This is a genomic window from Microbacterium sp. NPDC089190 (assembly GCF_040701795.1).
GTDB lineage: Bacteria > Actinomycetota > Actinomycetes > Actinomycetales > Microbacteriaceae > Microbacterium > Microbacterium galbum.
Genome location: NZ_JBFBHF010000001.1, coordinates 1 through 111834 on the forward strand (window position 1 = coordinate 1; position 111834 = coordinate 111834).

Here is a 111834-nt window from a genome sequence, read left to right on the forward strand (position 1 = left end):
CCACAGAAACAGTCACCTAGACCTACCCGTGAGGCAGTTCACTACCTTCACACCATCCACACACAACAAGACCACCTCAAACGAAGCAGATCTCAAGAAATGTGCCGAACGGCAGAACCCCAACTGTAAACCAGAGAACCGAAACTCTCAAGAACAGATGTTGGGGGTGGTTCGCTACTTGAGGGGCTGCGGGGCCTTTCGGCCGCTCCGCTCTCCCCTGTGGGGCGAACAAGTAATAAGTTACGCCGGATCGACCACGCCGTCGAATCGACACCCCGCCCCGGGCGTGTCGTTGCCGCTTTTTCCCTCGATCATCAGGAAAAACCCGGAGATACGCCCGGACTTCGGGCCGGACGGGATCGAGGGTGTCCCGCGATCACGCAGCGAGATGCAGGACGGCCGGCGCGCCCGCGGCGGCATCCATCGAACCGCCGGTGAACTCGATGCCGCCGAAGAACATCGCGCCGATGACGAGAGCGAAGACGAAAAAGATCGCGAGGAAGAGCACGGCGACGCCGGCGAGGGTGATCAAGAGCGGAAGTCGAGAAGCCATGACCCCATCCTGCCGTCGGCGGGACCATCGGGCCCGGGGCTTGCGGACGGCCCGGGAAGGTCCCCGCAACGACCGAAGGCCGGCACCCCAGAGGGGTACCGGCCTTCGATGCGGGACGGATCAGCGACCGGAGAGCTTCTCGCGAAGCGCAGCCAGCGACTCGTCGTCGGCGAGGGTGCCCTGGGCGGGCGACTCCGACGAGAAGGACCCACCGAACGAACCGGAGTCCGTCGGGTTGGCCGCCTCGGCCTCGATGGCCTTCGCGACAGCGGCCTTGTGGGCCTCCCAGCGACCCTGGGCAGCGGCGTACTCCTGCTCCCACTGCTCGCGCTGAGCGTCGAAGCCCTCGAGCCAGGCACCCGACTCGGGGTCGAAGCCCTCGGGGTACTTGTACTCGCCGCGCTCGTCGTACTCGGTGGCCATGCCGTACAGCGCGGGGTCGAACTCGGTGCCGTTGGGGTCGACCGACTCGTTGGCCTGCTTGAGCGACAGCGAGATGCGGCGACGCTCGAGGTCGATGTCGATGATCTTGACGAAGACCTCTTCGCCGACCGACACAACCTGCTCGGCGAGCTCGACGTGCTTGCCCGACAGCTCGGAGATGTGCACGAGGCCCTCGATGCCGTCGGCCACGCGGACGAACGCACCGAACGGAACGAGCTTGGTGACCTTGCCCGGCGCGATCTGACCGATCGCGTGGGTACGGGCGAACACCTGCCACGGGTCTTCCTGCGTCGCCTTGAGCGAGAGCGACACGCGCTCACGGTCGAGGTCGACCTCGAGGATCTCGACGGTGACCTCCTGGCCCACCTCGACGACCTCGGAGGCGTGCTCGATGTGCTTCCAGGAGAGCTCGGAGACGTGGACGAGACCGTCGACGCCGCCGAGGTCGACGAACGCACCGAAGTTGACGATCGACGAGACCGTGCCCTTGCGGACCTGGCCCTTGTGGAGGTTGTTGAGGAACGTGGTGCGCGACTCGGACTGCGTCTGCTCGAGCAGGGCGCGGCGCGAGAGCACGACGTTGTTGCGGTTCTTGTCGAGCTCGAGGATCTTGGCCTCGATCTCCTGGCCGAGGTACGGCGTCAGGTCGCGGACGCGACGCAACTCGATGAGCGACGCCGGGAGGAAGCCGCGGAGGCCGATGTCGACGATGAGACCACCCTTGACGACCTCGATCACGGAACCGGTGACGACACCGTCGTTCTCCTTGATCTTCTCGACGTCGCCCCACGCGCGCTCGTACTGCGCGCGCTTCTTGGACAGGATGAGGCGGCCTTCCTTGTCCTCCTTCTGGAGGACGAGGGCCTCGACGTGGTCGCCGACGTTGACGACCTCGTTGGGGTCGACGTCGTGCTTGATCGAGAGCTCGCGGGAGGGGATGACGCCTTCGGTCTTGTATCCGACGTCGAGGAGGACCTCGTCGCGGTCGATCTTGACCACGGTGCCCTCGATGAGGTCGCCGTCGTTGAAGAACTTGAGCGTCTTCTCGACAGCGGCCAGGAAGTCTTCGGCCGAGCCGATGTCGTTGATCGCGACCTGCTTGGTAGCGGGAGCGGTCGTTGCGGTAGTCATGTAGTGGGTTGTCCTAGTTGGGTGGGTGTCGGGCTCCGACTCCTGCGCCCGTCGGTCCGGCGGACCGGGGCCGTCGGCATCCGCACGCCCGAGGGCGAACGCATGCCACGAGTCGAAGCGAAGCGGATTTGTTCGTGCGATGTCACGGGCCCGCCCGACGAATCGGGTGAAGCCCCACGAGTGACACTCCAGTCTAGCGCACGCTCCCGCCACCGCGGAGACGGCCTCGGCGCCGCACGTATTCGACGTCGCCCATCGAGGCTTCCGGAGCGCCGCGTGACGACCCGGCGGAGGGGAAGCACATCGACGATTCGCCTCGGATCGGCGCTTTTCGCGGGGGCATCGGAGGGTTTGCGCCCAGGTGCCGTCCAGATTGGCGTGCCAGGCTCCCGGTTTCGTGCCCGCCGAACGCGGGTCGGACGGTGACACCCGCACCGCCCTCCCTCACGTGAAACCGGTTCTATGCGCTCTGATTCGACGTCCCTCACCAATCGTCGCTCCCGTCGCCAAGCCGCCCGCCGCTCCCGCCGTCGTCCTGTGACGACCGCGGGCGCTCTGGTGCTCGGCGTCGTCGCGGCCGCGGCCCTCACCGGCACGGTGCCCGCCGCCACGGCCTCTCCGGCCGATCTGTCGACCGCGACTTTCTCGCTCGCATCGACCACCACCCCCACCGCTCTCTCCGCCGCCCGAGGACCGGAAGCCCAGGAGGCACGCGCCGCGACCACCGCCGCGACCGCCTCGATGCAGGCCGTCACGTCGGTGCAGAACGACATCGCCGCGTCGGGCCTGGACATCGGCCAGCCCGCCGACGTCGACACCGCTGCGCTCGAGAAGGCGACCGAGCGTCTCGAGGCGGCATCCGCTCTTCCCGACACCTTCCTTCCGAACCTCTCCGACGACGTGACAGCGGCGACCACCGCCGTCGACCAGCGCGTCGCCGAGTTGCGCGGCGGCCTCGACGCCGCCGTGGCGAAGAAGGCCGAAGAGGAGGCCGCCGAGAAGGCCCGCCAGGAGGCCGAGGCGGCTGCTGCGGCGAAGGCCGCCGCAGAGAAGGCCGCGGCCGAGGAGGCCGCCTCGAACAGCGGCAGCGGCTCCGGCGGCTCCGGCAGTGGGAGCAGCGGCGGCGGCTCGTCGTGGACTCCCCCGGCGTCCGGCGGCGGCTCGGGCGACAACAGCCCGGGCGGTGCTCAGGCGACCGCGCGCGGCATGCTCGCCGGCTACGGCTGGGGCGACGACCAGTTCTCGTGCCTCGTCTCGCTGTGGAACAAGGAGTCGGGCTGGAACTACCAGGCCTACAACTCCGGCAGCGGCGCCTTCGGCATCCCCCAGGCTCTGCCCGGAAGCAAGATGTCGTCGGCCGGTGCCGACTGGGCCTCCAACGCGGGTACGCAGATCGCGTGGGGTCTCGGCTACATCTCGGGTCGCTACGGCAGCCCGTGCGGCGCCTGGGGCCACTCGCAGTCGGTCGGCTGGTACTGAGCTGAGCGGTGACCGGCTCGCGAACCGGTCACCGCCATTGCCACATCGAGCGCGTCGCGCCGGAGAACCCTCCGGCGCGGCGCGCTTCGCTCATCAGCGCGAGGTTCTCGGGGCCGGAGAACTCGTGCAGCACCGCCGGTCCGACGTGCACCTGCCAGGCACCGTGGAACCGCACGGCGTCGTCGCGACGGCGGCCGATGGCATCCGGGACCGAGAGGAACTGGCGCGCTCGGCCCCGGCCCGCGTGCTCCAGGACCCGGCGCACCCACCACGGCCCTCCCCCGCGGTCGATCTCCAGAACGAATCGGGGCGAGCGGACGGGTCCGCACAACTGCTCGACGGCGTGGGCGAAGGTGCGCTGATCATCGAGTCCGGCCTGCGGCATCCGGACCTCGACGCGGATCCCGTCGCCGCCTGCACCCGTGACCTCGACCGTCGGTGAGGTGGGGCGGGCGGCGACCCTGCCGCTCTCGGACAGCGCGGTCCACACCACCCTCGCGATGCGCATGAGGGTGGCCGGGGCGTCGCGGCTCTGCCGTCGCGTGCGACGCCAGGCACGGCCGAACGAGACGGACAGGAGCACCCCCGTCACGGCCGCGACCGCGGCGAGCGGAGCACCCACCGCCGTCGGCAGGAAGAACGCCAGCACGACGACGGCGGCCGGCAGCGCCACGGAGCCTCCGAGCCAGCGGCCCAGCACGCGAGTGGCGTCGACGGAGGTCGAGAAGGCCGGAGCGCGATGCGGGCGTTCGACGACCACAGCGGCCTCCTCCGTGTCCGCGTAGGGGGTGCCGACGCGCCACGCGGCGCGGGTGTCGGCGCGTGGAGGGACGCCGACGAGGGCATCGACGGCACGCACGGACGAGCCGGGGTCCTTCGCGAGGACGGCGTCGAGAGCCACGCGACGATCGCGATCGAGCGCCGCACCGAGACCGCGCACGACGGAGCCGGGACGATCGGCGTCGAGACCCCAGAGACGGGCGTGCTTGCGACGGAGGCGGGCGGCATCCGGTTGCGCGGAAAGAGAGGACGTGGGCGGCAGGATCGCGGTGATGGTCCAGTTGTGGGCCACTTTTTCCGGCCACTGCGGGTCGAGGCGCAAGGTGCGTCCGCGCAGCTGCTGCGTCGCGGACGCCGTCGCCACCGCGGTGAGGTCGACGAGCGTGTTGACCGCGGGGCAGTCCCAGCCTTCGCCGAAGAGTCCGCGCGTTCCCACCACCACCTCGATCTCTCCCGCGGCGAGCAGGCGCGACGCCGCGCCGGTGACCCCGGTTCCCGTCGTCCCGCGCACCTCGACAGCGGACGGGTCGTCGGCGCAGGCGATGGTCTCGAGCTCGGCGCCGAGCTCGCGGGTGAGGGCGGGAAGGATGACGGGCGCGTGGCGGGTGGAGACGCGCACGGTCGAGGACGTGATGAGGACCGCCCGCAACGCGGCGGTGGCGGCATCCGTCGAGAGGACGGAGAAGGTGCGCACCGCTCCGGCGGACCCGAGCAGGCCGCCGTGCACGTTCCCGTGCGTGACGAAGTCGGTCACGACGAGGGCGCGCAGACGGTCGCCGAGCTGCGCACGCTCGACGGCGAGGATGTCGCAGGCGCCGCGATCCTTGGCGAGAGACGAGGCCAGCACGGTGTCGATGGGGTCGCGGGTGCGCCGCACGCCGCGGTCGGTGAGGGCGTAACCGAAATCGGCGAGAAGGCGGCGCAGACGTCTCCAGTCGGCCTGACGATCGGGGTCGGGAAGCACCCGATCGAGGGCGTAGCGGCCGAGCAGACGCACGGTCTCGTCGGTGGTGGGTGCCCGACGGGCCACCGCGGGGAGCCTCGCCACCAGGGGATCGTCGGGGGCGATCTCCGAGAACATCGCCGCGGCGGCTTCGGCTCGCGCGAAGTCCGCCGAGAACGCCTCGGCCAGGCCCCGGTCGATCCGAGCGAGGTCGGCGCCCACGGACGTCGAGGTGCGGACATCACGCGGTGCCGACGGCGGAGCGAGCGGATCGGCGATGGGGGCGGTGGCAGCGGCGGGCGGCTGCAGCGCGTCGCGGAGGTATTCGCGTCCCGCTCCGACCGCGAACGTCGTGCGCAGCGCCTCGTCGAGGGCCGCGGCGTGCGCGGAGAGGAAGGCGAGTTCCTCGTCGGTCGGCTCGACCGCGTGCACCAGCTCGCGATAGGGAGCGAGATCGCCCTCGCGCACGACCGCGGGCACGGGCACCTCGAGGTCGACCTCTCCGAGGAGGGACACGTAGTTGTCGTACTCGTTCGCGTCGTCGGGGGACGGCAGCGTCGCCGTCAGGCCCACCACGAGCGGCTCCCGGCCCTCCGCGCGGATCCGGGCGACGAGAGCCGCCACGACGAGAGCCCAGTGGTCGAGGAGGTGGTGGCACTCGTCGAGCACGATCGTCTCGACACCGGCCTCGACGAGGCGGTCCATGAGGTCACGGGCGCGCGGGTGCAGCGCCGACGTGAGGGCGGCGGCATCCTGCCGGGCGAGCGTGCGCCGCACGGACCGTGACCGGGAGCGGATGCCACGCCGGTACGCCGCGGGATTCTTCTCGTTCAGGGCGTCGAGCCAGTCGTGCGCCTGATCGGGCGTGCGCTCGTCGCCGACGAGTTCGTCGGCCCACCGCGCGCGGGCGAGGGCGGTGAACGGCTGGGCGGTGTCGAGCACGCTCACCGCCTGATACGTCAGGGCAGTGAGGTCGGCGGGCCGGAACGGGTCGTCGGAGACGGTCGCCTCGTCGTGGGCGAGTCCCCGGGCGGCCGCGACCCACTGGGCGCGGATGGCCGTGGTGGGCGCGAACACCACCGCGGGGCGACCGCGACGTGCGGCGAGAAGGAGCCCCAGAAGCGTCTTCCCGGCTCCGGGAGGGGCGACCAGATGGACGGGCCCGCCGGAATCCACGTCCACACGGTCGAGGGCGTCCGCCTGGTAGGCGCGCAGCGTACCGTCGAAGCGCCACGCCGACAGAGGACGGCGCGGTTCGGTCGACACCGCGCCAGTCTAGGGAGGCGTCCGGCGCTCACCGGCGGACCGACACCCCCGGAAAGGACGACGCGTGGATCTTCGCTGGCTGGACGCGCCCGCCGAGGAGGTCGCCGCCGCGCTCGCGGTCGCGGGCGACCGCCCTCGTCCGTCGTGGGTGCCGACGCGCCGTCAGGTGCTGCTGCATGTCAACAACGCCCTCGTGCTGTGGTTCGCCTCGATCGCGCTCGTCAGCATCGGCGTGCAGGTGGACGGCGTGCAGGACGGCCGGGTCACCGGGAACGACGTCGTCGCCTTCGTCGTGGTGCTCGGCGTGCTCGCGGTATGGCTCGTCGGGACGTTCTTGCTCTGGCGCTGGGCGCAGCGGCCGGTCGCGACGCGCACGCGACTGCGCCATGCGCGGCGGGACCTCACCGCCCTCGCGAACGGCTTCTTCCCCCGCCCGAGCGCGGCCGCCACGTTCTCGTCGCTCGTCACGGACCACAGCGTGGGTGTGCGCGAACATCCGCGTTTCGCCAGCGGCGACACCGAGTTCGGGACCGTGCGCGCCCGCGCGTCCCGTGCCCGGGCCTGGCAGTACGTGAGTGTGCGCCTCGCCTCGGCCGTGCCCCACCTCGTCCTCGATTCCCGGACGAACGGGCGCGGCGGTGAGCTGCCGGCATCCATCGACCGCGGCCAGCGTCTGCGACTCGAGGGGGACTTCGACCGCTCGTTCCACACCTACGCGCCGTCGGGGTACGGACCCGATGCGCTCTATGTGCTGACGCCGGACGTGATGGCGGCACTGGTGGACCACTCCCCCGGGTTCGATGTCGAGATGCGCGACGACCGCCTCGTCTTCTTCCGCGGGGCCGACGCCGACTACACGACCGCCGCGGACTGGGAACGGGTGGATGCCGTGCTCCGCCACGTCGTCCCGCGGATCGCCGCGCACGCCGAGCGCTACGTCGACGAGCGCGTGCGTGGCCAGGGGGCCGTGGAGCGCGTCGCCCGCACGCGAGATGCCGACGCATGGCGCCCGCCGCATCCGCTCATCGCCGCGGACGGTCGGAGACTGCAGGCCCGGACCCCGCAGACGGGATTCGGCCCCGTCGTGGCGCGGATCGCCTGGTTCGTCTTCCGCGGCGCGCTCTACCTGGTTCCGCTGGTCTTCGCCTTCGCCGGATTCATGTCGATCGTCGACGGTCGATGACCGCCCGGCTCACAGGCCGTTGCGACGGGCGATGACGCCGGCGAGCAGCGCGTGCGAGAGCGGGGCGATCGAGGCGATCATCAGGAGCGTGCCGAACACGGCCTGCTCGGCCTGCAACAGGATGCCGCCGATCAGCAGGCCGGTGAACAGCACGGCCGACACCACCCGGCGCACCATGCGTTCGAGCTCGCGCACACGACGTTCGATGCGGGGCGTCTGCACCGACACCGACCCGTCCTCGAAACGCTCGATGAGGTTGTCGACACGGCGCGGGAGCCGCGCGGTGACTCCGGCGACCGCTCCCACCTCGCGCACGAACGCCTGCACGGTGTTCCCGCTCTCCTCGCGGATCAGGCGCTGGGCGTAGGGCTCGACGGCGTCCCAGATGTTGAAGGCGGGGTCGAGGGCGCTGCACATGCCGCTGGTGAGCGACATGGCGCGCACGATCAGCAGGAAATTCTCGGGGAGCTGGAAGGGCAGCGCGCGCACGACATCGCCGAACTCAAGCGCGAAAGCGCGGAACTCCCGGGGGTCGACCTCCTGCAGTTCGGCGAAGCCCATGCCGCCGAACCGCGAGAACAGCTGCGTCATCGCGCGCTCGAGCTGCACGGTGTCGGCGGACGGCAGCAGCACGCCGACGTCGCGGATGCCGTCGACCAGCCCCTTGCCGTCGCGCGAGGCCGCGGCGATGAGCACGCGACGAAGGCCGCGGCGCAGACCCGGGGGCACCTCCCCCATCATCCCGAAATCGATGAAGGTGAAGCGCCAGGCCGGTGTGCCGGCGGCGGTCGTACCCCCGGTCGGGGTGACGAACACGTTGCCCGGGTGGGGGTCGGCGTGGAAGAAACCGTCGTCGAAGAGCTGGTCGAACATGACGGCGGCGAAGCGGGCGGCGACCTCGACGGGGTCGATCCCCGCGGCGCGGAGCGCATCGACGTCGTTGATCTTGATGGCGGTGACGTCCTGCAGGGTGAGGACGCGCCGCGTCGTGCGCTCCCACACGACCTCCGGCACCGCCACCCCCTCTTCGCCACCGAAATCCGCGGCGAAGCGCTCGGAGTTGGCCGCCTCGTGCAGGTAGTCGATCTCCTCGAGGCTCGTCACCGCGAACTCCTCGACGAGCGAGGGCATGTCGACGCGGTCCCGCACGAGGGAGACTTTGCTGAGCCACACGCCGACCTTGCGCAGGGCACGCAGGTCGACGTCGACGATGCGGTCGATCCCGGGCCGCTGGATCTTCAGGACCACGGCTCGCAGGCCGGTCTCGTCCGCGAGGGAGTCGGTCAGGACAGCACGATGGGCCTGACCGAGCGACGCCGCCGCGAGGGGACGCTCGTCGACCGAGGTGAAGGCGCGCTCCAGCGGCATCCCGAGTTCTGCTTCGGCGCGAGCGCGCATCTGCGCGAACGGGACCGCGGGCACCTCGTCTTGCAGCCCCTCGAGCTCCTTCGTGATCTCGGGGGGCAGGACGTCGAGGCGCGACGACATGAACTGGCCGACCTTGATCATGAGGCCGCCGAGGTCGACCGCGAGCACGTGGAAGCGCTGCGCGATGCGCTGGAGCCGACGGGTGCGGCCCCGGGCGGAGATCCACCCGAGGCCGAACCGCGGCAGGAACAGCTCGTACCACCACGCCTGGACGAGATAGCGCGCAGCGAACCGCGTGATGCGGCGGTAGCGGGCCTTCATGAGGGCGTCGTCGGTCATCGATCCTCCTGGATGCCGACGTGCGCCCCGCACGCGTCGAGCTCGGGCAAGCCTCAGCCCTGGGCGAGGATGGAGTAGAGCTTACGACGGGCCTCGTCGAGGATCTCGACCGCTTGCGCGACCTGCTCCTTGTCGCCCGTGCGCGCGACCTGCGCCGCTGCCTGGGCGAGCTCGACGCCCGCCTTGGGCAGCGCCGTCATGCGACCGCTGTCGCGCGAGGTCGCGGACTCCCAGGGCGCGGTGCGCTCGGTCGTCTCATCTCCCGCGGCCGCGCGGCCCTCGGGCGTGAGCGAGTAGGTCTTGCGCCCGTTCGACTCCTCGGACTGCACGAGGCCCTCGTCGGTGAGCAGCTGCAGGGTGGGGTACACCGAGCCGGGGCTCGGCTTCCACGATCCGCCGCTGCGGTCCTCGATCTCGCGGATGATCTGGTAGCCGTGCATCGGCTGCTCGAGCAGCAACGACAGCACCGCGGAGCGCACGTCGCCCTTGTTCATGCGCGGCGACGAGCTGGTCTTCTGCTCGAACTGCGTCCGCAGCTGCTCGAGACCCTCGAGGATGTTGGACATCGGCCACCCGGGGGTGTTGTTGCCGCCGCGTCCGCCGAACGCGTCTCCCAGGAATGAACCACTCATGACGACCTCCTTCGCGCGGACCCGATCTGAGTCAGCGATACATAACGATATATCGCTGAGTGGCCTCGCGGACGGTCGTGCGGGGAATTCTCAGTACCAGTTCACGGCCTGCGAGTGGCTCCACGCGCTGCAGGGAGTGCCGTAGCCGCGCGAGATGTAATCGAGCCCCCACGCGATCTGCGTCGCCGCATTGGTCTGCCAATCGGCGCCGAAGCTCGCCATCTTGCTCCCCGGCAGGGCCTGCGGGATACCGGTGGCCCCACCGTCGTTGTTGTAGGCCTGGTAGTTCCAGCCCGACTCCTTGGTCCACAGCGACGCCAGGCACGAGAACTGGTCACTCCCCCACCCGTACTTCTCCGCGGCGAGCTGCGCGGCGTACGCCTTGGCGCCGTCCGGCGTGTTCACGCGGGCGAGGGCCTCGGCGGCCTCCTGCTGCCGCTGCGCCTCCGCGGCGGCAGCGGCTTCGGCCTGGCGCTGCGCCTCGGCAGCCGCGTCGGCGGCGGCCTTCTCGGCCTTGGCCTGGTCGAGGCTCGTGCGCACCTCGGCGACTCGCGCGGTGACACGGTCGGCCTCGGTCTGGGCGTTCTGACTGAGCGCGGGCACGAGGAGCACGGGGAGGAGGTCGCGGGAACCGAGGCGGTCGACGGCGTCGCTGAGCGCTGCGGTGTCGACGGTGGCGTCACCGATCGACAGGGGCAGACCGGTTGCGGCGACGTCGGCCTGCACGGCGTCGGCGTCGGTCAGGGCCGCCTGCGCGTCGCCGAGAGCCGTGTCGGCGCCGACGGTCACGGCATCCAGCGTCGGGGCCGACGAGACCGGCAGAGCGGAACCGGGCGACGCGAAGGATGCGGCCGAGGCATCCGGCAGCGACACGGGAGCGGCGACCGCGAGTCCGGTCGTGGCGACGAGGCCGAGAGCCAGACCGGCGCAGGTGGCGGCGGTGACGAGGGTGCGACGGGCGCGGTTGACGTGGACGAGCTTCAAATCGGAACGCAGCAAAGAAGGAACTTTCGTCGGGGGCACGCTCGTCGGGATCGAGCGCGGGCTCGTGTCGTCGGGTCGACACAAGTCCCCGAGTGTGGGGGCCGGTTCTGAGCGTTATCTCTTCGTTACCTGAATGGACCGTGGGAGCGCGGGTTCTCCCGATGCGCCGACGGTGCCCGCGGACGCAGCGCGGTGAACCCCGGTGGAGCGGAGGCGCGCCGGTGCCCGCTTCCTGCCTCTGATCGGGTGTATCTCTGAAAGCCTCCAGCCGCCGAGCGCGAAGAGGCGCGACGCCGCCGATGGGCCTGCATCAATCCGCCAGCGGGCCGCCGGAAAAGTCGCGAAAAACTTCCCGAACGGCCCGCTGTAGCGGAGCGAACCGCTGCCGTCGGCCGGGCGCGGGCCCGCACGGCCGCGCCGGGCGCGCGTCAGCTGCGGTGGACGCGGTAGTAGTCGAGCAGCGAGCGCGTCGATGCGTCCTGTGCGGCGAGGGCGTCGTCGTCGCCCTCGATCGCCGGTGCGATCTGCAGGGCGAGCTGCTTGCCGAGCTCGACGCCCCACTGGTCGAACGAATTGATGCCCCAGATCGTGCCCTGCGTGAAGACGATGTGCTCGTACAGCGCGATCAGCTGCCCCAGCACGGAGGGCGTCAGGGCGGGGGCGAAGATCGAGGTCGTGGGCCGGTTGCCCGGGAAGGTGCGTGCGGCCACGAGCGCACCGGTGGTGCCCTCGGCCTCGACCTCCTCGGCCGTCTTGCCGAAGGCCAAGGCCTTGGTCTGGGCCAGGAAGTTCGCGAGGAACAGCCCGTGCACGTCGCGTCCGTCGTCGGCGAGGGGGTACGCCGGGTTGACGAAGGCGATGAAGTCGGCGGGGATCAGACGCGTTCCCTGGTGGATCAACTGATAGAACGCGTGCTGACCGTTGGTACCCGGCTCACCCCAGAACACCTCGCCGGTGTCGGTGGTGACCGGCGAGCCGTCCCAGCGCACGGACTTGCCGTTCGACTCCATCGTGAGCTGCTGCAGGTACGCCGCGAAGCGGTGGAGCTGCTGCGCGTAGGGAAGCACGGCGTGCGACTGCGCGCCGAGGAAGTTGGTGTACCAGACGTTGAGCAGGCCCATGAGGACCGGCACGTTCTCGGCGAGGGGCGTGGATGCCACGTGCTCGTCGACGAGGTGGAACCCCGCGAGGAGCTCGCGGAAGGTGTCGGGGCCGAGGGCGATCGCGAGCGACAGACCGATGGCCGAATCGACGGAGTAGCGTCCGCCCACCCAGTCCCAGAATCCGAAGGCGTTGGCGGGGTCGATGCCGAAGGCGGCGACCTTGTCGAGAGCGGTGGACACCGCGACGAAGTGGTGCGCCACGGCGTCGGTGCGGGCGGTATCCGTGTCGTCGATCGCGCCGGCCGCCGCGAGCGTCTCCCAGAGCCAGTCGCGCGCCAGGCGCGCGTTGGTGAGCGTCTCGAGGGTGGTGAACGTCTTGCTCGCCACGATGAACAGCGTCGTCTCGGGGTCGAGGTCGGCGGTCTTCTGGGCGATGTCGGTGGGGTCGATGTTGGACACGAATCGGGCGTGGATGCCGGCGTCGGCGTACGGAAGCAGGGCCTCGTAGACCATGACCGGGCCGAGGTCGCTGCCACCGATGCCGATGTTGACCACGTGCGTGACCTTCTTGCCGGTGACGCCGCGCCACTGGCCCGAGCGGACGCGGTCGGCGAAGGCGCCGAGGCGGTCGAGCACCTCGTGCACGTCGTGGTCGACCTGCTGGCCGTCGACGACCAGGGCGGGCTCGGCCCCTGCGGGGCGGCGGAGGGCCGTGTGCAGCACGGCGCGGTCTTCGCTGGTGTTGAGGTGCGCCCCGCGCAGCATGTCGGCGAAGCGCTCGCGCACGCCGGTCTCGTCGGCCAGCGACAGCAGGGCGTCGAGCACCTCGGCGGTGACGAGGTTCTTCGACAGGTCGACGTGCAGATCACCCATCGTGCGCGACAGGGTACGGGCCCGGTCGTCGTCAGCGGCGAACCAGCCGCGCAGGTCGGGCTGGAACTCGTCGCGCAGGGCGGAGAGGCGGGACCAGGCGGCGGTGGTGGTGGGGTCGATAGGCGCAGTCACGGATCCCACGCTAGCGACCCGCGCGGCCCCGCACAGCGAGGATGACGAATGCAGGGGAAAGCGCTACGACGCGGCGGGGTGGGGAGGAGGGGTGAGGCTCACGGTCGGCAGCGCGATCTCGCGCCCGGCATCCCAGGTCTCGGTCCATCCGAGACGGTCGAACAGCCCGTCCAGCAGCATCGCGGTGAACCCCCACACGATCTGCGGGCCCCCCGCGGTGTCGACGGCGAATGCGGGGCCGCGCCATTCCCGCCCGTCACGACGGATCACCGTCGAGCCCCGCCGCGCCGGGTCGAGGAGATCGGCGACGGGAGCACGGAAGACAGCCGCGGATTCCGCCCGATCGACCGCGTGCACGGGAGTCGGCCGCGCCCACCAGGCGAGCACCGGGGTCACCTCGTGCTGGGAGAACGCCAGAGGGACGGGCGCAAGCGTGCCCAGCACCTGCACGCCCGCCGGGTCGAGTCCGGTCTCCTCGCGCGCTTCGCGCAGCGCCGCGCTCACGGCATCCTCGTCGTCCGGGTCGACGCGGCCTCCGGGGAAGGCGACCTGGCCCGGGTGGGCGCGAAGGGTGCTCGCACGAGCGAGGAGGAGCACGTCCAGGTCGCTCGGCACGTGAGCGGCCCGACGTCTGCTCGGGATGCCGTCGAGCACCCCGAACAGGATGAGCACGGCGGCGGCCCGGGCCTCCCCCTCGACCGGCGACGCGCGCAGAGCCGGGGAGATGTCGCCGAGGCCACGCGCGAGGAGGTCTTCGAGCTGGGCGCGGGGCGAGGGCATGCGTCGAGGCTACCGAGCGCGACTCCCCCTCAGCCGTTACAGGCCCAGCCGTCTCCGTCGCGGTCGAGGTCGTACACGTCCGGCCCGACCACGCGAGCGACTCCGTCGAAGTACGACGGGCCGTTGCCCTTCCCGCCCGCGCAGTCGACGTCGGAGTCGATCGGCACACAGGCGTCCGCATAGCTCGGGTGGCATCCGTCGGACCCGGGCAGCTCGGCGGCGGGCGGGGGCGGGTCGTAGGTGCCGACGACGGAGACCTCGGTGACCGCCTCCCGGGTCACGGACTCCCGCAGGAGGGAGCGGGAGGTCTCGACTCCGTCCACCGTCGTCACCCGGAAGACCGACACCTTCTCGCCATCCGCACCGGCGACGTCAATGCGCGATTGCCCACGCGGCAGACCGTTGTCCTCGACCGACGTCCGGCCGAAAGGGATCGCGGATGCCACCGCCACCTCGGAGACGCGCGTCACCGGAGTCGGTGTCGGCTTCGGAGTCGGAGTCGGCTTCGCAGTCGCTCGGGGGGTTGCGGAGGCCTGCGCCGGAGGGACGGAGGACGTCGGCTCGGCGATCGGTGCCGAGGACGAGCGCGGTTCATCGACCGGCTGAAGAAGCGGGGCGGGTTCCGCGACAGTGACCGTCATCGGGGCGGACGTCAGGGCGACGACTGCCAGACCTCCCGTCCCCGCGACGACGAAGGCCGCCACGACGATGGCGGCGACCGCCGCTCCTGTCGAGCCGAAGCGCAGCCACGTCCGAGACCGGGTAGCGATCGCGACCACCCCGGTCACGACGACCGCCAGGGCCGCGACTCCCAGGAGCGGCCACAGCGCGAGGAGGACGGGGAAGGCCAGAACGACGACCAGGACCCAGACCCAGGTCGGGACGCGGCGCTTCCTCGGCGCGGCGGCGAGGGGCGACGTCTGCTGCCGCCCTCCCTCGCCGACCTGGTCCGTCCAGACGACGCCATCCCACCAGCGCCATCGCCGCTGGTCGGTAGGGTCCGGATACCAGCCGGGCTGCGGTTCGCTCATCGTCTCTCCCCCGCCGGCCCGCGCATCGTCGCGCGACCGGTCCGGGCTCAGTAGAGCAGAGCGGGGGGCCGCGGTCCAGTGTCCATCGCGTCCGCGCCCGTCGAGCCTGTCGGCGGCGTCAACGGGACGGTCGGCACGCCGCCGTTCGCACTCGTGTCCGGGTCCTCGAGGGGCGCGTCCACGGGAACGACGATCCACCGAGGGTGCGCCGAGGTCCCCCCGCGGATACGGCGCATCCCGTGGGCGGGCGCTTCGGGCGCGGGAGTCGGCGCGGCGCCGTCGGAGGCGGCACCGACCTCCCCCGGCGAGGTGTTCGTCGGAGGGAGTACCGTCGCCTGCTCCTCGATCTTCCTCCTCGTCGACGCCGTGGCATTCATCCCTTCGACCGACGGCGCCGCGAGCGCCTCGGCGACGATGCGGCGGGGGTCGTACCGACGCGGATCCAGGGCGCGCCACTGCGGGGCGTCGACGGGGACGCCGATCTCCTCGGCCGCGCGCACCCGGGCGGCATCCACCGTTCGACGCAGGTCCCCCACCAGGGCCGCCGCGCGGCCGACGACGACGGGGAGGCGCTGCGGGCCCAGGACGACCGCGGCGATGAGGCCCACGAGCAGGAGCTTCTCGAACGTCAGACCGAACACGTCGGTTCCTCTTGCATCGTGGAGGCCGTCCCGCGGGCGAGCCTCCGGTCGTGCAGGGCGGCGATGAGCAGCGCGGTCGCGTACAGCGCGGACATCGGGACGGCGACGAGGAACATCGACAGCACGTCGGCGGATGGCGTGGCCATCGCGCTGAACAGCACGATCGCGACCAGGGCGTACCGCCAGCTGCGGGCCAGGGTGACGGCGGACAGGAGGCCGGCGAGGTTCAGCACCACCAGCACGACGGGCAGCACGAAGGCGACGCCGGTGGCGACCATGATCTTCAGGACGAAGTCGACGTAGGCGCCGGCGTCGAGGATCGTGGAGTCCTCGCTCGCGGCGAATCCCGTGAGCACCGACACCATGTGCGGGAACAGCAGCACCCCCGTGGCGCACCCGGCGGCGAACAGCGGCACCGCGGCTCCGACCGATCCGAGCACGTAGCGCCGCTCGCGACGGGTGAGCCCCGGCAGCACGAACGCGAACACCTGGTACAGCCAGACGGGGCTGGCGAGCACGACGCCCGTCACCAGCGCGGACCGCAGGCGCAGGTCGAACGCCCCCGTGACGCTGTCGAAGTTGAGGCTCGCGTCACGCTCGGCGGCGATCTGCGCGATCGGGGCACGGAGCAGCTCCATCAGGGGCTCGTAGAGGAACCAGCCGACGAGGGCCCCGATCGCGACGGCGAGCGCCGCCCGCATCGCGCGGCGGGTGGCCTCGTCGAGGTGGGCGGCGACGGGCATGGGGGCCGACCGCGGCGCCTCGGGTCGAGGCGCCGCAGCGGTGGGGGCGGCGACGGTGGTCATGTCGTGCTCGGCGGGGAGCTGACGGGCACGGCCGTGGTCAGCGGGATACGGTCGTCGGTCCGGTCGGCCGGGACGGCACCGGTGTCGGCCCCGGAGTCGCCGACCTCGGTCTTGAGGATGCGCACGGACTGCCCGAGGCTGCGGGCGAGGGCCGGCAGCCTCGCAGCGCCGAAGATGAGCACGATGACGGCGAGCACGATGAGGGCGTGCCAGCCGGTGAGGTTCTGCAGCATGGGAGGGTCCTTCCTGGTCAGCGGCCGCCGGGCATGGCGCCCGCGGTCGGGGTGGTGGTGGTGTCGACGCGGACGCCGAGCGAGACGGTCCAGCCGGTCGCGTTGTCGCCCGAGGTCGTGGCGAGCTCGAGCACTCCCCCGTCGTCGCCGAAGACGTTGTCGCTGTCGAGCGAGACGCGGGAGAGGTTGGACGCCGAGGACGGGTACGTGGCGGTGTCGGCGTAGACCGTCTCGCAGGTGGCCTGCGGCAGGGCGACCTGCGAGGTGGCGATGGCGTTGGATGAATCGGTGATGGCATCCACGTTCGGATACACCTCGAAGTGGATGTGGGGCCAGCGACCGTCGTAGCAGCCGGGGAAGATCGAGGTGAAGGAGACGACGCCGTCGTCACCGACCACCTGCACCCCGCGGAGATAGGTCTCGTTCTCGATGCCGGAGGAGTACATCGAGTAGTTCCCCTCGGTGTCGCAGTGCCAGACGTACACGGCGGCTCCGGCGAAGGGCACATCGCCGCCCGCGGTGTCGAAGATCGTGAGGTTCAGCGTCATGGGGACGCCCGTGGCCGTGGCTCCGCCGTCGAGGCTGGAGCGCAGATCGCTGCGCACGATCCCGGACTGCTCGAGCACATCGACGCCGTTCGAGCCGTCGCCGGGGTAGGGCCCGGCGGTCTCGTCGGGGATCTCTCCCGCGGGCAGAGCCGCAGCGGTCGTCGTCGCGGATGCGGAGGGCGTGGGGGTCGCCGAGGGGGTCGTGGTCGCCGTCGGCGTCGCCGTGGGCGTCGCGGTCGTCGCCGTGGACCCGGTCGCCGCCGGCGTGCACGCGGCGAGGGTCGCCGCCCCCGCGCCCAGCACGACCAGCCCCAGGATGCCGCGCCGGGAGACGAGCGTGCGGATGTCGAACGGCGCTCCCTGGTCGACGACGGGCTCATCGGCCCGGTCGAGCAACCGCCCCTCGTAGGTCGGGCCCTCGGGGGTCATCTGGGTCTCGGGGATCCTGCTCACGGTCGCCTCCCGGCTCTCGGTGGGTGTGTCGTCGGATCGAGGATGCGCGGGGCACCCTGCGCGGGCCCTGCGCATTCCTATGAGCCTGCTTTGCGTCGATCGACGCCTTCGATCCACCGGCCCGCCGCCCGCGACGGCGTGTCAGGATGAAGGTCGGGAGGACCGTGATGACGCCGCAGCTGCACGCCGTGACCCTCGTCGTGAACATGCCGATCACCAAGATCGACGCCCTCGACGCCATCGCCTTCGCGGCGGACGGGAACGTCGAGGATGCCGGTACCGCACGGCCGCGCGTGTGGCTCGCCCCGCACGCGTGGGCCGAGGTCGAGATCCCCAAGTTCGCCGACCCGCCGCCGTTCGCGATCGACGTCTACTCCGACACCTCGGGCGCGATCGCGTGGGCGCAGGCACGCCGACTGCACGCGGCGCTCGAGCGCTTCGGATGGACCGTGCACCCGCCCGTGGCCGGGGCGCGGTGACCACGGCTGCTCCCGCGCCGCGCGCGCGGCTGCTCTTCGTCGAGGACGACGCCGAGATCGCGGCCATGACGCTCGAGGTGCTGCGCGAGGTCTACGACGTCACCCATGAGAGCGACGGGCTCGCCGGCCGCGAGCGCGCGCTGCGCGACCGTTTCGACGTCGTCGTGCTCGACCGGCGCCTTCCCGGCTGCGACGGGGCCGAGATCGTGCGCTCCCTGCGCGCCGCGCACATCACGACGCCGGTGCTCATGCTGACGGCCCTGGGCGCGGTGTCCGACCGGGTGGACGGCCTGGATGCCGGCGCGAACGACTACCTGCTCAAGCCCTTCGACTTCGACGAACTGCTCGCACGGCTCCGCGCACTCCTTCGCGCCTTCCGGGCGGAGGGACGTCGGCGCGAGGTGTCCGACTGGACCTACCTCCCCGACACCCGCGTCGCCTACGGCCCGAGCGGGGCGCGCGTGGCCCTGACGGCGACCGAGAACGCCGTCCTCGACCTGCTCAGCCGCAGCCCCGATCACGTCTTCTCGCGCGAGGAGATCGCGGGCGCCGTGTTCCGTTCGCCCGATGCGGTGACCTCCGTTGACACCTACGTCCATTACGTGCGCCGCAAGACCGCCACGGAGGTCATCGAGACGGTGCGCGGACGCGGCTACCGCGCGGGGGCCGCTCGGTGAGCGCCGAGGACGACCGTCGGGTCGTCCGACGTGCCGCCCTGCGCGTCGGGGCGCTCGTGGCGGGGGCCTCCGCCGTCGCGATCGCGGGGGGCGTCGGCATCCTGGTCTGGGTGCTCGTGTCGGGCGCGCGCGAGGAGGGGGGTGGGCACCGCCCGGGGTTCGGGCCCCCCGGCGGCGACCGCTTCGTCGTCGATCTCGACGACGTGCTGCCGTGGGTCATCGGGCTCGGACTGGTGGGGGTCGTGGTGCTCGGGCTCGTGGGCTGGGCCGCCGCGCGCTGGTCGGTGGGTCCGCTCGACGACGCGCTCCGCCGCCAGCGCGCCTTCGTGTCGGACGCGAGTCACGAGTTGCGCACCCCGCTCACGGCGTTGACCAGTCGTATCCAGATCGTCCAGCGGCGCCTGCAGCGCGCCGAACCCGCCGACGAGCCGGTCGCGCAGCTGCGTCGTGACGCGCAGGTGCTCGACGACGTGCTCACCGACATGCTGCTCACCGCCGAAGGGGCGGCCCAGACCGGCACCTCCTCGACCGCGGACAGCGTGCGCGCGGCCGTCGCCGGCCTCGACGCGCTCGCCGACGACGCGGGGGTAAATGTGCGCACCGGCGCCCTCGCCGATGTCGTCGTCGCCGTCCCCGCGGTCACGGTGGTGCGCATGTGCACCGCGCTGCTCGACAACGCCGTCGGTCACACGCCCGCCGCCGGGACGGTGACGGTCACGGCCCGCGACGAGGGGGACGACGTCGTGATCCGGGTGGCCGACGAGGGGCACGGGATCGCGGATGCCGACCTCCCCCGCATCTTCGAACGCTTCGCGCGCGGCGCCGAGTCGGGCCGGCGTCGCGGCTTCGGTCTCGGGCTCTCGCTGGCGCGCGAGGCCGCGACGCGCGCCGGCGGACGGATCGAGGTGGAAAGCACGTCACCGGCGGGCACGGTGTTCGCGCTGCGTCTGCCGCGCGCCCGCTGAGAAGCGCGGTCAGCCCGCCACGGCGGAGCGGAACGCCGTCACCTCGACGCCGCCCGCGAAGCGTCTGACGTCACCGTGCTCCCACACCACCCCGGATGCCACGGGTGCCGCCGGCATCCATGCGAAGTCGTCGACGCCGGCGATCGCCGCGACCGTCGCCCACGCGTCGGCGGTGGCGAGGTCGTCCGCCAGCACCGTCGCGCTGACCGGGCCCGCGCGGCGCTCGCCGGTGCGCGGATCGACGAGGTGGGCTCCGCGCTCGGCGGTGCCTGAGGTCGCGACGGCCCCGTCGACGATCTCGACCGTCGCGAGCAGGACGCCCGCGTGCACGGGGTGGGCGATTCCGACCGTCCACGCGTGCTCGCTCCCCGGGGCCGTGCGCAGACGCATGTCTCCCCCGACGTTGAGGCCGACCGCTTCGACGACCCCGTCCGCGAGCAGTTCGTCGAACGCCGCGGCCGCGGCATCCACCGACCACCCCTTCACATACCCGGTCGGATCGAACCAGCCCTGCCAGTGCGCGTCGAAACGACCGCCCGACGCGAGGCGCAGATCGCGGCATCGCTCCGCGACCTCGGCGACCCGCGCATCGAGCTCGCCGAGTTCGAGGCCCTCGTCGCGCAGGCGCGAGACGTCGGAGTCCACGCGGTAGGTCGAGAACACGCGCTCGTCGTCGCGCAGGCGGGCGAGGGCCGCGGCGAACGCCGTCTCGACGGCGACGGTGCGGGTGCCCTTGACCGTCAGCGAGGCGACGGTCCCCATCACCGGCTCGGTCACCGTGAACGCCGGCGCCGTCACGATCGGGCCTGGTCGAGGGCGGACTGCAGCGAGGTGCGGTACCCGGTGCTCGTATACGTGGCACCGGAGACCATGTCGACCTGCGCGCTCTGCGCCTGGATCGTCTCCTGCATCAAGGTGGGCAGCGCGCGCGAGTTGATCTGCTGGTCGCGTCCGTTCGACGAGGGGTACTCGGGCACCTGCACGTCGGTGATCGAGCCGCCCGACACCGTGATCTGCACCTGCACCGGTCCGTACCGGGTGGTCGCGGACGAGCCGGCGTACGTGCCGTCGCGGAGTCCGCGGGAGGTGGTCTGGCCGGCCGCGCCGGACGACGAGGACCCGGATGCCGAGGAGCTCGACGACGACGACGACGACGCGGACGGGGTCGGCGCGGGGGCGGCCGCCGTCGTTCCCGTGGACACGGGAGCGACGTCCGACAGCGCGCCGGCGGAATCCGGGGCGACCGAGGTGCGGTAGCTGAAGAGCAGCACGAGGCCCGTCACCGTGGCCATGACGGCGTAGACGATTCGTTTCATCGGGTCCTCCTCAGACGGTGAAGGCTTCGAGATGGATCTGAGCCGACGGGACGCCGGCACGGCGGAGGTCGGTGCGCACGGCGTCCATCCAGGGACGGGGGCCGCAGAGATAGACGTCGGTGTCGGCGGGACGAGGAGCCACGTACCGCACGAGATCGGCACCCGCCCACGAAGCGTGCGACTGCGGGAGCCACGGCGAGGCGGTGGCCGCGCGCGGGCCGGGCAGCGCCGCGTGCCGCAGGCCCCGCTCCCGCTCGAGGCGCTGGATCGCGTCGACGCGGAGCGCGTCGCCCGCGGTGTGGTCGCGCACGAGCAGCGTCGCCTCGCCGGGGGCCCAGCGGGCCTCCTGGAGCAGGGCGACGAGCGGGGCGACGCCCGCCCCGGCGCCGATCATCAGCAGCTCGCGCCCGCGCCGCTCGTCGGTCGTGAGCGTGCCGTAGGGCCCCTCGATCAGCACGCGCGTGCCGGGACGCAGGGCGGCGAGCCGGTGCGTGCCGTCGCCCACCAGGCGGGCGGAGATCACGAGCTCGCGGCCGTCGGGGGCCGCGGCGAGTGAGAAGGGGTGCCCGCGCGTCCAGCCGGATCCGTCGAGGAAGCGCCAGACGAAGAACTGCCCGCCCCGGGCGTTCAACGCCCCGAGCCGGCGGCCCGTCAGGCGCACCGACACCCCGCGGTCGCCGTCACGTTCGACGGCGCTCACCCGGATGCCGTGACCGAGCGACCGGGTCAACGGCATCCCGAGCCGGAACACGATCACCGCGGCGGCCGTGAGAGCCCACATCGTCCACCAGTACACGGTCGCGGCGGGGTCGGCGGTGAAGTCGGCGCCCGTCCACAGCATGTGCGGGATCGCGAGGCCGACCCCGAGATAGCCGTAGAGGTGCAGCAGATGCCACGACTCGTACCGCAGACGACGGCGGGCCCTGCGCACCGAGGTGACCACAACGAGCAGCAGCAGGCCGGTGCCCGCGGTCGCCAGCAGCATGCCCGGGTAGTCCCACACGAACTCCCACGCCTGCACCAGCGGGTTGAGCCCCGCCGAGACCGCGTACCCGAGGATCTGCAGGGCGATGTGCGCGATGAAAAGAGCGAACGACCAGAAGCCGACGATCCGGTGCATGCGGGTGATCCCGTCACGACCGAAGCCGCGCTCGAACAGCGGCACGCGCGCCATGAGCAGCACCTGGTAGAAGAGGAGGTTGGCGGATGCCAGGCCCGCTGCCCGGCCGAGGGCGTTGAGGGTGTCGCCTCCCCCCGCGAGCAGCGCCTGGACCTCGCCGCCGGAGACCCACACCGCCACCACGATCAGGCTCGTCGCCCACACGACCGTGACGGCTGCGAGGTTCCAGGCGGCCCGGTTGCTCGTGCGCGGCCGCACCGCGCGGCGCGCGGGCACGGCTGCGGGCGGGGCGGTGAGGACGGGTGCTGCGGTCATGCGCTCAGCGTGCCCGCGCGCTCCCCAGACGGCTCCAAGAAAGCGGGCGGGTGGGCGGATGCATAGGGATTACGTAGGTTCAGCGTCGGTACCCGGCGCCAGGCGCGGCGGGCTCTGTCGTGAGAGGAGCGCGCGGGAGGCTCCCACCCGAGGCGCGACGGGGACGGCCGGGCGGAGAAGCAGCGCCGAGGAGAGCAGGATCAGCGGTCGTTCCAGATCAGCGGCGCCTGTCGGAGCCAGGTGTCGTCTTCGAGGGAGTCGAGGAGGAAGCGGGCGACGTCGGCGCGGCTGATGCTGAACCCCGGCTTCTCCGTGCCCACGAGCGCGGCGCGCGCGGCTCCGCGGGAGGGCGCGTCGGAGAGGGCGACTGAGCGGGCCATCACCCATTCCGCGTCGGACGCGCGGACCACCGCATCGACGCCATGGTGATCGGTGTACCCGTGGCGGATTCCGGAGGTCTTGATGAGCCCCTTCATCAGGGGGTTCAACGCGGGCCAGGAGTCGCCGGCGCCTTGCGTGGAGGCGACGGCGATCCGGCGGATGCCGTTCTCCGTCATGACCGTGAGGGTGTCGCGGGTCGCGTCGGTCATGAACGCGGGCGGGCTGACGGGTGTGGCCCAGGGGTTGTCGCTGGCCCGCGAGTTGTTCAACGCGCTGACCACCGCGTCGGCGCCTTCCGCGGCGCGGCGGATGTCGTCGATGCGAGCGGGCGTTCCGGCGACGAGCTCGACGCCATCGGGTGCCACCAGGGCGTCGGGGTTGCGAACGAGCGCGTTAACGCGATGACCGCGTTCGACTGCCTGGGACAGGACATGGACGCCGGTGCGTCCGCTGCCGCCGAGAACGAGGAGGGTGGTCATGGGCGTTCCGTTTCCGTCGGCGGCGTCGGTTCTGAAGGGGCGGAGGCGATGGTCTGGGCGAGCGCCTGCGCGTAGCCATTCACGGACTGGGCCCCGGACGCGGCCAGTCGACGGTCGAAGACCGCGAACGGCACACCCTGCACGCCCAGACGCCGGCCCTCCTCGATGTCTTCCCGGACCGCATCGGCGTACTCGTCTCCGGCGAGCACCTCGCGGACCCGGTCTGCGGAGAGGCCCACCTCGGCGCCGGCCGCCGAGAGAGAATCCGCGGCGAACGGGTTGAGGTCGCCCGCGAAGAACCGGTCCTGCACGAGTGAGAAGAACTCGAGACCGACGCCCTGGTCCTTCGCGAACTGGAAGACGCGGTGGAAGTCGGAGGTGTTCGCGTTCAATCGGTCGACCGAGAACGGCAGTCCCTCGCTCTGTGCGAGAGCCTGGATGCGCCGCTCCGCCTGGACGACGATCTGGGCGTCGCCGCCGTGCGAGCGAATGAAGGCGCTCTCGATCGTCTCGGGGGTCGTCGGGGCACCCGGGTTCAGCTCGAAGGAGCGCAGACGCAACTCGAATCGGTCTCCGTCGGTGCGCCCGGCGATCGCCTCCTGGAGCCGGTGCTTGCCGACGTAGCACCAGGGGCACCCCAGGTCGCTCCAGACCTCGATCACGACGGGTCGGGACGTCTCAGACGGGTTGTCATCAGTCATGTCGCTTACCTCACTTGTAGTGCGTAGCAACATCATCCGACTGTGGAAGATCGTTCACAAAAGGCACTTCCGCGTGCCCGACGAAGGCGCAGGTGCGCGTGCGAAACCGGCGTGGCCCCGCCGCCGCCTCAGCCGACGGAGGCTGACGTCTCGGCGCGAGAACCGGCTCGGCCCACACCGATCCGCTCGTGCAGGGCTCTGTTCGCCGCCACCGTCGCGTGGTTCTCCACCGCCCACTGCGAGAGTTGCAGGACGGCTTGCTGCAAAGACCTGCCCAGAGGGGTCACCCGATACTCGACCCTCGGCGGGACTTCCGCGTACGCCCGTCGCTCCACGAGCCCGTCGCGCTCGAGCGCCTTCAGGGTGACCGTCAGCATGCGCTGCGAGACGCCCGGGATGCTCGCCATCAGGTCGGAGTAGCGCAGCGTCCGTTCACCGAGGGTGCTGAGCACCAGGACGGTCCACTTGTCGCCGATGCGATCCAGTACTTCCCTGATGAAGGCGCTGTCCTCGGGCCACATGGCGCAGGGACCCACCACTTTCCTCTCCGTGGCCATCTCCCGCCTCCTCGACCGACTCACCGTAGCAAGCGGGTGCCCACGCAGGCTTCCGCTTCCCGATCACCCCGGCACTCTGGCCCGGGTTCTCGCGTCAGCCGGCGAGGTCCGCGAGCGCCGCGCTGCGCTCCCACAGCTGCTTCGCGACGGCGGGGTCGTCGGCGAGCTTGTTGGTCTTCGCGGGCTTGTTGTTCGCGTAGAAGCCGCCCGGCTCCCAATCGACGCCGGGCTTGCCGAGTGCGAGCCAGGTCAATCGCGCCCCGCCCACCGACGTCGAGGTCATCAGGCGCTGCGCCAACGGGCCACCGTACAGGAACTTCCACGGGCCATTGCTGGAGGCCCCGAAGTTCGACGCGATCACCCCGGGGTGGAAGGCCACCGCCGACAGGCCCTGGTCGCCGAACCGGCGGTTCAGCTCCTTGGTGAACAGGACGTTCGCGAGCTTGGCGTTGCCGTAGGCGTTCGTGGAGGAGTAGCGGCGAGCGCCCTGCAGGTCGTCGATGTCGAAGCGCGGGAAGAGCTTCGCCGCGGCGCTGGAGGTCTGGATCACCGAGGCGTCGGAGTCGATGAGGCGCTCGAGCAGCAGGTTCGTCAGCAGGAACGGCGCGAGGTGGTTCACCTGGAACGTCGTCTCGTATCCGTCCGTGGTGAGCGTGCGCTCGCCGAACACGCCCCCGGCGTTGTTGGCGAGCACGTCGATGCGCGGGTACCGCTGGAGGAGGGATGCCGCGAGCTCGCGCACCTGGGCCAGATCGCTGAAGTCGGCCACGAACGAGTCCACGCCGAGCGTCCGCGCGACGCGCGCGGTCTTGTCGGGATTGCGCCCCACCACCACGACCTCCTCGCCGAGCTGCGCGAGCTGCTTCGCGGAGGCGGCGCCGATGCCGTCGCTCGCGCCGGTGATGACGATGGTGCGGGTCATGGGTGCCTCCTGGGTCGTGATGCAGCCACGCTAACGGCGGCCTCGACGTCGACGGCGGGGCTTGCCCCGGGCATCCGGAGTCGTCACAGAACTCACAGGCCGCTCCCAGCCCGGCGGGACCAAATCCGGCACGGTCGACGTTCTCTTCTGTGACGGCCGACACCGGTCGCCATGACGAAGGGACACGAACCGTGAGCACGGAGTACCGGAAGACGTCGGAGGCGCTGAGCCGCCTCACCGACCGCCAGTTCGCCGTCACGCAGGACGACGCGACCGAACCGCCGTTCCGCAACGAGTACTGGGACAACCACGAGGACGGCATCTACGTCGACGTCGTGTCGGGGCAGCCCCTGTTCTCCTCGACCGACAAGTTCGAGAGCGGCTCGGGCTGGCCGAGCTTCACCAAGCCCATCGACGACGTCGCCGTCGTGGAGAAGACCGATCGGACGCTGTGGATGACGCGCACCGAGGTGCGCTCGGCCGGGGCGGACAGCCACCTCGGACACGTCTTCGACGACGGCCCGCGCCAGGCCGGCGGCCTGAGATACTGCATGAACTCGGCCGCTCTGCGCTTCGTCCCCGTCGCGGAGCTCGAGGCGCAGGGCTACGGCGCCTACCTCCCCCTGTTCCGCGAGAGCCGGGCCTCATGAACCTCTTCGCCCTCTTCACCCGTGACCGCAAAAGGAGCACCAGCATGACCAGCGGACCTTCCGACACCGGCGAGATCACCCGCCGCCCCGGCACCGAGACCGCCGTCCTCGCGGGCGGCTGCTTCTGGGGCGTCGAAGACCTCATCCGTCGCCAGCCGGGCGTTCTCGACACGCGCGTCGGCTACACCGGCGGGCAGAACGACCACGCGACCTATCGCAACCACCCCGGCCACGCCGAGGCGGTCGAGATCGTCTTCGACCCCGCGAAGACCACGTACCGCGACATCCTGGCGTTCTTCTTCCAGATCCACGACCCGTCGACCCTGAACCGCCAGGGCAACGACGTCGGCACGAGCTACCGCTCGGCGATCTTCCCGCTCTCGTCCGAGCAGGAGAAGGTCGCGCGCGACACGATCGCCGATGTCGACGCATCGGGGATCTGGCCGGCGAAGGTCGTCACCACGATCGAGCCGGAGGCGCCCTTCTGGGAGGCCGAGCCCGAGCACCAGGACTACCTGATCCGCATCCCGAACGGCTACACGTGCCACTTCGTGCGCCCCGGCTGGGTGCTGCCCAAGCGTGAGGAAGCCTCCGCGTAACGAATCGAGAGGGCCCGGATGCCACGGCATCCGGGCCCTTTCGCGTCCCCCGCGATGGCCTGCAGGCCGTCGAGCGTCCCGGACGCGCCGGACGCCCTCGCGCGATGCGGCGTGTTCCGGACACTCGAGGATCCGACGCCGCGCGCGCAAGCCCGACGGCCGGGACGACGGCGCTTCGTAGGCTCTCGGCATGAGCGAGTACGACGTCATCGTGGTCGGTGCGGGCCTCGCGGGGCTGCGCGCGGCGACCCGCCTCGCGGAGGCCGGACGCGACGTCGTCGTCCTCGAGGCCGGGGACGCCGTGGGAGGGCGGGAGCGCACCGACGTCGTCGACGGATTCCGCCTCGATCTCGGCTTCCATGTGCTGAACCCGGCCTATCCCGCGATCCGGCGTTGGGTCGACGTCGACGCGCTGGCGCTGCGGCGTTTCCCCGTGGCGGTCGGCGTGCGACTCGACGACCGGGTGGCGCGGATCGCGCACCCGCTGCGGCATCCGTCGTCGCTGCCCGAGACGCTGGCGAGCGGACTCGTGCGGCCGACGGATGTCCTCCCCCTGGCTCGGTGGGCGGGTCCGACCGTCCTGACCGCCCGGGCGGCGAAGACCGGCGACGACCGCGCTCTCGCCGAGGCGTGGGACCGGGCGGGCCTGCGCGGACCCCTGCGGGAGGCCGTGCTCGAACCCTTCCTGGCCGGCGTGCTCGCCGACGACCGACAGGAGACCTCCGACGCGTTCGTCCGCCTGCTCATCCGCAGCTTCGCGCTCGGGCGCCCGGGCGTTCCCGCCGCGGGCATCGGCGCTCTCCCCGCGCAGCTCGCCGACGCCGCCCGGCGAGCGGGAGCCGGCATCCGCCTGTCGCACCGCGTGGTCTCGACCCGGCGGCGAGCGCACGGCTGGCATGTGGGCATCGAGGGTCAGGATGCCGTGACCGCCCGCGCCGTGATCCTCGCCACCGGTCTCGACCCGGCCTTGGACGTGTCGCTCGCCGCGCCGCGGGGCCTGCAGACGTGGTGGTTCGCCGCCGACGAGGCACCGACGGACGACGGCGCGCTCCGGGTCGACGGCCGTCGTCGCGGCCCGGTGGTGAACACCGCGGTGATGACGAACACCGCCCCGACCTACGCGCCGCGGGGGCAGCACCTCATCCAGGCGACGTGCGTGTTGCCCTCAGACGCGTCGGAGAGCGGCATCCGTCGCCAGCTCGCCGAGATCTGGGATGCCGACACCCGCCCCTGGCGCCTGCTGCGTCGCGACGACATCGCCCGAGCCCTCCCCGTGCAGGATCCACCTCTGCGACGGCGTCGTCCCGTGCGGCTCGGCGACGGCCGTTACGTCGCCGGGGATCACCGCGACACGGCGTCGATCCAGGGCGCGCTCGTGTCGGGTCAGCGGGCCGCGGAGGCGGTACGGGCCGACCTCGGGCGGTGAACCGGCGTGGCCCCGGTCAGCCGGGGCGCGGTTCGACGTGGACGCTGCGTCATCCCCGCTGAGCCAGCGTCTGCAGCGCTTCGCCGGTCACCCGGCGCGTCGTCCACTCCTCCAGCGCCTCGGCTCCGAGGGCACGGTAGAAGCCGATGGCCGGCTCGTTCCAGTCCAGCACCGTCCATTCCAGGCGCGAATACCCGCGCCGCACGCACTCCTCGGCGAGCGCCGAGAGCAGAGCGACCCCGTAGCCGTGCGAGCGGTACTGCTCGTGCACGTAGAGGTCCTCGAGCCAGATGCCGTGCGTGCCCGTCCACGTGGAGTAGGTGAGGAACCAGATCGCGATCGCGCGAATATCGTCGTCGGGGCCGGCCACCACGAACGCGAACGCGCGCGGCTCGTCGCCGAACAGCGTCGCGGTGATCATCGCCGCGGTGTTCTCGACGGCATCCGGCTCCTTCTCGTAGTCGGCGAGGGCCTGGATGCAGGCGAGGATGCCGTCCTCGTCACCGGGTCGGGCACGGCGCAGCACGGCGTCGTCGGGGAATGCGGTCATGCGTGAGCCTCCCAGCTCTCGAGGGCGACGCGGCGGAAGTTCCCGCCGAGCACCGCGGCGATGTCGGCGTCGGCCCAGCCCCGCGCCGCGAGGGCGCCGCCGAGCTGAACGAAGGTCTCCGGCGGCATCCATTCAACCGGTCCCCACGCGGTGTAGCTGGCGTCGTAGAGCTCGGGGCTCGTCGCCAGCACGTCGCGGAAGGTCTCCCAGTCGAAGGAGAAGTCCGTGCTCACGCCCACGTGCGCGATGCCGACGACTCCGACGGCGTGCTCGATGTGGCGCACCATCGCCTCGAGCGTCGGGGTGTTGGGCCCGAGGAAGATGCCGACACCGGTCACGCCCACCACTCCCCCGGTGTCGGCGACGGCGCGGGCCTGATCGTCGGTGATGTTGCGCGGGTGATCCCACACGGCGCGCAGGTTGGAGTGGCTGAAGACGACCGGTCGGGTCGACACCGCGCACATCTGGAAGGTGGTGCGCGCCCCCACGTGCGAGCCGTCGGGCACCATGCCGCGAGCGTTCATCTCGGCGACGAGATCGCGACCCCACGCGGTGAGGCCGTCGTCGACCGCGTCGAGGCACCCGCCGCCGGCGGCGTTGGCGTGGTTGTAGACCGGCCCGAGGGTGCGCACACCCAGGGCCGTGAGAGCGGCCACCGCGCCGAGGTCTCCGCCGAGGGGGGCGACGTCTTCGAGGTCGAACACCACCGCGGTGTCCCCGGCGGCGGCGATGCGGTCGACGTCCTCGACGGATGCCGCCAGCGCGAGCCCCTCGATCGCCTCGACCTGCGCACGGAAGGAGTGAAGGACGGATGCCGCGACCTCGGGGCCGTGCGGGGCGAAGCCGACGTTCAGCGACACCAGGCCGCCCCCGCCGCCGCGATAGCGGTGCAGCTCGGTCAGGTCGGCGGTCTCGACGAGCTCGGCGCACGCGTGCTGGTCCCAGATCACGTCAGGCCCCCACCCGCGCGGCGAGCGCGGGGTCGAGCGCCTCGCGCTCGTCGAACACGAAGCAGTCGCCGCTCCAGTGCGCCGCGCCCTGCGCGTCGAACCACCCGAGGATGCCGCCGTCGAGCTGGTACGCCTCGACGCCCTCGTCCCGCAGGTACAGCGCCGCCTTCTCGCAGCGGATGCCGCCGGTGCAGAAGCTCACGACCGTCTTGCCGACGAGCTCATCGCGGTGCGCGCTCGCGGCAGCCGGGAACTGGGTGAACCGGTCGATGCGCCAGTCCAGCGCCCCGGCGAAGGTGCCGTAGTCGACCTCGAAAGCGTTGCGCGTGTCGACGAGCACCACCTCGCGACCGTCGTCGTCGCTGCCACGGTCGAGCCACCGGCGCAGGGTCTCCGGGCTCACGGCGGGTGCCCGGCCGTCCTGCGGACGCACCTCGGGGCGATCCATGCGGATGATCTCGCGCTTCACCTTCACCCGCAGTGCGCCGAAGGGCACGGCGTCCGACCAGCTCTCCTTCGTCTGCAGGGCCGCGAAACGCGCATCGGTCCGGAGATCGTCGACGAAACCGCGCACCTCGTCGGCGGACCCCGCCAGGAAGAGGTTGATCCCCTCCTCGGCCAGCAGGATCGTCCCGCGCAGCCCCCGCGCCCCGGCCTGCTCGCGCAGTGCGTCCCGGAGGGCTGCCGGGTCGTCGAGCGGCGTGAACAGGTACGCCGACACGTTCAGGGTGGATGCGGATGCCATGACCTCCACCCTACGAAAGCCCGCACGTGCGCGTGTCATCGTGCGACGCCGGCGTCAAGCCGGGAAACGCCCCGCGTCGATCGCCTAGCGTGGGAGGACTCGTCCCCGGGAGGAAGCGTGCCCCTTGGCCCCGTGCCGTCGACCGTGACCGTCTCCGTGGTCATCCCCGTCCGCGACGATTCCGCGCACCTCCGGCGGTGCCTGGGAGCGCTCGCCGCGCAGACCCTCGCCCCCGACGAGATCGTCGTCGTCGACAACGACTCCCGCGACGACAGCGCCGCCGTCGCGCGCGGCGCGGGGGCGCGCGTGGTCTTCTGCGGCGAGCGCGGCATCCCTGCCGCTGCGGCCGCGGGCTACGACGCCGCGCGGGGCGACCTCATCCTCCGGCTCGACGCCGACAGCATCCCCGCGGCGACCTGGGTGGCGAGCATGGTCGAGGCGCTGAAGGACACGGACGTGGATGCCGTCACCGGCGGTGCCGTGTTCCATGACGGCCCGGCGGCCGGGCGCGTGGCGATGGCCCGGGCCTTCCTCGGCACCTACACCGCCTTCGCCGTCCCCGCCCTCGGTCACACGCCCCTCTGGGGGTCGAACATGGCGTTCCGGCGGCGGGCGTGGGAGGACGTGCGTGCCGAGGTGCACCTCGACCCCGAGCTGCACGACGACCTCGACCTGGCCTACCACCTCGGCGAGCGGCACCGCATCCGCCACGTCCCGGGGCACCACATGCGCGTGTCGTCGCGGACCGTCGAGCCGGGGCGGTTCGCGCGGTGCTTCCGCCGCGGCGCGGGCACGGTGTTCGCGCACTGGCCGCGGGACTTCCCGGTCGCCCGGTGGGTGCGTGTGGCCCGCCGGCGTGCCGTGCGTCCCCTCCCCGAGGGGGCGCGCTGATGGCCGGCATCCTGTTCCCCGACGTCGAGGCTCCCGACCTGCACGTGATGAGCTTCAACATCCGCCGACGCTTCGACCGCATCACCTGGCCGCCCGCCGACCGCTGGCCGATGCGCAAGCAACGGTTGCGCACATTCCTCGGCGCGAACCGTCCGCACCTCCTCGGCTCGCAGGAGGCGATGCCCGACCAGGCGCAGTGGGTGCAGGACTCCCTGGGCTCGAGCTACGGGCGCCTCGGTCTCGGGCGCGGCAAGGACCGCGGCGGCGAGGGCACTCCCCTGTTCTACGACCGCGACCGCATCGGGGTGGAGGACTGGCGCCAGGTCGCCCTCTCCGACACCCCCGAGGTGCCCGGATCGACCGGGTGGGGCAACACGATCCCGCGTATCGCCGTGATCGCGCACCTGCGCGACCTCGCCACCGGCGCGGGCTTCACCTTCGTCAACACGCACTTCGACGCCTTCTCGCGGCGCGCGCGGCGGCGGTCGGCCACCTGGCTGCACGATCTGGTCGCCGCCGAGGCGGGACCGCTGCTGTTCACCGCCGACGTGAACGCGCACGTGCGCTCGGGCGAGCTCGCCGGTATGTTCGCCGACGCACTGCTCGTCGACACCTGGTCGTACGCCCCCGCGCGGCGATCAGCCGAGTGGGGCACGTTCAACAACTACGCGACCCCGCGGGTCGGCGCTCGGCGCATCGACGCGCTGCTGGCCACCCCCGAGATCGGGGTGCGCGCCGTGGGCATCGACCCCCGCCCCGCCGGGACGCAGTGGCCGAGCGACCACCTCCCCGTGCAGGCCGTGGTGCGCATCCCCGTCGGGAGCCCACGGTGACCGCTCACCGCACGCCGTCCGAAAAGCAGCGGATGCCGTTGCTCTCGGCGATGTACGCCAACCTCAAGCGCCCGCCGCGCAGCGTCACCGACTGGCTCGCCGACGCGGTGCGCGCGGCGGCGATCGTGATCGTGATCGTCTCGCTGTTCGCCCTGCCGTTCACGGACTTCGCCGTGCTGTCGATGTCACTGCCGGCGGTGATGCTCTCGCGCATGATCGGCCTGCGCTCCGGACTCGACCTCGTCACGTGCGTCACCGTGTTCATCGCGGCCGGCAGCAACGTCATCGACCTGTACCGCGCGTGGACGGGGTGGGATCTGATCGTCCACGCCGTATGCACGGGAGTGTTGGCCGCCGTCGCGCTCGTGCTCCTCGACGACGCTCGGGTGATCGAGCCGACCGGCCGACGCCGAACGCCGATCCTCGTCGCCACGACGGCGGGGCTCGCGCTCAGCGCCGTGTGGGAGATGGTCGAGTGGTTCGGCTACCGCTTCATCACCGACGCCATCTTCGTCACCTACGACGACACCATCGGCGACATGATCGCGGGGGGCGCGGGAGCGCTGATCGCCGGGGTGCTGGCCTCCCGCTGGCGCCTCACGCGCACGGATCGCGCCGCTCTCTGACGCCCCGCCCCGGCGGGACCGCACGGACGCCAACGCGCCGGCCCCCGAGGGGACCGGCGCGTTCGCCGTCGACGGTGCCGACTCAGATGGTGCCGACTCAGATGGTGCCGGCGACGTCCGTTCCCACGAGGTCGCCGTCGGGGTTCGGTTCGCTCAGCTGCTCGCCGGGAGCGGTCGAGTCCTCGAGCGGCGGGAGGCCCGCCTCGACGCGCGATCCGGTCTCGGCATCCACGTTCTTCCAGTACTGCACGGCACGATCGCGGACGTCCTTCCGGGTCACTCCCCCGACGTGCCCGACGATCGTCTCGACGAGACGGTCGCGCTCCTCGGCCGACATGACCTCGCGCACGAGGGCACCCGCCTGACCCCAGTCGTCGTCCTCGGGGTGCAGCGTCGCCGCCGACCGCACGAGTTCGCCGTCGCTGTGCCAGCCGCCGTCACCGGCGCGTCGCGGGTCGGCCGCGGGTCCGCCCACCGAGTTCGGTGCGTAGACGGGCACCTCGGGCGGGTTGTACTCGTAGCGCATCGCGCCCTCCTTCGAGTACGAGTGCACCTCGGTGTGCGGACGGTTCACCGGCAACTGCTGGTAGTTGGTGCCGACGCGGTAGCGGTGCGCGTCGGCGTAGCTGAAGATGCGCGCCTGCAGCATCTTGTCGGGGCTGCCGTCGATGCCGGGCACGAAGTTCGACGGCTCGAAGGCCGCCTGCTCGATCTCGGCGAAGTAGTTGCCCGGGTTGCGGTTCAGCTCCATCGTGCCGACCTCGATCTCGGGGTAGTCGCTGTGCGGCCACACCTTGGTCAGGTCGAACGGGTTGAAGCGGTAGGTCTTGGCATCCTCGTAAGGCATGATCTGCACCTTCAGCGTCCACGTGGGGAACTCGCCCCGCTCGATCGCCGCGTACAGGTCGCGGATGTGGAAGTCGGCGTCCTGGCCCGCGATCTGATCCGCCTCGTCTTGCGTGAGCGTCTTGTGGCCGAGGTCGGTGTGGAAGTGGTACTTGACCCAGAACCGTTCGCCGTCGGCATTGATCCACTGGTAGGTGTGCGAGCCGTAGCCGTTCATGTGCCGCCAGGACGCCGGGATGCCGCGGTCGCCCATGAGCCACGTGACCTGGTGGGCGCTCTCGGGTGAGAGCGTCCAGAAATCCCATTGCATGGTGTTATCGCGCAGGTGGCTGCCGGGGAGGCGCTTCTGCGACCGGATGAAGTCGGGGAACTTGATGCCGTCCTTGACGAAGAAGACGGGGGTGTTGTTGCCGACGAGGTCGTAATTGCCCTCGGTCGTGTAGAACTTCAGCGAGAACCCGCGGGGGTCGCGCCACGTGTCGGGGCTGCCCTGCTCGCCGGCGACCGACGAGAAGCGCGCCAGCATCTCGGTCTCGTTGCCGGGCTGGAACAACGCGGCCCGGGTGTAGGCCGAGACGTCGCCGGTCGTGCGGAAGGTGCCGAACGCTCCGCCGCCCTTCGCGTGCACGACGCGCTCGGGGACGCGCTCGCGATTGAACTGCGCGAGCTTCTCGATCAGGTAGTGGTCGGTCAGCGCGATCGAGCCGTCGGCTCCGACGCTCTGCGAATGCTCGTCACTGGCGACGGGTGCGCCGCCGTTCGTGGTGGTCGGCTCGGTCATGGCTCTCCTCACGTCGTGGGCCGCGAAACGAAAGGCCCACGCCGACGCTACGCACCCCCTCCGACATCGAGGGGGTGTTGCGCTTCGCGCGCGAAGCACCTACTGTCCGGGGGCTGTCAATCCCCCGCGGACGTCCCCGCGGCCTCGAAACCATGGCCCCACACGAACCGAAGGGACATGACATGTCGAAGGATCTGTCGAAGGGCGATCGCGTCAGCTGGGACACCCCGCAGGGCAAGACGCAGGGCGAGGTCGTGGAGAAGAGGACGAAGGACTTCCAGCACGACGGCCAGAAGTTCACGGCGTCCGAGGACGACCCGGCCTACGTCGTGAAGTCGGAGAAGTCGGGCTCGACCGCGGCGCACAAGGGCTCGTCGCTGAACAAGCTCAAGAGCTGACCGCGCGGTCGCGACGGCGGGCTCAGCGACCACCCCGGTCCTGAGCCCGCCGAAGGACCCGGGCCGCCGCAGAGGCCCCTGAGCCTGTCGAGGGGACCGGGCCCACACGGCACCCGGTGACGTCGACAGGCTCAGCCAGCCCCGCTCCGCGAGACCGTCGAGGACCGGCACCCGTCGCTACTCCTTCGCGTCGCGCCGCTTCCTCATCTGCGCCAGCGCGAGCCCCAGCCGGTGGTTGCCGGCCAGCACGTCCTCGTGCCGCTCGAGGAACTCCCAGTACGCCTCGGTGAACGCCGAGTCCTTGGCATCCTGCGCCGACGCCCACCACGAGCCCATCTTCTGCAGATACGCCCCGCCCGAGACGTAGGGCTTGGTGGCGACGAACCCGCCGTCGGCGAACTGGCTCATGCCCATGACGTTGGGCACCATCACCCAGTCGTACGCGTCGACGAACAGCGCGAGGAACCACGCGTTCACCTGCCGCGGCGCGTAGCCCTGCAGGAGGAACCAGTTGCCGAGCACCATCAGCCGCTCGATGTGGTGCGCGTACCCCCACCGGTGCACGCGCTCCAGCACCGTGCGCACCGGGATCGGCAGGTCCTTCGGCATCCGCTCCCCCGAATACCAGTACTTCTGGATCCGCTGCTCGAGGTGCAGCGCGTTCACGTGCTCAAGCTTCGGGTGTGCCCGGTACATGCCGCGCATGTACTCGCGCCATCCGATCACCTGGCGGACGAACCCCTCGACGGATGCCAGCGGGGCGTCCGTGCGGGTGGCTGCGGCGACCACCTCCTCGACGGTCAGAAGCCCGATGTTCAGCATCGGCGAGATGATCGCGTGGAAGAGGAACGGCTCGTCGGCCTTCATCGCGTCCTCGTAGCGGCCGAAGTCGTGCAAGCGCTCCGCGACGAAGACGTCGAGCCAGTCGCGGGAGTCCTCGGGGGTCACCGGGAGCCAGAACTCCTCCGCCGCGCCCGGGTGCTCGGGGAACAGCTCATCGACCTCCGCGATCACCCCGCGCGTGATCTCGTCGTGCGCGAGCTGCGGCAGGGGCGGGATCTCGACGCCCTTCTTCGGCAGGGCCTTACGGTTCTCGGCATCGAAGTTCCAGCGACGCCCCGCGGGCTTGCCGCCGTCCATCAGGATGCCGGTGCGCCGGCGCTGCCAGTGGTAGAAGTCCTCCATGAGCGGCGTGGGGTGTTCCGCGAACCAGCCGTCCACGTCCTCCTCGGGCGTGAGGAAGAGCCCGTCCGAGAGCACGTCCGTGTCGACGTCGTGGTCGGCGCAGATCCGCGCGATGCGCTCGTCGACGGGACGGTTCGGGTCGCTCATCCAGGTCAACCGCGACACGTGGTGCTTCTTCAGCAGGCGTTCGAGGCCCGCCTTGAACGTCAGGTCGTCGTCGAGGGTGATGCGCCGCACGGTCCGGCCCTCGGCCTCCAGCCGCGCCGCCGTGTGCCGCATGGCCGACACCAGCAGCACGATCTTGTGCCGGTGGTACGGCAGCTTCGCGAACCGCGGTGCCGACTCGATGAAGAAGAATTCCTCGACCTCGTCGTCGACGTACGCGGGGTGCTCGGCGAACTGCTGGGTGGCCAGGATCAGCGCGGCCTTCATGCGCTGCGCCTCTGAGCTGCGGCCTTCGACCGGCATCCGCGCGAGCAGTACAGCACCTGGTCCCACTGATCGCGTCCGCTCCAGCGCTTGCGGTCGCTGAACGGGCGGCCGCAATACGCGCAGGGCTTGGAGCGCACTTCGGGTCGTGACATGCCGTCATCGTCGCAAAGCGCCGGGGCCCGACTCGGGGGCTTGCGCTCTCACGACGAACCGTTGCGCGCAAGGCCCGTGCGCCTGGATCGGACGAGTGGTCGGGTGCCGTCATGGACACCTTCGCCGAACGCACCCCCGACACCGCCGACGAGCCCGACGAGCTCGAGACCGCCGACGCACCGTCGGTTCCCACGACCGACGACGACGACACCCCCGTCGACAACCCCTCCGGCGGCTGAGGCCGCCTCTCCCCGCACCCGCGGGTCGGGGCGGTGCCGGTGGATCGGCACCGCCCCGGTCGGGTCGTCAGTCGGTCAGGTCGAACGTCTCGTTCTCGCCGCCGCGCGGGCGATCACCCGTCACCTTCGACGTCACGAGCGCGATCGCCGTCGCGATGCGTCCACCCGCGCTGCCCCAGTACTCCCCCGTCAAGGTCGAGACCTTCAGCAGCGTCACGCCCGGCGCCTCGGGGCCGTCCGGGAACCACGCCTCGACGCTCGTCGACCACAGCTCCTTGAGCTTGGCGAGGTCGTCGACGACCTCGGCCTCCCCCGCGAGCGACAGCCACGTGCCGTCGGTGCTGAACGACAACCCCACCTTCGGGTCCCGACGCACGTGCTCGACGGCGGAGGCGTGCGTCCCGACGATGAACCAGAGATCTCCGTCGGACTCGGTCTCCTGCACGGTGAGGGGGTGAGCGTGCAGGTCGCCGTTCTCGGCCCGCGTGGTGACCATGGCGAAGCGGAACTTCTTCAGCAGTTCGTTGAGCTTCTCCAGCTCGGAAACAGTGGATGACATGACTCTCCCTCGATCGTGGAGGTCCCAGCCCAGCGGTTAGATCCTCGACGCGCTACGTGTTGACGGCGGGCGCACCGTCTGCTCTCGGAGGGGCGAGGCGGTCGAGCTCGGCCAGCGCCTCGCGCGCCCGCGACAGCCGCGCCGCGACCTCGTCGTCCCACCACTTCGGCCCTCGTTCGCCCAACCCGGCCTTGGCCAGCCCCACGCGAGACCGGGCGTCGGCCGTGGCGTCGTCATCCCCGTCGCGTTTCGCCACGCGCACCGCCGCACGCGCCCTCCCCAGGTGGGAGCGCAGGGCCGTGGCGAGATCCTCCGGAAGCGACGGGTCCGTCCGACGCCACCGCCTGCCGTCGATGACCAGCCAGCGCTCGTCGTCGGACGCGGCCGGATCGGTGGATGCCATGCGCCCAGTCCAGCGCACCGCGCCGGCCGTCGAAAGTTCCCGGGCGGCGTTCGGGCATCCGTGCTAGCCTGGAGGTATTCGTTCTGGGACTTGCTTCATCGACGCCCGCCTCATCGCTGAGATGCCGGGCGCACGGCGCCGAGCCGTTTCCGACAGCATTCCCTCCCTCACCCATCGCGTGCCTCGCTCGACGGCCTCGGTCCTCGCGTCGCACTCGCGGAAAGTTCTTGTGTCTTTGCTTCACCCTTCGCCACTGTCGTGGCGCCAGGCCGATCTCGACGTCTACGTCGCGACGGCCGGATCCGACTACGCCGGTTTCGTCGGCGCGGCCACCTCGGGCTACGAAGCCCAAGGTCCGCTCGGCGAGAACCTCGGCGTCCACGCGTCCGTCGTCGCGGCTCAGGCCGCGGTCGACGGGCACCGCGTCCGTGTCACCGATTCGGTGCCGCGGCGTCCCCGTCCGCTCCGCACGCGTCGGAGCGGCACCCACGGTCGCATCTGCGGCCCAACATGAATAAAGGAAGAACACGATGGCCACTGGCACCGTGAAATGGTTCAACTCCGAAAAGGGCTACGGCTTCATCGCTCCCGATGACGGCTCGGCCGACCTGTTCGCGCACTTCAGCGCGATCCAGGGCAACGGCTTCAAGGAGCTCACCGAGGCCCAGAAGGTCGAGTTCGACGCTGAGCAGGGCCCCAAGGGCATGCAGGCGGCGAACATCCGCCCCCTCTGAGCTCCGCTCCTCTGCACGAGAGCCGGGCGCGTCGCCGACGCGACGCCCCGGCTTTCGTCGTTTCCGGGCGGCGGCGGCCCGGCCGTCGCGGGGGCGCTCGCACGCGCGGATGTTTCCGTTTCCCGTGAGGCTCCTGCACATGTGGATGTATTCCGGGGCCTTTATACGGCGACCCGTAATGTGAACCTCGGGTCGGGAAGCCGTCGGCCCGACCTCCGTAGAACGCACACCCGAGGAGCAGCAGATCGCTACCCCCGTCGCCGAGTCCCGCCTCGGCCCCGTACGTCAGACCTATTCCGGAACCAAGGAATTCCCCCCGATCACCAAGGCCTACACGGAGCTGTCGCAGGTGGTCCGCGAGAGCGGGCTGCTCGTACGCACCCCGCGGTTCTACGCGGGTGTCGCCGTGGCGATCGTGCTCGGGTTCGCCGGGTGCATCACCGGCTTCATCCTTCTCGGCGACAGCTGGTTCCAACTGATCATCGCCGCGGTCCTCGGCATCCTGTTCACGCAGGTCGCCTTCCTCGCGCACGAGGCGGCCCACCGGCAGATCTTCGCCTCCGGCCCCGCCAACGACCGCCTCGGCCTCTTCATCGGCAACGGCATCGTCGGCATGAGCCGCTCGTGGTGGGCATCGAAGCACACCCGGCATCACGCCAACCCGAACCGCGTCGGCAAAGACCCCGACATCGAGATCGACACGATCTCGTTCCTCGACGTCGACGCCGCCAAGGCGCGCGGCGTGCAGCGCTGGATCACGCAGCGCCAGGGCTATCTCTTCTTCCCGCTGCTGGCCTTCGAGGGCATCAACCTCTACGTCCTGGCGCTCCGTCACCTGCTCTCGCGCGGCGAGAACAAGGACCGTTGGAAGGAGCTCGGCCTGCTCGCCCTGCGCCACACGATCTTCATCGCCCCGATCTTCGTCTTCCTGCCGGTGGGCCTCGCATTCGCGTTCTTCGGCGTCTCGGTCGCCGTGTTCGGCATCTACATGGGCGCGTCCTTCGCGCCCAACCACAAGGGGATGCCGGTCATCGAGCCCGGCGCGAAGCTCGACTTCTTCAGCAAGCAGGTGCGCACCTCGCGCAATGTCTCGGGCGGCTGGTGGGCCACGTGGCTCATGGGCGGGCTCAATTACCAGATCGAGCACCACCTGTTCCCGAACATGCCGCGCCCGCACCTCAGCCGCGCCCGCGTCATCGTGCGCGAGCACTGCGCGACGCTGGACGTGCCCTACGTCGAGACGACGCTGTTCCAGTCCTACGGGATCGTCATCCGGTACCTCAACCGGGTGGGCCTCGCTGCCCGCGACCCGTTCGAGTGCCCGATGACCTCGGCGGCGCGCCACCTCAACGCGGAGTGATCCCCGTCGAACGACGGCGCCGTGCCCTCCGGGGCGCGGCGCCGTCGTTCTCCGCGGCCGGGCTTGTTCGAGCGCGCGGTGATCGAGGGCGGTGAGAACGCCACCCCTTCACGCACGCGGGTGCACCTTCGGGCGGGCGCCGTCACCCGCGCGCATCCGCGAGCGGCGGAGGACACTCGCCGCCGTCCGTCGTCGCCCGTTCGAAATGCCACCTCTCGTTCGCATAGGTCTGGCAGAGGCCCCATTCGCGGCCGTGCTCGATGATCCACAGCTGGGCGTCCAGCGATCCGATGTCGACGGCGTGCCCGGTCACGTGGCTGGACTGCTCGGGAGTCGCGACGAATTCGCGAGCCACCTCCTCGCTGCCGTAGGTGCGGATCGCCTCTTGCAGGAGCCAGCGCTGATAGGCCTCACTTCGCCATCCGCTGGTGATGTCGAACGAGATGCCGTCGTCGTCGGCCACCTCCGCCGCGGCCCGCAACGCCTCGAGCAGCTCGGCGTCGAGGCGTCCCAGTGCCGGATGCCCGTCATCGGCCGGCGTCAACGGCTCGGCATCCGGGATCATGCCGTCGGCCTCGGTCGGCGGGAACGGAACCGCAGCGCTGATCCCCGCGACGAACGACGACGCGGTCACCGTCGACAGGACGACGAGGGCGACGATGAGCACGACGATCGCCCCGCCGGCGCCGACGAGCAGCACGAGGAGGCGACGACGGACGGGGCGTGGAGACCGGGACGAACGCATGCCACCAGTCGATCGCGACGACCGTTGCCGGAGCGTATGCCGCCGGGCATACGACGGCGATAGTCCCGTCCGGACCGGTCACGATCAGTCGCGCGAGACCTCGTGCAGGAGCACGTCGCGGACGGCGCCGTCCGACAGCGTCGCCGTCATGACCGTGCACGCCGGTTGGCGGCGCCGATCGGTGGGCGAGCCGGGGTTGAGCAGCCGCAGTCCCGCGGGGGTCAGCGAGTCCCACGGGATATGGCTGTGCCCGAACACGAGCACGTCCGTGTCGGGGTAGGCGGCATCCATGCGCTTCTCCCGCCCCGCGGCGGCGCCCGTCTCGTGCACCACGGCGAGGCGCACCCCGTCGATCTCGGCACGGGCCACCTCGGGCAGACGCGTCCGCAGGCCGTCCCCGTCGTTGTTGCCCCAGACCCCCAGCACGGGTCCGATCGCCGACAGATCGTCGAGCACGCTCTCCTCGACCCAGTCGCCGGCGTGCACGATGAGATCGGCCCGGGATGCCATCCGCCGCACCGCCGTGGGGAGAGCTCGGGCCCTCTTCGGCACGTGCGTGTCGGCGAGGAGCAGAAGTCGCGTCGGCATGCGTCCACGCTACCGACGCATACGTCGGCGATATCCCCGCCCGCCTACGATGACGGGATGCGCGTGCTGATCGTCGAGGACGAACCCTTCCTCGCCGAGGCGATCCGTGACGGCCTCCGGCTCGAGGCGATCGCCGCCGATATCGCCGGCGACGGCGACACCGCTCTCGAACTGCTCGGCTACACCGCGTACGACGTCGTGGTGCTCGACCGCGACATCCCGGGCCCGAACGGCGACGAGATCGCGCGGGACCTGGCTGCCCGTGCAACCGCGCCCCGCGTCCTGATGCTGACCGCGGCCGACCGCCTCGACGACAAGGCGTCGGGGTTCGAGAGCGGCGCCGACGACTACCTGACCAAACCCTTCGTGCTGCGCGAGCTCGTCCTGCGCCTCCGGGCTCTCGCCCGGCGCCCTGCGGCCTCCGCCCCACCGGTGCTCGACCAGGACGGCATCCGCCTCGACCCGTTCCGCCGCGAGGTCTACCGCGACGGTCGATACGTCTCGCTGACGCGGAAGCAGTTCGCGGTGCTGGAGGTGCTGATGACCGCGAGGGGCGGGGTCGTCAGCGCCGAGGCGCTGCTGGAGCGCGCGTGGGACGAGAACGCCGACCCGTTCACGAACGCCGTGCGCATCACCATCTCCACGCTCCGCAAGCGCCTCGGCGAGCCCTGGCTCATCCAGACGGTTCCGGGCGTCGGCTACCGCATGGGTCCGCTCGATGGATGAGCGCGCACCCGGCCTGTCGGTGCGCGTCAAGCTCACGTTGAGCTACGCCGCGTTCGTCGTGATCGTCGGTGTCGCCGTCTTCGCGCTCGGGTTCCTCGTGCTGCGCTTCCTGCCGGAGGGGAACCTCTTCTCCGACAGCGGCGCGTTCACCCCCGCGCGCGGAGACTTGACGGAGGCGTTCGTGCGATACGCCTGGTACACGGTGGCGGGCCTCGCGGTCGTCGGCCTCGGCGGCGGGTGGGTCGTGTCGGGCATCATGCTGCGGCCTCTCACCCGCATCACCGACACCGCCCGCGCCGTGCAGGGCGGCGATCTGGAACGGCGCGTCGCCCAGCCCGGCCGACGCGACGAGCTCACCGATCTGGCCGACACCTTCGACGCGATGCTCGAACGTGTCGGCGAGACCCTCCGCGAGCAGAAGCGGTTCGCCGCGAACGCGTCGCACGAGCTGCGCACGCCGCACGCGACGATGCGCACCATGCTGGAGGTGGCGCGTGCCGATCCGGCCGGGGTCGACATCGACACGCTCCTCGACCGGCTCGACACCACCAACGAACGTGCGATCCGACTCACCGAAGCGCTGCTCCTGCTGTCGCGCGCCGGCAGCACGACGCCTCTGCCGCGCGGCTCCGTCGATGTCGGCTCCGTCGTCCGGGCGGCCGTCGTCGAGGCGCAGTCAAGCGCTCACGACGCCGGTGTCGCGCTGACGGCGCAGACCGCCTCGGAGGTGACGGCCCATGGCGACGAGACGCTCCTCGCCCAAGCGGTGACCAACCTCGTGCGCAACGCCGTCGTGCACAACGTCCCGGGCGGCTGGGTGCGCGTGGGCGTGCACAGCGATGCCGCCGAGGTGTTCGTGGACGTCGCCAACACCGGGGCTCCGCTCACGGACGCCCTCGTCGCCACGCTCCCGGAGCCGTTCGTGCGCGGCGCCGGCCGGACGCGCGGGCGTGGGGACGGGACGGGGCTGGGCCTCACGATCGTCGCCTCGGTCGCGCGCGCGCATGACGGAGTGCTCGAACTCTGGCCGCGCGAGGGCAAGGGCCTTTACGCGCGGCTTCGTCTGCCGCGCTGATCGCGGCGCGAGCGGCGCGCGCGTCATCGACGTGCGAGCAGCCTGCCCCCGACGACCACGACCGTTCCGATCAGTGCTCCGGCGGTGTTGGCCACGACATCGCTCGGGTCCGGCACACGCCCGGGGATGACGGTCTGCGCGATCTCGATCGTGGCCGACACCGCCGCCCCCAGGACCACGGATGCCGGCGCCCACCGCAGCGGGAGCAGCAGCGCGACCGCCGCACCGAGGGGGATGAAGAATCCGATGTTCACGGCCACATCGACACCCCAGCCGAACAGCACCTCGGTCCACACCGGCGGGAGCCGATCGAGCACATCGAGGGCGAGGGAGCGCGCCGGCCACGCGATCGAGCGCGGCGCGAGCGTGAGCGCGGCCGTCACGGCCAAGACCCCCGTGGCGCCCAGCACGCGGGCGGGGGTGAGCAGCGGTGCGCGGCGATCTGTCATGAGAACCTCCGGGTCGACGAATCACCAGCCCATCGCGCGGCGTGTTGCCCCGGCGTCTGCGGGAGTCGATACGTCGGCGATAGGCGGGCCCGCGAGAGGGCGAGAATGGAGGCGTGCCATCGACCCGCCGCTCCCCCGCCGCCCTCGCTCTCCTCGTGGACGCCGTCCTCGTGACCGTCTTCGCCGCCATCGGGCGGGCGACCCATGACGGCGACGTGCTCGGGCCGTTCGGTTCGGGGCTCGCGACGACGGCCTGGCCCTTCCTCGTCGCCCTCCTCGTCGGCTGGCTGGTGTCACGGGCGTGGCGCGGCCCGGTCGCGCTCGTCCGCACGGGGCTGCCCGTCTGGGCCGTCACGGTGATCCTCGGCATGGTGCTGCGTGCCGTCAGCGGTCAGGGCGTCGCGGTGGCGTTCGTCATCGTCGCGGCCGTCACGCTCGCGCTGTTCCTGCTCGGGTGGCGCGGGATCGCGCGCCTCATCGGACGGGGACGACGGACCGCGACGCGACCGCTCTGAGCCCCACCCGGTCGCTTCGCGTCGGCGCCCCGGTCCTGGCACCCGACGTCCGGAACGCACGCGCCACCGGGATGCCGGACCGAGAGGTCAGGCTTCGTCGGACAGGGTGACGTCGACCTGGATCTCCGTCGCCAACCTCTCCAACTCCGCCACCAGGTCGTCGACGACGACGGTCGCAGCGAGCGTCGCCGTGATCGAGGCCTCGAACAGTCGTCCGCCGGCCATCGCGGCATCCGTCGTCTGCGTCGACATGCGTTCGATACTCGCGCCCTGCGCGCTGAGTGCGGTCGACAGCTCGCGCACGATACCGGGGCGGTCGTTTCCGACCACGTCGAACGTCACCGTGCGCGCGGCAGCGGCAGCGGCGGCGGCAGCAGCTCCGGCGTGCACCGTGACGGCGAGCGTTCCGGCCAGCCCCTCGAGTGCGGCGCGCAGGGCGGCGGCGCCGTCGGCGGCGATCGAGACCTCGACGATGCCGGCGAAAGCTCCCGCCAGCTCGGCGAGCTCGCTGTTCTCCCAGTTGCCGCCGTGGGCGTCGACGATGTCGGCGACGGAGGACACGAGCCCGGCGCGATCGTCGCCGACGATGGTGAGGACGAGGGTGGTCATGGCGACAGCGTAGCGAGCTGCCCACTGCTACCGTGGGACCACGAGACTCCCGGGGGTGAGCGTGTGATCGCATCGATGATCGCCGTGCTCAACCTCGTGCTCGCCTCCGCCGAGCTGGCCGTGACACCCGGAGGGGGGACACCGCTGCTGGCGGTCGTCCTGGCCGCGGCGGTCGTCGTCACCGCCGTGATCGTGCTCGTCGTCCTCCCGGCGCTCCTGGCCGCCACGGCGCCGCCGAGTCCCCGGCCCGCCGATCCCTCGGCACCGATCGCCCAGAGCGATCCCGATGCCGCCGGCCACCCGCGCCCGCGCGCGCCGGGCCGCACGATCCGCGTCGCCTGATCCCGACCGCCTTGCCGCGTCCCGCGGCATTCTCCGGCGTTCTCTGCGAACTGCGACGCCGGTCGCCCGCGCCCGCCCGGCTCCTGCCGTCGACCGCGCCCCGCGACCGATCCCCGCCGTGATCGACGCACCGATTGGACGCCCCGTGGACCTCTTCGCCCTTCCTCCCCTCGCTTTCCTCCTCGACATGACCACCCGCGCTCTGCTCGCGCTCGCCGCCGTCTTCGACCCGCTCGTGCCGGGCGCCGCCGCCGCCCTCGCGGTCGTCGCCGTGACCGTGATCGTGCGGATGCTCCTCATCCCCGTGGGCGTGTCGCAGGCGCGTGCCGAGCAGACACGCGCGCGCCTCGCCCCGCAGCTGCGCGCCCTGCAGGAGCGGTGGCGGAAGAACCCGGAACGTCTGCAGAGCGAGACGATGCAGCTCTACCGCGACGAAGGCGCCTCCCCCTTCGGCGGCTGCCTGCCCCTGCTCGCGCAGGCTCCGGTGGTGGGGCTGCTGTACGCGGTGTTCCTGCATCCCGTCGTCGGCGGACACGCGAACCTCCTCCTCGCGCACGACCTCTGGGGTGTCCCCCTCGGACGCAGCCTGGTCTCCGCCCTCTCGACGGGAACGGTGGATGCCGCCACCGCCGCCGTGATCGGCGGGATCGTCGTCGTGATCGCCGGGGTCGCCGAGCTCACCCGACGCCTGCTCCGGCCTGCGGTCGACCCCTCCGCGCCAGCCTGGACGGGCGCGATGGTCGGCGCGCTGCAGTTCACCACGGCCGTCGTGGCGGTGTTCGTGCCTCTGGCCGCCGGCCTCTATCTCGCGGTGACCACCGTGTGGACGCTCGCGCAGAGGCTGATCCTGCGCCGTCGCTACCCGCTCCCGGCGTGAGGTCCGGGCGGACGCGGGCTCACACGGTGAGCGGGGCGGCGTCCCACCGCGGCGCAGACGACGCATTGACCGCCGCCATGGCGAGCACGAGCAGCGCCGCGCCCGCGGGAAGAAGCATCGCCGTGGCCACCGAGACATCCTCGGCGATCGCGCCGGTCACCGCCGACGACACCGCTTGGGCGAGGGTCAGCGCGGAGGCGAGCAGGGTCATGGTCGAGGCGGTTCGTCCGCGCGGGGCGCGGTGACCGGCGAGGCTGAACAGCGTCACGAGCGAGGGCCCGACGCCGATGCCCATGAGGCACAGCACGATCGTGACGGTGACCACGGATCCGCCGACCGTGTACGCCCCCGCGGACGCGGTGAGGATAGCCGCGAACAGCACCAGGCGCCAGCGCAGCGCGAAGCGCGCGGGCAGGGCCGCGACGGCCAGGGCCAGGACGGCCGAGCCGACGCCCATCACGCCGTAGAGCAGCGCCCCCGCCTCGGGTGCGCCCTGGGCCTCCATGAACGCGGTCAGCGAGGTCAGCGTCGAACCGAAGAACAGTCCGACGCCGAAGACGGCCGCGATCAGCACGAGCATGCGGGGGTGCAGCACGTCACGGAAGGGCGCCATCTCCTCGCGCTCCGACCGTTCGGGTACGGCCCGTCCGGTCGGGTGCAGCGCGAACGCGGTGACGAAGACGAAGCTCAGCACCGCGGCGCCGATGATGGGCGCCCAGGGGGCGACGAGCGCGGCGAGGACGCCGACGACGAAGGGGCCGATGACGAAGGCGGTCTCGTCTGCGGCCGACTCGTACGCCATCGCACGCGAGAAGGTGCGCTCACGGCGCTCGGGGCGCACCCGGTCGCCGATGAGGGCCATCACGCGGCTCCGCGACATCGCGGCGGTCTGCGGGCCGGTGAGACCGATCGCCGTCGCGACGATGAGCAGCAGCGCCTCACCGGGGGCCGATGCCACCACGAGCGGGAAGAGCGCGAGCAGGATGCCGTTGGCCACCCCCACCGGGACGAGCACGCGCCGCTGGCCGTGACGGTCGGCGAGGTCGCCGAGCACGGGGCCCGCGACGACGACGCCGAGGCCGACGGCGGCGGAGGTGAGCCCGCCGAGCGCCACGGAGCCGCGCAGGGCGACGACGATGGCGAGGACGCCGACGGTCATCATCGCGAACGGCAGACGAGCGACGAACGCGACCGGGAAGTACCAGAATCCGGTGTGGTGGATCAACGGTCGGTCGACGACGGGGGCGGGGTGGTGCATGAGGATCTCCGGGGCGTGGGGCAGTGCCGCCTTGCCGGTCCGGTAGGTAGATGCACGAGGTGCGGCGGGCGAACCCGCGCGACCAGTCTACCGAAAGGCCTCGACCGGGGCCCGGTCAGCTCACGATCGCGGCGATGGCGGCGAGCACGGACGCGAGGGCGAGCACGAGGGCGACCGCGATGAGCACGGTGTGCACGATGAGGAACGCCGTCGGCTTGCCCGCGGCATCCCGCGCCCGGGGGTCCTTCGCGATGCGCGGGTAGAAGCGCGGCCAGACGACGGCGTTGAAGACGGCGTTGGCGAACAGCAGCACGATCAGCAGGGGTTCCACACGTCGAGCCTAGGCGCCCCCGTCCGCCCGTCGCGCCGCGCGACTACCGCGCGCAGTCGATGCACCGCCGCGCGAACGGCCGCGCCTCCAGGCGGGCGTCCGCGATGGGCCGGCCGCACCGCTCGCACACCCCGAAGGTCCCGGATGCCACGCGCTCGCGCGCAGCGCGGATCTCGGCGCGTTCGGCCTCGGCTCCGCGACGCAGCGCGTCGACCTGGGCCCACTCCCCCGACAGCGTCGATCCCTCGGGGTCGTGCTCGTCGTCGGCTGTTGCGTCGGCGCGGTCGTGACGAAGACTCTCCTCGTCGTCGTGCAGGCGGGAGAGGCGGTGAGCGATCTCCCGCTCCCGTTCCTCCAGCACGCGCCGTGCGGTGTCGGCATCCATGCCTCGACGCTAGCCCCCTCCGCCGACACCGGCGCTGGGGCAGGATCGCGGCATGAGCGAAATCCGACGCCACTGGTCGCCGACCGCGGTCGCGTTCCTCGTCCTGTCCGTCGCCGGCCTGGTCGGCACCTGGACCTTCAACGCCTTCGCCATCGTGCAGATGCGCGACTTCATCGGGGATCTCGTCACGAGCGGACCCGCGGTGTCGTCGATCACGATCGACCTGCTCGTCGTGGCGATCACCGGGAGCGTTTTCGTGATCGTCGAGGCGCGGCGGCTCGGCATGCGCTTCGCGTGGCTGTACATCGTGCTCTCCGGCGTGACCGCGTTCGCCTTCACGTTCCCGCTCTTCCTGGCCATGCGCCAGCGCCGCCTGACCGCCCTCGAGAACGCGTGAGTCGCCGAGGATCGTCGCCTCCACAGGCGCAGAAGCGACGAATCCCGGCGACTCATGCGAGGGACGAGGGGTCAGCGGGCGGCGAGGCCCTCGCGGAGTCCGTCGACCAGCGGGGTTGTCGGGCGACCGATCAGCTCCGACAGCGTGCCGTCGGTCTGCGAGAGCGCACCGCGCGCGATGGCGTCGTCGATCCCCGCGACGAACGCCGCCGTCCCGGCATCCAGGCCCGCCGCCTGCAGGCCGGCCTCCAGCTGCTCGAGCGTCACCGCCGTGTACGTCACCGGACGGCCGAGCACCTCGCCCGCGGCCGCGGCGAGGTCGTCGTAGGTCCACGCCACATCTCCGCCGACCTCGAGGGTGCGTCCGGCGAGCTCGTCGGTGGTCAGGGCGATCGCCGCCGCCGCCGCATAGTCGCGACGGCTCGCGCTGGCGACACGCGCATCCCCGACGGCCGCGACGATCTCGCCGGTGTCGGCCGCGCGGGCCACGGCATCCAGGTAGTTCTCGGTGTACCAGTTGTGACGCAGGACCGTCGCCGACAGGCCCGACGCGGCGATCGCCTCCTCGGTGGCCTTGTGATCGGCGCCGAGCGCGTAGTCGACCTGGTCGACGCGCGGGGCGCTGGTGTAGACGAGGCGCTCCACGCCGGCCGCGCGCGCCGCGTCGATGACATTGCGGTGCCCGGTCACGCGGTCGGCGTCGGTCCCCGAGATCAGCAGCACGCGGTCGACGCCCGCGAAGGCTGCGGCGAGGGTCTCGGGGCGGGAGTAGTCGAGCTCGACGACGCCGACGCCGCGCGCGGCGAGGTCGTCGACCTTCGCGGGCGTGCGGACGCCGGCGACGATGTCGGATGCCGCGACGCCGCGCTCGAGGAGAGCGTCGACGACGAGACGGCCGAGGTGTCCGGAGGCTGCGGTGACGAGGAGAGTCATGGGAGTGTCCTTTCGATCGGTACGCCTCGTGCAACGGCGGCCGCCCGCCTGCATTCCGGAATGCAGGTACCCACTTTCTGGTTAGGTACTCACATGAGCGTCAGTCTTGCCGATCTGCGCGGCCGCAACCCCGAGATCTTCACCGACGGCTGCCCCACCCGCACCGTGCTCGATCACGTGATGGGCAAGTGGGGCATCCTCGTGCTGCTGGCGCTGTCCGACGGCACGCAACGCTGGGGCGTCCTCCGCCGCAACATCTCCGGGATCAGCGAGAAGATGCTGGCCAGCACCCTCAAGACGCTCGAGGGCGACGGACTCGTGCAACGCACGGCCTACCCCGAGGTCCCGCCCCGCGTCGAGTACGCCCTCACACCGCGCGGACGCGATCTCATGACGCGCGTGATCCCCCTCATGGAGTGGGTCGCCGACAACGCCGACGACATCGTGGCGCGGAAGGACTGACCCGTGCGCATCCCCGACCTGCGCACGGTGCGCGGCAGTCTCACCGTCCGCGCGCCGCGGCGTGTCCCCCTGCTCCAGGTGGCGAAGTCCGCGCTCGCCATCGTGGCGGCGTGGCTCCTGGCGGGCTGGCTCGTGCAGGGTCCGCCCCCGATCTTCGCCGCGATCGCGGCGCTCCTCGTCGTCCAGCCGAGCATCAACCAGTCGTTCACCCGCGCCGTCGAACGCAGCGTCGGCGTCATCGTCGGCGTCCTCATCGCCGCCCTCCTCGGCCTCGCCTTCGGGTCGCAGCCGTGGGTGGCGCTCCTCTCGGCGGGGGTGGCGCTGGCCGTCGCCTGGGCCGCCCGGATCTCGCCGGGCGCGACGAACCAGATCGCGATCAGCGCCCTCCTCGTGCTCGCCCTCGGCACCGCGACCCCGAACTACGCCCTCGACCGCGTCCTCGAGACCCTCATCGGCGCTGCCATCGGCATCGTCGTCAACACCGTCCTCGTCCCGCCCGTGCTCGTGCCCGCGGCCCGCGAGAAGGTCGACGTCCTCGGACGCGAGCTGGCCGCGGCCCTCGAGCGCCTCGCCGACGCCCTCGAGAGGCCGCAGACCCCGGCATCCCTCGAGGGGCTCCTGCTCGAGGCGCGGTTGCTGCGCCCCGTCAGGGATGCCGCCGCCGATGCGATCCGCGAGGGAGCCGACTCGCTGGCCTTGAACCCCCGCAGCAACCGGCACCGCGCGGAGCTCGCGCAGATGGGTGCGCTGCTGGATCGCTTCACCCCGGTGGTGACGCAGACCGTCGGTATGACGCGTGCCGTCTACGACGGTTACGAGAGCTCCATCGTCGACGAGCCGGCGGTGCGCGCGATCGCGGAGCAGTTGCACCGGGCCGCGCACGACGTGCGGTTGGCGTTCGCCCTCGACGCGGGGCCCGAGCGGGCGGTCGACACCGAGCCCGCGCTCACCCGCCCCCTGCAGATCCAGACGCCCTCGACCCTGCACTGGGTGCTCACGGGATCGCTCCTGATGGATCTGCACCGCGTCCACGAGACGCTCCGTGAGACCGAGGACTGAGCCGGACGGCATCCCTGTCCTCTCCGCAAGCCCCCTGAGGATCGGCGCCGTCGCGACCCCGTCGTCCCCCGGCGCTGGTTGACTGGGGCCATGGGTACCGCGATGTTCCCCCTCGGAGCCGTCCTCTTCCCGCACACGCCCCTCGCGCTGCGGATCTTCGAGGAGCGCTATCTCGTCATGCTGGGGCGCCTGCTCGACGAGACCGACCCCGCCTTCGGCGTGGTGCTCATCGAGCGCGGCTCCGAGACCGGCGGCGGCGACCAGCGTTTCGCCCTCGGCACCATGGCGCAGCTCAGTCACGTCGTCCCGCAGGCGGGGCAGATGCAGATCGTGGCGCGCGGGACCGAGCGCTTCGAGATCGTCGAGTGGCTCGACGACGCGCCCTATCCGCGCGCCGACGTCCGCGCCCTCCCCGACCTCGAGTGGAACGACGCACTGATGCCGCTGCTCGAGGAGGCCGAGCGCATCGTGCGGCGCGTGCTCGGCCGCGCCCAGCAGTACGGTGGCACGCGCTGGGATCCCGAGGTCGAGCTGTCGGAGGAGCCGCTCCCCCGCGCCTGGCAGGTCGCCGCGATCGCGCCGCTGGGTGAACTCGACCAGATGGAGCTCCTGCGCTCCGAGACCCTGGGCGGGCTGCTCCGCGCGACCATCGACCTCACCCTCGCGGCCGAGCCGCTGCTGAACGACCCGGTGCCCGACGGGGTCATCGTCGTCGACGAGGACGACGACGAGGTCTGACATCGGCGGTCGCCCCGCGGATGCCGACCACGACGCGACGGAGTCCGGAACACCGCCGACGCGGCATCCCGGACTCCGGTGCGGCGGTCAGTTCAGTTCGCGGACCGTCGACGGAATGACGCCGTCGGCGTAGAGGTCGATCGCGAGATCCTGGAGCGCCGTCAGCGCGACGCGTTGGGTCTGCGGGCCGTACGAGATGCGGGAGACGCCCAGCGCCTCGTACTCGGCGGCCGTGAGGTTGCCCGGGACGCCGATGACGCTCAGCTTCCGCTCCCCGAGACCCTCGACCAGGCGCCGGGTCGTGTCGGCATCGAGCTTCCCGGGCACGAACACCGAGGTGGCACCCGCCGCGAGGAACGCGCGGCCGCGCTCGACGGCATCCGCGATCTTGTCGTCGAGCGACCGATCCGCACCCTTCAGGAACACGTCGGTGCGGGCGTTGAGCGCGAAGGGGACGCCCTCCGCCTCACCGGCGGCGATCACCGCTTCGACGGCGGCGACGGCCTCGGCGAGCGGCTTCACCCGGTCCTCGACGTTGGCGCCCACGACGCCGACGCCGATCGCCCGGCGCGTCGTCTCGCCCGGATCGCCGAAGCCGGCGTCGAGGTCCGCGCTGACGGGCACGTCGACGGCGGCGACGATGCGTCCGACCATGTCGAGCATGAGCTCGACGGGGATGTTCTCGCCGTCCTCGTAGCCGAAGGTCGCGGCGATCGAATGACCCGCTGTCGCGAGCGCCTTCGTCTCGGGAAGCGCCGCGACGGCCCGTGCCGACACGACGTCCCAGACGTTGACGACGCGGAGGATCTCGGGGGCGGCGTGCAGCCCGACGAGGGTCTGCGCGCGGTCGGCGACGGCGGTCATGCGTCGCTCCCCGCGTGCTCGGCGACGATGGCCTCGGCGATGAGCGTGTCCCCGGCGCCGAAGCGGATGAAGCGCCCGATGGTCGCCGGCTGCACGAGCACGGCGGCGGCCACGGCCGCGACGTCGGCGCGCGAGACCTCGCCCTTGCCCTGCGGTGCGGTGGTGATGCGTCCCGTCGGCGGGTCGAGGGTGAGCGTGCCCGGGCCGAGGATGGTCCAGTCCAGCTCGCTCGCCCGCAGGTGGTCGTCGGCCGCGAGCTTCGCGTCGGCGTAGGCGTAGAACGAGTCGTCGGGGTCGATCCCGTGATCGGGCGTCGAACCGATCCACGACACCATCACGAAGCGTCGCACGCCCGCCTTCGCCGCGGCGTCGACCGCGCGCTGCGCGGCGTCGCGATCGACGGCGTAGGTGCGCTCGGCGCTGCCGCCGCCGGCCCCGGCGGACCACACGATCGCGTCGGCGCCCTCGAAGGCTGCGGCCATCTCGTCGGTGTCGGCATTCTCCACGTCGAGCACGAGGGGCGTCCCGCCCGCCTGTTCGATGTCGCCGGCCTGGTCGGGATTGCGGATGACGGAGGTGGCCTCGTCGCCGCGGTCGGCGAGCAGCCGTGCCAGGTGCAAGGCCACCTTCCCGTGCCCTCCGATGATCACGATGCGTTCCATGTCACTGTCCTCCTACGTTGTCGATCGACATCTTCAAGATCACGCGGTCGGCGCGATCGGGCGGCGCCTCCTGCTGCGCGTTGCCGTAGCGCATGCCGAGGAAGACGTAGAACGCGCCCTCGGGGTCGGGCTCCACCTCGATGAGGCGACCGCGCACCTCGATGTAGCGGTACGGGCGCTCGGGGTCGAAGACCATGAGGCTCATCGACGGATTGCGCTGCAGGTTGCGGTACTTCTGGCGCGTCACGGTGTGCGTGAACAGCAGGTGTTCACCGTCGTAGGCGAACCACATCGGGTTCACCTGCACCGTCCCGTCCGGACGGACGGTGCCGAGACTGCCGTAGTTCGGGTTCTCGAGCAGGTCGCGTTGCGCGTCGGGGATCATGCGTGTCCTTTCGCCGAGGATCCGGAATCGACCCTATTCAGCAGCACCGACACGCCCACGCGGGGTTGACGCCCCGCGTGACGCCGTCACGCCACATCGCCGTCGACGTACACCCACCGCCCGCCCCGCCGCACGAAGCGGCTCCGTTCGACCAGCTCTCCGTCCCGGCCGGCCTGCCGCCAGCACGCGCGGAAGGCCACCACCGCGGCATCCCCGTCCTCCGCCGCGTCCTCGATGATCAGTCCGGTCCACACCGTGCCGTCGTCGACGTCGATGTGATCCGGACGGGTACGGGGATGCCACGACCGGGCGAGGTGCGCCTCGTCGCCGAGCGCGAAGGCGGAGTAGCGCGAGCGCATGAGCCGCTCCGCGCTCGGGGCGGGGGCACCGTCGAGGATCGGCGCACAGCAGTCGCCGAACACCCCGCCCCCGCACGGACACGGCGCTTGCGCCTGTGGACGAGTGGATGCCGACCCGAAAGACATCCCGCCACTCTAGGTCTCGTCCCCGTTCCCTCCCCGCCGTCGAGCCTTCCCGCGCCGATCGCCCCCGAGCACCTCCCGTGCCAGGATCGAGACCGTGACCGACCGCATCATGCTCCTCGACACCGCGTCGCTGTACTTCCGCGCCTTCTACGGCGTGCCCGACAAGGTGAAGGCCGCCGACGGCTCGTCGGTCAACGCCGTCCGGGGCCTGCTCGACATGATCGCCAAGCTCGTCACCACCTACCGCCCCACGCGCCTCGTCGCCTGCTGGGACGACGACTGGCGACCCGCTTGGCGCGTCGACCTGCTCCCGAGCTACAAGGCGCACCGCGTCGTCGAGGCGGTGCCGTCCGGGCCCGACGTGGAAGAGGTCCCCGATCCGCTCGAGGCCCAGATCCCCCTCATCCGGGAAACGCTGGCCGCGCTCGGCATCCCCGTTGTCGGCGCTCCCGAGCACGAGGCCGACGACGTCATCGGCACCCTCGTCACCCGGGCCGACGCGCCCGTCGACGTCGTGACCGGCGATCGCGATCTCTTCCAGCTGATCGACGACGCCCGCGGCATCCGCATCATCTACACCGCCCGCGGCATGAGCAACCTCGAGATCGTCGACGACTCCGCGGTGCTCGGCAAGTACGGCGTGCACGCCGCGCAGTACGCCGACTTCGCGGTCCTCCGGGGCGACCCCTCCGACGGCCTTCCCGGCGTGGCCGGCATCGGCGAGAAGTCCGCCGCCTCGCTCCTTGAGGCCCACGGCTCCCTCGACGCCATCCGCGCCGCCGTAGAGGACGGAACCGCGGGCACCCCCGCGCAGCGCGCGAAGATCGCCGCTGCCGCCGACTACCTCGCCGTCGCCCCGACCGTCGTGCGCGTCGCGCGCGATCTGCCGCTCGCTCCCTTCGACGACGCACTCGGGCCCGTCGACGAGGACGCCGCGACGGCGCTCGCCGAGAAGTGGAACCTGGGCTCGTCGATGACTCGCGCCCTCGCCGCCCTACCGCGCTGAATCAGCGCTTCCTCTCGAGCCACTCCCGCAGCCGCGGCAGCGGCCACGTCGTCACGATCCGCTCGACGGGCACCCCGAGGGCCTCGGCGCGCGCCGCCCCGTAGTCGAGCAGCGACAGCTGGCCGGGAGCATGGGCGTCGGAGTCGATCGAGAACAGGCACCCCGCCGCGATCGCCTGGGAAAGCATCTCGTCGGGCGGATCCTGCCGCTCGGGCCGCGAGTTGATCTCGACCGCGACGCCCGATTCCGCGCACGCCGCGAACACCGCCTCGGCGTCGAACTCCGATGGCGGGCGCGTCCCCCGCGCCCCCTCGACGAGCCTGCCGGTCACGTGCCCCAGCACGTCGACCCGAGGATCCCGCGCCGCCGCCACCAGACGCGTCGTCATGAGCCGACGCTCCATGCGCAGTTTGGAATGAGCGGATGCCACGACCACGTCGAGCGCGTGCAGCAGCTCGTCCTCCTGGTCGAGGCTCCCGTCGTCCAGGATGTCGACCTCGATCCCGGTGAGCAGCGTGAACCCCTCACCACGGTGACCCCGCACGATCTCCATCTGCGCCCGCAGGCGCTCCGGCGACAGACCGTTCGCGACGGTCAGCCGCGGAGAGTGGTCGGTGAGCGCGAGGTACTCGTGCCCCAACCCGCGGGCCGCGTCCACCATCGCCTCGATCGGGGTCAGCCCGTCCGACCACTCGCTGTGGCTGTGCAGATCGCCGCGCAGCAGCGGGCGCACCGTGTCGCCCCCTACCGCCGCCGTCTCCTCGCGCAGTTTCGACAGTCGCTCGGGCACCTCGCCGGCCAGGGCCTGCTGGATGACGGCGAACGTGGAGTCGCCGATGCCCGGGCGCCGCCGCAGTGCCGGGTCGCGCAGCTGCTCCACGGACAGACCCTCGATCGCGGCGGCCGCCGCGCGGAACGCCTTCGACTTGTACCGCGACGACCTCTCCCGCTCGAGCAGGTACGCGATCTCGGTGAGCGCGTCGAGCGGATCCATGCCCTACTCCGCCAGGTCCTTCGACGTCTGCACCCAGGCGTCGAGCTTCGCGGAGGCTCGACCGTCGTCGATCGCCGCCGCCGCATCGGCCATCGCCTCGGCGAGGCGCTCGAGGATCGGACGCTGCACCTGGGCCGCATCCTGGAACAGGCGGAACGACACGAGCCCCGCCGCGGCGTTCAACAGCACGATGTCGCGGACCGGTCCGGTCTCTCCGCCGAGCACCCGCCGCACCACCTCGGCGTTGTGATCGGGAGACCCGCCCAGCAGGTCGTCGATGTCGGCCAGAGGGATGCCGAGATCCCGCGGGTCGAGATCGTGCTCGTGCACGTCGCCGCGGCTGATCTCCCACACCCGGCTGTGGCCGGTGGTCGTCAGTTCGTCGAGGCCGTCGTCGCCGCGGAAGACGAGGGCGGTGGCCCCCCGCGTCCGGAAGACGCCGGTGATGAGCGGCACCCGGTCGAGGTGCGCGACGCCCACGGCATTGGCCTCGGCTCGGGCCGGGTTGCACAGGGGCCCCAGGAAGTTGAAGACCGTGGGCACGCCGAGCTCGGAGCGCGTCGCCGCGGCGTGACGGAAGCCGGGGTGGAAAGCCGAGGCGAACGCGAACGTGATGCCCGTGCGCTCCAGCGTCTCGGCCACCTTCTCGGGCGCGAGCGTCAGGGCGATGCCCAGCGACGACAGCACGTCGCTCGACCCCGACGCCGAACTCGCGGCACGGTTCCCGTGCTTCACGACGGGGACTCCGGATGCCGCCGCCACCACGGCCGCCATCGTCGACACGTTCACGGTGCCGTAGCGGTCTCCCCCGGTACCGACGATGTCGAGCACCTCGGCCCGTACCGGCAGCGGTACAGCGGCCTCCAGGATGGCGTCACGGAATCCGACGATCTCCTCGACCGTCTCGCCCTTCGCCCGCAGCGCCATCAGGAATCCCGCGAGCTGCGAGGGCGTCGCCTCTCCGGCCATGACCTGCCGCATGGCCCACGTGGACTCCGACACGCTGAGGTCGGTACCCGCGAGCAACGAGGAGAGCAGATCGGGCCAAGTGAAGCGTTCCGCCATGCCATGATCCTTTCACACGCGTGTCGCTCGCCCTCACGGAGGCCCACGGCCGTGGAACCGCCTCCGCACCGGGGATTCCTTGCGGATTCTGAGGCTTCCCTAAGTCTCGACGATGGAATATCCCAGGGTGGGGATGGGAATATCGGCCCTCGGGATCGCGCATAATGGAACGGTGACGACCTCAGCGACGTATTCCCAGGCTGTGCGTGCCGTGAAGCGGCCCGACCCGGTCGCCGTGGGCACCATCGTGTGGCTGGGCAGCGAGGTCATGTTCTTCGCCGGCCTGTTCGCGATCTACTTCACCCTGCGCAGCACCTCCGCGCCCCTCTGGGCCGAAGAGACGCAGCTGCTCAACGTCCCCTTCGCGACCGTCAACACGATCATCCTCGTGCTGTCCTCGGTCACGTGCCAGATGGGCGTGTTCGCTGCGGAGCGGTACCAGCCGTACCGCACGGGCAAGCCCACGGGCTTCCTCAAGTGGGGAATGGTGGAGTGGTTCTACCTCACCTTCATCCTCGGCGCGGTCTTCGTGTCGGGTCAGGTGTGGGAGTACGCGACGCTGGTGGCGGAGGGCATGCCCATCAGTGCCAACCCCTACGCCTCGGCCTTCTACCTCACCACCGGCTTCCACGCCCTCCACGTGACGGGTGGCCTCATCGCCTTCCTTCTCGTGATCGGTCGCGCATACGCCGTGAAGAACTTCGGCCGGAAAGAGATGACCACCTCGATCGTCGTGTCCTACTACTGGCACTTCGTCGACGTCGTCTGGATCGCCCTGTTCTTCGTCATCTACTTCCTCAAGTAAGAGAGCTGCACCACATGGCACGCGAGAAGAAGACTCGTCGGGCATCCGGTCGCCGGAGCCCCCTGGCCGCTGCCGCGCTGATCGGCATCGGCCTCCTCCTGACCGGAGGCGTCTACGCCGGCGCGTCGGCCGCCATGGCCGCGACGTCGACCGTCCCCGAGAGCGAGGTGAACTCGGCGACCGCGGTCGACGAGGGTCAGAAGCTCTTCCAGGCGAACTGCGCCACCTGTCACGGTCTCGACCTCCAGGGCAGCCAGCAGGGTCCGTCCCTGTTCGGCGTCGGCGAGCTGTCGGTCCACTTCCAGGTCTCGACCGGTCGCATGCCGCTGCAGGCCCAAGGCCCGCAGGCTCCCGTGAAGCCGCCGCAGTTCACCGAGGAGCAGATCAACGCGATCGCCGCCTACGTGCAGTCGGCCGCTCCCGGCCCCGAGTACCCCTCGGCCGACCTCGTCGACGGCGAGGGCGATCTGTCGCACGGTGCCGAACTGTTCCGCATCAACTGCGCCATGTGCCACAACGTCGCCGGCGCCGGTGGCGCGCTGACCGAAGGCAAGTGGGCGCCCGACCTCCACACGGTCACGCCCGTCAACATGTACGCCGCCATGGTCACCGGGCCGCAGAACATGCCGGTCTTCAACGACCTCAACCTCACCCCCGAAGACAAGCGCGACGTCATCTCCTACCTGATGTACCTCCAGAAGAACGACTCCCCGGGTGGCTACGCCCTCGGCTCGCTCGGTCCGGTCTCTGAGGGTCTGTTCATCTGGATCTTCGGTATCGGGGCGCTCATCGCCCTGACCGTGTGGATCACGGCGAAGTCCAACTGACCGTCGTCTTCGACATTACGTAAACGCACGAGGAGCACAGCACTATGGCACACGCGGACGACGCACTCGAGCACGAGAGGGCTTCCTGGAAGCCCGGCTCGGGGCTCGCCGTCGCGGTTCCCGACGCCGTACAGAACCCCGGCCTTCCCGGTCACCGTCAGCGCATGACGGACCAGGACCCGGCGACGATGAAGCGCGCGGTCCGCACGGTCTACACGCTGTTCTACTTCTCGGTCGCGGCGAGCATCTGGGCGAGCATCGCCTACATGATCTTCCCGATCGAGTCGGGCGCGCTGATCGACATCCGTTACAACAATCTCTTCATCGGACTCGGCATCGCCTTCGCGCTACTGGCGATCGGCATCGGCACCATCCACTGGGGCAAGTCGGTGATGTCCGACAAGGAGTACATCGAAGACCGTCACGCCACGCGTGGGCGCGACCAGGTCCGCGAAGGTGCGATCAACGTCTTCGCCGAGGCCGACAAGGACTCCGGATTCGGCCGTCGCGAGATCATCCGCAACTCGATGTTCGCCGCCCTGGCCGCCTCGGTCATCCCGGGTATCACGCTGTTCCGTGGTCTGGCTCCGCAGGACGTCGACCCGGTGACCGCTCTGAGCCACACGATGTGGAAAGAGGGAATGCGCCTCTCGCACGACCCCTCGGGTCGTCCGATCCGCGCCGCCGACGTCACCCTCGGCTCCGCTTTCCATGTCATCCCCGAGGAGCTCGCCGGCCTCGGCCACGACGAGGGCTACCTCGAAGAGAAGGCCAAGGCCATCGTCCTGCTCATGCGCATGCAGCCGGAGCAGCTGAACCCCGAGACCAACAACCTGGACTGGTCGTACGACGGCATCATCGCGTACTCCAAGGTCTGCACGCACGTCGGCTGCCCCGTGGCGCTGTACGAGCAGCAGACCCACCACCTCCTGTGCCCCTGCCACCAGTCGCAGTTCGACGTCGCCAACGGTGCGGCCGTCATCTTCGGCCCGGCCGCCCGTCCCCTGCCGCAGCTCCCCATCACCGTCGACGCCGAGGGCTACCTCGTCGCTCAGAGTGACTTCCACGAGCCCGTCGGCCCCAGCTTCTGGGAGCGCTCATGAGCACCGGTACCCACCCCACCGAGAACGTCACGACCGAACCGGCCGTGTACTCCGGGCCGCCTCAGGCCCCGGCCGGCCGCGAGGGCAAGCCGCTCGGCGGCAAGTTCGTCGGCGCCGCCGCCAACTACCTCGACGAGCGCACGAGCATGTCGGGCATCGTCAAGGAGCTCGGCCGCAAGGTCTTCCCCGACCACTGGTCGTTCATGCTCGGCGAGATCGCGCTGTGGAGCTTCGTCGTCGTCCTGCTCTCGGGTACGTTCCTGACGTTCTTCTTCCAGGCTTCGATGGTCGAGACGCACTACAACGGTGCCTACGAGCCCATGCGCGGCATCGCGATGTCGGCCGCGATGGAGTCGGCGCTGCACATCTCGTTCGACCTGCGCGGTGGTCTCCTGGTCCGCCAGATCCACCACTGGGCGGCACTCGTGTTCGTGGCCGGTATCGGCGTGCACATGCTGCGCGTCTTCTTCACCGGTGCGTTCCGCAAGCCCCGCGAGCTCAACTGGGTCGTCGGCTTCATCCTCTTCATCCTCGCGATGGCCGAGGGCTTCACCGGATACTCGCTCCCCGACGACCTGCTCTCGGGTAACGGCCTCCGCATCATCGACGGCATGATCAAGGGTCTGCCGATCATCGGAACCTGGACCTCGTTCCTGCTCTTCGGCGGCGAGTTCCCCGGAACCGCGATCGTCGGACGCCTGTACACGCTGCACATCCTGCTGCTGCCCGCGATCCTCGTGGCCCTGCTCGCCGTGCACCTGATGCTGATGATCATCAACAAGCACACGCAGTTCGCCGGCCCCGCCCGGACGAACAGCAATGTCGTGGGCTACCCGATGCTCCCGGTCTACGCCTCCAAGATGGGCGGATTCTTCTTCATCACGTTCGGTGTCATCGTCCTGATCGCCGCCCTCGTGACCATCAACCCCATCTGGAACTACGGTCCGTACGACCCGTCTCCCGTGTCCGCCGGTACCCAGCCCGACTGGTACATCGGCTTCGCCGACGGTGCCCTGCGTCTGGTCCCGCCGCACCTCGAGTTCGTGCTCTGGGGCCACACCTGGTCGTGGAACATCATCTTCCCGGTGGCCGTCCTCGGTCTGTTCATCGTTCTGGTCCTGATCTACCCCTTCATCGAGGCGTGGGTCACGGGCGACAAGCGTGAGCACCACATCGCCCAGCGCCCGCGCAACGCCGCGACGCGCACGGCGATCGGCGCCGCGGGTGTCACCTTCTACGCCGTGATGTGGGCGGCTGCCTCGTCCGACATCATCGCGACGCACTTCCACCTCACGATGGAGGGCGTCATCCACACCCTCCAGGCACTGCTGATCCTCGGACCGGTGCTCGCCTACTTCGTCACCAAGCGCATCTGCATCGCGCTCCAGAAAAAGGACCGCGAGATCGCGCTGCACGGCTACGAGTCGGGTCGCATCGTCCGCCTCCCCGGTGGCGAGTACATCGAGGTCCACCAGCCGGTCGACGAGTACGAGCGCTGGAAGCTGGTCGACAACGAGACCTACGAGCCTCTGGTGGTCCGCCCGAACGACAAGGGTCAGATCCCCTGGCACGAGAACGTGCGTGCGTCGGTGTCGCGGTGGTTCTTCGAGGACCGCCTCGCTCCCCTCACGCAGACCGAGATCGACGCGGCGGTGGCTCACCAGCACCACGAGCTCGACCACATCGCGCACGAGGAGGCCGACGAGATCGCCGGCGCCAACGCTCGCGCCGACGAGGACGGTCGCCCTCACAATGAGGTCGGCGGCCGCGTCGAGGTCGAGATCCCGGCCCCCAAGGGCCTCGAGGAGCGCAACCGTCCGAAAGACGGCAAGAGCGAGTAACCACTCCTCCCTGACGGAACCCCCGGTGCTACGGCGCCGGGGGTTCCGTCTTTTGCTCCGTCGACCCTCCGCAGGAGGCTCGCGTCCGCGCGACAATCGAGAGGCGCTCCACCCGGGGATTCACCGGATGCGGCCGGCCCCGCCGCGTTCCTGGGTGCTTCGGGGATGAGCGATCGGTCTCCTGGCAGGAAGACGACGACGCCTGGCATCCGAACCTCTCCCCTACGGCGTGGACGCGGTCCTACCGTGGAGCCATGACCGACGCCCTCGACTATTTCCGTCACCGCCTCGCCCACGAAACGGACCCCTCGGATGTCTACGCCGCGCAGAAAGCCGGGGATCGCTTCGTTCTCGTCGACGTGCGCGGGGAAGACGCGTGGACCCAGGGTCGTATCGTCGGAGCCGTCCACATGCCCTACCGCGACATCGCCGCGCGAGCGCCCCGGGAGATCGACCCTGACGTCGAGGTCGTCGTCTATTGCTGGAGCCCGGGATGCAACGCCGGGCAGAAGGGCGCCCTCGCGTTCGCGGAGCTCGGCTACCGCGTCCGCGAGATGATCGGTGGCTACGAGTACTGGGTGCGCGAGGGACAGCCGGTCGAGAACGACCACGGACCGCTCGAGCGCGTCTTCGACCCCACGGTGATGGTTGTACGCACGTGACGCCGGGACGCTCCTGACGGCCGTACGCAGTTGTCGACCGCCCGACGTGGCCGCCGGAAGGACGGGACGGTCGCCGGCGGATCGCGAAATCGGTTACTCGCGACTCGCGCGTCGAGTCGCTGACGATCACGCGCTCCGCGGGGCGACGATGACTCCGACGGCACGACCGCAGGGGATCTCCCGTAGGCTGCGTCGATGCAGCATCCGCCTCTCGACCCGTTCACGTCCGGATACCTCGACAGACCCGACGGCGCACGCCTCTACTGGGAGGTGTCGGGCAACCCTACCGGTCGACCCGCGCTCTACCTGCACGGCGGTCCCGGCGGTGGTCTCGGCAAGGGTGGGTACCGCCGACGCTTCGACCCCCGACTCCACCTCATCATCGGACTGGATCAGCGCGGATGCGGACGCAGCACGCCCTGGGCGTCGGACGATCTCGCCACTCTCGAGACGCAGACGATGACGCACCTCCTCGACGATCTCGAAGCCCTGCGCGAGCACCTCGCCGTGGACCGCTGGCTGCTCCACGGCGTCTCATGGGGGTCGACGCTGGCGCTCGCCTACGCGCTCGAATATCCTCAGCGCGTCAGCGAAGTGGTCAACCTCGCGGTGACGAGCGGTGGCCGGTGGGAGATCGATTGGATCACCGACGGGATGCAACCCGTCTTCCCCGAGGCCCACGCTCGCCTGCGCGAGCCCCTTCGCGCCGACGAGCGCACGATCGAGGGGTACGCGCGTCTGCTGCGCGATCCCGACCCCGCGGTCCGCCGCGACGCCGGCGACCGGTGGGACCAATGGGAGGCGACCCACATGTCACTCGGCCCCCTGGCGGGCCCGGGCCCTTTCCTGCACGACGACCCCCATCAACGACGGAACTTCGCCACACTCGTCACGCACTATTGGGCGCGCGACTGCTTCCTGCCCGGTGATCGTGCCGTGCTCGTCCGCATCGGGGAGCTGGCCGGCATCCCCGGGGTCCTCGTGCACGGGCGGCGCGATATCAGCGGGCCGGCACTCACGGCATGGCGATTGCACCGGTCCTGGCCGGGAAGCCGACTCGAAATCGTGGAGGAAGACGGCCACGGTGGCCCTCGCAGCGCGCAGATCGCCCAGGATGCCATAGATGCGTTCGCGCGCGAGGACTCGCGCTCAGACGGGCGCTGACGCGGAGGAGGCCACCTTCGCGGAGGAGACGATCAACGACCGCGTGAGGGGTCAGGCGGTTTCCACGTCTTCTGCGAACCAGCGAGCTGCCGACCCGAAGAAGATCGGTTCCCCGCCGTCGGTCTCATCGTCGTCCACGACGTCGCACACCACCACCGTGACGTTGTCGCGCGTCCCTGCCTCGAGCGCGAGGGCGACTGCCGCCGCCGCTGCGGAGCGGGCGTCGGGCGCCTCGGCGATGAGACGGGCGACATCGGCCTCCGGGACGTAGTCCGTGAGACCGTCGCTGCAGAGAACCCACCGGTCGCCGAGGATCGGGGGCCGTTCCGCCACCGATACGACATCACCCTCGGCGCCGCCGAGCGAGGCGGTGATGATGTTACGGCGCGGGTGCGCCGCGGCAGCCTCGGGAGGGATGATCCCATGGTCGACGAGCGCCTGAACGTAGGAGTCGTCGCGGGTCTCCCGCGTGAACTCTCCGTCGCGAAGGAGGTAAGCGCGGGAATCACCGGTGTGCGCCAGCAGCAACTCACCGCTGACGCTGAGGAAGATGCCGGTGAACGTCGTTGCCATCCCCTCGAGCGCGGGATCGCGTTCGACGTGGGCGCGGATGTCCCAATTGGCTTCACGGATGCGAACCAGGAGGCCGTCGGCATCCAGCCCGCCCCCGCTCGTCGCCACGAGGCGATGGACGAGGGCGGCGGATGCGAGGTCTCCGGACGGACCACCGCCGACGCCATCGGCGACAGCCGCCCCCCAGGACGCCGCGAAGGCGGCGTCCTGGTTGGTGGGTCGATGGGCGCCGGCGTCGGAGACGGCAGCCGCTCTCAGACGGACGGGCACAGGATCAGCGCGCGAAGTACCCGCGGTAGTACTCGTACACCCAGCCGACGATCGCGACGACGAACACCGCGAAACCGACGGGGACGAGCCAGCTGCCCACGGCGAGGCCGATCACGGCGATCGCCGCAGAGGCCGCGAGGACGATGGGCCACCAGGACCACGGGCTGAACTCGCCCATCTCGGGGTCGCCGTCGTCGATGTCGGCCGTGAGGATGTCCTCCGGGAGGTCACCGCGCTGCGCCTTCATGACACGGCCGATGTAGAAGGCGATCATCGAGGACATGAGCCCGAGGAACGCCAGGGCGACCGTTCCCACCCACTCGACACCGCCGTGCTGGAGCAAACTCCACACCGTGTAGACCGCCGCGATGACGAACGAGAACACCGCGATGATCCACCAGAGATTGACGTTGGTACGCATGTGTTACTTGACCTCTCCGGCAGCTGCGTCGACGACGGGCGTATCGGGAGCGTCCTTGACCGGACCCACACCGACCGGGATGCCGGCCTCGGGGTGGTTCAAGTCGAAGGCGGGACGCTCGCTGCGGATGCGCGGGATCGAGGTGAAGTTGTGTCGCGGCGGCGGGCACGACGTGGCCCACTCGAGCGATGCGCCGTAGCCCCAGGGGTCGTCGACGGTCACACGCGGCGCCTTGCGAGCCGTGATCCACACGTTGAGCAGGAACGGGATCATCGACGCGCCGAGGATCATCGATCCCACGGTCGACAGCTGGTTCTCCCACGTCCATCCGTCGGCCGCGGCATAGTCCGCGTAGCGACGAGCCATGCCGTCGACACCCAGCCAGTGCTGGATCAGGAAGGTCATGTGGAAGCCGACGAACAGCATCCAGAAGTGCACCATGCCGAGACGCTCGTTGAGCATCTTGCCGGTCCACTTGGGCCACCAGAAGTAGAAGCCGGCGAACATCGCGAACACGACCGTGCCGAAGACGACGTAGTGGAAGTGCGCGACCACGAAGTACGAGTCGGACAGGTGGAAGTCCAGCGGCGGCGAGGCGAGGATCACGCCGGTGAGACCGCCGAAGACGAACGACACCAGGAAGCCGAGAGCGAAGACCATCGGCGTTTCGAAGGTGACCGAGCCGCGCCACAGCGTTCCGATCCAGTTGAAGATCTTCACGCCCGTCGGAACCGCGATGAGCATCGTCATCAGGGCGAAGAACGGCAGCAGCACACCGCCGGTGACGTACATGTGGTGCGCCCACACGGCGACAGACAGAGCGGCGATCGCGATGGTCGCGTACACGAGCGTCTTGTAACCGAAGATCGGCTTTCGGCTGAAGACCGGGAAGATCTCCGAGACGATGCCGAAGAACGGCAGCGCGATGATGTACACCTCGGGGTGACCGAAGAACCAGAACAGGTGCTGCCAGAGCAGGACGCCGCCGTTCTCGGGGCTGTAGATGTGCGCACCGAGCACGCGGTCGGCAGCCGCCGCGAAGATGGCCGCCGCGAGGACGGGGAACGCCAGCAGGATCAGGATGCTCGTGATCAGCGTGTTCCACGAGAAGATCGGCATGCGCCACATGGTCATGCCCGGGGCACGCATCGTGAGCACGGTCGTGATGAAGTTGACCGCTCCGAGGATCGTGCCGAAACCACTGATGCCGAGGCCGAGCATCCAGAGATTGCCGCCGACACCGGGCGAGAAGCTCGCATTCGCGAGGGGCTGATAGGCGAACCAACCGAAGCCGGCCGCACCCTGCGGGGTGAGGAAGCCGGACACCGCGATGGTGGAGCCGAAGAGGAAGAGCCAGAACGCGAAGGCGTTCAGACGCGGGAACGCCACGTCGGGGGCGCCGATCTGCAGCGGCAACAGCGCATTCGCGAAGCCCGCGAACAGCGGCGTCGCGAACATCAGCAGCATGATCGTGCCGTGCATGGTGAAGAGCTGGTTGTACTGCTCTTTGGTCGGGATGATCTGCATCCCGGGCTCGAACAGCTCGGCGCGGATGATGAGCGCCATCACTCCGCCGAGCATGAAGAAGATCACCGAGGCGATCAGATACATGTACCCGATGGTCTTGTGGTCGGTGGAGGTGATCCACTTGACGACCAGGTTGCCCTTCTGCTCCACACGCGTGGTGCTGAGCAGTGCGGCTTGACGCGGCGGGAGAGTCGTCGGGCGCGAGGGCCCGGTCCCCTGGAGCGGAAGCGTCGTGGCCATGATCACTCGTTCCCTTCGACGCCGGTGGTCAGGTTCTGCAGACGCGACAGGTCGCTGATGTCGCCCACGTCGCCGGCGCGGCGCAGGGAGTCCAGGTAGTCGGTGTACTCGGCCTCGCTGACGACCTTGACGTTGAAGAGCATCGCGGAGTGGTACTCACCGCAGAGCTCCGCGCACTTGCCTTCGTAGGTGCCTTCACGGGTGGGCGTGAACGACCACTCGTTGTCGCGGCCGATGTACATGTCTTTCTTGTAGAGGAAGTCGATGATCCAGAACGAGTGGATGACGTCGCGCGAGCGGAGGTCGATCTTGACCGTCTTGTTCACCGGCAGGTAGAGCGTCGGCACGTCGTCGAGGTCGTAGCCGTCGGAGGTGGCCTTCGCCTGGACACCCATCGAGTACACGGCGTCGGAGTTGTCTTCCTTCTCGCCGTTGTACTGGAAGTCCCACGCCCACTGCTTGCCGTAGGCCGTGATCGACACGTCGGGGTCGTCGTACTGCGTCTCGAGCGTGTTCTGGTCGCGCGCCGTGAAGGCGAAGAAGCCGACGACCAGGATGAGCGGGACGATCGTGTAGAAGATCTCGATCGGCATGTTGTACCGCAGCTGGACGGGCAGTCCCGACTGACCGCGACGACGGCGGTAGGCGATGACCGACCACAGCATCAGACCCCAGGTGACGACACCCACGGCGAGGAGCACGATCCACGAGTTGACCCACAGGCCGGCGACCATGTCGGTGTGGTTCGTCGCGGCCGGGCCGTCATCGACGAAGCCGGGCAGGAATCCGTGCAGCTGGGACGTGGTGCAGCCCGAGAGGAGTGCGACGGACGCGATCCCGAGAGGGAGCGCGGCCCAGCGAAGGCGACGTTTGGAGGGCACAATGCACCTTTCCGGGTCGTGGATGAAGCTTTGACAGTCTACGGCAACCTCTCACCGTTCTCTGGCCATTCGTCCAGTGCCGAGACATCGGAAACCCCCGGGTTCCACGGTGCGATCCGTGGCCCGGGGGTCCGTGACGCCGATGTCGGAGGACGTCGACCGAGCTCAGTGGAAGCTGTCGCCGCAGGCGCAGGAGCCCTGCGCGTTGGGGTTGTCGATCGTGAAGCCCTGCTCCGAGATCGTGTCCTTGAAGTCGATGTTCGCGCCGTCGAGGTACGGCACGCTCATGTCGTCGACGATGACTTCGACGCCGTCGAAATCGACGACCTTGTCACCGTCGAGGTAGCGCTCGTCGAAATACAGCTGGTAGATGAGGCCGGAGCAGCCGCCGGGCTGGACGGCGACGCGCAGGCGCAGGTCGTCGCGACCCTCCTGCGACAGCAGGCTCTTCACCTTGTCGGAGGCGGCCGCGGTCAGGCCGACGCCGTGCTCGCGGGTCTCGGCGGAGGACGACAGAGTGGTGTCGGTCATGGCGATGCCCTTCGGGTTGATCGGTCGCGGGGACGAGACGAGTCTACGCCCGTCCCGTCCCCGCGGCCCCGATCAGACGGTCCGTTCGTTCAGGCGCGCCAGCAGCAGCGCTTCCGAGACCAGTGCGTTGCGGAACGTGTCGAGGTGCAGCGACTCGTTCGGGCTGTGCGCGCGCGCGTGCGGGTCCTCGACGCCCGTGACGAGGATCTGCGCCGCGGGGAACTCGCGGACGAGATCGGAGATGAAGGGGATGGACCCCCCGATCCCGACATCGACCGACTCGACGCCGTAGCCGTCGGCGAACGCGGCGCGCGCCTCCTCGACGGCCCATCCCCCGGTGTCCACGAGGAAGGAGTCGCCGCAGTCGACGTCGCTGAACTCGAGCTGCGCGCCGAACGGCGCGTGAGCGCGGAGGTGCGCCTGGACCGCGGCGAAGGCCTTCTCGGCATCCTGACCGGGGGCGACCCGCGCGCTGATGACCACACTCGTCTGCGGCGCGAGGGTGTTCGAGGCCGCCTCGACGGGGGTCGCGTCCCACCCGGTGATCGTGATCGACGGCTTGTTCCAGATGCGGCTCAGGATCGAGTCGCGTCCGATGGGGCTGACGCCCTCCAGCAGGCCGGACTCGGCGCGCAGGGTGGCCTCGTCGTAGTCGGGTGTCGGGACGTCACGCGTCGCGAGGCCCTCGACGGCGACGGCGCCGTCGTCGTCCCACAGGGTGGCGAGCAGCTTCACGGTGGCGAGCATGGCGTCGGGGACCGCACCGCCCATCATCCCGGAGTGGGAGGCGTGGGCGAGGGTGCGCACGGTCAGGGTGAAACGCGCGTTGCCGCGCAGCGACACCGTCAGGCCGGGCGTGCGCTCGTCCCAGTTCCCCGAGTCCGCGACCACGATGACGTCGGAGCGCAGGGTCTCGGCGTTGTCGGCGAGGAACTGGCCGAATGAGCGCGACCCGTACTCCTCTTCCCCCTCGATGAACACGGCGAGGCCGAGGTCGAGGTCGTCGCCGAGCACGTCGGAGACGGCGCGGATCGCGCCGACGTGCGCCATGATGCCGGCCTTGTCGTCGGCGGCACCGCGTCCGTACAGGCGCCCGTCGCGCAGCGTCGGCTCGAAGGGCGGCGAGTCCCACAGCGCCTCGTCGCCGGGAGGCTGTACATCGTGGTGGGCGTAGAGCAGAACCGTCGGTCGACCATTGCGGGCGGCGCGTGAGGCGAGCACGGCCGGCTGCCCCACTTCATCGGTACCGGGGATCGCGGCGCGGGTGACCGCAACCGAATCGAAGACTCCGGTGCCCTCGAGGAGGGCGGCGACCGCCGCGGCGCTCTTCACCAGAGCGCTCTGATCGAAGGCCGGCCAGGCGATCGACGGGATGCGGACGAGGGAGCCGAGATCGGCCAGGGCGGAGGGGATGCCGGCATCGGCTGCTTTTTGCACAGCCTCCTGCCGGGACAGGTCGAGGGTCATGCGGGTAATCTTAAGTCTCCCGACCAGCGAATCACCGAGGTTTCCCGTGGCCAAGTCCCCTGCCCCCGCCCCCAACGACACCCCCGTCGACTCGACGGCGCTCGGATCGGGCAAGGGCCGCGCGACACCCTCGCGCGCCGAGCAGGAGGCCGCGCGCAAGCGCCCCCTGGTCCCCGACACCAAAGAGGCGAAGGCCCGCGCTCGCGCAGAATTGGCTGCGCAGCGCGAGAAGGCCCGCATCGGCATGGCGGCGGGCGAGGAGCGCTACCTGCCGGTCCGCGACCGCGGACCACAGCGCCGGTTCGCACGAGACTTCGTGGATGCCGGCTGGCACCTCGGCGAGGGCGTCATGCCGTTCATGGTGCTCGTGATCGTCGCGACGCTGATCCCCGTGCAGTTCTTCCAGTACTGGTCGTTCGTCGCGCTGTGGATCTTCATCCTCTTCGTCATCGGCGACATGATCATCACCTCGGTCCGCGTCAAGCGCGCCGCGAAGGAGAAGTTCGGCGAGAGCCGCCTCGAGAAGGGCCTCGGGTGGTACGCGGCGATGCGCACCGTGCAGATGCGCTTCATGCGCCTGCCGAAGGCTCAGGTCAAGCGGGGCCAGTACCCCGCCTGATCCCCCGTTTCACGAAGCGGCGCGCCGGAAGGCGCGCCGCTTCGTCGTTGGTCGCGGAATCGCGGGTCGTGCGCGGAAGGCGCTCCCTCCCGCCGTCGAGTGTCCACGACACGCCGCCGGACGGGCGAGCATGCGGCGTGTCCTGGACACTCGACGGGCTGCGAAAGCGGGCGGAGGCGGCAGGCAGGTGGGCGCATGGCCGCCCCGGCGCGGCGTTGCGCCGTGCCGCGCGTTCAGGACGGCGTGCCGCGCCACGCGCGTGTTCGCACGCGGCCGTCGGTCCGGGAACGCGGGGCGATCCGGTCAGGGGCACCGAGGACGCGGCATCCGGCGAGGATCAGCGGGCGCGGGGCCTCGGCGGCGACCCGATCAGCCGCCCGGGAGACGCGGCATCCGGTGAGGATCAGCGGGCGCGGGCGAGACCGCGATTGATCTGACGCGCCCAGAGGGGACCGCGGTAGAGGAACGCCGTGTACCCCTGCACGAGCGTGGCCCCCGCGGCGAGGCGCTCGCGCACATCGTCGGCGGTGTCCACTCCCCCGGCCGAGATCACGACGAAGTCCGCAGGGACCGCCTCGCGCACCAGGCGGAGCACCTCGAGTGCGCGGCGCTTCAGGGGCGCGCCGGAGAGCCCACCCGCGCCCGCAGCCTCGACCTTCGCGGCATCCGTCGTCAGTCCGGACCGCGCGATGGTGGTGTTGGTGGCGATGAGCCCCGCCAGTCCGGCATCGACGGCGAGACGGGCGATGTCGCTCACCTCGTCGTCGTCGAGGTCGGGGGCGATCTTGACGAGGAGCGGCGTGCCCCCCGCCGCCTCGCGCACGGCGGTCAGCAGCGGGCGGAGGGTCTCGACGGCTTGCAGCCCGCGGAGTCCGGGCGTGTTCGGCGACGAGACGTTGACGACGAGGTAATCGGCCAGCGGCGCGAGCAGACGGGCGCTGCGCACGTAATCGGTCGTGGCGTCCTCCACGGCCACGACGCGGCTCTTGCCGATGTTCACGCCGACGACCGGACGGCGACGGGACCGGCGGAGCCGACGCAGACGTGCGGCCGCAGCGGCGGCGCCGTCGTTGTTGAACCCCATCCGGTTGATGACGGCGCGGTCCGCGACGAGACGGAACAGACGCGGCTTGGGGTTGCCCGGCTGCGGGAGCGCGGTGACCGTGCCGACCTCGACGTGGCCGAAGCCGAGCGCGCCGAGTCCGCGGCCCATCGTGACGTTCTTGTCGAAGCCCGCGGCCACGCCGAACGGCGAATCGAACGTCAGCCCCAGGGCCTGCACCCGCTGCTCGGGACTGGGCGCGATGGCACGACGGACGACGGATGCCACGGGCTCCACCCCGGCGACGCGGATGACGAGCGCACCGAGATGGTGGGCGAACTCGGGATCGAGACGCGAGAGGACCGTACGGAAGAGAAGGGGATACATCCCCGCCAGGCTACTGGACGACGTCGCGATCGTCGTTCGCGGGTCGGCCCGCGTGATCGGCGCGCAGCTGGGCGATCGCCGCGTCGAAATCGTCGAGCGAGTCGAAGGCCTGGTACACGCTCGCGAAGCGCAGATAGGCCACTTCGTCGAGCTCGCGCAGCGGCCCGAGGATCGACAGACCGATCTCGTTCGCCTCGATCTGCGACGACCCCGTCTGACGGATCGCCTCCTCCACCTGCTGCGCCAGCACAGCGAGATCGGCGTCGGTCACGGGGCGTCCCTGGCAGGCTTTGCGCACGCCGGACATGACCTTCTCGCGACTGAAGGGCTCGACCACTCCCGACCGCTTGATGACGTTCAGGCTCGCCGTCTCCACCGTCGAGAACCGGCCCCCGCATTTCGGGCACTGACGCCGACGGCGGATGCTCAGTCCGTCGTCGCTCGTGCGCGAGTCGATGACGCGGGAGTCGGGGTTGCGGCAGAAGGGGCAGTGCATGGGGTCTCCCTCAGTCGTCGAACCGCGCGGTCACGGCCTCGCCGTGAGCGGGGAGCGCCTCGGCGTCGGCGAGGGTCACGATGGCATCCCGGACGAGCGAGAGCGCCGCACGGTCGTACTCGATCACCTGCTGTGGGCGGAGGAACGTCGCCGCGGAGAGGCCCGCGCTGTATCGCGCCTGTCCCCCCGTCGGCAGCACGTGATTGCTGCCGGCGAGGTAGTCGCCCAGGCTCACCGGCGTGTAGGGACCGACGAAGACGGCTCCCGCGTTGACGAAGTCCTCGGGCCGCGGATCGGCCAGGTGCAGCTCGAGGTGCTCGGGCGCGTAGGCGTTGCTGAAGGCGGTGGCCTGCGCGATGTCGTCGACGAGCACGACGGCCGACTGCGGCCCGTGGAACGCCGCCGTGACGCGCTCGGTGTGGCGCGTCGAGGCGACGCGGGCGGGCAGAGCGGCGCGCACCGCTTCGGCCAGCTCGGGCGAGTCGGTCACGAGCACGGCCGACGCCTGTTCGTCGTGCTCCGCCTGGCTGACGAGGTCGGCCGCGACGAGGGCCGGAATGGCCGTCTCGTCGGCGACGACGAGGATCTCGGTGGCACCCGCCTCGGAATCTGTGCCCACCCGGCCCGCGACAGCGCGCTTGGCCGAGGCGACGAAGTTGTTCCCCGGACCGGTCACGACGTCGACCGGGTCGAGGCCGATCTCGGCGACGCCGTGGGCGAACGCCCCGATGGCTCCCGCGCCGCCCATCGCGTAGACCTCGGTCACTCCGAGCAGACGGGCCGCGGCGAGGATGACGGGGTGAACGCGTCCGCCGAATTCGGCCTGCGGCGGGGAGGCGAGGGCGACCTCGCGCACGCCGGCGACCTGGGCCGGAACGGCATTCATGACGACGCTCGAGGGGTAGACCGCCTTGCCGCCCGGCACGTAGAGGCCCACGCGGCGCACCGGCTGCCAGCGCTGCGTGACACGGGCGCCGTCGCCGAGCTCGGTCAGGACCGGCGCCGGGACCTGGGCGGCGGATGCCGTGCGCACGCGCGCGATCGCCTCGTCGAGGGCGGCGCGGATCTGCGGGTCGAGGTCGCGCAGGGCCTCGTCGAGGTGCGCCATGGGCACGCGGATCGCGTGGTCGCTGACACGGTCGAAGCGCGCGGCCTGCTCACGGAGAGCCTCCTCGCCCCGATGGGCCACGTCGGCGACCAGACGGGCGGCGGTGGCCAGGGCCTCGTCGCGCGCGGCGTCGGCGCGCGGGACGACGGCGAGGAGCTCGGCCGGCGAGAGGACGCGGCCGCGGAGATCGATCGTGCGGAGCATGGGCTCAAGGCTACCGGCCGACCCGGAGCCCTTTCGCGCAGTCCCCAGGGCTCGCAGCGCGCGCTCAGACAGCCGGCCGGTGGGCCGGAAGAGGGATCCGATCCGCGAGCCGGGTCGCGGACACAAGAGAGGGCGAGGGCCCGGCGACCCCCACCCTCTCGCGACGTCAGCCTCGGGTCACGCCCGACACGTCGTGCAGATAGCCGATCCGGCCGTCATCGTGACGGACGACGAACGTCTCGCCGCGATCCTCGATCACGAGCGCCCACGCCGTCGGCCCGATCCGGAAGATCGGCGTGCCGTAGTCGTCGACGATCTCCCGCTCCTCGGGTGCCAGTGCCCAGAAGGCGTGCGCATGGTGGTGATCGTCGCCCTCGGACCCGTGTCCGGCATCGACGGGCGGCTCGTGGACGGCCTCGCGTCCCGTCTCGTGCGCGGGCACGGCCCCGGTGTCGGCGTGCAACGGCGCGAAGATGTCGGTCGCCGTGTCGTCGCCGCGCGTGGCGGGGAGCACGGAGGTCGCCGGCGCCGCATCGTCGTGCGGCAGGTCGGTGGACCCGGTGTAGCTGCCGGGAGTGGGCGCGTCGGCCTCGGCCTCGGCGGCGGCGGGTGCGGAGACGGGGCGCGGGGCCCGCGGCGCGCGCGGACGGGCGACGACCGGTCGGATGGGACGGGCGTTGCGGTGTGCGGCGATCTCTTCACGGCCGCGGAAATCCGCCGAGAACGGCGGGATCACCGGCGCGAAGACGGTGAGGACGACCCCGGCCAGGAGCACGATGGCCTCCACCCAGATCACCCAGGACCGCGTCCAGATCCCGGTCTGGTCGAAGACCGCCACGGTGTCCCATACCCACGAGACCCACACGAGGGCCGAAACCGTGAAAGCCACCGAGGCGAATTGGTCGATGCCGAGCGAGCCGACCCGACGGATGCCCTGCGGAGAAAGTCGACGCAGCACGATCAGGCCGACCGCGACGGTGGGGAGGGCCACCGCGGGAATCCACCACAGCCCGGACAACCACACGTTGCCGCCCCCGATGAGGACGCCCGACGGCGAATCCAGGATGTTCGTGCGGAAGAACGAGACGAAGAAGGCCACCACCCAGACGCCCAGCAGGGCGACCTCACGCACGGAGAACGGCCCGACGCCGTACGACGCGGACTCGGCGCGAGCGGGTGCGACCTGATCGGTGCCCGGACGGACCGGCGCGGAGGAGTGCTCGGGTGCCGACGGGGCGACCGGCGGGTGCTCGGCGGACGAGTCGCGTGCGGAGGTCGTTTCTGCGCCGATCGAGGCGGGAGTCCCGGCCTCGTCGGACGCCGATGACGCGACGGATGCGGTCGTCGGGTCGACGTGATCGCGGTCGGGGTCGGGCTGGGAGGTGTCGTGGGGATACTGATCGTTCACGGGGGTCCTTTCACCCAGGGCGCCGCAGCGCCCGGACATCGTAACCGGCGGGTCTTCAGCGTCTGCTGGGGTTGCGACGCTCCGGTATCTCGACCGGTCGGCGGGGCGTCAGCCGAGGCAATTGGGCCCCAGGAGACCCTTGAGCTCGCCGAACAGGTCGGCGGTCACGCGAACCGGCATCGGCACTTCGAACACTTTCGCCGTGCCCCCCTTGTGCAGCTTCAGGAGCACCTCGGTCGAGCCGGAGTGGCGTCGGAGCATCTGCGCCAACTCACCCACCAGCGCCTCGTTGGCGCGCTGTTCGGGTACGACCAGCGTGAGCCCGCCCGACTCGTCGAGTCCCTCGAGATCGGGGGTGAAGGCGCTCTGGGCATGCAGGTTCAGGCCGTCGTCGCGTCGAGAGACGCGCCCGCGCACGACCAGGATCGAGTCGGCTTGGAGCACGGGGGCGAACTCGGCGTACGTCTTGCCCATGAACATCACGGTCACCTCGCCGTTGAAGTCCTCGACGGTGACCATGCCGTATGGGTTTCCGCTCTGTTTCGCGACGCGGTGCTGGACGCTGGTGAGAAGACCCGCCACCGTGACCTGATCGCCGTCCTGCACGTCTTCGGACGCGAGGAGATCGTGGATCGATGTCGAGGCGTGCTTCGCGAGGGGCACCTCGAGGCCGGCAAGCGGGTGGTCGGAGACGTACAGACCGAGCATCTCGCGCTCGAAGGCGAGCTTGTCCTTCTTCGTCCACTCGGGCCTCTCGGGCACCTTGACGACCTGCTGGGGTTCGTCCCACAGCGAGTCGAAGTCGAAACCGACCTCGCCGTTGGCCTCCCGGCGCTTGTCGAGCACGGCGCCCTCGCAGGCGTCCTCGTGCACCTCGACCAGAGCGCGGCGCGTGGATCCGAGGGAGTCGAACGCGCCCGCTTTGATGAGCGACTCCACGGTGCGCTTGTTGGCGACGTGCATCGGGACCTTCGACAGGAAGTCGTGGAACGACGTGTACTTGGCATCCTGACGGGCGGCGACGATGCCGTCGACCACGTTGGTGCCGACGTTGCGCACCGCGCCGAGACCGAAGCGGATGTCCTCCCCGACGGCGGCGAAGAAGCGGATCGACTCGTTGACATCGGGCGGCAGGACCTTGATGCCCATGCGGCGGCACTCGTTGAGGTACACCGCCATCTTGTCCTTCGAGTCGCCGACGCTCGTCAACAGGGCGGCCATGTACTCGGCGGGATAGTGCGCCTTGAGGTAGGCCGTCCAGTACGACACGAGACCGTACGCCGCGGTGTGCGCCTTGTTGAAGGCGTAGTCGGCGAACGATTCGAGCACCTTCCACAGCGTCTGCTGCGCGACCTCGCCGAACCCGCGCTCGGTCATGCCGCCGAAGAAGATCTCTTTCTGCTTGTCGAGCTCGCTCTTCTTCTTCTTGCCCATCGCGCGGCGCAGCAGGTCGGCCTGACCGAGCGTGTACCCGGCGACGCGCTGGGCGACGGCCATCACCTGCTCCTGATAGACGATCAGACCGTAGGTGGTATCGAGGATGTCGGCGAGGGGCTCTTCGAGCTCGGGGTGGATCGGCTCGATCTCCTGCTGCTTGTTCTTGCGCAGCGCGTAGTTGATGTGCGAGTTCACGCCCATCGGACCCGGGCGGTACAGGGCCAGCACGGCCGAGATGTCCTCGAAGTTGTCGGGCCGCATCAGACGCAGCAGCGAACGCATGGGCCCGCCGTCGAGCTGGAACACGCCCAGCGTGTCGCCCCGTGCGAGCAGTTCGTAGGATGCCGCATCGTCGAGATCGAGGTCTTCGAGCACGAGAGGATGCCCGCGGTTGGCTTCGATGTTGTCGAGGGCGTCGTTGATGATCGTGAGGTTGCGAAGCCCCAGGAAGTCCATCTTGATGAGGCCGAGCGACTCGCACGCCGGGTAATCGAATTGCGTGACGATCTGGCCGTCCTGCTCGCGGCGCATGATCGGGATGATGTCGATGAGCGGCTCGCTCGACATGATCACACCGGCTGCGTGCACGCCCCACTGGCGCTTCAGGTTCTCGAGTCCGAGCGCGGTGTCGAACACCGTCTTGGCCTCGGGATCCGTCTCGATGAGCGTGCGGAACTCGCTCGCCTCTTTGTAGCGCGGGTGCTCGGGATTGAACATGCCGTCGAGCGGCATGTCTTTACCCATGACGGCCGGCGGCATGGCCTTGGTCAGCTTGTCGCCCATGCTGAACGGGAATCCGAGCACGCGCCCGGCGTCTTTCAGGGCCTGCTTCGCCTTGATCGTCCCGTAGGTCACGATCTGCGCGACGCGCTCATCACCGTACTTCTCGGTGACGTATTGGATGACCTCGCCGCGGCGGCGGTCGTCGAAGTCGACGTCGAAGTCGGGCATCGAGACGCGGTCGGGGTTGAGGAAGCGCTCGAAGATGAGACCGTGCTGGAGCGGGTCGAGGTCGGTGATCTTCATCGCGTAGGCCACCATCGAGCCGGCGCCCGAACCGCGGCCGGGTCCGACGCGGATGCCGTTGTTCTTGGCCCAGTTGATGAAGTCGGCGACCACGAGGAAGTAGCCCGGGAACCCCATCTGCAGGATGACGTCGGTCTCGTACTCGGCCTGCTTGCGCACCGCATCCGGGATGCCACCGGGGTAGCGATCGTGGAGGCCGTTCTCGACCTCCTTGATCATCCAGCTGCCCTCGGTCTCCCCGGCCGGCACCGGGAAACGCGGCATGTAGTTGGCGGAGGTGTCGAACTCGACCTCGCACCGTTCGGCGATGAGGAGCGTGTTGTCGCACGCCTCGGGGTTGTCGCGGAAGACCTGGCGCATCTCGGCGGCGGACTTGACGTAGTAGCCGTCGCCGTCGAACTTGAAGCGCTTGGGGTCGTCGAGCGTCGATCCCGACTGCACGCAGAGCAGGGCGGCGTGGCTCGTCGCATCGTGCTGGTGCGTGTAGTGGAGGTCGTTCGTCCCGACGAGCGGGATGTCGAGCTCCTTGGAGATCTTGAGCAGATCGGACATGACACGGCGCTCGATCGAGAGACCGTGGTCCATGATCTCGGCGAAGTAGTTGTCTTTGCCGAAGATGTCTTGGAATTCCGCCGCGGCGGCTTTCGCCGCGTCGTACTGACCGAGCCGGAGGCGCGTCTGCACCTCGCCCGAGGGGCAGCCGGTCGTGGCGATGAGGCCCTTGCTGTAGGTCTGCAGCAGCTCGCGGTCCATGCGGGGCTTGAAGTAATAGCCCTCCATGCTCGCCCGCGACGACAGCCGGAACAGATTGTGCATGCCCTCGGTGGTCTCGGACAGGAGGGTCATGTGCGTGTACGCGCCCGAACCCGAGACGTCGTCGCTCTGCTGCTCGGGGGTGCCCCACCGCACACGGGACTTGTCGGAACGGTGGGTTCCGGGCGTGACGTACGCCTCGATGCCGATGATCGGCTTGATGCCGGCGTCTTTCGCGGTCTTGTAGAACTCGTAGGCAGCGAACGTGTTGCCGTGATCGGTGACCGCGATGGCCGGCATGCCCTGCTTGACGGCTTCTTGGACCATCGGGCCGATGCGCGCTGCGCCGTCGAGCATCGAGTACTCGCTGTGCACGTGAAGGTGAGCGAAGGAGTCAGCTGCCACGCGTCGAGTCTACGTTCGGCCTCCGACATCGGCCCGGGATGTTCGGGGCGGACGCCCAGTCGACGGAGCCCTCCCGGGCGCGTCGCCGGCCGCGTGCGAGCGCGGGCGGCCGAGCAGGGCGACCGACCGTGTCGACGCGCGGGCGCGCCCCGCGTCGGCCGGGAGGCGGCACGAATCTCGCGAACGACGCCGGTTCCACGTGCGGGAGGTCACCGCCGCGCGCCGTCGCGCCGGGTCAGATGCCGTCGCCGAGGATCTCGAGGGCCCGTGCCAGGTCGTCCGGGTAGGGCGACTCGAACTCGACCCACTCCCCCGTTCCGGGATGCGTGAAGGCCAGTCGGTGCGCGTGCAGCCACTGACGTGTGAGCCCCAGGCGGGCCGAGAGCGTCGGGTCGGCGCCGTACAGCGGGTCGCCGGCGCACGGATGCCGGTGGGCGGCCATGTGCACGCGGATCTGGTGCGTGCGTCCGGTCTCGAGGTGGATCTCGAGGAGCGAGGCCCGCGGGAAGGCCTCGAGCGTCTCGTAATGCGTGACCGAGTCCTTGCCGTCGGGGGTCACGGCGAATTTCCACGAGTGGTGCGGGTGACGACCGATGGGCGCGTCGATGGTTCCGGCCAGAGGATCAGGATGCCCCTGGACGACGGCGTGGTAGATCTTGTCGACCTCGCGCTCCTTGAACGCGCTCTTCAGCAGCGTGTAGGCGCGCTCGGCCTTGGCCACGACCATGAGACCGCTCGTGCCGGCGTCGAGACGGTGGACGATCCCCCGCCGCTCGGGCGGGCCGCTCGTGGCGATCCGGAAACCCGCCGCGGCGAGGGCCCCGAGCACGGTGGGCCCTTCCCACCCGAGGGAGGGGTGGGCCGCCACGCCGGCCGGCTTGTCGACCACGACGATGTCGTCGTCGTCGTGCACGATGCCGAGGTCGGGGACGGCGACCGGCACGATCTCGGGTTCGCGCTTGGGCTCCCACTCCACACTCAGCCATGAGCCGGCGCGGAGGCGGTCGGAGCGTCCGGCGGCGCGGCCGTCGACGCTCACGCCCCCGGCGTCGGCGACCTCGGCGGCGAAGGTGCGGGAGAATCCCAGCATCTTGGCGAGAGCCTGGTCGATGCGCGTTCCGTCGAGCCCGTCGGGGACGGGGAGGCTGCGGGACTCCATGTCAGCGCGCGCCGGGGCCGGACGAGGCGTCGACGTCACCGGCGGCCGCCGCGTCGGCGGCGCGCGACGCGCGCGTCTCACGCGTGCCGTCGAGGCGGAGCCCGAACAGCACGAGGATCGCGACGGAGATCATCATCGACACGATGAAGACATCGGCGACGTTGTAGATCGCCGGCATCATCCAGGGCGTCGAGATGAAGTCGACGACGTGTCCGACCGGGAAGCCCGGCTCGCGGAGCAGGCGGTCGGTGAGATTGCCCAGCACCCCGCCGAGCAGCAGGCCGAGGACGACGGCCCACAGGCGCGAGCGCACGCGGCGGAGGGCGAGGAAGACGATGACGGCCGCGACGACCGCGAGAGCGATCGTGAACAGCCAGGTGACCCCTTCGCCGAGCGAGAACGCGGCGCCGGGGTTTCGGACGAGATAGAACTGCAGGGCGTCACCGAGCACCGGGACGACGCGCTCCGGAGGGAGGTTGTCGATGGCGACGGTCTTCGCCAACTGGTCGGCGGCCAGCACCACCACCGCAAGGATCGCGATGACGATGCCGGCCGCCGCCGGTCGCAGAGGAGGTCGACTGCGCAAAGAGTCTGTCGACTTACAGGCCGATCGCCGACACGGGCGTGGAGCCCGACGACGACGCGCTGGTGTCGAGGTCGCGGAGCTGACCCTCGATGTACGAACGCAGCTGCGAGCGGTAGTCGCGCTCGAAGTTGCGGAGCTCGGTGATACGGCCCTCGAGCGTCACGCGCTCCTTCTCGAGACGAGCGCGCTCCTCGCGGCCCTTCTGCTCGGCCTCGGCGACGATGGACGCCGCCTGCGCCTGCGCCTCGCCGATGAGCTGGTCGCGCTGGGCCTTACCCTCGGCGACGTGCTCGTCGTGCAGACGCTGCGCGAGCTCGATGATGCCGGCGCTCTGCGCGGCCGGCTCGGCGTCGGACGCCACCGGGGCGGCCGGGGCCGGAGCGGGGGTCTCGACCGGAGCGGGCTCCTCGGCCTTGGGCTCCTCGGCGACGGGAGCGGCGACCGTGGCCGGAGCGGCCTCGCCGGACTCGAACGCGGCGAGCTTGGCCTTCAGCTCCTCGTTCTCGGCGATGGTCTTGCGCCACTCGACGACGATCTCGTCGAGGAAGTCGTCGACCTCGTCGGGGTCGAAGCCCTCCTTGAAGCGCACGTGCTGGAACTGCTTGGTGACGACGTCATCGGGGGTCAGTGCCATGGTGTTTCCTCTTTCGAGAGCTCTGATTCGGAACTGTTGGGGGTGTCGCACCGGGGCGTACCGCTTCGGAACAGCATAGCCGCCGCCCTCCGTCAGTGTCGAAGGGCACTGTCGAGAGGACGGCGGCGGGAGGTCACGCGGGCGCGAGGGACCGCGTCACGCTCAGCAGCATGAAGCAGACGAACATGACGATCGCGAATCCGAAATCGATCGCGATCCCCCCGATGCGCAGGGGTGGGATGATGCGGCGGACCAGCTTGATGGGCGGATCCGTCACGGTGTAGACGATCTCAGCCAACACGAGGGTGGCACCGCGCGGACGCCACTCCCGGTTGAACATCGGGATGTACTCGAGCACGAGGCGCGCGAGCAGCAGCACGATGTAGATGAACAGCAGCGCGCTGAGGATGGAGCCGACCAGGCTCAGGACGGCCACGATCGCTTACTGGGACGCGAACGGCGCAGCCTCGGGGTCGGCCTGCGCGATCGCACCGTCGCCGGAGACGGCGATGTTCTCGGGCGAGAGCAGGAAGACCTTGCTCGTCACCCGCTCGATGCGACCGTACAGCCCGAGCGAGAGTCCGCTCGCGAAGTCGATCAGGCGACGCGCGTCGGCGTCGCTCATCTGCGACAGGTTGATGATGACCGGGATGCCCTCGCGGAAATTCTCCGCGATCGTCTGGGCGTCGCGGTACTGCTTGGGGTGCACCGTCAGGATCTCGCTGACGGGACCGGCCGAGGGCTGACGCACCACGGCGGGGCGGTGCAGCGGGGTCACCGGAGCGGCCTTCTCGACGGGAGCGGCGGCGGGTGCCGTCTGCTTGCGCGCGATGGGCTGCGGCGCCGTCTCCTCGTAGGTCTCTTCCTCATCGGCGAGGCCCAGGTACACCATCGTCTTCTTCAGCGGGTTCGACATCGCATCCTCCGTTCGATCGTCTGGTCCGAGGCTAGTCGCGCACGGGCCTCGGGCCCGTGATTGCCGAGCCGATCCGCAGGTGTGTCGCGCCCATCGCGATCGCTTCCGGGAAATCGCCCGTCATCCCTGCCGAGATCCACGCGGCATCCGAGACGACGGTGCGGACCGCGTCGGCCGACCGACGGAGCCGCTCGAAAGCGCGCGCGGGCTCCTCGTCGAGCGGAGCGACCGCCATGACCCCGCGCAGACGCAGGCTCGGCAGACCGGCCACGTGCGTCGCCAGCGCCTCCACCCCGGCGGGGGCGACCCCTCCCCGGCCGGTGTCGTCGGTGAGGTTCACCTGCAACAGCACGTCGAGCGGCGCGTCGCCGCCGGCCGCATCGAGCGCGTCGGCGATGCGGTCGCGATCGACCGAGTGCACGGCATCCGCCGCCGCCCGGACGGCGCGGGCCTTGTTCGTCTGCGCCTGCCCGATGAAGTGCCAGGTCAGATCGGGGATGCCGGACAGCTCCGCGCGCTTCGCGGTGAGCTCCTGCTGCCGGTTCTCGCCCACGTCGCGCACCCCCAGGTCGTACAGGTCGACGACGAGGGATGCCGGGTGGAACTTCGTCACCACGATGCGGGTGATGCCGGCGGGATCGCGGTTCGCGGCGCGGGCTGCGTCGTGGATGCGCGCATCGACGGCGGCGAGCCGGTCGGCGAGGGCGGTGTCCATGGTGCTCCTTCGACGACGCGAGCGGGCCCGGTGGGGACCGGACCCGCTCGCTTTCGGGGACTGTCTCTTACTTCAGGAAGTCGGGCACGTCGAGGTCGTCGTCGGCGTAGCCGTTGTCGTAGGAGGTCTCGGGCACGCGCGCGGTCACCGGCGCGGGCTCGGGGCGACGCTCGGGAGCGCGCTCCGTTGCGGCCTTCTGCTCTTCGGCGGCGTCGAGGTCGCGGGCGACGTCGTCGGCGGGTATCACCGGGACGACGGGCGCCGAGGCCGGTCGCTGCGCGCCGACGGCGTCGATGCGCAGGGAGGGCTCTCCCCCGTCGAAGCCGGCCGCGATGACCGTGACGCGCACCTCGTCGCCGAGGGTGTCGTCGATGACCGTACCGAAGATGATGTTGGCCTCGGGGTGCGCGGCCTCCTTCACCAGTTGCGCGGCGTCGTTGATCTCGAAGATGCCGAGGTTCGATCCACCCTGGATCGACAGCAGCACGCCGTGGGCGCCTTCGATCGAGGCCTCCAGCAGCGGCGATTCCACCGCGAGCTCGGCGGCCTTGATCGCGCGATCGGCCCCCCTCGACGAGCCGATGCCCATGAGCGCGGAGCCGGCCCCCTGCATCACCGACTTGACGTCGGCGAAGTCGAGGTTGATGAGACCCGGGGTCGTGATGAGGTCGGTGATGCCCTGCACACCGGCGAGGAGCACCTGGTCGGCCGTGGCGAAGGCCTCGATCATCGAGATGCCGCGGTCGCTGATCTCGAGGAGGCGGTCGTTGGGGACGACGATGAGGGTGTCGACCTCTTCCTTCAGACGCCCGACGCCGGCCTCGGCCTGGCTCTGACGACGACGACCCTCGAACGAGAAGGGCTTGGTGACGACACCGATGGTCAGGGCGCCGATCGACTTGGCGATCTTGGCGACGACGGGGGCTCCGCCCGTACCCGTACCACCGCCCTCGCCTGCCGTGACGAAGACCATGTCGGCACCGCGCAGGGCCTCTTCGATCTCTTCCGCGTGGTCCTCGGCGGCGCGACGACCCACCTCGGGATCCGCACCGGCACCCAGGCCGCGCGTGAGCTCACGGCCCACGTCGAGCTTGACGTCGGCGTCGCTCATGAGCAGCGCCTGCGCGTCGGTGTTGATCGCGATGAACTCCACCCCGCGCAGGCCGAGCTCGATCATGCGGTTGACGGCGTTGACGCCGCCCCCGCCCACACCGACGACCTTGATCACGGCGAGGTAGTTCTGGTTGTGGCTCATGCCGGCCTCCGTTTGTCCCCGAACCCGAAACTCTAAACCTCATGTTGAGGGTTAAAGAATTGCCCGGTATGCAATTCCTTAGCTCGAAGGTAGGTCGCGCCGGGGGCACCGTCGGGCCGACACGCGGCGTGTTCCGTTATCGCGTCGAATATCAGCGGACGACGCCGGCCTCGGGCGAGGTGACGTCGTACTCCTTGGCACGATCGGGCGGGCTCTGCGTCATCAGACGGTCGAGCACGATCGCCTTCTCGGCAGACCGGTCGGCGCTCCCCCACACCACACGCGACCCCGTCGCGCCGAGCGTGAGCGTGACGTCATCGGGGGTGGATGCCGAGACGCCGGTGACCTGTGCGCGCACGGCGTCCGGCAGCGCGCGCATGACACGGCCGGCCGCGTGGAACGCCGCCGACCCGGTGCCGCCGCTGATCTCGAGCAGGGGCTGACCCCCCGGCGCGTCGGGGGTGGTCGACAGTGCCACGCCCGCGGCGTCCACCACGGTGAAGCCGGCCGGGGTCTGCAGGGCGCCGATCGGCGTGCGCTCGACGACGTTGACGACGAGGTCGTGCGGCGGTCGCGCCTCGAGCGTGTACGACTCCACGAGCGGGAAGCGCACGAGGGCGGCCTTAACCGCACTGTCGTCGACCATCGCCAGCGGCGTTCCGACCTGGGCGTTCAGAGCCTCGGCGACCGTGGCGGCGTCGAGCTGCGAGGTACCGACGACGTCGATGCGCTCGACGGCGAACAGCGGGCTGTAGGCCGCCCCGGCGGTGCCGAGCACCATCACGAGGAAGGCCGCGCCCACGCCGATCCAGACGCGGCGACGACGACGCTGCCGGACGGTGAAGCGTTTGACCTCGGCCGCCAGGGCGCGGCGCCGGGCGCGCGAGGCCCGCCACACGTCGCGCAGGCTCGTGCCCTCGGCATCCGTCGCCGCTTCCTCGCGAGCGGGCTTGCGGCCCGCATCCGGGATGTCGGCGGGGCGCACGAGCGGCAGCACCGGGGCGGTCTCGGACGCGGGATCGGGATCGGGATGCCGGGACTCCGGCGCGTGTTCCCCGACGACGGTCGACGGAGCACGGCGGTCGTCGCGAGCCCCCTCGATCGGTTCCCGCGGGGCCCCGCGGTGGTTCCGGGCCGTGGCCGCGGCGCGCTCGGACTCCGGGGGCGGAGGCAGGGGCGAGGGCCGACGCACGCTCAGACCGCCGGTGCCGTCGTGGTCGTGCGCGACAGGGCGTCGAGCACCTGCGGGATGATCTGGTAGACGTTGCCGCAGCCGAGGGTGATGACGTAGTCGCCGGGCCGGGCGATCTCGGCGGTGTAGTCGGCGGCGGCCTGCCAGTCGGGAACGTAGTGCACGTGCGCGGGGTCGGCGAACGCGCCGCTGACGAGCTCCCCGGTCACCCCGGGTACGGGGTCCTCGCGCGCGCCGTACACGTCGAGCATGACCGTGTGGTCGGCGTGCGACTCCAGCACCTCGGCGAACTCGCGGAACATCTCCTGCGTGCGCGAGTACGTGTGGGGCTGCTGGATCGCGATCAGGCGTCCCTCCCCCACGACCGTGCGCGCGGCCGACAGCGCGGCCGCCACCTCGGTCGGGTGGTGGGCGTAATCGTCGTAGACGCTGACGCCGCGCTCGACGCCGTGGAGCTCGAAGCGGCGGACCGTGCCACCGAAGGCCTCGACCGCGCGCGCCGCGTCGGCGAGGGGATGACCCAGCACGCGCAGCACGGCCACGGCGCCCGCGGCGTTCACGGCGTTGTGGGCGCCGGGGACGCGCAGGCGCACCTCGACGCTCTCGTCGCCGGCGGTCAGCGTGAAGGCGACGGGCCCGTCCGTCCGGATGCCGCTGAGCCGCACGTCGGCGCTCTCGTCCTCGCCGAAGGTGACGACGTTCGCGTGCGTGATGCGCTCGCGGACGGCGCGGGCTCCGGGGTCGTCGGCCGAGATCACCACGGCCTCGCTCGCGGCATCCGCGAAACGGGCGAATGCGGCGTCGAACGCGTTGCGCGAACCGTAGTGGTCGAGGTGGTCGGGATCGACGTTGGTGATGAGGGCGACGGAGGTGTCGTAGAGCTCGAACGTGCCGTCGGACTCGTCGGCCTCGATCACGACGAGGTCGTCGGAGCCGGTGCCGCTCGAGGCGCCGAGATCGGCGATCACGCCGCCGTTGACGAACGTCGGGTCGAGCTCGAGGGCGCGCAGGGCGGTCACGATCATGCCGGTCGAGGTGGTCTTGCCGTGGGCCCCGGCGACCGAGACGAGACGGCGCCCCCCGATCAGCCAGTGCAGCGCCTGGGACCGGTGGATGACGTGCAGGCCGCGCTGCTTCGCGGTGACGAACTCGGGGTTCTCCGGCCAGATCGCCCCGGTGTGCACGACCGTGTCGGCGTCGCCGAGGTGCGCGGCGTCGTGACCGACGTGGACGGTGGCGCCGCGGGCGGCGAGGTCGCGGAGGGCCGCGCTGTCGGCCCGGTCCGAGCCGGAGACCCGGATGCCGCGGTCGAGGAACATGCGGGCGAGGCCGGACATGCCCGATCCCCCCACGCCGATGAAGTGCGCGGAGGTGATGGTCTCGGGGATGGGGAGGCTCAGGTCGGGTCTGATCATGGCGCTTGCGAGTTTACGTCGCCCTCCCTGCGCAACGGCCTCGCCGCGCTGGCGCGGACCCCGCTTCCGCACGGCCGGGGCGCCGGGGTTCCCCCGCCACCGCTGGGAGGAATGCCTCGGACGAGCGGCATCCCTCGTTCCCGTCGCGCCCGGCGCAAGACGCCGGGCTCAGCGGGCCAGGGCCTCGTCGATCATGGCGATGACGTTCTCGGTTCCCGTGCGGATACCGGTGCGCGCGGCCGCGTCGCGCATGGCGGTGCGCCGCGCGTCGTCGGCGAGCAGCGGCACGACCTCGGCGCGCACCCGGTCGGGGGTGAATTCCGCGTCGGGGATGAGCAGCGCCGCCCCGGCGCGCACGGACGCGGCGGCGTTGAGGCTCTGCTCGCCGTTGCCGACCGCGTAGGGCACGTAGACGGCGGGGATGCCGAGCGCGTTGATCTCGCTCACGGTCGCCGCACCCGAGCGCGACACGACGAGATCGGCGAGGGCGAACGCGAGGTCCATGCGGTCGACGTACCGGACCACGGCGTAGCCCTCGACATCCGGGTCGGCAAGGTCGGAGTTCTGTCCGGTGACGTGGAGCAGCTGCCACCCGGCGTCGAGCACGTCGCGCCACGCGCCCTCGAACGCGGTGTTCAGCCGCAGCGCGCCGAGGGAGCCGCCGAAGACCAGCAGCGTCGGGCGGTCGGCGTCGAGGCCGAAGTGGGCGGCCGCCTCCGCGCGGCGGGCGGGAGCGTCGAGCTCGACGACCTCGCGACGCAGCGGCATCCCGACCTCGCGCGCCCCGCGGAGCGGCGTGCCGGCGAAGGCGACGCCCACTCCTGCGGCGGTGCGGGCGCCCAGGACGTTGGCGAGTCCCGGCTTGGCGTTGGCTTCGTGCACGACGAAGGGCACCCGCTCGCGGCGCGCGGCGATGTACGCGGGCGCCGCCGCGTAGCCGCCGAAGCCGACGACCGCGTCGACGCCGCGCTGGCGGATCATGCGGCGCACGTCGGCGACCGCGCGGAGGAAGCGGGCGGGGAAGACCGCGGCAGCGCGGTCGGGCCGCCGCGGGAAGGGGACCTTCGCGATGGTGAGCAGCTCGTACCCGCGCAACGGGACCAGGCGCGACTCGAGGCCCTCGCGGGTTCCGAGCACGAGCACCTCCGAGGCGGCGTCGCGCGCGCGCAGACCGTCGGCGACCGCGAGGAGGGGGTTCACGTGCCCGGCGGTACCGCCGCCGGCGAGGAGGTAAGTCGTCACCGTACGACCCTAGCCAGGTCGGGGGCACCGCTTCGCCGCGACCACTCGGGCCGGGTACCGACGGGGCCGGATCCTCGACGTGTCGTCGTGTGCCCCTCAGCCGCGGCGGCCGGAACGTCGCGCCGGGGCGGCGCGGCGGTTCGAGCGGGACTCCACGACCTCGCGGTGGTCGGGGAGCGTGCGCGCGCACGACAGCAGCACACCGCACGCGATGAGCACCGACAGCAGAGACGTGCCACCCTGCGACATGAACGGCAGCGGGACGCCCAGCACCGGGAAGATGCGCAGCACCACGCCGATGTTCACCAGCGCCTGACCGACGATCCACAGGGTGATCGCGCCGGCGACGATGCGCACGAAGCTGTCGTCGGTCCGTCGGATGATGCGGAAGGCGCCGACGGCGAAGACCGCGAACAGCACGAGCACCACGATGCAGCCGACCAGGCCCAGCTCCTCGCCGATGATGGCGAAGATGTAGTCGTTGGCGGCCGCCGGGAGCCAGTCGTACTTCTCCTTCGAGTTGCCCAGGCCCAGTCCCAGCAGTCCCCCGCTGGCGAGCCCCCAGATCCCGTGCAGCGACTGGTAGCACGAGGTGTAGTAGCAGGAGGCGTCGTCGGGGTTGAACAGGCTCATGATGCGGGCCATGCGGTTCTCGCTGCCGACGGCCGACAGCAGCACCACCGCGATGGCCAGCACCGCCGGGACGATGAACATGCGCAGCTTGATACCGGCGAAGAACAGCGCCCCCAGCACCACGAGCACGAGGATCATCACCGTACCGAGGTCCTTGCCGCCCAGCACGGTTCCGATCACGAGCACCGAGACGGGGACGACGGGGATGAAGACGTGCTTCCACGAGGTCAGCAATCGCCGCTTGCGGTACAGCACCGCGCCCATCCACAGCGCGAGGGTGAGCTTGAGGAACTCGGCGGGCTGGAACTGGAAACCGGCGATCTGCACCCAGTTGCGGTTGCCGTACGAGGCGATGCCGAGGCCCGGGACGTAGACGAGCAGCTGGAACATGGTCGCCAGGATCAGCGCGGGCCACGCGATCTTCTTCCAGAAGCTCATGCGCGCCCGGCTCAGCACGAACATCAGCGGGATGCCGACGACCGCGAACACGCCCTGCTTGATGACGTGGTCGAAGGGGCTCTGCCCGCCGTCGAGGGCGGAGGTGGCCGACAGGACCATCACCAGACCGAACCCCGTCAGCAGCAGGGCCGCGGAGGCGATCAACAGGAACTCGCTCGCGACCGGGCGGAACGCCCGTCCGAGGGAGACGCGCGCGATGAGACCGCTGCGCTCGGGCTGCTCGTCCGGCGTCTGCCGTGGAGGGGGTGCCGTCGTGGTCACGCGTGGTCCCCTCAGTCGGTCGGTCGAGATGCTCCGTCGTCCTGGCCGGCGATCCACGCCCGCACCGCGTCGGCGAACCGGTCGCCGCGGTCGGAGTAGGACGCGAATTGGTCGAAGGATGCCGCCGCGGGAGCCAGGAGAACCGTGTCTCCATCCCGGGCCACACCCGCGGCCAGTTCGACGACCTGCGCCATGACGTCTTCAGTCTCGGCGTGGTCGACCTCGAACAGCGGCACCGCGGGGGCGTGTCGCGCGAACGCCGCGACGATGTCGCCGCGCTCGGTGCCGATCACGATCACGGCGCGCACGGAGGCTCCGCGCGCGCGCACGAGATCGGACAGGTCGACGCCCTTCAGGAGCCCGCCGACGACCCACACGGCGCCGGGATAGGCGGCCAGCGACGACGCCGCCGCGTGCGGGTTGGTCGCCTTGGAGTCGTCGACCCACGTCACGCCGGCGTGCGCGCCGACGACCTGGATGCGATGCGGGTCGAGGCGGAAGCGTTCGAGGGTGTCGAAGATGTGCGCCGGGGTGACGCCGAGGGATCGGGCCAGGGCGGATGCCGCGAGGATGTTGGCGACCATGTGCGGTGCCGCGAGTCCCCGAGCCGCCAGGTCGGTGACGGTCGTGAGCTCGAGGGCCGAGGTCGCGCGCTCTTCGAGGAAGGCCCGGTCCACCAGGATGCCGTCGACGACCCCGAGATCGCTCGGTCCCGGCACGCCGAGGTCGAAGCCGATCGCACGGGCGCCCTCGACCACTTCGGCGTCTTCGACCATGCCGCGGGTGGCGACGTCGGCCTTGTTGTACACGCAGGCCACGCGGGTGCGCGCGTAGACGCCGGCCTTGGCGTCGCGGTACGCGTCGGCGCCGCCGTGCCATTCGAGATGGTCGTCGGCGAGATTGAGGCACACCGCCGCGTGGGGCGAGAGCGCATCGGGGCCGGCCTGGAGGTTGAGGTACCAGAGCTGGTGGCTGGAGAGCTCGACCACGATCGCGTCGAAGCCGCCCGGATCGCGCACGGCATCGAGCACCGGGGTGCCGATGTTGCCCACGGGAGCTGCGCGCAGACCCGCCGTGACCAGCATCTCGGCGGTCAGGCGCGTGGTGGTGGTCTTTCCGTTCGTGCCGGTGATGAGCACCCAGTCGGCCGGTCGCCCGTCGGCTCGGACGACCTTGTCGCGCACGCGCCACGCCAGCTCCACGTCGCCCCACAGGGCGATGCCCTGTTCCTGCGTCCAGCGGATCAGGGGGTGGTGCGGCGGGAAGCCCGGGGAGGCGATGACCACCTCGGGTGCGAAGGCGCTCAGCTCGGCCGGGACCGCGTCGAGCGGCCCCTCGTGCAGGCGCACGCCCAGGACCGGCAGGAGGCGACCGTACTCGGCATCCGCCCGTTCGGTCACCACGAGCACCTCGGCGCCCAACTCGGAGAGGGTGTCGGCGACGGAGAACCCCGTCACCGACAGGCCCAGCACGGCAACGCGCAGGCCCTTCCAGTCGGCGTGCCAGCTGGTGAGGGAGGAGAGGTCGGTCATACGCGTGCGAGCCATTCGACGTAGAAGAATCCGATGCCCGAGACGGCGAGCAGGCCCGCGATGATCCACATGCGCACGACGATGGTGACCTCGGGCCACCCCCGCATCTCGAGGTGATGGTGCAAGGGGCTCATGAGGAAGAGCCTCTTGCCCTTGGTGATCTTGAAGTAGGCCCGCTGGAGGATCACCGAGCCCGACGCGATCACGTAGACGCCCGCGATGAGCACGAGCAGCAGCTCGGTGCGGGTGAAGATCGCCAGCGCCGCGATGACGCCGCCGATGGCCATCGACCCGCAGTCGCCCATGAAGACCTTGGCCTTCGGGGCGTTCCACCACAGGAATCCGACGAGCGCCCCCACGAAGGAGGCCGACACGATGGCGAGGTCGAACGGGTCGCGCACGGCGTAGCATCCGGCCTGCACGGTCGGATCGAGCACGTCGGCGCACATCTGCTTGTTCTGCCAGAAGGCCATGAGGCTGTACGCGCCGACGACGAAGATGCCCGAGCCCGCGGCGAGGCCGTCGAGTCCATCGGCGACGTTGACCGAGTTGGATGCCGCGGTGCCGATGAGCGAGATCCACGCGAGGTAGAGCAGCCAGCCGAGGACCGGGCCCAGCGCGAACAGCGAGAGCACCTGGATGTCGCGGAAGACGGAGATGTACTCCGACGCGGCCGTCTGACCGAACGTGTTCGGAAAGTTCAACGCGACGATCGCGAAGGGCACCACGACCAGCACCTGGCCGAGGATCTTGCGCCACCCCGACAGGCCGAGGCTGTTCTGGTGGCGCACCTTCATGTAGTCGTCGATGAAGCCCACGACGCCGAAGCCGAGCATGAGCCACAGCACGAGAAGCCCGGAGACGGTGGGCGGGTTGTTGCCGGCGTAGGAGCCGATGAAGTAGCCCACGATCGTGCCGGAGATGAAGATCGTGCCACCCATGGTGGGCGTGCCGCGTTTGGCGCCGTGCGAGGGGTTGTGCACGTTCTCGGGCGTGCGGATGACCTGGCCCCAGCCCCACTTGCGGAACCACCGCAGGAACACCGGGGTGAGGAAGAGGGTGAAGGCGAGCGAGATCGCCGCCGACGTCAGAAGTGATCTCACGCGAACAGCTCCCCGAGTCGATCGCCGAGGTGGCGCAGCCCCGCCGAGTTGGACGACTTCACCAGGACGCGGTCGCCGTCGCGCAGCTCGGTCGAGAGGTAGTCGTACGCGGCGTCGGCGTCGGCGAAGAAGACGGCCTCGCCGTCCCACGACCCCTGCGCGATCGCCTCGAGGTACATGCGGCGCGCCTCGGGACCGATGACGACGATCCGCTGGATGCGCAGGCGCACGGCGAGAAGACCGACCCGGTCGTGCTCCTCGTCGGCGTACTCCCCCAGCTCGCTCATCGCGCCGAGGACGGCGACGGTGCGTTCGTCGGGGCCGGTGATCTGCGCGAGGGTGCGCAGCGCCGCGGACATCGAGTCGGGGCTGGCGTTGTAGGCGTCGTTGATGATGCGCACCCGGTCGGAGCCCATCGGCTGCATGCGCCAGCGCTCCGCGATCTCGAGCGTCTCCACGCGCGCGATCGCGTCGGCCGCCGAGACGCCCAGGGCGGTGGCGGCGGCGATCGCGGCGAGGGCGTTCATGACGTGGTGCTCGCCGAGCACCCGCAGGGTGAGGGTGTGCGCCTGTCCGTCGACCACGAGATCGGCCCGGGTCCCCGATGCCGTGACCTCGACGTCGAGGGCGCGCACGACGGCCCGCTCGCCGCGGCCGAACCACCGGACATCCTGCCCGCGCTCGCGCGCGATCGGCTCCATCGCCGCGACGCGCGGGTCGTCGGCGTTGAGCACGGCGAGCCCGCCCTCCCGGGTGGCCGTCACGAGCTCGCTCTTGGCGTGGAACGTCGACTCGATGCCGCCGAACCCGCCCGCGTGGGCCATGCCGACCATGAGGACGACGCCGATGTCGGGGGTCACCAGGCCCGCGAGCCGCGCGATCGCACCGGGGGCGCTCGCGCCGAACTCGCTGACGAGGAAACGGGTGTCGTCCTCGACGCGCAGCATCGTCAGCGGAGCGCCGACCTCGTTGTTGAACGACGCACGCGGGGCGACGGTGGGGCCCTCGTCCTCGAGGATGCGCGCGAGCATGTTCTTGGTCGTCGTCTTGCCGTTCGATCCGGTGATGCCCACGATCTTCAGAGCGCCGGCGGCGCGGACCCGGGCGACGTTGTCGCGCGCGAGGGCGGCGAGGGCCTCGATGACGTCGTCGACGACGACCTGGCTCACCTCCTCGGCGAGCTCGCGTTCCACGATCGCCAGAGCGGCGCCCCTCTCGATCGCCGTGCCGACGAAGAGGTGACCGTCGGTCGTCTCCCCGGGCTTGGCGACGAAGATCCCGTCGGGCTCGATGAGGCGCGAATCGGTGTCGACCGGACCGGAGACGGTCGTGTCGGGGGTGTCGTCGCGGCGGAGCACGAGGCGCCCGCCGAGCACGCCGGCGAGGTGGGAGAGGCTGGTGGAGATCATTGCTGTGCGGACGCCCTTTCCGTGTCGCATTCGTTACCGAGACGAGACCGGCGTCGGCGGTGTCTCAGCCGAACTTGGGCAGTTCGGGGGTCGTGGTTCCCGACGGGATGACGCGGTAGGTCTTGAGAACCTGCGTCATCGCCTTCTGGAACGCGGGGGCGGTGGCCGCGGACGATTTTACCGTCCGCGGTTCGTCGAGGTTGACCGCGACGACGTACTGCGGGTCGTCGGCGGGGGCGAAACCGATCATCGTGGTGAAGTACGCATCGGGCTTGTAGGCACCGGTGTTCTCGTCGACCTTCTCGCCGGTTCCGGTCTTGATCGCGAGGCGATACCCCGGGATGGCGATCTTGCTCGCCAGCTCTCCCTGGGTGGCGACGTTCTCCAGCATGAGCCCGACCTCCTTCGCCGTCGCGGTGGAGATGACCTGCGTCCCCTCGGTGGAGGGGGTGTCGGTGACGGAGCCGTCGGCCGCGGTGCAGCCCTCCACCAGCGAGAGCGGGATCTTCACGCCGCCGTTCGCGATGGTCTGGTACGCCCCGACGAGCTGCGGAACGGTCACCGACAGACCCTGACCGAAGGCGGTGTTGTAGAAGGTCTGCGTGTCCCAGTCCCCGACCGGGTGCAGGATGCCGGCCGACTCGCCGGGGAAGTCGATTGCGCTGAGCGAGCCCATACCGAACTTCTGCAGGTAGTCGTAGCGCGTCTGCTTCGGGATCATCTCGGCGAACTTCGAGATGCCGACGTTCGAGGAGTCGATCAGCACCCCCGTCGGCGTGTAGGTGTTCGCGCCGTGCGAGAAGGCGTCGGACACGCGGGCGTCGCCGCCCAGCACCTCGCGCGAGGAAGCGGTGACGGTGGTCTCCGGAGTGTACGAGCCGCTGTCCAGGCCGATCGCCGTGGTGAGCGCCTTGAACGTCGACCCCGGCTCGAACGGGCTCGAGAACGCACGGCTCCCCCGGTCGTCCGCGGGGGTCGCGGTCGGGTCGTTGGGATCGACCGAGGGGTACTCGGCGAGGGCGCGGATCTTGCCCGTCTTCGCTTCGACGACGGTGATCGTCCCCCGCAGCGATCCGGTGTTCTGCACCTGCTCCGCGATGAGCTGGCCGAGGTACCACTGCAGGTCGCGGTCGATCGTGAGCTTCAGGGTGCCGCCGTCCACGGCGGGCTGGGTGACGACCTCGGTACCGGGCAGCACGACGCCGTCGCGGCTCTGCTGGAAGACGACCTTGCCGTCGGTGGAGGCGAGGCAGGCGTTGTCGGCGTTCTCCAGACCGGCGAGCGGTTGTCCGTCACTGCCGACGAAGCCCAGGAGATTCCCGCCCACGGCACCGTCCGGGTAGACGCGCCCCGACTGCGGGGGGAAGCTCAGGAACGGCAGCTTGAGATCCGCGAGGGCGCGGTACTGCTCGGTCGAGACGTTCTTCGCGATCATCGCGTAGCGGGAGTCGGGGTTCTCGGCCACGGCATCCGTGACGATCTTCTCGACCTCGGCGGCATCCTGTCCGGTGACGGCCGCGATCTGCGCGGCGAGCTCGGGCCAGCCGGTGGTGGTCCCCGAGTCGTCGTCGCTTCCCGCGTCGACGGTGGTGATGCCCTTCGCGGCGAGCATCGGGTCGACCTGCACGTCGTAGCGGTTGACCGCGGAGGCGAGCACGACGCCGTTCTCGTCGACGATCGACCCGCGGGAGGCGTACTCGACGCGCGAGTTCTCCAGTCCCATCGCGAGGGAGTCGCTCACGTGCGTCCGGGCGTTGACGACCTGGATGTCGACGAGGCGCACGACGAAGGCGACGAGCACGATCAGCACGATCGAAAGGGCGACGACGGTCCGACGCCGCGGGGACCGGGAGGTGGTGGTCGTCATGGCTTTCATCGTGTCGCGGGAGTCGGCAGACCGTCGCTGATCGACGGGGGTGTCGCCGATTCGGTCGTCGTGGTCGCCGCGCCCGAGGAGGAGGAGGCGGTCGCGGGCGTCGCCGCGGAGCCGGTCTCGGTCGTCGCCGCCGAGGGGTCGGTGACCAGCGGCACCCCGGCGATCAGGGCGTTGCGCACGGAGCCGCGGCCCATGGCATCCACCGAGGAGGTCGAGTCGGCCGGCTTGCCCGAGCCGATGACGGCACCGTCGCTCAGCCGCAGGTAGGTGGGCGATTCGTCGATGACCATGCCGAGCGCCGCCGCGTTGGCCGCGAGGTACTGGGGCGAGCTGAGTCCGGCGCTCTCGTCGTTCAGGATCTGCTTCTGGTACGTCAGGTCGCGCTGCTGCTGCGTGAGGGCGGCGATCTCGAACGAACTCTGCGTGGTGAGGATGCCGAGTCCCATCTGCACGAGCACGATGACCAGGGCGCCGGTCACCGCGATGACGCCGAACAGGCGGCGGGGCGCGCGCCGACGGGCCGTCGCGGGGACGACGGCGAGTCGCCTCTCACGGACGGGCGTCGGAAAGTCCGGATAGGCGGCCCGGGGGTCGATGGCCGGGGATGCGCTCATGCGTCCTCCTGGATCCTCTCGGCCGCGCGCAGGCGCACGGGGGTGGCACGGGGGTTGGCTACGCGCTCGGCGTCGCCGGCGAGCTCGGCGCCGCGGACGAGCAGCCGGAACTTCGGGGCATGCTCGGGCAGCTCCACGGGCAGGCCACGCGGGGCGGTCGAGGTCGAGGCGTCGGCGAAGACGCGCTTCACGAGCCGGTCCTCGAGCGACTGGTACGACAGCACGACGATGCGCCCGCCGACCCCCAGCACGCTCAGGGCGGCCGGGATCGTGCGCTCGAGCACGGCGAGTTCGGCGTTGACCTCGATGCGCAGCGCCTGGAAGACGCGCTTCGCGGGGTGGCGCTCGCGCAGAACGGCCGCGGGGGTCGCCGCCTGCAGCACGTCGACGAGCTGGCCGGAGCGCTCGAGCGGGGCGACGGCGCGCGCCGCGATGATCGCCCGCGCGTAGCGTCCGGCGAGCTTCTCCTCGCCGTAGCGCTCGAAGATGCGGCGCAGATCGCCCTCGCCGTAGCTGGCGAGCACCTCGGCCGCGGTGACGCCCTGGGTCTGGTCCATGCGCATGTCGAGCGGTGCGTCCTGCGCGTAGGCGAAGCCGCGATCGGCCACGTCGAGCTGCAGCGACGACACCCCGAGGTCGAACAGGATGCCGTCGACCTTCTCGACGCCGGCGGAGGCCACGGCCTCGGCGATCCCGTCGTACACCGTGTGCACGAGGGTGACGCGGTCGCCGAAGCGCGCGAGCCGCTCCCCCGCGATGCGCAGGGCGTCGGTGTCGCGGTCGAGGCCGATCAGGCGTGCGTTCGGGAAGCGGTCGAGGAACGCCTCGGAGTGCCCGCCCATGCCGAGCGTTCCGTCGACGAAGACGGAGCCGGGCTTCTGCAGGGCGGGACCGAGCAGCTCGGCGCAGCGCTCGAGGAGGACGGGGGTGTGGATGTCGCGGATGTCCATGATGATCGGGGCCGATCCTTCGGCTCTGATCCCCACCCGCATCGACCTGGCACCGGGGAAGTGTGACAGGGCGTGCGGCTGGGCATCACAGCCGGAGGGTCAGAACAGTCCCGGGATCACCTCCTGCTCCATCTCGGCGTACGTCTCTTCGTTGCTCTCGGCGTAGGAGTTCCACGCCTCCGCGTCCCAGATCTCCGCGTGCGCTCCGACACCCGTGACGACGAGCTCGCGCCCGAGCCCGGCGTAGGTACGCAGCGCCGGCGGGACGGTGATGCGGTTCTGGCTGTCGGGCTTCTCGGCGCTGGCCCCCGAGAGGAACATGCGCAGGAAGTCGCGGGCCTGCTTGTTGCTGAGCGGCGCCTCGCGGATCCGCTCGTGCACTTGCTCGAACTCCTCGGTGCTGAACACGTAGAGGCAGCGGTCCTGCCCCCGGGTGATCACCACTCCGGCCCCGAGATCGTCACGGAACTTCGCGGGCAGGATGACGCGCCCCTTGTCGTCGAGCTTGGGAGTGTGCGTGCCGAGCAGCATTCGGGCGTCCACCCCCTTCGTCCGGCCTGCGAAGTTTCCCCCACTTTACTCCACCGCCCTCCACTTTGCTATCGAAAAGAGGGGTCTTCTGGGCGAGGGCTCCCTTGTGTACTGTGTGCACCGCGCTTCGCGACCCGGGCCGATGCCGCGTCTTTCCGCGGAAGACCCCGCGCGCGCGGCCCACGGTGGAGGGGAAGGGAGGGATTCCGCCGCCTCCATCGCGACGGACGCGCGGCGTCAGGAGGCCTCCGTTCGGCGGCGCTGCGGAACAGGGCCGGGTGGTGCCGGGCGCACGAAAAAGCACCGGCTCCGAGGAGCCGGTGCTATTACAAACGGTGCAGAAGTTTAGGGGCCTTCGCGACGGCGGTCCCACCGGTCGTTCATGCGATCCATGAACGACGATCCCGCGGCACGAGGGGCGCGGGCCCTGGGCGCCGACTTCGAGAGGGGGGCGGAGCCTCGCGTCGGAGTGACGGCGAAGACGACACCGCCCACCATCAGGAGGAAGCCGAGGACGCCGACCGCGATGCCGAGGAAGCCCGTGTTGAAGCCGATCGACACACCCACCACGAGGGCGCCGAGGCCGGCGAGGACGAGGATCGAGCCGAGGACGATGTTGCGGTAGCTGAGGGCGCGACTGGGAGCGGAGACGACATCTGTGTCGTTACTCATGAGATGGCGCTCCATCTCATCAAGCAGGCGCTGCTCCTGTTCGGAGAGTGGCATGCATCCCCCTCTATGGTGTGGTGCGAACGATTCTACGTGCGGCGTGGATCACTAGGCTAGGCCCGTGACGACCTCCCTGGAACCGATCGAAGCTGTTTCCCAGCGACTCGACAAGTTCCTCTCCGAACAGCTATCGTACGCCTCCGCCCTGGGTCCGGAGGCCGAGACGCTCACCCGTTCCGGGGCGTCGGCGCTGCGGGGCGGCAAGCGGCTGCGGGCACGGTTCTGCCTGACCGGATGGCACTCCGTCGCGGGCGGCGAGCGACGCTTCGACGCCGCCGCGCTCGCGGTGGCGACGGCGCTCGAGATCTTCCACGCCGCCGCCCTCGTGCACGACGACCTGGTGGACAACTCCGACACGCGCCGCGGGCAGCCGGCCGCGCACCGCGCCCTGCAGAACAGCCACCGCGAAGCCGGGTGGACGGGCGACTCCGACGCCTTCGGTCGGTCCGGCGCGATCCTGCTGGGCGACCTGCTCGTCGCGTGGAGCGACGACCTGCTCGAAGAGGGCCTCGCCGCCGCCCCGACCGCCGCCGCGACCCGACGCGCCTACGCACACATGCGTCGCGACGTCACGATCGGCCAGTTCCTCGACGTGGCCGAAGAATCCGCCTACACCGTCTACCCCGACGACACCCACGCCGACCGCGCGCTGCGGGTCGCCTCGTACAAGTCGGCGCGGTACAGCATCCAGCAACCCCTGCAGATCGGCGCGGCCCTCGCGGGTGCCGACGAGGCGCAGCTGAGCGCACTGGGCCGTTTCGGCCACGACGTGGGGATGGCCTTCCAGCTGCGCGACGACGTGCTCGGAGTGTTCGGTGACACCGCCGAGACCGGCAAGCCGGTCGGCGACGACCTGCGCGAGGGCAAGCGCACGGTCCTGGTCGCCTACGCCCGCGAAGGCCTCTCGGCCGAGGACCGTCGAGACGTCGATGCACTGCTCGGGGATCCCGCCCTGGATGCCGAGCAGGTTCGCATCCTGCAGCGCACCATCGTCGACACCGGCGCACTCGCGCGCACCGAGGAGCTCATCGCCGACTACGCCAGACGAGCGGATGACGCCCTCGCCGACGCGCCGCTGGGCACCGAGGCGGTCGTGGAACTGCGCGCGCTCGCGACGGCCGCCACCCACCGCACGGCCTGAGCGGGTACACGGACCGCGCGAGGACGCACGGCTCGACGGGGCGGTGCGAGGACGCACGACTCGACGGGGCGGTGCGAGGACGCACGACTCGACGGGGCGGTGCGAACCCGCCGGCCGGCTCAGCGCGCGGCCGGAGGCGATCAGGCGAGGGTCGCGGCGACCCGCCGCACCTCGCTCTTGCGACCGGCCAGGAGCGCCTCGATGGGCGCCATTCCGATGGTCTCCTCGGGGGTGAGGAGCCAGTCGATGGTCTCGTCGGAGTCGAAGCCCGCGTCGTGCAGGACGATGATCGTGCCGCGCAGAGCCGGCAGCGGACGCCCCTCGGCGATGAACACCGCGGGGACCTTGAACACGCCGTCGCGGCGTGAGCCCACGAGGTAGTCCTCGTCGAAGAGCCGGCGCACGCGCCCCAGGGACTCGTCGAGGAGTTCCACCAGATCGGGGATCGTCAGCCAGTCGGTCGGGTAACGGGAGGTGTCGGTCACCTTGCCATGATCTCATCCCGCGCGGTGGAACCCGCTCGGTGGGGCGTCACACTGCCGGTTTCACATCTGTCACACGCACCACGCGCGTTGACATCCGTCACAGCCCGTGTCACCGTGGCGGGCAGTCGGAAGAACGGATCCCCCACCATGCGACGACTCACGCTGTCCTCCCTGCCCGCTCGACGCACGAGCGCCTGGCCCACCGCTGCGGTGTGGCCCGCCGCCGTCGCCGGGACCATCGCCCTCACCCTGACGGGAGAGAACGCGGCGCACGCCGCTCCTCCCTCTCCGGCGCTCACCGTCGCCCCTCCCGCGCCGCGCGCCATCGGACCGATCGTTCCGCTCGCCGCCGCGGTCAGCGCGTCGACGTACACGGTCCAGCCCGGCGACACCGTGTGGGCGATCGCCCGGGCGCACGGTCTCGACCCCGCCGCGGTGAGCGCGGTGAACGGCCTCGGCGCCGACGCGATGATCCGCCCCGGCCAGGTGCTCGCCCTCACCGCCGCACCCGTCCCGGCCGCGCCGGCCCCGCCCGCGGCACCGGCCGTGACGACGCACGAGGTGCGCCCCGGCGACACCGTGTCGGCCATCGCCCGCGCGGGCGGCGTGTCGGTCGACGCCGTCCTCTCGGCGAACGGCCTCACCCGCGCGTCGATCATCTACCCGGGCGACGTGCTGCAGGTCCCCTCCGCCGCGGCCGCTCCGGCCGCGGCTCCGGCCCCCACCCCGGCCCCGGCCTCCGTCGGCCCCGTGGCCGCTGCGGAGCTGGACGCCGAGCAGAGCGAGAACGCGCGCCTCATCATCCGCGTCGGACGGGAACTCGGGGTCTCCGACCGCGGCATCCTGATCGCCCTCGGCACCGCGATGCAGGAGTCCTGGCTGCGCAACCTCGATTGGGGCGACCGCGACTCCCTCGGTCTCTTCCAGCAGCGCCCCAGCACCGGGTGGGGCACCGCCGAGCAGATCCTCGACCGGGAGCGCTCGACACGGGTGTTCTACGGCGGCGCGAGCGACCCCAACGGCACGGCGACGCGGGGCCTGCTCGACATCCCGGGATGGGAGTCCCTGGCGTACGCCGACGCCGCGCAGGCGGTGCAGATCTCGGCCTACCCCGATCGCTACGCGCGATGGGAACAGCCGGCGACCGTCTGGCTCGCCGTTCTCGGATGAGGTCGGGGTGAGCCGCTCCCGGGGCTCACAGGGGGCCGTCCGTAGACTCGTCGTGTGAGCACGAGTCAGCAGGCAGACCCGCTGATCGGCCGTCTCGTCGACGGCCGGTACCGGGTGCGCGCGCGTATCGCGCGTGGCGGCATGGCAACCGTGTACGTCGCGACCGATCTGCGTCTGGAGCGGCGGGTCGCCCTGAAGGTCATGCACGGCCACCTCAGCGACGACACCGTGTTCCAGAGCCGGTTCATCCAGGAGGCCCGCTCGGCTGCGCGTCTGGCGGATCCCCACGTCGTCAACGTCTTCGACCAGGGCCAGGACGGCGAGATGGCCTACCTCGTCATGGAGTACCTGCCCGGCATCACACTGCGCGAGCTCCTACGCGAGCACCGTCGCCTCACCGTGGATCAGACGCTGACCATCATGGATGCCATCCTGTCGGGGCTCGCGGCCGCTCACCGCGCCGGCATCGTCCACCGCGACGTCAAGCCCGAGAACGTGCTCCTCGCCGAAGACGGACGCATCAAGATCGGCGACTTCGGCCTCGCGCGTGCGACCACGGCCAACACCGCCAGCGGCGCCCAGCTCATGGGGACCATCGCGTACCTCGCTCCGGAACTCGTCACGCGGGGCACCGCCGATGCCCGCAGCGACATCTACTCGCTCGGCATCATGCTGTACGAGATGCTCGCCGGAGAGCAGCCGTACAAGGGCGAGCAGCCGATGCAGATCGCGTACCAGCACGCCACCGACTCGGTGCCGCGCCCGAGCGCGAAGAACCCCGCGGTGCCCGAGCAGCTCGACGAACTCGTCCTGTGGGCGACCGAACGCGAGCCCGACGACCGTCCGCTCGATGCGGGGACGATGCTCGAGCGCCTGCGCGCCATCGAGAAGGACCTCGGCCTGGCCCCTCAGGTCGCCCGGGCCGTCTCGGTCGGCACGGCGGGCGCCGCCTCCCCCGCCGAGTCACGCGAACTCACCAAGGTGCTTCCGCAGACGGCAGCCGTCCCGTCGGCCACGGTCGACGAGCCCGACAACGCCGCCCGCCTCCGCGCGCGCACGCGTCGCCGCACCGCGCGCGGCGTTTGGATCCTCCTCCTCGTCCTGCTCCTGGCCGGCGGGGCCGGGCTCACGGGCTGGTACTTCGGGTCCGGCCCCGGCTCGCTGGTCGGCGTTCCCGACGTCTCGGGACGCAGCTACGACGAGGCGCAGGCGCTCCTCGTCCAGGAGCAATTGCAGGCGCAGCGGCAGGACGTGAACGATCGCGAGATCCCGGCCGGAACCACCGTCGGGTCCGACCCCGCCCCCGGCGAGCGGCTCGACAAGAACACCGTCGTGACCGTGCTGGTCTCCATCGGACCCGCCACCCATCAGATCCCCGCGCTCGGCGGTCGCACCGCCGACGAGGTGCGCGCCGTCTTCGAGGCCGCCTTCGTCGGGGTCGGCGACGACCCCGCGCGCGAATTCACCGACTCGGCGGACGGCACCGTACTGAGCGCGTCGATCGTCCCCCGTTCCGGCGGCGACGCCTTCGCGTGCACCGACGGCTGCACGGTCTACGAAGGGGACGCCGCCACGCTCGTCGTCTCGCTCGGTCCGATCCCCGACGTCACGGGCGAGACGCAGTCCGCCGCCGAGCGCTCCCTCGACGGCGTGGGACTGTCGACCTCCGTCTCGGAGGAGTACAGCAACAGCGTGGCCTCCGGGGTCGTGATCGGCATCGGCGACCGCGACGGCGGCGGCAACTGGCGCCCCGGCGACACCGTGCCGTTGCGCGTGTCGATCGGCCCCAAGCCCGTCGAGATCCCCGGCAACATCGTCGGTATGTCCATCCGCGACGCGGTCGCCGCACTCGATGCGCTCGGGTTCGAGGTCAACGCCGGCATCGACGACGGCACCCTGCCCCTCGGCTTCAAGTACTGGGACATCTACAAGGTGCGGGCGACCAACCCCAAGGCCGGGACGACCGCACCGCAGGGCTCGACGATCACTCTGACGCCGACGCTCTAGGCCGCCCACCCGGGCCCCGCCGAGGGGGCGGAGGCGCGTGGGCCACGATCGCACACCTCGCGCGACCGTGCGGGCAGATCCGACGCCCACCCGCCGTGGGCTTCACCATCCCACCCGCCCTCCGCCCCACCCCGCATCCGGCATCCGGCATCCGGCATCCGGAAACGACGATGCCCCCGACCGCACCGGTCGGGGGCATCTCGCAGGCGGCACGCGGGTCAGCGCTTCTCGAGCTCCTCCGCCACGAGGAAGGCCAGCTCCAGGCTCTGACGGTGGTTCAGACGCGGGTCGCACAGGCTCTCGTAGCGCGTCGCGAGGGTCGCCTCGTCGATCTGCTCGGAGCCGCCCAGGCATTCGGTGACGTCGTCACCGGTGAGTTCGACGTGGATGCCGCCGGGGTGCGTGCCCACCGAGCGGTGCGCCTCGAAGAACCCGCGCACCTCGTCGACGACGTCGTCGAAGCGACGCGTCTTGTAGCCGGTGGGCGTGGTGATGCCGTTGCCGTGCATGGGATCGGTGACCCACAGCGGGGTGGCGCCGGAGTCGCGGACGGCCTCCAGGAGCGGGGGCAGGGCATCGCGGATCTTGCCCGCACCCATGCGCGTGATGAACGTCAGGCGCCCCGGCTCGCGCTCGGGGTCGAGCCTGTCGATCAGCGCGAGCGCCGTCTCGGCCGTGGTGGTGGGGCCGAGCTTGACGCCGATGGGGTTGCGGATCTTCGAGAAGTAGTCGACGTGCGCGCCGTCGAGCTCGCGCGTGCGCTCGCCGATCCACTGGAAGTGCGACGAGGTGTTGTAGGGCAGGCCGGTGCGCGAGTCGATCCGGGTCATGGGGCGCTCGTAGTCCATGAGCAGGCCCTCGTGGCCGGTGTAGAACTCCACGCGCGTCAGCTCGTCGAAGTCGGCGCCGGCCGCCTCCATGAACTTGATCGCCCGGTCGATCTCGGTCGCCATGCTCTCGTACGCCTGGTTGGCAGGAGTGGAGGCGAAGCCCTTGTTCCAGCTGTGCACCTCGCGGAGGTCGGCGAACCCGCCCTGCGTGAAGGCCCGGATGAGGTTCAGGGTCGACGCGGCCGTGTGGTAGCCCTTGAGCAGGCGCGCGGGATCGGCCTTGCGGGACTCCTCGGTGAAGTCGTAGCCGTTGACGATGTCGCCGCGGTAGGCCGGCAGCGTCACGTCGCCGCGCGTCTCGGTGTCGCTCGAGCGGGGCTTGGCGAACTGCCCGGCCATGCGGCCCATCTTGACGACGGGCATCGACGCGCCGTAGGTGAGCACGACGGCCATCTGGAGCACGGTCTTGATGCGGTTGCGGATCTGCTCGGCGGTCGCGCCGGCGAACGTCTCGGCACAGTCACCGCCCTGGAGCAGGAACGCCTGGCCTGCGGCGGCACGGGCGAGACGATCGCGCAGGATGTCGACCTCGCCGGCGAAGACCAGCGGCGGGAGGGTCGCCAGCTCTGCGGATGCCGCCGCCACCGCGCCCTCGTCATACCACTGGGGCTGCTGCTTGATGGGCAGGGATCGCCAGTGGTCGAGGTCGTGGAGCTGCTGATTCACCCCTGAAGTCTAGTGGCGCGACGACGGCGCCTTCGCCGCCTGTGCACTGGCCAGCCGGTCCTTCACGGTGGAGGCGTAGACGTCTTCGTAGCGCTGCTCGCCGAGGCGCTGCAGGGCCACCATGATCTCGTCGGTGACCGAGCGCAGGACGTAGCGGTCGCCCTCCATGCCCTCGAAACGGGAGAAGTCGAGCGGCTCGCCGATGACGATCCCCACACGTCCCACGCGCGGCAGTCGCTGACCGATCGGCATCACCGCGCCGGTGTCGACCATGACCACGGGGACCACCGGCACGCGCGCCTCGAGCGCCATGCGCGCGATGCCCGTGCGTCCGCGGTACAGCGTGCCGTCGGGGCTGCGGGTGCCCTCCGGGTAGATCCCGAGCAGCTCACCGCGCCCGAGGACGCCGAGGCCCGTGTTCAGCGACGCCTCCGACGCCTTCCCTCCCGACCGGTCGATGGGCAGCTGGCCGGTCGCTTGGAAGAACATCCGGGTGGCCCAGCCCTTGAGGCCCTTGCCGGTGAAGTAGTCGCTCTTGGCGAGGAACGCCATGCGGCGGTCGATCATGAGCGGCAGGAAGATCGAATCCGAGAACGACAGGTGGTTGCTGGCGAGGATCGCCGCACCCTCCGCCGGGATGTTGCGCCGGCCCACCATCCATGGGCGGAACACGGCCTTGATGACCGGTCCGATGACCACGTACTTCATGAGCCAGTAGAACATCGTCAGCGCTCCTTCCCGGCGAGGTCGGCGACCCCGATGAGACCGGCGTCGTTGCCCAGGCGCGCGATCGCGAACTCGGCGACCGGACGTTCACCGTACCCCGGCAACGACGTCTCGTACGCGAGCTTCACCGGTTCGAGCAGGTCGGCGCCCAGCTGCGCCACTCCCCCGCCGATCACGAAGACCTCGGGATCGAGCACGGCCTGGAAACCGCCGCACGCCTCGCCGAGAGCGGTCGCGACGCGGCGGAGCGCCTCGACCGCCCCGGGGTCGCCCGCCAGCACGAGGCGAGAGACGGCGGGTCCGGGAATGGCGCCCCTCTCCGCGCGGACGGCCGCCAACGCGGCACCGATACCGCCCTCGTCGGCGATCGTGTTGGCCTCGCGCTGCAGCGCGCGTCCCGAGGCGTACTGCTCGAGGCATCCGTTCTGTCCGCAGCCGCACGGGTGGCCGCCCCGGACGAAGCGCAGGTGACCGAGCTCGGCGCCGATGCCGTGACCACCGCGGAACAGCTCGCCGTCGGTGACGACGGCACCGCCGACGCCCGTGCCCATCGTCAGCATGACCATGTCGCGCACGCCCCGGCCCGCGCCGAAGCGGTACTCGCCCCAGCCGGCGGCGTTCGCGTCGTTCTCGATCGTCACGGGGGCGTCGAGGCGCTGCTCCAGGCGGGCGCGCAGGGGTTCGTCGCGCCAGTCGATGTTGGGGGCGTAGATGACGGTGCTGCGGTCGCGGCTGATGAACCCGGCGGCGGCGACGCCGATGGCGTGCACCTCGTGCGCGCGGCGCAGATGATCGGCCATGTCGACCACGGCATCCACGAGGGCCGAGGGGTCGATAGGGGTGTCGACGCGGAGCTTCTCGATGATGGTGCCGTCGTCGTCGACGACGCCTCCGGCGATCTTCGTTCCCCCGATATCGATGCCGACGTTGCGCACCGCGCTCCCTTCCGGGCCCACCGAGAGGGCGGCCCGGAGCAGTCTAGCCAAGGCGGGCGGCGCGCGAACGACGTCTCGCTCCGGGGGCGGCGCAGGCCGTGCGGATAGACTGATGGACCGCTCGACGTTCTTTCCGGTGCCGAAGGAGTTACCGTGATCCAGTTCGACCTCCCCCCTGTCGTCCCCGCCGATCCCGACGCCAACGCGTCGGATCTGCTCGCCGACCGCGTCCGCGCGACGCCCGACCGGCCCCTGTTCGCCGTGCCCGAGGCCGGAGGATGGCGCGACGTCTCGGCGGTCGAGTTCGAGCGCCAGGTCATCGCCCTGGCGAAGGGCTTCATCGCCGCCGGCGTCCAACCGGGAGAGAAGGTCGGCTTCATCGCCCGCACCACGTACGACTGGACGCTCGTCGACTTCGCGCTCTTCTACGCCGGGGCCGTCATGGTGCCGGTGTACGAGACGAGCTCCCCCTCGCAGATCTCGTGGATCCTGTCGGACTCCGGCGCCATCGCGGTCGTCGTGGAGTCCGCGGAGCACTCCGACCGCCTCGACGAGGTGCGCAGCGACCTTCCGCTCGTCCGCGAGGTGTGGGCGATGCACACGGGCGCCCTCGACGCGCTCGTCGCGGGCGGCACGCACATCACCGACGAAGAGGTCGAGCGCCGCCGCCACCTCGCGAAGGCCTCCGACATCGCGACCCTCATCTACACGTCGGGGTCGACGGGACGCCCCAAGGGCTGCGTCCTCGTGCACAGCAACTTCGTCGAGCTCGCCCGCAACTCCGCCAAGGCCCTGCACGAGGTCGTCGAGACGCCGGGCGCCTCGACGCTGCTGTTCATCACCACGGCCCACGTCTTCGCGCGTTTCATCTCGCTGCTGAACGTGCACGCGGGGGTGAAGACCGGGCACCAGCCCGACACCAAGCAACTGCTGCCCGCCCTCGGCACCTTCCAGCCGACCTTCCTGCTCGCCGTGCCCCGGGTCTTCGAGAAGGTCTACAACTCCGCCGAGCAGAAGGCCGAGGCCGGTGGCAAGGGCAAGATCTTCCGCGCCGCGGCCGACGTCGCGATCGAGCACTCGCAGCGGCTGCAGGAGGGGAAGAAGATCTCCCTCCCCCTCAAGCTGAAGTTCGCGCTCTTCGACAAGCTGGTCTACTCCAAGCTCCGGGATGCCATGGGCGGACGCGTGGTCTACGCGGTGTCGGGATCGGCCCCGCTCGGACCGCGACTGGGGCACTTCTTCCGCAGCCTCGGCGTTGTGATCCTCGAGGGCTACGGACTCACCGAGACGACGGCCCCGGCCACGGTCAACCTCGCGACGAAGTCGAAGATCGGCACGGTCGGTCCGGTGCTCCCCGGTGTCGGGGTGCGCCTGGCCGATGACGGCGAGATCCAGGTGCGCGGCATCAACGTCTTCCGCGAGTACTGGCAGAACCCGGATGCCACGGCCGAGGCCTTCGACGGCGAATGGTTCAAGACCGGCGACATCGGCGCCTTCGACGCCGACGGCTTCCTCGCGATCACGGGCCGCAAGAAGGAGATCATCGTCACGGCCGGCGGCAAGAACGTCGCTCCGGCCGCCCTCGAGGATCCCATCCGCGCGAACCCGATCGTGGGCCAGGTCGTGGTCGTCGGCGACCACAAGCCGTTCATCGCCGCCCTCGTCACCCTGGATCCCGAGATGCTGCCGACGTGGCTCGCCAACAACGGCCTGCCCGCCGACATGTCGCTGCAGGACGCGAGCACGAACGAGAAGGTGCGCGCCGAGGTGCAGGGCGCGATCGACCGCGCCAACACGCGCGTGTCGCGCGCGGAGTCGATCCGCAAGTTCACGATCCTGCCCACGGAGTGGACCGAGGCGAGCGGCCACCTGACGCCCAAGATGAGCATCAAGCGCAACGTCATCGTCGCCGACTTCGCCGACGCGATCGAGGACATCTACGCCGTGCCGGTGAACACGACCAACGTCTCTCTCCCCTGAGACCCGGAATGCCGAACGGCCCGGCCCCCTCGGGGGTCGGGCCGTTCTGCTGCGCCGAGAACAGGGCATGCCACGGGAACAGGGGAATCCGCGACGAAGGGGCCTGTCCTCGCGCCGTCCCCTGTTCTCGTGTCAGGGCCAGCGGGTCAGAACCAGTCGCTCTCGCGCACCTGACGCATCGCCTCGCGGCGGGTCTCGGCGGGCAGCCGCGAGAGATAGAGCATTCCGTCGAGGTGGTCGGTCTCGTGCTGCAGCGCCTGTGCGAGCAGCCCTTCGCCCTCGAGCACGACCTCCCGGCCGTCGAGGTCGATGCCGACGACCTTCGCCCACGGGTAGCGGATGGCGTCGTGCCACAGACCGGGCACCGAGAGGCATCCCTCCCCCACCGGCTGGGGCTCGCCGCGCGTCTCCACGAGGACGGGATTGATGACGTACCCGATGTCGCCGTCGATGTTGTAGCTGAACGCGCGCAGACCGACCCCGATCTGCGGAGCCGCGACTCCCGCGCGCCCGGGCAGCTCGACCGTGTCGAGCAGGTCTTGGACGAGGGCGCGCACGCCGTCGTCGATCTCGTCGATGGGAGCGCTCGTGGCGCGCAGCACCGGGTCGCCGAACAGGCGGATCGGACGGACGCTCATGCGGAGGCCACCGGAGCGCGGAGGCCCTCGACGACGGCGGCGGCGAGCTCCCGCGCGGCCTGGCGCGTGCCGGGCTGCAGGTCGCGGAACGTGATCGCACTGCCCGCGGCGATGCGTGCGTCGTAGGGCATGCGGATGACGGTGCGCACGCGCGACCGGAAGTGGGACTCCAACTCGCTCTCGCGCACCAGCGGCGCGCCCGGACGCGAGTTGTTCAACACCACGACGGCGTCGCGCACACGCGCCGCGTAGCCGTTGGTCTCGAGCCACGTCAGCGTCTCGGAAGCCAGCCGCGCCTCGTCGACGGAGAGTCCCGCCACGATCACGAGGGTGTCGGCGAGCTCGAGCGTGGCCCCCATGACGGAGTGGACGATGCCGGTCCCCGTGTCGGTGAGCACGATCGAGTAGTAATGCGCGGCGACGTCGGCGACCTGACGGTAGTCGTCGTCGCTGAAGGCCTCCGACTGACGCGGATCCGCATCGGATGCCAGCACGTCGAGGCGGGTGGCATCCCGGGCGACGATCGACGAGACGTCGTTGTAGCCGGCCATCTCGTCGTGCGCGCGCACGAGGTCGCGCACGGTGCGGCCGTTGGGGCGGCCGACACGGTCGGCGAGCGTCCCGCGGTCGGGGTTCGCGTCGACGGCGATGATGCGATCGTCGCGCGCGTCGGCGAGGGCCATGCCGAGCAGCGAGGTGACGGTGGTCTTGCCGACCCCGCCCTTGCGCGAAAGCACGGGCACGAAGCGCGCCCCGCCCGCGAGAGGGGCCGAGATGCGGCGGTCCAGCTCCTTGCGCTGCCGGGCGCGGCGCCCGTCGCCGAGGTTGATGCGGTGGCGCGACGCCGAGTACACCAGCTGCTGCCACAGGCCCTCGGGCTCCGGACGGCTGATCTGCTTCGGGTCGAGCAGGCGGTCGGCCGTGAGCAGGTCGGCGCTCTCGCGGGAGTCGTCGATCTGACCGATGCGCTTGGACGTCAGCGCGACCTCGGGCGCCGGGGTGCGCACGCGCTCCATGGCGTGGGCGCGATCCACCCGCGCGGCCTCCTCGGCGGTGCGGGCGGCGTCATCGGCCTGATGCGCCTGACGGCGGGTGAGCGGCACGGTGCCGATGACCCCCGTCGCGGCGCGCTCGGCGCGCGTGGTCGGGACGCTGCCGGTGGGGACGGCACGGGTCGCCGGCGAAGCCGCCGCCGCGGCCGCCGCCGCTGGGACCGTCGGAGCCGGCACGGTGGTCGCACCGGTCTGCGGCCGGGCGCCGTCGGTCGGAGCGGATGCCGGCTCCTCGGCGACGCGTGCGGTGAGCAGCACCGCGTCATCGGTCGCCCGCGCGTGGTCGTCGCTCTCGGAGGCGGAGCCCGCGTCCGATGCGTCCTCGTCGTCGTGGTCGTCGTCGATCGCGGCCTCCACGACCTCGTCGTCGGTCTCGTCGGCCGAGGCGGAGACACCGGTCTCCGGCACCCACGGAGCGTGGGTCAGCGGCTCGGCGGAGGCACCGATCGACCCCTCCTCGATCGGCTCCTCGTCGAAGGGTTCCTCGTCGAGGGGCTGCTCGTCGAAGGGCTCCTCATCGAAGGGCTCCGCGGCATCCGCCTCGTACAGCTCGACGTCGTCGACGACCTCGACGTCGTGCAGGTCGTCGGATGCGGCCGCGTCCTCCGGCGCCTCGTCGGGGGTCGCGCCGACCTCGGAGATCGCATCATCAGGCGCCGGAGCGTCGGGCCCCGGAACTGTCTCGAGCGACTCGTGCGTGGTGTCGGGATGCTCGTCGAGCGACCGCTCGTCGGCGGAAGCCCGCGGCGTGGTCGCGTCGACGTCCCCTGCTTCGACACCGGCATCGTCCGTCACCGATGCCTGCGCGTCGACGTCGTCGTGCGCGGGGGCGCCACCGAGATCGTCCTGACGGTCGTCGCCGTACTCGGCCCGTTCGACGTCGCCCTCGTCGTTGGAGGCGTCGTCATGGGACGCCTCGCCGTCCGCCTCGTGCTCCACCGCGTCGCGCTCGGGTGCGCCCTCGTCGACGGGGCCCGCTCCCTCGTGCTCCGCGGGCGCGGCATCCTGATCGTCGTCGCGCGCATCGTCGCCCGACCCGTCGGCAGCCGGAGCCTCGTACGGACCTTCGGGGTCGTCGCCCACGACCTCGGCGTCGTGCACGTCGTCATCGGCCGATCCGGCGTCCTGGTGCGGTTCGTCTCCATGCGCGCCGTCGTGGTGCGCGTCGTCGGGGTGCGGTTCGAGGATGATCTCGTCCGTCGCGAGCTCGTCCACCTCGGTGGCGACCTCGTCGTCGTGGGTCTCGGAAGCGAGCTGGCGAGGTGCGGAGGAATCGTCCAGCGCGGCGAGGTCGGCGTCATCGAAGGGGATCTCGTCCTCGATCACGTCGTCGTCGAGATCGTCGTCGTCACTGGTCGCCGGCAGGTCGACACTGACCTGCGCGGTGTATCCACCGAGGATCGTGATGCTGGCCGTGTCGAGGTTCCCGCTCTCGTCGAGCACGCCGTGCTCGGCGTTCTCGTCGGGGTTCGCGTCGGTGCGGTCGGGGGTCACTGCAGTCTCCAAACGGGAAGAGGGCGCGAAAGCGCCCCCTCCCAGGCTACTGCGCGGGGCGGATCACCAGCAAAAGATCCCCCGCCTCCACCTGCTGCGTGGTACCGATCGCGACACGGTCGACCACTCCCTCGACCGGTGCCGTGATCGCCGCCTCCATCTTCATCGCCTCGATCGACGCGACCGCCTGACCCGCCTGCACCCGATCGCCGGGGGCGGCCTTCATCGTCACCACACCCGAGAAGGGCGCGGCCACCTGGCCGGGCTTCGACGTATCCGCCTTCTCCGCCTGCCGCGCCTCGACGTCGATCGATCGGTCGCGCACGAAGACCGGACGCAGTTGGCCGTTCAGCGTCGTCATGACGGTGCGCATGCCCTTGTCGTCGGCGTCGCCCACCGCCTCGAGCCCCACGAAGAGCTGCACCCCGCGCTCGATCTCGACGGTGTGCTCCCCGCCCGGGCGCAAGCCGTACAGATAATCGGCGGTGTCGAGCACGCTCAGGTCGCCGAAGCGCTCGCGCATCTCCAGGAAGGTGCGCGTCGGCGCGGGGAACAGCAGGTGGTTCAGGCGCGCACGCCGATCGGCGGACTCCCCCGCCAGCGCCGCGGTGTCGCCGTCGGTGAGCGGGGTGACCCCCGTCTTGGCATCCCGCCCGGCCAGCACCTTCGACCGGAACGGCTCGGGCCACCCACCCGGAAGGTCGCCGAGCTCACCGGCCATGAACGACACGACCGAGTCGGGCACGTCGTACTTCTCCGGGTTGCGCTCGAAGTCAGCCGGGTCGGCCTTGACCGCGGCGAGGTGCAGGGCCAGGTCGCCCACGACTTTCGACGACGGCGTCACCTTGGGCACACGGCCCAGGATGCGATCGGCCGCCGCGTACATGTCCTCGATCAGCTCGAAGTCGTCCGCCAGGCCGAGCGCGATGGCCTGCTGACGGAGGTTCGACAACTGCCCTCCTGGGATCTCGTGCCGGTAGACCCGTCCGGTGGGGCCGGCGAGACCCGACTCGAACGGGCGGTACAGATGACGCACCGCCTCCCAGTACGGCTCGAGGTCGCTCACGGCGGCGAGATCGAGACCCGTGTCGCGCTCGGTGTGCGCGAGGGCGGCCACCAGAGCCGACAGCGACGGCTGGCTCGTCGTTCCCGCCATCGGCGCGGCGGCCGCGTCCACGGCATCCGCTCCGGCCGCCGAGGCGGCGAGCAGAGTCGCGAGCTGTCCGCCCGCGGTGTCGTGCGTGTGCACGTGCACCGGGAGGTCGAAGCGCTCGCGCAGAGCCGTGACGAGCTTCGTCGCGGCGGCGGGACGCAGCAGT

The 111834-nt window shown here is 70.7% G+C and carries 116 protein-coding genes (1 of these 116 only partly in view); 37 read left to right on the forward strand and 79 right to left on the reverse strand.

Annotation, left to right across the window (positions count from 1 at the left end; genetic code table 11):
* Nucleotides 1-376: 376 nt before the first annotated feature.
* Together AB0230_RS00005 and rpsA are read right to left on the reverse strand one after the other, a co-directional pair.
* The gene (locus AB0230_RS00005) at nt 377-553 is read right to left on the reverse strand and encodes a hypothetical protein (protein ID WP_366373232.1); all 177 of its coding nucleotides are present in this window, start codon (nt 551-553) and stop codon (nt 377-379) included.
* A 120-nt stretch (nt 554-673) separates the two neighbouring features.
* Nucleotides 674-2128 carry a 30S ribosomal protein S1 gene (rpsA, locus tag AB0230_RS00010; protein WP_315992894.1) on the reverse strand — a complete coding sequence of 485 codons (1455 nt, stop codon included), beginning with the start codon at nt 2126-2128 and terminating at the stop codon, nt 674-676.
* Between the two features lie 537 nt (nt 2129-2665).
* Here rpsA and AB0230_RS00015 point away from each other — a divergent pair.
* Nucleotides 2666-3607: a lytic transglycosylase domain-containing protein gene (locus AB0230_RS00015; protein WP_315992895.1), complete on the forward strand. Its 942-nt coding sequence runs from the start codon at nt 2666-2668 to the stop codon at nt 3605-3607.
* A 28-nt stretch (nt 3608-3635) separates the two neighbouring features.
* On the opposite strand, the gene AB0230_RS00020 is transcribed toward AB0230_RS00015, so the two are convergent.
* On the reverse strand, nt 3636-6596 hold the full coding sequence (locus tag AB0230_RS00020; RefSeq protein ID WP_366373235.1) for a hypothetical protein: 2961 nt from the start codon (nt 6594-6596) through the stop codon (nt 3636-3638).
* Nucleotides 6597-6660: 64 nt separating this feature from the next.
* Here AB0230_RS00020 and AB0230_RS00025 point away from each other — a divergent pair, with 64 nt between their 5' ends.
* Nucleotides 6661-7779, forward strand: coding sequence for a hypothetical protein (locus tag AB0230_RS00025; protein ID WP_366373237.1), 1119 nt, complete (start codon nt 6661-6663; stop codon nt 7777-7779).
* Between the two features lie 9 nt (nt 7780-7788).
* On the opposite strand, the gene AB0230_RS00030 is transcribed toward AB0230_RS00025, so the two are convergent.
* From AB0230_RS00030 to AB0230_RS00075, 10 genes are all read right to left on the reverse strand, one after another.
* Complete coding sequence (locus AB0230_RS00030) at nt 7789-9486, reverse strand: AarF/UbiB family protein (RefSeq protein ID WP_366373239.1); 1698 nt, start codon at nt 9484-9486, stop codon at nt 7789-7791.
* 53 nt (nt 9487-9539) lie between these two features.
* Complete coding sequence (locus tag AB0230_RS00035; RefSeq protein ID WP_315992899.1) at nt 9540-10118, reverse strand: PadR family transcriptional regulator; 579 nt, start codon at nt 10116-10118, stop codon at nt 9540-9542.
* A gap of 90 nt (nt 10119-10208) precedes the next feature.
* A complete protein-coding gene (locus tag AB0230_RS00040) occupies nt 10209-11117 on the reverse strand; it encodes a phospholipase (protein ID WP_315992900.1) in 909 nt (302 codons plus the stop codon).
* A 413-nt stretch (nt 11118-11530) separates the two neighbouring features.
* Nucleotides 11531-13210: a glucose-6-phosphate isomerase gene (gene pgi, locus AB0230_RS00045; protein ID WP_366373241.1), complete on the reverse strand. Its 1680-nt coding sequence runs from the start codon at nt 13208-13210 to the stop codon at nt 11531-11533.
* Nucleotides 13211-13273: 63 nt separating this feature from the next.
* Nucleotides 13274-13990, reverse strand: a complete 717-nt coding sequence (locus AB0230_RS00050; RefSeq protein WP_315992902.1) for a CoA pyrophosphatase — start codon at nt 13988-13990, stop codon at nt 13274-13276.
* A 29-nt stretch (nt 13991-14019) separates the two neighbouring features.
* Entirely contained in the window at nt 14020-15021 is a 1002-nt protein-coding gene (locus AB0230_RS00055; RefSeq protein WP_366373244.1) for a G5 domain-containing protein, read from the reverse strand.
* 47 nt (nt 15022-15068) lie between these two features.
* Nucleotides 15069-15662 (reverse strand): hypothetical protein, encoded by a 594-nt coding sequence (locus AB0230_RS00060; RefSeq protein ID WP_366373246.1) that lies wholly within the window; start codon nt 15660-15662, stop codon nt 15069-15071.
* Nucleotides 15650-16468: a twin-arginine translocase subunit TatC gene (tatC, locus tag AB0230_RS00065; RefSeq protein WP_366373248.1), complete on the reverse strand. Its 819-nt coding sequence runs from the start codon at nt 16466-16468 to the stop codon at nt 15650-15652. Before tatC ends, AB0230_RS00060 begins: the two co-directional genes overlap by 13 nt.
* Complete coding sequence (locus AB0230_RS00070) at nt 16465-16701, reverse strand: twin-arginine translocase TatA/TatE family subunit (protein WP_366373250.1); 237 nt, start codon at nt 16699-16701, stop codon at nt 16465-16467. The genes tatC and AB0230_RS00070 overlap by 4 nt, the downstream gene beginning before the upstream one ends.
* A gap of 17 nt (nt 16702-16718) precedes the next feature.
* Nucleotides 16719-17702, reverse strand: a complete 984-nt coding sequence (locus AB0230_RS00075) for a 3,4-dioxygenase subunit beta (protein WP_315992907.1) — start codon at nt 17700-17702, stop codon at nt 16719-16721.
* Between the two features lie 167 nt (nt 17703-17869).
* Here AB0230_RS00075 and AB0230_RS00080 point away from each other — a divergent pair, with 167 nt between their 5' ends.
* Genes AB0230_RS00080 through AB0230_RS00090 form a run of 3 tightly spaced genes read left to right on the forward strand, consistent with a single transcriptional unit; the run spans nt 17870 to nt 19823 of the window.
* Nucleotides 17870-18181, forward strand: coding sequence for a hypothetical protein (locus tag AB0230_RS00080; RefSeq protein ID WP_315992908.1), 312 nt, complete (start codon nt 17870-17872; stop codon nt 18179-18181).
* Complete coding sequence (locus tag AB0230_RS00085; protein WP_366373253.1) at nt 18145-18858, forward strand: response regulator transcription factor; 714 nt, start codon at nt 18145-18147, stop codon at nt 18856-18858. Before AB0230_RS00080 ends, AB0230_RS00085 begins: the two co-directional genes overlap by 37 nt.
* On the forward strand, nt 18855-19823 hold the full coding sequence (locus AB0230_RS00090) for a HAMP domain-containing sensor histidine kinase (RefSeq protein ID WP_366373255.1): 969 nt from the start codon (nt 18855-18857) through the stop codon (nt 19821-19823). Before AB0230_RS00085 ends, AB0230_RS00090 begins: the two co-directional genes overlap by 4 nt.
* 9 nt (nt 19824-19832) lie before the next feature.
* On the opposite strand, the gene AB0230_RS00095 is transcribed toward AB0230_RS00090, so the two are convergent.
* The 7 genes from AB0230_RS00095 to AB0230_RS00125 form a co-directional block, all read right to left on the reverse strand.
* The gene (locus AB0230_RS00095; RefSeq protein WP_366373257.1) at nt 19833-20585 is read right to left on the reverse strand and encodes an FAD:protein FMN transferase; all 753 of its coding nucleotides are present in this window, start codon (nt 20583-20585) and stop codon (nt 19833-19835) included.
* A gap of 32 nt (nt 20586-20617) precedes the next feature.
* Nucleotides 20618-21139 carry an FMN-binding protein gene (locus AB0230_RS00100; RefSeq protein ID WP_366373258.1) on the reverse strand — a complete coding sequence of 174 codons (522 nt, stop codon included), beginning with the start codon at nt 21137-21139 and terminating at the stop codon, nt 20618-20620.
* Nucleotides 21140-21149: 10 nt separating this feature from the next.
* A complete protein-coding gene (locus AB0230_RS00105) occupies nt 21150-22574 on the reverse strand; it encodes a ferric reductase-like transmembrane domain-containing protein (RefSeq protein ID WP_366373260.1) in 1425 nt (474 codons plus the stop codon).
* 200 nt (nt 22575-22774) lie between these two features.
* On the reverse strand, nt 22775-23434 hold the full coding sequence (locus tag AB0230_RS00110) for an NAD(P)H-binding protein (protein ID WP_366373262.1): 660 nt from the start codon (nt 23432-23434) through the stop codon (nt 22775-22777).
* Nucleotides 23431-24135: a DsbA family oxidoreductase gene (locus AB0230_RS00115; protein WP_366373264.1), complete on the reverse strand. Its 705-nt coding sequence runs from the start codon at nt 24133-24135 to the stop codon at nt 23431-23433. The genes AB0230_RS00110 and AB0230_RS00115 overlap by 4 nt, the downstream gene beginning before the upstream one ends.
* A gap of 128 nt (nt 24136-24263) precedes the next feature.
* Entirely contained in the window at nt 24264-24692 is a 429-nt protein-coding gene (locus AB0230_RS00120) for a helix-turn-helix domain-containing protein (RefSeq protein WP_366373266.1), read from the reverse strand.
* A 94-nt stretch (nt 24693-24786) separates the two neighbouring features.
* Nucleotides 24787-25614: an SDR family NAD(P)-dependent oxidoreductase gene (locus AB0230_RS00125; protein WP_366373268.1), complete on the reverse strand. Its 828-nt coding sequence runs from the start codon at nt 25612-25614 to the stop codon at nt 24787-24789.
* A 191-nt stretch (nt 25615-25805) separates the two neighbouring features.
* On the opposite strand from AB0230_RS00125, the gene msrB reads away from it, so the two are divergent.
* The 3 genes from msrB (at nt 25806) to AB0230_RS00140 (ending at nt 28289) form a co-directional block, all read left to right on the forward strand.
* On the forward strand, nt 25806-26264 hold the full coding sequence (gene msrB, locus AB0230_RS00130) for a peptide-methionine (R)-S-oxide reductase MsrB (protein ID WP_315992918.1): 459 nt from the start codon (nt 25806-25808) through the stop codon (nt 26262-26264).
* Between the two features lie 44 nt (nt 26265-26308).
* On the forward strand, nt 26309-26863 hold the full coding sequence (msrA, locus tag AB0230_RS00135; protein WP_366373271.1) for a peptide-methionine (S)-S-oxide reductase MsrA: 555 nt from the start codon (nt 26309-26311) through the stop codon (nt 26861-26863).
* Between the two features lie 190 nt (nt 26864-27053).
* Nucleotides 27054-28289, forward strand: a complete 1236-nt coding sequence (locus tag AB0230_RS00140) for an NAD(P)/FAD-dependent oxidoreductase (protein ID WP_366373273.1) — start codon at nt 27054-27056, stop codon at nt 28287-28289.
* Nucleotides 28290-28338: 49 nt separating this feature from the next.
* Here AB0230_RS00140 and AB0230_RS00145 read toward each other — a convergent pair whose 3' ends face one another.
* Genes AB0230_RS00145 through AB0230_RS00155 form a run of 3 tightly spaced genes read right to left on the reverse strand, consistent with a single transcriptional unit; the run spans nt 28339 to nt 30534 of the window.
* The gene (locus AB0230_RS00145) at nt 28339-28839 is read right to left on the reverse strand and encodes a GNAT family N-acetyltransferase (protein WP_366373276.1); all 501 of its coding nucleotides are present in this window, start codon (nt 28837-28839) and stop codon (nt 28339-28341) included.
* Nucleotides 28836-29789 carry a membrane dipeptidase gene (locus AB0230_RS00150; RefSeq protein ID WP_366373278.1) on the reverse strand — a complete coding sequence of 318 codons (954 nt, stop codon included), beginning with the start codon at nt 29787-29789 and terminating at the stop codon, nt 28836-28838. The genes AB0230_RS00145 and AB0230_RS00150 overlap by 4 nt, the downstream gene beginning before the upstream one ends.
* A gap of 1 nt (nt 29790) precedes the next feature.
* Nucleotides 29791-30534, reverse strand: coding sequence for a sulfurtransferase (locus tag AB0230_RS00155; RefSeq protein WP_315992923.1), 744 nt, complete (start codon nt 30532-30534; stop codon nt 29791-29793).
* A 117-nt stretch (nt 30535-30651) separates the two neighbouring features.
* Between AB0230_RS00155 and AB0230_RS00160 the strand changes: the two genes are divergently transcribed.
* From AB0230_RS00160 to AB0230_RS00170, 3 genes are read left to right on the forward strand one after another with little or no spacing between them, the layout of a single operon-like run.
* Nucleotides 30652-31425, forward strand: a complete 774-nt coding sequence (locus tag AB0230_RS00160; RefSeq protein WP_366373280.1) for a glycosyltransferase — start codon at nt 30652-30654, stop codon at nt 31423-31425.
* Nucleotides 31425-32258: an endonuclease/exonuclease/phosphatase family protein gene (locus AB0230_RS00165; protein WP_366373282.1), complete on the forward strand. Its 834-nt coding sequence runs from the start codon at nt 31425-31427 to the stop codon at nt 32256-32258. The genes AB0230_RS00160 and AB0230_RS00165 overlap by 1 nt, the downstream gene beginning before the upstream one ends.
* Nucleotides 32259-32290: 32 nt before the next feature.
* Nucleotides 32291-32884 carry a hypothetical protein gene (locus AB0230_RS00170; RefSeq protein ID WP_366373284.1) on the forward strand — a complete coding sequence of 198 codons (594 nt, stop codon included), beginning with the start codon at nt 32291-32293 and terminating at the stop codon, nt 32882-32884.
* Between the two features lie 97 nt (nt 32885-32981).
* On the opposite strand, the gene AB0230_RS00175 is transcribed toward AB0230_RS00170, so the two are convergent.
* On the reverse strand, nt 32982-34511 hold the full coding sequence (locus AB0230_RS00175) for a catalase (RefSeq protein ID WP_366373286.1): 1530 nt from the start codon (nt 34509-34511) through the stop codon (nt 32982-32984).
* A gap of 182 nt (nt 34512-34693) precedes the next feature.
* On the opposite strand from AB0230_RS00175, the gene AB0230_RS00180 reads away from it, so the two are divergent.
* Nucleotides 34694-34909 carry a DUF2945 domain-containing protein gene (locus tag AB0230_RS00180; protein ID WP_366373288.1) on the forward strand — a complete coding sequence of 72 codons (216 nt, stop codon included), beginning with the start codon at nt 34694-34696 and terminating at the stop codon, nt 34907-34909.
* Between the two features lie 177 nt (nt 34910-35086).
* Here the strand turns inward: AB0230_RS00180 and AB0230_RS00185 are convergent, their stop codons facing one another.
* Together AB0230_RS00185 and AB0230_RS00190 are read right to left on the reverse strand one after the other, a co-directional pair.
* Nucleotides 35087-36526, reverse strand: coding sequence for a cryptochrome/photolyase family protein (locus AB0230_RS00185; protein WP_366373290.1), 1440 nt, complete (start codon nt 36524-36526; stop codon nt 35087-35089).
* Entirely contained in the window at nt 36523-36678 is a 156-nt protein-coding gene (locus AB0230_RS00190; protein WP_315992930.1) for a DUF2256 domain-containing protein, read from the reverse strand. The genes AB0230_RS00185 and AB0230_RS00190 overlap by 4 nt, the downstream gene beginning before the upstream one ends.
* Before the next feature lie 111 nt (nt 36679-36789).
* Here AB0230_RS00190 and AB0230_RS00195 point away from each other — a divergent pair, with 111 nt between their 5' ends.
* A complete protein-coding gene (locus AB0230_RS00195) occupies nt 36790-36918 on the forward strand; it encodes a hypothetical protein (RefSeq protein WP_315992931.1) in 129 nt (42 codons plus the stop codon).
* 67 nt (nt 36919-36985) lie between these two features.
* Here AB0230_RS00195 and AB0230_RS00200 read toward each other — a convergent pair whose 3' ends face one another.
* Nucleotides 36986-37477, reverse strand: a complete 492-nt coding sequence (locus AB0230_RS00200) for a pyridoxamine 5'-phosphate oxidase family protein (protein ID WP_363392363.1) — start codon at nt 37475-37477, stop codon at nt 36986-36988.
* 52 nt (nt 37478-37529) lie between these two features.
* The gene (locus AB0230_RS00205; RefSeq protein WP_363392365.1) at nt 37530-37880 is read right to left on the reverse strand and encodes a biopolymer transporter Tol; all 351 of its coding nucleotides are present in this window, start codon (nt 37878-37880) and stop codon (nt 37530-37532) included.
* A 229-nt stretch (nt 37881-38109) separates the two neighbouring features.
* Between AB0230_RS00205 and AB0230_RS00210 the strand changes: the two genes are divergently transcribed.
* The 3 genes from AB0230_RS00210 to AB0230_RS00220 all read left to right on the forward strand — a co-directional run bounded on the left by AB0230_RS00210 (nt 38110) and on the right by AB0230_RS00220 (nt 39974).
* The gene (locus AB0230_RS00210) at nt 38110-38394 is read left to right on the forward strand and encodes a hypothetical protein (RefSeq protein WP_315992934.1); all 285 of its coding nucleotides are present in this window, start codon (nt 38110-38112) and stop codon (nt 38392-38394) included.
* Between the two features lie 16 nt (nt 38395-38410).
* Nucleotides 38411-38614 (forward strand): cold-shock protein, encoded by a 204-nt coding sequence (locus AB0230_RS00215; protein ID WP_013583139.1) that lies wholly within the window; start codon nt 38411-38413, stop codon nt 38612-38614.
* A gap of 244 nt (nt 38615-38858) precedes the next feature.
* Nucleotides 38859-39974 (forward strand): acyl-CoA desaturase, encoded by a 1116-nt coding sequence (locus AB0230_RS00220; protein ID WP_363393321.1) that lies wholly within the window; start codon nt 38859-38861, stop codon nt 39972-39974.
* A gap of 142 nt (nt 39975-40116) precedes the next feature.
* On the opposite strand, the gene AB0230_RS00225 is transcribed toward AB0230_RS00220, so the two are convergent.
* Both AB0230_RS00225 and AB0230_RS00230 read right to left on the reverse strand, forming a co-directional pair.
* Complete coding sequence (locus AB0230_RS00225) at nt 40117-40719, reverse strand: M15 family metallopeptidase (RefSeq protein ID WP_363392367.1); 603 nt, start codon at nt 40717-40719, stop codon at nt 40117-40119.
* 84 nt (nt 40720-40803) lie between these two features.
* On the reverse strand, nt 40804-41307 hold the full coding sequence (locus tag AB0230_RS00230) for a metallophosphoesterase family protein (protein WP_315992936.1): 504 nt from the start codon (nt 41305-41307) through the stop codon (nt 40804-40806).
* Between the two features lie 57 nt (nt 41308-41364).
* On the opposite strand from AB0230_RS00230, the gene AB0230_RS00235 reads away from it, so the two are divergent.
* Together AB0230_RS00235 and AB0230_RS00240 are read left to right on the forward strand one after the other, a co-directional pair.
* Nucleotides 41365-42033: a response regulator transcription factor gene (locus AB0230_RS00235; RefSeq protein ID WP_315992937.1), complete on the forward strand. Its 669-nt coding sequence runs from the start codon at nt 41365-41367 to the stop codon at nt 42031-42033.
* Entirely contained in the window at nt 42026-43108 is a 1083-nt protein-coding gene (locus AB0230_RS00240; protein ID WP_366373295.1) for a HAMP domain-containing sensor histidine kinase, read from the forward strand. The genes AB0230_RS00235 and AB0230_RS00240 overlap by 8 nt, the downstream gene beginning before the upstream one ends.
* A gap of 23 nt (nt 43109-43131) precedes the next feature.
* Here the strand turns inward: AB0230_RS00240 and AB0230_RS00245 are convergent, their stop codons facing one another.
* On the reverse strand, nt 43132-43557 hold the full coding sequence (locus AB0230_RS00245) for a VanZ family protein (protein WP_315992939.1): 426 nt from the start codon (nt 43555-43557) through the stop codon (nt 43132-43134).
* Nucleotides 43558-43670: 113 nt separating this feature from the next.
* Between AB0230_RS00245 and AB0230_RS00250 the strand changes: the two genes are divergently transcribed.
* A complete protein-coding gene (locus tag AB0230_RS00250; RefSeq protein ID WP_315992940.1) occupies nt 43671-44072 on the forward strand; it encodes a DUF3054 domain-containing protein in 402 nt (133 codons plus the stop codon).
* Nucleotides 44073-44159: 87 nt separating this feature from the next.
* On the opposite strand, the gene AB0230_RS00255 is transcribed toward AB0230_RS00250, so the two are convergent.
* Complete coding sequence (locus AB0230_RS00255) at nt 44160-44681, reverse strand: ACT domain-containing protein (RefSeq protein WP_315992941.1); 522 nt, start codon at nt 44679-44681, stop codon at nt 44160-44162.
* Between the two features lie 63 nt (nt 44682-44744).
* Here AB0230_RS00255 and AB0230_RS00260 point away from each other — a divergent pair, with 63 nt between their 5' ends.
* Both AB0230_RS00260 and yidC read left to right on the forward strand, forming a co-directional pair.
* Entirely contained in the window at nt 44745-45023 is a 279-nt protein-coding gene (locus AB0230_RS00260) for a DUF6412 domain-containing protein (protein ID WP_315992942.1), read from the forward strand.
* A gap of 187 nt (nt 45024-45210) precedes the next feature.
* The gene (yidC, locus tag AB0230_RS00265) at nt 45211-45900 is read left to right on the forward strand and encodes a membrane protein insertase YidC (protein ID WP_363578914.1); all 690 of its coding nucleotides are present in this window, start codon (nt 45211-45213) and stop codon (nt 45898-45900) included.
* A 19-nt stretch (nt 45901-45919) separates the two neighbouring features.
* Here yidC and AB0230_RS00270 read toward each other — a convergent pair whose 3' ends face one another.
* The 3 genes from AB0230_RS00270 to AB0230_RS00280 form a co-directional block, all read right to left on the reverse strand.
* Entirely contained in the window at nt 45920-47158 is a 1239-nt protein-coding gene (locus AB0230_RS00270; RefSeq protein ID WP_315992944.1) for an MFS transporter, read from the reverse strand.
* A gap of 115 nt (nt 47159-47273) precedes the next feature.
* Nucleotides 47274-47489: an SCO4848 family membrane protein gene (locus AB0230_RS00275; protein ID WP_315992945.1), complete on the reverse strand. Its 216-nt coding sequence runs from the start codon at nt 47487-47489 to the stop codon at nt 47274-47276.
* Nucleotides 47490-47532: 43 nt separating this feature from the next.
* On the reverse strand, nt 47533-47874 hold the full coding sequence (locus tag AB0230_RS00280) for a TraR/DksA C4-type zinc finger protein (RefSeq protein ID WP_315992946.1): 342 nt from the start codon (nt 47872-47874) through the stop codon (nt 47533-47535).
* 52 nt (nt 47875-47926) lie between these two features.
* Here AB0230_RS00280 and AB0230_RS00285 point away from each other — a divergent pair, with 52 nt between their 5' ends.
* The gene (locus AB0230_RS00285; protein WP_315992947.1) at nt 47927-48271 is read left to right on the forward strand and encodes a DUF2834 domain-containing protein; all 345 of its coding nucleotides are present in this window, start codon (nt 47927-47929) and stop codon (nt 48269-48271) included.
* Between the two features lie 71 nt (nt 48272-48342).
* Here AB0230_RS00285 and AB0230_RS00290 read toward each other — a convergent pair whose 3' ends face one another.
* Nucleotides 48343-49203 carry an SDR family oxidoreductase gene (locus AB0230_RS00290; RefSeq protein ID WP_366373300.1) on the reverse strand — a complete coding sequence of 287 codons (861 nt, stop codon included), beginning with the start codon at nt 49201-49203 and terminating at the stop codon, nt 48343-48345.
* 93 nt (nt 49204-49296) lie between these two features.
* Between AB0230_RS00290 and AB0230_RS00295 the strand changes: the two genes are divergently transcribed.
* From AB0230_RS00295 to AB0230_RS00305, 3 genes are all read left to right on the forward strand, one after another.
* On the forward strand, nt 49297-49665 hold the full coding sequence (locus AB0230_RS00295) for a helix-turn-helix domain-containing protein (RefSeq protein ID WP_315992949.1): 369 nt from the start codon (nt 49297-49299) through the stop codon (nt 49663-49665).
* A 3-nt stretch (nt 49666-49668) separates the two neighbouring features.
* On the forward strand, nt 49669-50724 hold the full coding sequence (locus AB0230_RS00300) for an FUSC family protein (protein ID WP_315992950.1): 1056 nt from the start codon (nt 49669-49671) through the stop codon (nt 50722-50724).
* Nucleotides 50725-50814: 90 nt separating this feature from the next.
* Nucleotides 50815-51462 (forward strand): LON peptidase substrate-binding domain-containing protein, encoded by a 648-nt coding sequence (locus tag AB0230_RS00305; RefSeq protein ID WP_315992951.1) that lies wholly within the window; start codon nt 50815-50817, stop codon nt 51460-51462.
* Nucleotides 51463-51549: 87 nt separating this feature from the next.
* On the opposite strand, the gene AB0230_RS00310 is transcribed toward AB0230_RS00305, so the two are convergent.
* The 4 genes from AB0230_RS00310 to AB0230_RS00325 form a co-directional block, all read right to left on the reverse strand.
* A complete protein-coding gene (locus AB0230_RS00310; RefSeq protein ID WP_315992952.1) occupies nt 51550-52326 on the reverse strand; it encodes an isocitrate lyase/phosphoenolpyruvate mutase family protein in 777 nt (258 codons plus the stop codon).
* Entirely contained in the window at nt 52323-52988 is a 666-nt protein-coding gene (locus AB0230_RS00315) for an SDR family oxidoreductase (RefSeq protein ID WP_363392386.1), read from the reverse strand. The genes AB0230_RS00310 and AB0230_RS00315 overlap by 4 nt, the downstream gene beginning before the upstream one ends.
* Before the next feature lies 1 nt (nt 52989).
* Nucleotides 52990-53373, reverse strand: coding sequence for a PPOX class F420-dependent oxidoreductase (locus tag AB0230_RS00320; protein WP_315992954.1), 384 nt, complete (start codon nt 53371-53373; stop codon nt 52990-52992).
* Nucleotides 53374-53459: 86 nt separating this feature from the next.
* Entirely contained in the window at nt 53460-53858 is a 399-nt protein-coding gene (locus tag AB0230_RS00325; protein ID WP_366373304.1) for a YchJ family metal-binding protein, read from the reverse strand.
* Between the two features lie 94 nt (nt 53859-53952).
* Between AB0230_RS00325 and AB0230_RS00330 the strand changes: the two genes are divergently transcribed.
* The gene (locus AB0230_RS00330) at nt 53953-54864 is read left to right on the forward strand and encodes a 5'-3' exonuclease (protein ID WP_366373306.1); all 912 of its coding nucleotides are present in this window, start codon (nt 53953-53955) and stop codon (nt 54862-54864) included.
* A gap of 1 nt (nt 54865) precedes the next feature.
* On the opposite strand, the gene AB0230_RS00335 is transcribed toward AB0230_RS00330, so the two are convergent.
* Nucleotides 54866-55858: a PHP domain-containing protein gene (locus AB0230_RS00335; protein WP_315992957.1), complete on the reverse strand. Its 993-nt coding sequence runs from the start codon at nt 55856-55858 to the stop codon at nt 54866-54868.
* 3 nt (nt 55859-55861) lie between these two features.
* Nucleotides 55862-56923, reverse strand: a complete 1062-nt coding sequence (gene trpD / locus AB0230_RS00340; RefSeq protein WP_315992958.1) for an anthranilate phosphoribosyltransferase — start codon at nt 56921-56923, stop codon at nt 55862-55864.
* A 133-nt stretch (nt 56924-57056) separates the two neighbouring features.
* Here trpD and AB0230_RS00345 point away from each other — a divergent pair, with 133 nt between their 5' ends.
* The 6 genes from AB0230_RS00345 (at nt 57057) to AB0230_RS00370 (ending at nt 63325) form a co-directional block, all read left to right on the forward strand.
* Nucleotides 57057-57728 carry a heme-copper oxidase subunit III gene (locus AB0230_RS00345; RefSeq protein ID WP_315992959.1) on the forward strand — a complete coding sequence of 224 codons (672 nt, stop codon included), beginning with the start codon at nt 57057-57059 and terminating at the stop codon, nt 57726-57728.
* A gap of 14 nt (nt 57729-57742) precedes the next feature.
* Nucleotides 57743-58555: a cytochrome c gene (locus AB0230_RS00350; protein ID WP_298875568.1), complete on the forward strand. Its 813-nt coding sequence runs from the start codon at nt 57743-57745 to the stop codon at nt 58553-58555.
* A gap of 44 nt (nt 58556-58599) precedes the next feature.
* A complete protein-coding gene (locus tag AB0230_RS00355) occupies nt 58600-59658 on the forward strand; it encodes a Rieske 2Fe-2S domain-containing protein (protein ID WP_315992960.1) in 1059 nt (352 codons plus the stop codon).
* The gene (locus tag AB0230_RS00360; protein WP_366373310.1) at nt 59655-61499 is read left to right on the forward strand and encodes a cytochrome bc complex cytochrome b subunit; all 1845 of its coding nucleotides are present in this window, start codon (nt 59655-59657) and stop codon (nt 61497-61499) included. The genes AB0230_RS00355 and AB0230_RS00360 overlap by 4 nt, the downstream gene beginning before the upstream one ends.
* A 254-nt stretch (nt 61500-61753) precedes the next feature.
* Complete coding sequence (locus tag AB0230_RS00365; RefSeq protein ID WP_315992962.1) at nt 61754-62161, forward strand: rhodanese-like domain-containing protein; 408 nt, start codon at nt 61754-61756, stop codon at nt 62159-62161.
* A 195-nt stretch (nt 62162-62356) separates the two neighbouring features.
* Nucleotides 62357-63325 carry an alpha/beta fold hydrolase gene (locus AB0230_RS00370; protein WP_363392395.1) on the forward strand — a complete coding sequence of 323 codons (969 nt, stop codon included), beginning with the start codon at nt 62357-62359 and terminating at the stop codon, nt 63323-63325.
* A gap of 51 nt (nt 63326-63376) precedes the next feature.
* Here AB0230_RS00370 and AB0230_RS00375 read toward each other — a convergent pair whose 3' ends face one another.
* The 6 genes from AB0230_RS00375 to AB0230_RS00400 all read right to left on the reverse strand — a co-directional run bounded on the left by AB0230_RS00375 (nt 63377) and on the right by AB0230_RS00400 (nt 69235).
* Complete coding sequence (locus AB0230_RS00375) at nt 63377-64168, reverse strand: protein phosphatase 2C domain-containing protein (protein ID WP_315992964.1); 792 nt, start codon at nt 64166-64168, stop codon at nt 63377-63379.
* A 4-nt stretch (nt 64169-64172) separates the two neighbouring features.
* Nucleotides 64173-64589, reverse strand: a complete 417-nt coding sequence (locus AB0230_RS00380) for a cytochrome c oxidase subunit 4 (RefSeq protein WP_315992965.1) — start codon at nt 64587-64589, stop codon at nt 64173-64175.
* 3 nt (nt 64590-64592) lie between these two features.
* Nucleotides 64593-66356, reverse strand: a complete 1764-nt coding sequence (gene ctaD / locus AB0230_RS00385; protein ID WP_315992966.1) for a cytochrome c oxidase subunit I — start codon at nt 66354-66356, stop codon at nt 64593-64595.
* Between the two features lie 2 nt (nt 66357-66358).
* Nucleotides 66359-67237: a cytochrome c oxidase subunit II gene (gene coxB, locus AB0230_RS00390; protein ID WP_315992967.1), complete on the reverse strand. Its 879-nt coding sequence runs from the start codon at nt 67235-67237 to the stop codon at nt 66359-66361.
* A 165-nt stretch (nt 67238-67402) separates the two neighbouring features.
* On the reverse strand, nt 67403-67768 hold the full coding sequence (erpA, locus tag AB0230_RS00395) for an iron-sulfur cluster insertion protein ErpA (RefSeq protein WP_056227791.1): 366 nt from the start codon (nt 67766-67768) through the stop codon (nt 67403-67405).
* Between the two features lie 72 nt (nt 67769-67840).
* Nucleotides 67841-69235, reverse strand: coding sequence for a dipeptidase (locus AB0230_RS00400; RefSeq protein ID WP_366373314.1), 1395 nt, complete (start codon nt 69233-69235; stop codon nt 67841-67843).
* Nucleotides 69236-69281: 46 nt separating this feature from the next.
* Between AB0230_RS00400 and AB0230_RS00405 the strand changes: the two genes are divergently transcribed.
* Nucleotides 69282-69854 (forward strand): DUF3043 domain-containing protein, encoded by a 573-nt coding sequence (locus tag AB0230_RS00405; protein WP_315992969.1) that lies wholly within the window; start codon nt 69282-69284, stop codon nt 69852-69854.
* Between the two features lie 403 nt (nt 69855-70257).
* On the opposite strand, the gene AB0230_RS00410 is transcribed toward AB0230_RS00405, so the two are convergent.
* The 24 genes from AB0230_RS00410 to AB0230_RS00525 form a co-directional block, all read right to left on the reverse strand.
* Complete coding sequence (locus AB0230_RS00410) at nt 70258-71283, reverse strand: quinone-dependent dihydroorotate dehydrogenase (protein ID WP_366373316.1); 1026 nt, start codon at nt 71281-71283, stop codon at nt 70258-70260.
* 10 nt (nt 71284-71293) lie between these two features.
* Nucleotides 71294-71779, reverse strand: coding sequence for a transcriptional regulator NrdR (nrdR, locus tag AB0230_RS00415; protein WP_076674915.1), 486 nt, complete (start codon nt 71777-71779; stop codon nt 71294-71296).
* A 10-nt stretch (nt 71780-71789) separates the two neighbouring features.
* On the reverse strand, nt 71790-73091 hold the full coding sequence (gene hisD / locus AB0230_RS00420) for a histidinol dehydrogenase (protein WP_366373319.1): 1302 nt from the start codon (nt 73089-73091) through the stop codon (nt 71790-71792).
* Between the two features lie 166 nt (nt 73092-73257).
* The gene (locus AB0230_RS00425; protein ID WP_366373321.1) at nt 73258-74499 is read right to left on the reverse strand and encodes a hypothetical protein; all 1242 of its coding nucleotides are present in this window, start codon (nt 74497-74499) and stop codon (nt 73258-73260) included.
* A gap of 108 nt (nt 74500-74607) precedes the next feature.
* Nucleotides 74608-78120, reverse strand: a complete 3513-nt coding sequence (gene dnaE, locus AB0230_RS00430) for a DNA polymerase III subunit alpha (protein WP_366373323.1) — start codon at nt 78118-78120, stop codon at nt 74608-74610.
* A 235-nt stretch (nt 78121-78355) separates the two neighbouring features.
* Nucleotides 78356-79279, reverse strand: coding sequence for an RluA family pseudouridine synthase (locus AB0230_RS00435; protein ID WP_315992974.1), 924 nt, complete (start codon nt 79277-79279; stop codon nt 78356-78358).
* 1 nt (nt 79280) lies between these two features.
* On the reverse strand, nt 79281-79865 hold the full coding sequence (gene lspA, locus AB0230_RS00440) for a signal peptidase II (RefSeq protein ID WP_315992975.1): 585 nt from the start codon (nt 79863-79865) through the stop codon (nt 79281-79283).
* 13 nt (nt 79866-79878) lie between these two features.
* Nucleotides 79879-80499, reverse strand: coding sequence for a DivIVA domain-containing protein (locus AB0230_RS00445; protein WP_315992976.1), 621 nt, complete (start codon nt 80497-80499; stop codon nt 79879-79881).
* Between the two features lie 133 nt (nt 80500-80632).
* Complete coding sequence (locus tag AB0230_RS00450; RefSeq protein ID WP_366373326.1) at nt 80633-80935, reverse strand: YggT family protein; 303 nt, start codon at nt 80933-80935, stop codon at nt 80633-80635.
* 6 nt (nt 80936-80941) lie between these two features.
* Nucleotides 80942-81415, reverse strand: a complete 474-nt coding sequence (sepF, locus tag AB0230_RS00455) for a cell division protein SepF (protein WP_363392409.1) — start codon at nt 81413-81415, stop codon at nt 80942-80944.
* 31 nt (nt 81416-81446) lie between these two features.
* Nucleotides 81447-82130 (reverse strand): YggS family pyridoxal phosphate-dependent enzyme, encoded by a 684-nt coding sequence (locus tag AB0230_RS00460; protein WP_315992978.1) that lies wholly within the window; start codon nt 82128-82130, stop codon nt 81447-81449.
* Nucleotides 82131-82197: 67 nt separating this feature from the next.
* Entirely contained in the window at nt 82198-83385 is a 1188-nt protein-coding gene (gene ftsZ / locus AB0230_RS00465; protein WP_076674902.1) for a cell division protein FtsZ, read from the reverse strand.
* Nucleotides 83386-83536: 151 nt separating this feature from the next.
* On the reverse strand, nt 83537-84382 hold the full coding sequence (locus tag AB0230_RS00470; protein WP_366373329.1) for an FtsQ-type POTRA domain-containing protein: 846 nt from the start codon (nt 84380-84382) through the stop codon (nt 83537-83539).
* 197 nt (nt 84383-84579) lie between these two features.
* Complete coding sequence (gene murC, locus AB0230_RS00475; protein WP_366373331.1) at nt 84580-85992, reverse strand: UDP-N-acetylmuramate--L-alanine ligase; 1413 nt, start codon at nt 85990-85992, stop codon at nt 84580-84582.
* A 168-nt stretch (nt 85993-86160) separates the two neighbouring features.
* Entirely contained in the window at nt 86161-87234 is a 1074-nt protein-coding gene (locus tag AB0230_RS00480) for a UDP-N-acetylglucosamine--N-acetylmuramyl-(pentapeptide) pyrophosphoryl-undecaprenol N-acetylglucosamine transferase (protein WP_366373333.1), read from the reverse strand.
* Between the two features lie 96 nt (nt 87235-87330).
* Nucleotides 87331-88587: a putative lipid II flippase FtsW gene (gene ftsW / locus AB0230_RS00485; protein ID WP_315992982.1), complete on the reverse strand. Its 1257-nt coding sequence runs from the start codon at nt 88585-88587 to the stop codon at nt 87331-87333.
* An 11-nt stretch (nt 88588-88598) separates the two neighbouring features.
* Entirely contained in the window at nt 88599-90119 is a 1521-nt protein-coding gene (gene murD, locus AB0230_RS00490; protein ID WP_366373336.1) for a UDP-N-acetylmuramoyl-L-alanine--D-glutamate ligase, read from the reverse strand.
* Nucleotides 90116-91222 (reverse strand): phospho-N-acetylmuramoyl-pentapeptide-transferase, encoded by a 1107-nt coding sequence (gene mraY, locus AB0230_RS00495; protein WP_315992983.1) that lies wholly within the window; start codon nt 91220-91222, stop codon nt 90116-90118. Before mraY ends, murD begins: the two co-directional genes overlap by 4 nt.
* On the reverse strand, nt 91219-92631 hold the full coding sequence (gene murF / locus AB0230_RS00500; RefSeq protein ID WP_366373338.1) for a UDP-N-acetylmuramoyl-tripeptide--D-alanyl-D-alanine ligase: 1413 nt from the start codon (nt 92629-92631) through the stop codon (nt 91219-91221). The genes mraY and murF overlap by 4 nt, the downstream gene beginning before the upstream one ends.
* Nucleotides 92632-92695: 64 nt before the next feature.
* Nucleotides 92696-94498, reverse strand: coding sequence for a penicillin-binding protein 2 (locus tag AB0230_RS00505; protein WP_315992985.1), 1803 nt, complete (start codon nt 94496-94498; stop codon nt 92696-92698).
* Between the two features lie 5 nt (nt 94499-94503).
* The gene (locus AB0230_RS00510) at nt 94504-95121 is read right to left on the reverse strand and encodes a hypothetical protein (protein ID WP_363392425.1); all 618 of its coding nucleotides are present in this window, start codon (nt 95119-95121) and stop codon (nt 94504-94506) included.
* Complete coding sequence (rsmH, locus tag AB0230_RS00515; protein WP_315992987.1) at nt 95118-96071, reverse strand: 16S rRNA (cytosine(1402)-N(4))-methyltransferase RsmH; 954 nt, start codon at nt 96069-96071, stop codon at nt 95118-95120. The genes AB0230_RS00510 and rsmH overlap by 4 nt, the downstream gene beginning before the upstream one ends.
* A gap of 99 nt (nt 96072-96170) precedes the next feature.
* On the reverse strand, nt 96171-96602 hold the full coding sequence (gene mraZ / locus AB0230_RS00520; protein ID WP_366374498.1) for a division/cell wall cluster transcriptional repressor MraZ: 432 nt from the start codon (nt 96600-96602) through the stop codon (nt 96171-96173).
* Nucleotides 96603-96947: 345 nt separating this feature from the next.
* Nucleotides 96948-97328 carry a DUF3040 domain-containing protein gene (locus AB0230_RS00525; RefSeq protein ID WP_315992988.1) on the reverse strand — a complete coding sequence of 127 codons (381 nt, stop codon included), beginning with the start codon at nt 97326-97328 and terminating at the stop codon, nt 96948-96950.
* Nucleotides 97329-97392: 64 nt separating this feature from the next.
* On the opposite strand from AB0230_RS00525, the gene AB0230_RS00530 reads away from it, so the two are divergent.
* Nucleotides 97393-98472 carry a polyprenyl synthetase family protein gene (locus tag AB0230_RS00530; RefSeq protein ID WP_315992989.1) on the forward strand — a complete coding sequence of 360 codons (1080 nt, stop codon included), beginning with the start codon at nt 97393-97395 and terminating at the stop codon, nt 98470-98472.
* A 140-nt stretch (nt 98473-98612) separates the two neighbouring features.
* On the opposite strand, the gene AB0230_RS00535 is transcribed toward AB0230_RS00530, so the two are convergent.
* Nucleotides 98613-98957: an Rv2175c family DNA-binding protein gene (locus AB0230_RS00535; protein WP_366373342.1), complete on the reverse strand. Its 345-nt coding sequence runs from the start codon at nt 98955-98957 to the stop codon at nt 98613-98615.
* Between the two features lie 147 nt (nt 98958-99104).
* Here AB0230_RS00535 and AB0230_RS00540 point away from each other — a divergent pair, with 147 nt between their 5' ends.
* Nucleotides 99105-100127 (forward strand): LysM peptidoglycan-binding domain-containing protein, encoded by a 1023-nt coding sequence (locus AB0230_RS00540; protein ID WP_366373344.1) that lies wholly within the window; start codon nt 99105-99107, stop codon nt 100125-100127.
* Nucleotides 100128-100181: 54 nt separating this feature from the next.
* A complete protein-coding gene (gene pknB / locus AB0230_RS00545; protein ID WP_366373346.1) occupies nt 100182-102134 on the forward strand; it encodes a Stk1 family PASTA domain-containing Ser/Thr kinase in 1953 nt (650 codons plus the stop codon).
* A 218-nt stretch (nt 102135-102352) separates the two neighbouring features.
* Here pknB and AB0230_RS00550 read toward each other — a convergent pair whose 3' ends face one another.
* Genes AB0230_RS00550 through AB0230_RS00560 form a run of 3 tightly spaced genes read right to left on the reverse strand, consistent with a single transcriptional unit; the run spans nt 102353 to nt 105351 of the window.
* Nucleotides 102353-103690: a class II 3-deoxy-7-phosphoheptulonate synthase gene (locus AB0230_RS00550; protein WP_366373348.1), complete on the reverse strand. Its 1338-nt coding sequence runs from the start codon at nt 103688-103690 to the stop codon at nt 102353-102355.
* 9 nt (nt 103691-103699) lie between these two features.
* Nucleotides 103700-104413, reverse strand: coding sequence for a lysophospholipid acyltransferase family protein (locus AB0230_RS00555; RefSeq protein WP_076674869.1), 714 nt, complete (start codon nt 104411-104413; stop codon nt 103700-103702).
* Nucleotides 104414-104415: 2 nt separating this feature from the next.
* Entirely contained in the window at nt 104416-105351 is a 936-nt protein-coding gene (locus AB0230_RS00560) for an ROK family glucokinase (RefSeq protein ID WP_315992993.1), read from the reverse strand.
* Between the two features lie 153 nt (nt 105352-105504).
* Between AB0230_RS00560 and AB0230_RS00565 the strand changes: the two genes are divergently transcribed.
* Nucleotides 105505-107331 (forward strand): AMP-dependent synthetase/ligase, encoded by a 1827-nt coding sequence (locus AB0230_RS00565; protein ID WP_315992994.1) that lies wholly within the window; start codon nt 105505-105507, stop codon nt 107329-107331.
* A 146-nt stretch (nt 107332-107477) separates the two neighbouring features.
* Here the strand turns inward: AB0230_RS00565 and def are convergent, their stop codons facing one another.
* The 3 genes in view from def to AB0230_RS00580 are tightly spaced (at most 46 nt apart) and all read right to left on the reverse strand, a layout consistent with a single transcriptional unit that may run on beyond the window.
* Entirely contained in the window at nt 107478-107969 is a 492-nt protein-coding gene (gene def / locus AB0230_RS00570) for a peptide deformylase (protein WP_315992995.1), read from the reverse strand.
* Complete coding sequence (locus tag AB0230_RS00575; RefSeq protein WP_366373352.1) at nt 107966-110515, reverse strand: MinD/ParA family protein; 2550 nt, start codon at nt 110513-110515, stop codon at nt 107966-107968. Before AB0230_RS00575 ends, def begins: the two co-directional genes overlap by 4 nt.
* Before the next feature lie 46 nt (nt 110516-110561).
* Nucleotides 110562-111834 carry the final stretch of a pyruvate carboxylase gene (locus AB0230_RS00580; RefSeq protein WP_366373354.1) on the reverse strand. Its footprint extends 2135 nt past the window's final position, so only the last 1273 of its 3408 coding nucleotides appear in the window; its start codon lies off the right edge, out of view; its stop codon occupies nt 110562-110564.

What these genes read in the sequence shown, in the direction of transcription:
- AB0230_RS00370 (WP_363392395.1), top strand. Translation starts at nt 62,357, where the DNA reads ATGCAGCATCCGCCTCTCGACCCGTTCACGTCCGGATACCTCGACAGA.
- AB0230_RS00085 (WP_366373253.1), top strand. Translation starts at nt 18,145, where the DNA reads ATGGACCGTGCACCCGCCCGTGGCCGGGGCGCGGTGACCACGGCTGCT.
- AB0230_RS00110 (WP_366373262.1), bottom strand. Translation starts at nt 23,434, where the DNA reads ATGACCACCCTCCTCGTTCTCGGCGGCAGCGGACGCACCGGCGTCCAT.
- murD (WP_366373336.1), bottom strand. Translation starts at nt 90,119, where the DNA reads ATGACCGACCTCTCCTCCCTCACCAGCTGGCACGCCGACTGGAAGGGC.
- AB0230_RS00185 (WP_366373290.1), bottom strand. Translation starts at nt 36,526, where the DNA reads ATGAAGGCCGCGCTGATCCTGGCCACCCAGCAGTTCGCCGAGCACCCC.
- hisD (WP_366373319.1), bottom strand. Translation starts at nt 73,091, where the DNA reads ATGCTCCGCACGATCGATCTCCGCGGCCGCGTCCTCTCGCCGGCCGAG.
- ctaD (WP_315992966.1), bottom strand. Translation starts at nt 66,356, where the DNA reads ATGGCCACGACGCTTCCGCTCCAGGGGACCGGGCCCTCGCGCCCGACG.
- tatC (WP_366373248.1), bottom strand. Translation starts at nt 16,468, where the DNA reads ATGACCACCGTCGCCGCCCCCACCGCTGCGGCGCCTCGACCCGAGGCG.
- nrdR (WP_076674915.1), bottom strand. Translation starts at nt 71,779, where the DNA reads ATGCACTGCCCCTTCTGCCGCAACCCCGACTCCCGCGTCATCGACTCG.
- AB0230_RS00460 (WP_315992978.1), bottom strand. Translation starts at nt 82,130, where the DNA reads ATGGACACCGCCCTCGCCGACCGGCTCGCCGCCGTCGATGCGCGCATC.
- rsmH (WP_315992987.1), bottom strand. Translation starts at nt 96,071, where the DNA reads ATGGACATCCGCGACATCCACACCCCCGTCCTCCTCGAGCGCTGCGCC.
- ftsZ (WP_076674902.1), bottom strand. Translation starts at nt 83,385, where the DNA reads ATGAGCCACAACCAGAACTACCTCGCCGTGATCAAGGTCGTCGGTGTG.
- AB0230_RS00145 (WP_366373276.1), bottom strand. Translation starts at nt 28,839, where the DNA reads ATGACCGCATTCCCCGACGACGCCGTGCTGCGCCGTGCCCGACCCGGT.
- AB0230_RS00105 (WP_366373260.1), bottom strand. Translation starts at nt 22,574, where the DNA reads ATGACCGCAGCACCCGTCCTCACCGCCCCGCCCGCAGCCGTGCCCGCG.
- AB0230_RS00270 (WP_315992944.1), bottom strand. Translation starts at nt 47,158, where the DNA reads ATGCACCACCCCGCCCCCGTCGTCGACCGACCGTTGATCCACCACACC.
- AB0230_RS00030 (WP_366373239.1), bottom strand. Translation starts at nt 9,486, where the DNA reads ATGACCGACGACGCCCTCATGAAGGCCCGCTACCGCCGCATCACGCGG.
- mraZ (WP_366374498.1), bottom strand. Translation starts at nt 96,602, where the DNA reads ATGCTGCTCGGCACGCACACTCCCAAGCTCGACGACAAGGGGCGCGTC.
- AB0230_RS00280 (WP_315992946.1), bottom strand. Translation starts at nt 47,874, where the DNA reads ATGGATGCCGACACCGCACGGCGCGTGCTGGAGGAACGGGAGCGGGAG.
- AB0230_RS00055 (WP_366373244.1), bottom strand. Translation starts at nt 15,021, where the DNA reads ATGAGCGAACCGCAGCCCGGCTGGTATCCGGACCCTACCGACCAGCGG.
- AB0230_RS00335 (WP_315992957.1), bottom strand. Translation starts at nt 55,858, where the DNA reads ATGGATCCGCTCGACGCGCTCACCGAGATCGCGTACCTGCTCGAGCGG.
- AB0230_RS00320 (WP_315992954.1), bottom strand. Translation starts at nt 53,373, where the DNA reads ATGATCCCCGACGCGCAACGCGACCTGCTCGAGAACCCGAACTACGGC.
- AB0230_RS00240 (WP_366373295.1), top strand. Translation starts at nt 42,026, where the DNA reads ATGGATGAGCGCGCACCCGGCCTGTCGGTGCGCGTCAAGCTCACGTTG.
- AB0230_RS00200 (WP_363392363.1), bottom strand. Translation starts at nt 37,477, where the DNA reads ATGTCATCCACTGTTTCCGAGCTGGAGAAGCTCAACGAACTGCTGAAG.
- AB0230_RS00165 (WP_366373282.1), top strand. Translation starts at nt 31,425, where the DNA reads ATGGCCGGCATCCTGTTCCCCGACGTCGAGGCTCCCGACCTGCACGTG.
- AB0230_RS00355 (WP_315992960.1), top strand. Translation starts at nt 58,600, where the DNA reads ATGGCACACGCGGACGACGCACTCGAGCACGAGAGGGCTTCCTGGAAG.
- AB0230_RS00180 (WP_366373288.1), top strand. Translation starts at nt 34,694, where the DNA reads ATGTCGAAGGATCTGTCGAAGGGCGATCGCGTCAGCTGGGACACCCCG.
- AB0230_RS00255 (WP_315992941.1), bottom strand. Translation starts at nt 44,681, where the DNA reads ATGACCACCCTCGTCCTCACCATCGTCGGCGACGATCGCGCCGGGCTC.
- erpA (WP_056227791.1), bottom strand. Translation starts at nt 67,768, where the DNA reads ATGACCGACACCACTCTGTCGTCCTCCGCCGAGACCCGCGAGCACGGC.
- AB0230_RS00120 (WP_366373266.1), bottom strand. Translation starts at nt 24,692, where the DNA reads ATGGCCACGGAGAGGAAAGTGGTGGGTCCCTGCGCCATGTGGCCCGAG.
- AB0230_RS00175 (WP_366373286.1), bottom strand. Translation starts at nt 34,511, where the DNA reads ATGACCGAGCCGACCACCACGAACGGCGGCGCACCCGTCGCCAGTGAC.
- AB0230_RS00115 (WP_366373264.1), bottom strand. Translation starts at nt 24,135, where the DNA reads ATGACTGATGACAACCCGTCTGAGACGTCCCGACCCGTCGTGATCGAG.
- AB0230_RS00555 (WP_076674869.1), bottom strand. Translation starts at nt 104,413, where the DNA reads ATGTTCTACTGGCTCATGAAGTACGTGGTCATCGGACCGGTCATCAAG.
- AB0230_RS00070 (WP_366373250.1), bottom strand. Translation starts at nt 16,701, where the DNA reads ATGCTGCAGAACCTCACCGGCTGGCACGCCCTCATCGTGCTCGCCGTC.
- AB0230_RS00510 (WP_363392425.1), bottom strand. Translation starts at nt 95,121, where the DNA reads ATGAGCGCATCCCCGGCCATCGACCCCCGGGCCGCCTATCCGGACTTT.
- yidC (WP_363578914.1), top strand. Translation starts at nt 45,211, where the DNA reads ATGACCACCCGCGCTCTGCTCGCGCTCGCCGCCGTCTTCGACCCGCTC.
- AB0230_RS00350 (WP_298875568.1), top strand. Translation starts at nt 57,743, where the DNA reads ATGGCACGCGAGAAGAAGACTCGTCGGGCATCCGGTCGCCGGAGCCCC.
- AB0230_RS00435 (WP_315992974.1), bottom strand. Translation starts at nt 79,279, where the DNA reads ATGGAGTCCCGCAGCCTCCCCGTCCCCGACGGGCTCGACGGAACGCGC.
- AB0230_RS00325 (WP_366373304.1), bottom strand. Translation starts at nt 53,858, where the DNA reads ATGTCTTTCGGGTCGGCATCCACTCGTCCACAGGCGCAAGCGCCGTGT.
- AB0230_RS00100 (WP_366373258.1), bottom strand. Translation starts at nt 21,139, where the DNA reads ATGAAACGAATCGTCTACGCCGTCATGGCCACGGTGACGGGCCTCGTG.
- AB0230_RS00080 (WP_315992908.1), top strand. Translation starts at nt 17,870, where the DNA reads ATGACGCCGCAGCTGCACGCCGTGACCCTCGTCGTGAACATGCCGATC.
- AB0230_RS00400 (WP_366373314.1), bottom strand. Translation starts at nt 69,235, where the DNA reads ATGACCCTCGACCTGTCCCGGCAGGAGGCTGTGCAAAAAGCAGCCGAT.
- AB0230_RS00125 (WP_366373268.1), bottom strand. Translation starts at nt 25,614, where the DNA reads ATGACCCGCACCATCGTCATCACCGGCGCGAGCGACGGCATCGGCGCC.
- AB0230_RS00050 (WP_315992902.1), bottom strand. Translation starts at nt 13,990, where the DNA reads ATGCCCTCGCCCCGCGCCCAGCTCGAAGACCTCCTCGCGCGTGGCCTC.
- sepF (WP_363392409.1), bottom strand. Translation starts at nt 81,415, where the DNA reads ATGTCGAACCCGCTGAAGAAGACGATGGTGTACCTGGGCCTCGCCGAT.
- AB0230_RS00225 (WP_363392367.1), bottom strand. Translation starts at nt 40,719, where the DNA reads ATGCGTTCGTCCCGGTCTCCACGCCCCGTCCGTCGTCGCCTCCTCGTG.
- AB0230_RS00445 (WP_315992976.1), bottom strand. Translation starts at nt 80,499, where the DNA reads ATGGCACTGACCCCCGATGACGTCGTCACCAAGCAGTTCCAGCACGTG.
- AB0230_RS00360 (WP_366373310.1), top strand. Translation starts at nt 59,655, where the DNA reads ATGAGCACCGGTACCCACCCCACCGAGAACGTCACGACCGAACCGGCC.
- AB0230_RS00505 (WP_315992985.1), bottom strand. Translation starts at nt 94,498, where the DNA reads ATGACGACCACCACCTCCCGGTCCCCGCGGCGTCGGACCGTCGTCGCC.
- murF (WP_366373338.1), bottom strand. Translation starts at nt 92,631, where the DNA reads ATGATCTCCACCAGCCTCTCCCACCTCGCCGGCGTGCTCGGCGGGCGC.
- AB0230_RS00205 (WP_363392365.1), bottom strand. Translation starts at nt 37,880, where the DNA reads ATGGCATCCACCGATCCGGCCGCGTCCGACGACGAGCGCTGGCTGGTC.
- AB0230_RS00345 (WP_315992959.1), top strand. Translation starts at nt 57,057, where the DNA reads ATGGGAATATCGGCCCTCGGGATCGCGCATAATGGAACGGTGACGACC.
- msrA (WP_366373271.1), top strand. Translation starts at nt 26,309, where the DNA reads ATGACCAGCGGACCTTCCGACACCGGCGAGATCACCCGCCGCCCCGGC.
- AB0230_RS00295 (WP_315992949.1), top strand. Translation starts at nt 49,297, where the DNA reads ATGAGCGTCAGTCTTGCCGATCTGCGCGGCCGCAACCCCGAGATCTTC.
- AB0230_RS00315 (WP_363392386.1), bottom strand. Translation starts at nt 52,988, where the DNA reads ATGGAACGCATCGTGATCATCGGAGGGCACGGGAAGGTGGCCTTGCAC.
- AB0230_RS00195 (WP_315992931.1), top strand. Translation starts at nt 36,790, where the DNA reads ATGGACACCTTCGCCGAACGCACCCCCGACACCGCCGACGAGCCCGAC.
- AB0230_RS00170 (WP_366373284.1), top strand. Translation starts at nt 32,291, where the DNA reads ATGCCGTTGCTCTCGGCGATGTACGCCAACCTCAAGCGCCCGCCGCGC.
- AB0230_RS00140 (WP_366373273.1), top strand. Translation starts at nt 27,054, where the DNA reads ATGAGCGAGTACGACGTCATCGTGGTCGGTGCGGGCCTCGCGGGGCTG.
- AB0230_RS00410 (WP_366373316.1), bottom strand. Translation starts at nt 71,283, where the DNA reads ATGTATCCCCTTCTCTTCCGTACGGTCCTCTCGCGTCTCGATCCCGAG.
- AB0230_RS00215 (WP_013583139.1), top strand. Translation starts at nt 38,411, where the DNA reads ATGGCCACTGGCACCGTGAAATGGTTCAACTCCGAAAAGGGCTACGGC.
- AB0230_RS00285 (WP_315992947.1), top strand. Translation starts at nt 47,927, where the DNA reads ATGAGCGAAATCCGACGCCACTGGTCGCCGACCGCGGTCGCGTTCCTC.
- murC (WP_366373331.1), bottom strand. Translation starts at nt 85,992, where the DNA reads ATGATCAGACCCGACCTGAGCCTCCCCATCCCCGAGACCATCACCTCC.
- AB0230_RS00005 (WP_366373232.1), bottom strand. Translation starts at nt 553, where the DNA reads ATGGCTTCTCGACTTCCGCTCTTGATCACCCTCGCCGGCGTCGCCGTG.
- AB0230_RS00305 (WP_315992951.1), top strand. Translation starts at nt 50,815, where the DNA reads ATGGGTACCGCGATGTTCCCCCTCGGAGCCGTCCTCTTCCCGCACACG.
- def (WP_315992995.1), bottom strand. Translation starts at nt 107,969, where the DNA reads ATGAGCGTCCGTCCGATCCGCCTGTTCGGCGACCCGGTGCTGCGCGCC.
- trpD (WP_315992958.1), bottom strand. Translation starts at nt 56,923, where the DNA reads ATGGCGGAACGCTTCACTTGGCCCGATCTGCTCTCCTCGTTGCTCGCG.
- AB0230_RS00235 (WP_315992937.1), top strand. Translation starts at nt 41,365, where the DNA reads ATGCGCGTGCTGATCGTCGAGGACGAACCCTTCCTCGCCGAGGCGATC.
- AB0230_RS00245 (WP_315992939.1), bottom strand. Translation starts at nt 43,557, where the DNA reads ATGACAGATCGCCGCGCACCGCTGCTCACCCCCGCCCGCGTGCTGGGC.
- AB0230_RS00365 (WP_315992962.1), top strand. Translation starts at nt 61,754, where the DNA reads ATGACCGACGCCCTCGACTATTTCCGTCACCGCCTCGCCCACGAAACG.
- AB0230_RS00290 (WP_366373300.1), bottom strand. Translation starts at nt 49,203, where the DNA reads ATGACTCTCCTCGTCACCGCAGCCTCCGGACACCTCGGCCGTCTCGTC.
- AB0230_RS00155 (WP_315992923.1), bottom strand. Translation starts at nt 30,534, where the DNA reads ATGGCATCCGCATCCACCCTGAACGTGTCGGCGTACCTGTTCACGCCG.
- AB0230_RS00380 (WP_315992965.1), bottom strand. Translation starts at nt 64,589, where the DNA reads ATGCGTACCAACGTCAATCTCTGGTGGATCATCGCGGTGTTCTCGTTC.
- AB0230_RS00230 (WP_315992936.1), bottom strand. Translation starts at nt 41,307, where the DNA reads ATGCCGACGCGACTTCTGCTCCTCGCCGACACGCACGTGCCGAAGAGG.
- AB0230_RS00095 (WP_366373257.1), bottom strand. Translation starts at nt 20,585, where the DNA reads ATGGGGACCGTCGCCTCGCTGACGGTCAAGGGCACCCGCACCGTCGCC.
- AB0230_RS00310 (WP_315992952.1), bottom strand. Translation starts at nt 52,326, where the DNA reads ATGACCGCCGTCGCCGACCGCGCGCAGACCCTCGTCGGGCTGCACGCC.
- AB0230_RS00190 (WP_315992930.1), bottom strand. Translation starts at nt 36,678, where the DNA reads ATGTCACGACCCGAAGTGCGCTCCAAGCCCTGCGCGTATTGCGGCCGC.
- AB0230_RS00035 (WP_315992899.1), bottom strand. Translation starts at nt 10,118, where the DNA reads ATGAGTGGTTCATTCCTGGGAGACGCGTTCGGCGGACGCGGCGGCAAC.
- rpsA (WP_315992894.1), bottom strand. Translation starts at nt 2,128, where the DNA reads ATGACTACCGCAACGACCGCTCCCGCTACCAAGCAGGTCGCGATCAAC.
- AB0230_RS00540 (WP_366373344.1), top strand. Translation starts at nt 99,105, where the DNA reads ATGCGACGACTCACGCTGTCCTCCCTGCCCGCTCGACGCACGAGCGCC.
- AB0230_RS00525 (WP_315992988.1), bottom strand. Translation starts at nt 97,328, where the DNA reads ATGCCACTCTCCGAACAGGAGCAGCGCCTGCTTGATGAGATGGAGCGC.